Consider the following 115,343-nt stretch of genomic DNA (forward strand, 5'->3'; position numbering starts at 1 on the left):
AGAAACTTTTTAATTTTGATCGGCGGGATTCTGGCTGTACTGTTTCTTCTTCTTGCATTGGCTGTAAGAGGTGAGGTAGACAGCGGTGAGCCTGACGTAGCAGAAGAGACAGAAGAAGAAAGCCCGGGAGAGGAAACTGCTGAAGAACAGGGGCAGGATGACGAAGAAGAAACTGAGACAGCGCCGTCAGCACTTAACTTAAACGACAGTCCGCTGTATACGGTTAATGAGGATACAACGCCTGTATTTCAGTATCAGTCCGGTGTTGATATTGCTTATCCAGAAGAAGGGGTAAAAGGTATTTTTGTTACTGGGTTTTCCGCAGGCGGTGAAAGAATGCAGGAACTGACGGGGCTCGTTAATAATACGGAGTTAAACTCAATGGTCATCGACGTTAAAGAAGATATCGGGGACATCATGATGCCGCTTGATATCGATAATGAAATTGCACAGAGTCATATGTATGATTACGTTAATCCACAACAGCTGATGACGACACTTGAAGATAATCAGATTTATCCGATTGCACGTATCGTCGTCTTTAAAGATTCAAGACTCGCTATGGAGCGTCCGGATTTATCGTATCAGAACAGCGATGGTACTGTGTGGCAAAATGGCAGCGGTGAAAGTTTCGTCAATCCGTTTCTTAAAGAGGTCTGGGATTACAATGTTGATATAGCGATTGAAGCGGCCAAGCTCGGATTTAAAGAAATCCAGTTTGACTATGTGAGATTCCCAGAGTCATTCGAAACGCTTTCTGCTGATCTGACTTACAATCTCGGTGAATATGGTGATACTGAAACCGATGAAGTGCAGCAGAGAGTCAATGCAGTAACAGATTTTGTCGCCTATGCAAATGAACAGTTAAAATCTTATGATGTTGACGTCTCGGTAGATGTTTTCGGCTATGCGGCAACACAGCGGGAAGCACCTGGTATCGGTCAGAACTTCTCACAGATAGCCAATAATGTCGATATTATCTCATCGATGATTTATCCATCACACTGGGGTGCAGGGGCGTTTGACTTTGCAACACCGGATACTGAACCTTACGCGGTAATTGATGAGTATATGAAAGTAGAAGATGAAGTGCTCGGTAAACTTGAAGATCCGCCGAAATCAAGACCGTGGATTCAAGACTTTACCGCTTCGTATTTAGGCCCGGGTAATTATATAAATTACGGTGCGGCAGAAGTGGAAGCCCAGATTCAGGCATTAAAAGATAATGGTGTTGAAGAATATTTACTGTGGAATGCTCAAAATACCTATTCTGAAGGTACTGAATATCAATAAATTTCATTGAAATCCCATGTCAGAAAACCTAGTGATGACGTGGGATTTCGTCTATATTTAGCTAGTGCATTTTTGTGCAGAATTTCAAAAATATTATGCATTTTGAAATATAGTTTCATCATTAATTCGGTAGTATACTTTCAATTTAATTGTTAATATACATATTATGTCGACTATAAAGTGTAATAATATACATAAGGGATTGATTTGTTAACTTAAACAGTGTATAGTGTAAAAGTCGTCTTAATATAAAATTTCATAAGATTGGAGAGGATATTTATGAGTTCTGTAGACGCGGAAGGTCAACTGATTGAATCAAGCGAAAGCGATCACTCATTATCAAAAGTTCCATATAATGAACGCAAAATGGGCTGGCTCAGCATTACAAATATTACATTTGGCATTGCCACAGCAATTTTCTACTTTCAAATCGGGAGTGTAATGGCACTCCAATTCGGTGCGATTAATGCGCTTATATCAGCAGCTTATGCAATTATCGTTGCAGGAGTGCTGGGAACAGTTATCGTTTACTTATCAGCAAGGTCGGGAATGAATGTTAATCTGATGTCGCGGGGCGGAGGCTTCGGTTACATAGGTGCGTCACTGACGTCTTTAATATATGCTTCTAACTTTATTATGTATTGTGCCCTTGAAGGTATGATCCTCGTATATGCAGTACATGAATTCTTCCCTGCTATTCCTGTATGGCTCCTTATAGTCGTATTTGGAACACTTGTTATTCCACTTAACTGGTTTGGAATTAAACAGCTGGATAAATTACAAAAATGGTCATTACCAATTTTCTTCATATTTTTAATTGCAGCAATCGCTGTGGCATTTATGACCCCATCACAATACGACGGCGCATTCTGGACTTACATGCCTGAAGGTATGCAGGTCGGCGGGACAGCACTGTTACTTTGTATCGGTATGCAGCACGGTATTATTGGGCTGACTGCTCTAATTGCATCAGACTATGCTCGATTCTTAAAGCCGGGACACATTAAAGTTGGATCATTTGCGATTGGATTTATTCCGCAAATATTTGCATACGGTGTCATGGGTGGACTAGGTATATGGTTTGGTGTGCGTTTAAACGAACCGAATCCTGGTGTTTATATCGTTCACTTACTCGGTATCGGCGGTGCATTATTTACAATGCTGACGCAGGTTCGTATTAACGTAACTAACATTTACAGCAGTTCTTTATCGTTATCGAACTTCTTTGAGAACGTATTCCGTTTTAAACCGGGACGCAGATTCTGGGTTGTAGTTGCAGGTATCGCAGCAATGATATTAATGCTCGGCGGTATTACAGATCATTTAGATAATGCTTTGACATTCCAGGGAGTATTCCTGATGTCATGGGCAGCGATTTTAGTTGCTGATTTCCTTGTAGTAAAACGGATTATGAAAATCGGGCCGGGATATTATGAAGAACGCCAGGCGTACTTATACAAATGGAACCCGGTCGGTGTCTGGTCACTGATTATTTCAAGTCTGCTCGGAACAGTTGCAGCACTTGGCTTTATGGGAACATTTTTACAAAGTACTGCGGCATTCTTTGCAGCAGCACTGGCAGCAGTACTCACAATCGTTATTGCTTATATGACTAAAGGTAAGTACTACCTGAACAGTAAAGCTGAAGAAATCAAGGATGTTGACGAAAGAGACATTCTTGTGAAAGCAAAATAATTTAAACGTTTGATGAAAGGGCTGGGACAATTTTGTCTCAGTCCTTTTGTTTTGATTAAATGGGGAGGGTTATTTCTGTAAGTATATGAAAATACTTATAGAGGTGAGAGAAGACAATGGAAGATATGATGATGTACGCGCTGAAATTAACGTTGGGGTTAATCGGTGTACTGATTGTTTTAAGGCTAATGGGCAAAAAAGAACTGGCTCAAATTACCCCTCTTGATTTTGTTTACGCATTAATACTTGGAGGAATTATAGAAGAATCGCTTTACGACGCGACCGTTCCTGTTTATGAAATGCTGTTCTCTATATTTTTCTGGGCATTACTTATATTCGTACTGGAAAAATTTGCATTGAAAAGCCGCAGATTTAAAAGTCTTGCACAAGGTGATCCTGTAATTTTGATTAATGACGGACAGCTGAATGCAGAAGTGATGGAGAAAAATAACATGGATGTTGACGAAGTACGCATGCTGCTCAGATTAAACGGTGTATTTTCTTTAAGCAAAGTTAAGTATGCAATATTTGAAGAAAGCGGTGGTTTATCGGTGATGCAGTATGCAGGTGAAGAACCGCCTAGCCGTAATGAATTGAAGACGGACTATTCGGAAAATGTAATATCCTATTTGCTTGTTGATGCAGGCAAGTTGGAAGATCAGAGACTTAAAGAAATCGGCAAGGATGAAACATGGCTCCGTGAGAAGCTGAAAGAAGAAAGAGGAGTCGAACTTGAAGACATATTTTTTGCAGAATGGGATGAACAGAACGGATTCTTTATACAAAAACATCAGAAATAAAAGGAAACCATCCGGGAAATATAATTCCGGATGTTTTTTGTATGAGAATATTTGGTTCATTGCCCAAGTAAAGAATTGTCCCAAAAAATTATGATTCCGCAGAGAAAGTACTTTTCTTATTACGGCGTTTTTCTGATTCATCAATTAATATTGCAGCCGTTGCATCACCTGTGATATTCATTGTTGTATACGCCATATCAAGTATACGGTAGATTGCAGCGATTGGGCCCATAAGTTCAATTGGGAGACCAAGCAGTGTAAGGAATGAAGCGCCTAGCACTATACCGCCGCCGGGAATACCGGGTGCTGCCATATTAATTACTGTTGCAATAATTACGAGATAAATAATTTGTCCCACGCTGAGCGGGATATTGTAAAAGTCTGATACGAACACAGCGAGCAGACTAAATGAAATAGCCCCGCCTGCCATATTTATTGTGGTACCGAGCGGAACGACGAAGTTGGTAATTGATTCGCTGACTTTAAAATCATTTTTCGTGACTCTGATAGTTGTCGGCATAGTAACGGCAGAGCTTGTCGTTGCCAGTGACACAAGCCAGACTTTATAAATGCCTTTTAAGAATTGAACGGGAGTCATTCCCGTATAAATCCAAACTGGAATCAGCATTACTATGATAAATGCTATAATACATGCGGCATACGCGGTAACGATATAAAGACCGAGAGCTGAGAATATACCTGCACCATACTCTGCAATGGCGAATGCCATTAAGGAAATGATTCCAATCGGTGTCAATTCCATAATGTAATTCAATACTTTAAATATGACTGTTGACAGGCTGTTAATGAAGTTTTTAACAGGTTCTGCTTCTTTACCAACTGCAACAATAGCTATGGAAAAAATAACAGTAAAAATAATTGTTGCGAGTATATCTCCTTCAGTCAGTGCCATAAACAAGTTGTCAGGAATAATATTCATAAAGAAATCTTCTACCGACGGGGAAGTAATCTCTCCGTCATATCCTGCAGAATCGATATTAATATGGTTCCCGGGTCTGACGAGATATGAAATTAATAACCCGATACCGGCGGTTGCAATAAACATCAATATAAATACTGATACACTTTTAACGCCTATGCGTCCAAGATCCTTACCGCTTCCGATATTAATAATACCGGTGGATACTGCGACGAATATAATAGGAATAATCATTGCCTGAATTATATTAAGGTAAATATCACCAATAAATTTTATCTGAATAGAAAAATCGGGGAGAAATATACCAAGCAGAATACCAAGAGCAAAACCAATCGCAATTCTTGTAAATAAATGTTTCTTACCTGTCAGTATGTTTTTCATTCTGAATCACTCCTTCATATTCCGGGATTTGCCCTTTAGCATAGCTGCCTAATATATTTATATATGATGTTTCCTTTGTCAGCACTGCAAGTGCCGCATCGAAATTCTGCATATCCGTATCGTTTTCTATGTCGATAAAGAACCCGTAAGCGAAGGGTTTGTTTTGAATCGGACGGCTCATTAAATAGAGCAGGTTGATGTTATATGTTTTAAAGATATCCAGAATATCACTTAATGAACCGGTGCTGTGATCGGATTCTATATACAGCGATGTTTTTTCATGCAGAACTTTCTTGCTCAGTTCTTTCGTGAAGATTAAGAAGCGTGTCGTATTGAGCGGGTTATCGCTGATGTTCTCACGGATAATATGCATGCCGTACATTTCTGCCGCATGGCTGCCCGCGATGCTCGCAATCGTTTCGTCTTCTGATTCTTTCACCATATGTACGGCGCCGGCAGTATCGCTGAATTCTTTAACTTCAATATTCGGGTACCGGCTTAAATACGTGTAGCATTGTTCAAGTGCTTCCGGATGCGAGTAAACTTCTGTGACTTTATCGAGTGGAATCGGATTTTTGGAAATGAGTGCGTGGTCAATCTTTACATACACTTCTTTAACGGCTTTAACATCTAAATATTTCATCAGATCAATTGTTCTCGTAATCGGCCCGCTTGTCGAGTTTTCAACCGGCAGTGCAATGTAGTCCACTTCGTCATTAAGCAGTGCTTCAACCAGCAGTTTAAACGTCATATAACCCTCAGTTGTATATTCTTCATCGCCGGCGTAAGATGCGCATGCGAGCGTGCTGTAACTGCCTTCTACTCCCTGATAACCAATTTTCATTTGAAACACTCCTTATTTTTAGTAGATAAAAAAGCCTCTTGAATTCTGTGTACAGAAATCCAACCGGCCTGGTGAAAGTACATATAAAAAATACCAGCCAATTAGATTTTGCTAATGGCTGGTTTCTGCATCATTAATTCAGCCATCATAGATTTAGGTCCCGCCTATATCCACGATGGAATACAGACGCTATCTAAAATAGCTGAAAAACAATTTATTTAATTGTGATGTTTTTGTCTTGGACAACATAAAAATCACTCTCGTCAATTAAAGTTTTAATAATGTTAATTAGTCTAACAATTAAGAATTATTTTGTCAATTTATATTTGGCTGAACTGTGCTTGATGAAGTCCTTTGTATACTCCGTTATCAAGTGACAGCAGTTCGTCATGCGTGCCGCTTTCGGCGATACCGTCGGTTGTGACCACCATAATGCGGTCTGCATTTTTAATCGTTGCCAGCCGGTGGGCGATAACAAGTGTTGTCCGTCCTTCAGCCAGACGGTTCAAAGCATCTTGAATATACATTTCAGTTGCCGTATCAAGTGCACTCGTTGCTTCGTCGAGCACTAATATCGGCGGATTTTTTAAGAACATACGTGCAATTGCAATACGCTGCTTTTGTCCTCCCGACAGTTTCACGCCGCGTTCTCCGACAATTGTTTCAAGACCGTCCCTGTAACTGTCAACAAGATCTTTCAGCTGCGCTTTTTCAAGTGCATCGTAAACTTCTTCGTCTGTTGCTTCAGGCTTGCCGTAAGCAACGTTTTCTTTTAATGTACCGGCAAATAAAAATACGTCCTGCTGCACAGTCCCGATATTTTCACGAAGTGAAGATAATGTTAAATCTCTGATATCAGTTCCATCGATAGAAATGCTGCCCTCCGAGACATCATAAAAGCGGGGAAGGAGTGAGCATAACGTCGTTTTTCCGGCACCTGAAGGGCCGACGAAAGCAATCGTTTCACCTGGTGTAATATTAAAGGAAATATCAGTCAGTACATTTTTCTCTTCATATTTGAAAGTCACATTATTGTATTGGATATTACCTTTTACATTTGTTAATGCATGTGCATTTTCTTTTTCTTTAACATCCTGCTGTACCGCCATCGTATCGAGAAAATGTTTAAATCCTGCAATACCATTGGGATACAGTTCAATCACGGCGTTAATTTTTTCAAGCGGTTTAAACAGTACGTTTGAAATTAAAATAAAGGCAGCGAACTCACCGTATGTCAGTTCCCCCTGCATTACATAATACGCACCGGCTATAAGAATAAACACCGTGACTAAGCGCATCAGCATATAAGTGCTGGACGTATTAAAAGACATAATCTTATACGCTTTTAATTTTGTTGCCCTGAAACGGTCGTTGATTTTTTTAAACTCTTCAAGTTCCTGATCTTCATTCGCAAAAGCCTGAACTAAACGGATGCCGCCGATTTTATCTCCGATTAAATGATTGAACTCGGATACACGGCCAAACAATTCCCGGAAAGCGACAGTCATTTTTTTGTTGAAGTAAATTGCGATAACTAAAATTAACGGCACGATAATAAATGAAATGATCGCGAGTTCAGGATGTATGTAATACATAATTCCGAATGCACCGAGCAGTGTCATAATCGCAATAAATAAATCCTCGGGACCGTGGTGGGCCATTTCACCGATGTTCATCAGATCATTCGTCAGACGCGTTAACAGTTTTCCTGTTTTCGTGTTATCAAAAAATCTGAATGATAACTTTTGTATATGTCCGTACAGATCGTTCCGGATATCCCGTTCGATGTTTGTACCGAGCATATGCCCCCAGTATGTTACGATAAACTGCATAAATGTATTAAACAGATAAATAAACACCAGTCCCATAGCAGCGATTAATATCCATTTCCAGTTGTTGGTCGGCAGCAGTTCATCTATGAACAAGCTGACAATTACAGGGAACGCGAGTTCCAGGAGACCAACGATAACAGCAGACAGAAAATCGACAGTAAATAAGAATTTATAAGGTGCGTAATAAGATAAAAATTTCTTCACCATGCCCCATCCTTTTTTGTATAATATAAGCATTTAGATTATACCACTATTAAATTTTTTAAAGGTTGAGATTACCCGGTATGTTGTTTATAAAAAATTAACTTATTGTCTGAATTGGTGTAAAATCAAGGGTACATAATAAACAGATTTGAGGAACTCATATATGAACAGAATAAACGTTGGTATTATATACGGCGGTAAATCGACAGAACATGAAGTATCAATACGTTCTGCAAAAAGCGTATTTGAAGCGCTTAATAAAGAAAAATATAATATCAAACTGATTAATATTACTAAAGCGGGCGAATGGCTCCTCGCAAACAATAATGAAGGAATAACAACGCTTGATAATGCAAACAGCAAAAAAATATCAGTGATGCCGTCAAACGGTCTGATGGCTGACGGTGAAATTATTGACATTGATGCGGTATTGCCGATCCTGCATGGTACTGCAGGAGAAGACGGCAGTATACAGGGACTGCTTGAACTGGCTGAAATTCCTTATGCAGGATGCAATGTCCGCAGTTCAGCGGTATGCATGGATAAGGACATGACGAAGCGGCTCCTTGAGCTTAAAGGAATAGGCGTCGCACCTTCAATCGTGCTCAGCTACTATGAAAAAGATGGACAAACATATGAGGATGCCAAAGAGAAACTGGGCGTGCCGATGTTTATCAAACCGGTCAATCAGGGCTCATCTGTAGGCGTATCGAAAGTTTCAGATGAAGCAACATTTTATGAAGCACTGGATTCAGCATTTTCATTCGATACGAAAGTGATGATTGAAAGCGGCATAGAAGGCCGTGAGATTGAAGTATCCGTTCTCGGTAACGAAGAGCTGTTCGTCTCAGTGCCGGGGGAAATTGTCTCGCAGACCGACTTTTATTCATACAGTTCAAAATATCTGGATGAAAGCGGCGCACTTTTAAATATTCCGGCGAAACTGGAAGAAGAGACGACGAAAAAAATACAGCAGATTGCACATGATACGTTTAAAGTGCTCGATTGTGAAGGAATGGCGAGAGTAGATGTATTTTTAACGCCTGACGGTAAAATTATCGTTAATGAAGTCAATACACTGCCCGGCTTTACAAGCATCAGCATGTATCCTAAATTACTCGAAGCTTCAGGTATTCCTTACAATGAAACACTCGACCGACTGATTGAATTAAGCCTTGAAAGATATGAACGTTCTGAAAGATTGAAAACAGATATTTTTTAAAAGGGGACATATTTATGATGATCCGTTTAGCAGCACCAAGAGACGCACGGGGTATCGCACAAGTTCAGGTTGAAAGCTGGAATACTACGTATCCCGGCATTGTGCCTAAAAGTTATCTCGACAGTCTGGATGTAAAAAAGAGAGAGGAAATTTGGAAGCAGGCAGCGGTAAACCAGCCGCTCTATGTTGCCGAGCTCGACGGAGAAATTGTCGGCTTCGCTATCGGCGGAGAAAACAGAGATAAGGATACATATCCGGAATTCGACGGAGAACTGTATGCGATATATTCTTACGAACATGTTCATGGCAAAGGCGTAGGACGTGCCCTGTTTGAAAATGCTGTAAGAAATTTAGCGGAACGCGGTTATAAAAAAATGGTTATTGCCGTGCTGTCGGAAAATCCGACGGTGAATTTTTATAAACATATGGGCGGTTATTATCTCGGAGAAGAAACGATTACCATCGACGGAGTATCTATACAGGAATCATTTTACGGTTATGATGATATTACTAAGATATAAACATAGGGGATGAAACTAATGAAAGAAGAATTAATTGAACGTTTATCAAGATATGCAAAAATCGATACACAGTCGGACGCATCGAGTGAAACAGTGCCGTCGACGGACAAACAGTGGAATCTCTTAAAAGAACTGGAGACGGAACTGAATGCAATCGGCATGAGTGATGTTAACTTAGACGATAAAGGTTATCTGTTCGCAGCTCTGCCTGCAAATACTGAAGGTAAAAAGACAATTGGATTTTTAGCTCACGTTGATACTGCAACTGATTTTACAGGAACAAATGTTAAGCCGCAGCTCGTAAAATACGAAGGCGGCAGCATTACGCTTAACGACGCACTGGATATTGTACTGTCACCGGAACAGTTCCCGAATTTAAATAATTACAAGGGCCACACACTGATGACGACTGACGGTACCACATTGCTTGGTGCAGATAATAAAGCAGGTGTCGCAGAAATAGTAACAGCTGTAGAATATTTAATTAATCATCCAGAAATAAAACACGGTACAGTAAAAGTAGGATTTACACCAGATGAAGAAATCGGTCGGGGCCCGCATGACTTCGACGTTGAAAAATTCGATGCTGACTTCGCCTACACAGTCGACGGCGGTCCTTTAGGTGAACTGCAGTATGAAAGCTTTAATGCTGCAGGCGCAACAGTGAAAGTGACAGGAAACAGTGTCCATCCCGGCACAGCGAAAAATAAAATGGTGAATGCTGTCCGTATTGCAGCTGATATTATTACCGGTTTTGACGCGGACGACACACCTGAGAAGACAGCAGGCTATGAAGGGTTCAATCATATATCAAATTTCACAGGTGACGTGGAAACAGCAGAATTCAATATGATTATCCGTGACTTTGATACAGCATCATTTAAAGAACGTAAAGAAGCTGTAGAACAGAAAATTACTGACTTCCGGGATAAATATCCGGAAGCAGCAATAGAACTGGATATGGCCGACCAGTATTATAATATGAAAGAAATTATAGAAAAAGATATGACCATTGTAAATCTTGCTGAAGAAGCAATGAAATCATTGGAAATTGAACCGGTAATTCAACCAGTTCGCGGAGGAACAGACGGGTCGCAGCTGTCTTATAAAGGACTGCCGGCACCGAATATCTTTACAGGCGGAGAAAACTTTCATGGAAAATTTGAATTCGCTTCGATAGAGGATATGGAAAAATCGGCAAAGACAATTGTTAAAATCATTGAATTAAACGCAAAATAAAAAATGCCTTTGACTCCTAGGGGAATAGCATCAGCTTGAAACTACAGGTTCAAGCTGATGCCCCAGGAAAGCAAAGGCATTTTTTATATCAAAAGATATTACTATTAGTGATAAAAAATCGGCAGAGATTAATCTCTGCTGATTTTTTTCTTTTCGTCATTTATCGGACGTGCTTTAGCAAGCGACTTACCGATTGTATCTGTGGCATTAGACTGTTTCAAAAAGAACGAAGCGATAAGCGCTAAGAATAAGAAGCTTGTGCCAACGAGGAATGATAAGTTAATACCTTCCAGTGTTGCCTGGTTAATCATTGCTTCTGTAGGATTATCCATTTTGTTTACAGTAATATTTGTATATGTCTGCATTACTGTAATCAGGAGTGCAATTCCGATCGAGCCGCTGACCTGATTCAGCATACTGTTCAGTGATGAACCATGCGGCGTCAAGTGAGCCGGCAGTGAGTTCATACCGTTAGTCATTACAGGTGTATTGACCATCGTCATACCAAGAGCGCGAATCATATAAATTGTTAACAGATACGAGAATGATGTATCTATTTCGAGACGGCTCAGGAAGAATGTTGTGACAACTGCCATAGTCAGTCCGGTAATTGCCATTACTTTCGGTCCGTACATATCAAACAGCTTACCTGATACAGGACTCATCAGTCCCATAATCAATGCCCCGGGAAGCATTAAAAGACCTGTATCCAGCGGGCTCAGCCCCTGAATGTCCTGCATGAAAATAGGAATTAAAATCATTCCCGCAAATAATGCCATATTTGCGGCACCGATAATCAGTGAAGCAATTGTGTACATCCGGTATTTATATACTCTGAAGTCGAGCATCGGATGTTCCAGTTTGAACTGTCTCATGACATAAAGCGTAATAGCCGCAATACCCAAGAGCAGCGGAATTAACACGTTTGAGCTTGCCAGTCCATTCTCTCCTGCAGAACTTAAACCGTAAAGTACTCCGCCGAATCCGATAGTGGACAGGATAATGGAAGTTATATCAATATGTGCTTCCCGTTTCTGCTGTATTTCAGGAAGTTTCCAAAATCCGACAGCGAGAACGATAATCAGAATAGGAATCATCATATAGAAAAGCATATGCCATGAATAGTTTTCAACGACAACACCGGATACAGTCGGTCCGATTGCAGGTGCGAAGAACATCACTAAACTGAACAGTCCCATCGCGGTCCCGCGTTTATCAGGCGGGAAGCTGCTGATCATAATATTCATTAAAAGCGGCATCAGCATTGCAGAACCTGATGCCTGAATCATACGGCCTAAAATCAGAACGATAAAAGTCGGTGAGATTCCGGCAACGATAGTACCGAGAAGAAACAGCGACATGGCTGTTAGGAATAAAGTTCTGGCGCTGAATTTCTGCATCAAATATGCTGTGGTTGGTATGATAATACCGGAAACCAGCATATAGGATGTGGAAACCCATTGAACAGCTGAAGTGGAAATTCCAAAATCATTTTTGATTGCGGGAAGAGCGACATTTAAAAAAGTGTTCGATAAGAACGAGATGAAAGCACCGGATAATAAAATAATTATTAATTTGTAATCCGGTTTTTTCTGAGATATTTCAGACATTTATTTTCCCCTTTACCATAAAATCAATTTAACTATCATACCCCATATTAAATAAAATTTCATTAAAAAGATTTAACCTATGCGGTTATCAATCTGAATATAAATAAAGAAACCGATTGTAACTCCTAATAAGACTGAAATCGGCAAGGCATATGTGTCTGGTATTGATGGTAAGAAAGTTTCAATAACCCAGTGAATTCCTACAAAGCAAAGTGCCATAATAACGATAGAGCCTAAAACTCGGGTCATAATTCTCCTCCTTTTCGAAAATAACTGTATCTTTAAATCTTATCAAACCTTAAGGTAGACATGTGAGTAAAATACCTTGATAATATAAGGTAATCAGTATTAGTGGAGGGAAACTTATTATGAAGACAAATTTTCATAATTATGCCGAGGAGTATTTTAAACACAGAAATGATATTCCAAGTGTATTTTTTGAAGAACTGGCTAAGAGAAATGTCGACGTATCAGGAAGCAAAGTTGCAGACATCGGAGCCGGTCCGGGGTTCGTCAGTAAAGCATTGAGCGACTACGGTGCAATTGTCGATGCAGTTGAACCATCAGAAGAGTTTATTGAAATTGGCAAGAAATATGTCGGCAATGATGACAGAATCAGTTTTACTAAAGGTACTGCGGAAAAAACAGGCCTCGCAGATGATACGTATGATATTGTTATCGTAATGAGATCCTGGCATTGGTTTGACAGCGAGAAAGCAGCTAAAGAAGCGAGACGTATTCTTAAACCGGATGGCATTTTAATCGTCGCGGATATCGGATTTAAAGTTTCCAGCAAGATGATGAAAGACTCAATGAAAATTGTTAAGAAAAATTCCAAACACGAAGAATTAAAACCAGCCGGATCCAAAGATGATTCAATTCAAAAGATTAATGGTTTCCCTGTTGAATGGTTCAGCGACTGGCGTCATGAAAAATTAGATCTTGAAGAGTTCTTCAAACATGAATACAAAGTTAAGTTTACAGATCAGGAATGGCTCGGCAGATTGGGTACTTCATCATGGCTTGTCAGCTTTAAAAAGAAACAGATGGACAAGACAATGGGAAAAATTGCAGAACTGCTGAATTCCATGGACGACGAGAAAAAACATAAAGTCCCTCACGTATTGAATGTAGCAATATTAAGAAATAAACATAAGTAATATTTAGGTTAAAAAAGGGCGATTATTTCGCTCTTTTTTATTTTTCTGCTCAAAAAATGAAAACGTTTCAATACATAATTAATTAATGAAAACGATAACAATACGGGTTATTATGCGCAAGAATGAATAATGTATATAAGGTTTAAAAATATATAAAATTTTACTACATTAATTTATTTTTATAAGTGAATTAACTAAAAATTGGTAATAGATTTACTTTGATAAAATCATCACATAATCTTTGAAATACCTTGGTGTATATAGTATTATTAAGATACATAAAAGAGGTACAGAGAAATACTCTAATATAAAATTTCAAAAAGGAGGACTGAAAATGATTATATCTGATAAACTTACAGCAGAAGTTCGTATGCAGGAATATAAAGAAATTGCGTATAATAATTCAATTTTAATAGAGAAGAAAAGTAACGAAAAAGTTAAGCGTCCATTTTTAAATAAATTAATCAGCGCTTTATCTCTGTAATACCAGTTAAATATAAATGTTGCCATTCCTGAAGAGAGAGGAATGGCTTTTTTGTGTTTAAATTAAATTTAATTGCCACGATACACCGAACTGATCCTGAATCCATGCATAGCGTTTACTCACGTTATAGTCATCCAGCGGAATATGAATGGCTCCATTTTTCTTCAGCTTTCTGTACAGCAGTTCAATTTCATTTAAATTTTCACATTCAATATAGATAGACATACTTGGCGTAAATGTGAATTCAGAAGGTACTTCTGAATCGCGAATCATCAGATGCATTTCACCGATGCGTATAATTGCCTGCTGTACTTTATTTGAATCTGTATAGTTCACAAGCTGGATAATATCGAAGTGATGGAACACCTCTTTATAGTATTCAAGTGCTTCAAAGGCACGTCCCTCAAACGTTAGGAAGGGCATTGCTGCTCTCATTTTATTTTCCCCCTTTACAACTGATATAGTATTGTTTACAATTTTATGAGAACAGACTGATACAGTTTAAAAACTGTTACATATCTATATTTTATTATAACAGTTTGCTGCAGATGAAATTTGCAAAGGAGGCATTAAATGATTGCGTTAAATGGTGTTGTTAAACAGTACCAGGGCCAAAGTGGACCTTTCAGTGCTTTGGATAATATATCTGTTCACATAAAAGAAAGTGAAAAATTCGGTATTATCGGTGAGAGCGGATCGGGCAAGTCGACGCTTCTCCGCATGATTAATGCTTTAGAAACACCGGACGATGGAACAGTAATAGTAGATGGCGAAAATGTCAGCAGCCTGTCAGCGAAACAGTTAAGAAAATACCGCAAAAAAATAGGCATGATTTTTCAGCAGTTCAATTTGCTGAATAATAAGACAGTGGTGGAAAATATAATGCTGCCGTTAAAACTGCATAATTTTGAATCTTCTTTAAATATCGATGAAGTCTTGGCATTCGTCGGTTTGAGCGATAAGAAAGATAACTATCCGGGACAGCTGTCAGGCGGTCAGAAACAGCGTGTCGGCATTGCCCGCGCTTTAATTACGAATCCGAAAATCCTGCTGTGCGATGAGCCAACCAGTGCGCTGGATGAAAAAACAACGGACGAGATTGTCAGCGTGCTGAAACGTGCACACGAAGTATACGGAATGACGATTGTCGTCGTGACCCATGAATTGAATGTGATTAAGCAATTATGCGACCGGACACTGGTACTGGAAGAGGGCAGAATAATCGATACAATCGATATAAAACCGTCAGCTCATGCATTGTCGGACGCCTCATATTATGACCGTATAGTAGAGGTGCTGAAAAATGAGTGAGATAATATCAATTTATTTTGAGCGTGTTGCAGAATACTGGCCGAACTTATTAACCAGTTTGAATGAAACAGGAATTATGATGGGTTTCGCAATGGTTGCAGCAATAGTACTCGGACTGCCGCTCGGAACACTGCTTTACTTAACAGATAAAGATAAACCGTTACATAACAAATTTATTTACCATACGGCGAACGTTGTCGTAAATATCGTGCGGTCATTTCCATTTCTGCTGCTCGTTATTGCGATGCAGCCGCTGATACGGGAAGTTTACGGCCGGGCCACCGGAGACCCTGTTGCTGCATCATTTCCTCTGATGGTCATCGCGATTGCACTGTATGCAAGATTTGTGCAGCAGTCTCTTCTCGATGTGCCAAAAGGTGTTGTTGAAACAGCACAGGCGCTTGGAGCGTCAATACCGCAGCTGGTTTACCGATTCTTATTTGTAGAGGCAAGAAGCTCTCTAATCATCGGCTTCTCCACTGCGTTTGTAAGTTTTATTTCCTACTCAACAATAATGGGTGTTGTCGGAGGCGGGGGTATTGGTGACTTTGCAATCCGTTACGGTTATCAGCGCTATGAAACAGACATTATGTACACTGCGATTGTTATTATTATTATCTTTGTGCAGATTGCGCAGTGGTTCGGTTTATGGCTGGCAAGAAAAATAGATAAAAGATAAAAGGGGATTAGTATGATGAACAGAAAGTATTGGTTAGTGAGTGTTTTAAGTGCTTTTGTTTTAATGTTGGCAGCATGCGGCAATGGGGAAGAAACTGTTGAAGAAGATAATGAGATTACAGTTGTCGCACAGACGACACCAATGACGGATGTTGTTGAAATTGTCGCAGAAAATATCGATGAGCCCTACACGGTTAAGCTGGTAGAAGTTGCAGATAACATTCAGTACAATGAAGCAGTATTTAACGATGAAGCTGATGCAAGTTTCGCACAGCATGAACCGTTTATGGAACAGTTCAACGAAGAAAGTGATGCGGATTTAGTTGCAATGGAAGAGATTTATAATGCAATTGTCGGTTTCTATTCACCGGTATACGATTCAATCGATGAGCTGGAAGACGGGGCAGAAGTTGCAATTCCGAGCGATCCAACAAACGAAGCACGTGCATTGATGATACTCGATGAAGCAGGAATTATTACATTGGCTGACGACGTTACTTTCGAAGCATCTGTCGATGATATTGAAGAAAACCCTAAAGACCTTAAATTTACACATGTTGATCTGCTTAACTTAAGCGCATCTTATGAAGACGGCATTCCGTTAGTCTTTAACTATCCAACTTACATTGAGCCTATCGGCTTAACTCCTGAAGATGCAGTGCTGCTTGAAGACGATGATGAAAATACATTCGCACTACGCGTTGTTGCACGAGAAGGCAATGCAGATTCAGATAAAATCAAAGCGTTAAACAAAGCATTCACATCACAGGAGGTTTACGATTTCCTTGATGAACTTGCAGGAAAAGCACATCTTGAGCCTGCATTTGAACCAGGTGAGGAATAAATGAAGAAACTATTTCCATTATTCCTTATACTGACACTCTTCCTTGCAGCGTGCGGAAATGATGAAGAAAGTGCATCATCAGAAGAAGATACACATATCGTTATCGCTTCTCAATCTGAACCGCTGACATCTATGGTTGAAGTAGCGGCTGAAGTAATTGAAGAACCGTATACGATGGAGCTGCTGCCAGTAAACGACAATATTCAATATAATGAAGCAACATTTAATGATGAAGTCGACGGCAGTCTGAGCCAGCACGAACTGTATATGGAAGGTTTTAATGAAGAAGCGGGTGCTGATCTGGTTGCAATTCAGCCGGCTTACATTTCCAATGTCGGCTTTTACTCACCAGTTTACGATTCTATCGAAGAGATAGAAAATGGTGCAGAGGTCGCAATTCTAAGTGATCCGCCGAACGAAGCTCGTGCACTGCTGATTTTAGACAGTGCAGGAATCATTACTCTGGCTGAGGATACAGGAATCGATGCAGCAGTATCGGATATTGTTGAAAATCCTAAAGATCTTCAATTTACACCAGTCGACCTGTTTAACTTAACAGCAGCATACGAAGATGGTGTAGAACTGGTATTTGAACACCCCAACTTAATTGCGAATATCGGACTTTATCCGAAAGATGCAATTCTACTTGAGGATGAAGACGAAAAAAGATTTGCCTTCCAGCTGGTAACGCGTGAAGGCAAAGCAGATAGTAAAAAAATGCAGGCGGCAAAACGTGCGCTGGCATCTCAAGAAGTTTACGACCTCTTAATGGAGGAATCTGAACACGAGATGTTTACACCGGCGTTTGAACCTGGTCAGCCTGCAGAATAAATTTTTAATGAAAGCACCGAGTTTGACCTCCCTTACTCGGTGCTTTTTTATTTTGTTCAAATATTGTTATAATTAAGAAAACGCATACATTTCAAGGGGGATTATTGCATGTCAGTCACAGAAAAGCTTAAACAGTTTAAAGAAGAAATAGGAAAAGTAATTATCGGGCAGGATAAAGTGATTGAACTGGTATTCATCAGTTTGATTCAGGAAGGGCATATATTATTCGACAGTGTGCCGGGAACCGGGAAAACGGTATTGTCTAAAGCTGTCGCCGGGACAGTTGACGGGAAGTTTTCCCGTATTCAGTTTACGCCGGATGTATTGCCGACGGATATTACGGGAATGAATATGTATAATCCGAAAACACAGAGTTTTGATTTAAGGATGGGACCGGTGAATACAAATGTTCTGCTGGCTGATGAAATAAACAGAGCAACGCCGAGAACGCAGTCGGCACTGCTTGAAGTGATGGAAGAGCGTCAGGTAACGATTGACGGGGAGCGGGTTGAACTCGATGATTTATTTATCGTGCTGGCAACGCAGAATCCAATTGAATCGAGACAGGGTACATTTGACTTGCCGGAAGCCCAGATGGACCGTTTTCTGATGAAGATTACACTGAGCTATCCCGAACGGAATGAAGAACTGATGATGCTGGATATGCAAAGAGGTAAAAATTCTGTTACTGTCAATCCGGTGTTTACGAGGGAAGAAATTATGAATCTTCGCAAACAAGCAGCTGAAATACGTATTAACGATGCAGTGAAAGAATACATAATTGATATAGTGCAGGAGACGCGTGAGCATAAACATACGGCTCTCGGTGTCTCACCCAGGGGAACACTTGGTTTAATGCGTGCCGGGATGGGGGTTGCACTGATTAATAATCGTGACTACGTCACACCTGAAGATATTAAATATGCTGCACCTTATGTGCTGTCTCACCGGATAGTGCTTAATATAGAAGGGATGACACTCACTACGGGTGAGGGGCTGATTCAGGATATTTTAAATGATGTGCCTGTGCCGGTGGAATTTGGAGTGAGTCGTGATGAGGTATAAATACGACTACAGCGAAGCGCCTGCTGCGGCACTTTTTGCAGTTGTGGCTGCTGTACTGATTATTTTTGATATATTTTATGCTGCAACATTGAATCACTACATCGTATTTATACTCGGGATTATATTATCCGGTATGGTGCTGAACAGAATTTACGAAAAAAATGTTATGAAAAATATGAAGATCGATATTATTAACGATGAGGTCAGGCATTATAAAGGCGAGTCCGGAGTGGTAAAAATCCGCATCGCACAAAGTGGAATAATGCCGGTGTTAGGTGCGGAAATGACAATCACTGCCGGTAATGATATTAAATTTACTAAGGACCAGGCCTTAAAGATACGCCAGCAGACCGAAACTAAGGCAGTATTTACAGTACTGCCGAAAAAAGAAACTGTTATTGAAGTACCGTATACCGCAGCCAGGCGCGGAGTGAGTTATATCGTTGAGAGCCGTATAAAGATTCCGCGTATATTCGGTTTCGGGCATATGGATTTAAAACAAGTCGGTCCGGCAAAACATGAGATTATGATTTACCCTGATAAGTTTGCTGTCCATAATGAACCGATTAAATTCAAAATAGCGCAGGGACTGTTTAAAAATAATGAATCGCTGTATAACGATCCGCTTTTAACACTCGGCAACAGAGAGTATATGGATATGGATTCCTTCAGGGATATCAATTGGAAACAGTCAGCAAAAACCGGCAGTCTGCAGTCGAAAATTTACGAGAAGACAACTTATACCGAGTGGCTGATTCTTGTTAATCTGCGTTCTGAATCTGTTTTTGCTCCGCCTAAAAATATTGAAACGATATTTGAAAAACTTAGTTTTTTAACAGGGGAAATAGCAAAGGAAGATATTACGTACAGTCTGATTGCGAATATGAAGACTTTCGATGAAGGCAGTTATTTCAGAATTGATGAGTTAAATGGGATTAAGAGTTACAGGCCTGTGCTGGAGGCACTGGCAAAAATTAAAACAGTTACTTTTACGATAGCGTTTGAACGGTTTTTAAATCATGTCAGACTGTATGAAAAAGTACCGTCGCATATTATTTTTACAGGAGAGACGGATGCTCTGATTGACAGAGAGCTTGCGTATTTTTTACATCGGGGCATCACTGTATACCAGCTGAATGAAAATGGACTCGAACGCTACGGGAAAAAAGCGGCTGCAGCTAAGGCGGTGACTCTATGAACAGAGTAAAGTACTATTCGCATTTTGTATTTTATTTCATAGTGGAAATGTTCGTTCCGGTTTTTATCGGAATCCTGATTAATATTCATAATACCGCAGCACATGAGAGTCATGTCCTGCCGCTCGCTGCGGTTCTTTTAGTACTGCTGGTGCTGAGTCATATTATTGCGGGGAGATGGCAGTTATCCTATGTGTACTTTCTCGTACCGTTCGGAATTTTGCTGTTAATGATTTTTGGATCCTACTGGCTGACAGCTTTTTTAGTAACGGGTTTTGCAGTATGGACGCTCGAACAGCTGCACGATAATATTAACAATCATTATAACGATAAGATGCTGATAATCATGCTCGTGCTTCTTATTATAATTAATCTGATTAATACACCGGTTTTACAAGCACATCAGCTGCTCATTCATTTAACTGCTATCGGCATGTTTGTGTTCTACTTTTTAGGAAGAATTATTATGCTGATGACAGGAAGCGGCTACCGGTTCAGTTCAAGGATACAAATATTTATAATGTCGTCACTCTTATTAATCGGTGCAGCTGCATTGTTTACAGGTTTGTATAAGTACGCTGTATTTGCTATTCATACAATATTTATCTTTCTATTAAACGGGTTTATTATGCTGCTGAGACCATTCTTCTCATATTTAGAAACGGTAGAGTTTAAATTCCCCGAGATGGAACAGGAGCAGATGGAAGTGAATGAAGACGGCGATGCTGTAGAGGAGTCATTTGAGGGGACCGCTGCGCTCGGTAATGTGCCCGTAATGACGATTTTATTAATACTGCTTGCTGTCGTTATTACAATCTTCCTTATAATGTACTTTAAGAAACGAAGCAGTCCAAAAAAAGAAAGTTCTGAAGCTGCGGCATACAAAACGTTTGTGACAGACGGCAGTCTTGAAAATTATAAAGAAAAGGGCAGAGCACCCGACAGTAAAGTAAGAAAACAGTATTATGCTTTTGAGAAATGGCTCGCTAAAAGAGATCTTGGACGTTATCACGGGGAAACAATCGATGAGTGGGTAACGAGAGTCGGACTCACTGAAGAAATAGATGAAGGTATGCTGGAACGTTATAAAAAATACCGTTATGACAGCAAAGAATTAACGTCAGAGGAATTCGGTGAATTTAAAGAAATGATTAAGGATTTTAAGAAGAAACTCGTCATTAAAAACAATTAATTCAGAAAATTCCTGCTATGGAAACGTAATCATATTTATTTATTGTTTGAATTGTCGTATAATTCGAACAATACCTTAAAAGGGGGAAGAAATATGATTGAAGAACCATTAGTTGCAACCGTCATGCTGTTTGCTTTACTGGCACTTGGTGAAGTGATCTCGATTTATTCGAGAGCGCGTATTCCTATGCTGATGACAGCAATGATCGGTTTTCTATTATTAACATGGACAGGGGTATTCCCTGAGAATATTTTAGAATTATCTACACTGCCGGCACTGGGTGCATTATTAATCGGGCCGCTGATTATACATATGGGAACTTTGATGCCTCTAAGTATATTGAAAAAACAATGGCGTGCAGTTGTAATATCACTGAGCGGATTAATTGGTGCGCTGTCTTTAGTGCTGTTAATCGTCCCTATGGTTTTTGATTTTGAAACTGCAGCGAGCGGCGTCGGTCCGATATCGGGCGGAGTTGTAGCATTATTAATTACGACTGAGAAACTGACAGAAATCGGACTGACAGCAATGATAGTCGTTCCGGTTTTAATCGCAGCATTCCAGACACCAATCGGCATGCCGTTAATCGCGTTCTTCTTAAAACGCTATGCAGGCCACTATGTCAGTACGACTAAGGTGACAGAAGATGAAATTGCTGCGCAAAAAGAAGAAGAAGTACCGGTAAGGTTTAATCTTTTGAAAAATAATATTATCTTATTATTTACAGTGTTTGTTCTGGCAGCAGCCGCTACAGTATTAAGCGAATGGACAGGTCTTCACTTTACGTTATTCTGTCTGCTGTTTGGTATTTTAATGCTGAATGGAAGACTGTTTCCGCAAGGTGTCTTGGAAAAATCAAATTCATTCAGTTTTATGATGGTGGCGCTAATATTTGTCATCATCGGCACGATGGGCGGAATTACGCCTCAGGACGTTATTAATAATATACCTGCAGTGCTCTTAATATTAGTCTGCGGTGTCGGAGGCCTGGCGATTGGCGGGTTTATCGCGTCGAAAGCAGTCGGCTGGCATCCGTTTAAAGGAATGCCGATTGCGCTTACAGCACTCGTTGGATTCCCGGGGGACTATATTATTTGCGAAGAAGTATCACGCAGTACTACTGATAATCAGGTAGACGAAACACGTGTATTTAATGAGATTGTGACACCGATGCTGATTGGCGGATTTGTTACCGTAACAGTCGCATCTGTAGTAGTTGCATCATTTGTTATGGGAATGTTATAAAAAAGGGGCTATTATATAATGAGTAAATTAATCGTAGAAAATATCAATTTAATTGACGGTAGCGGTGCTGACGTTAAAGAAAATGTCACGGTCGTTATTGAGGATGGCAAGTTCACACATATTGGCACTGCTGTTGAAACAAATAGTGCAGAGGTTATTGACGGACAGGGTAAATACATGCTGCCGGGCATGATCGATACGCATGTGCATTTATCGACAGAATTTAAACCGCTCACAGAACGTGTTGCGACTCCATTTTCATATCATTTTTATGAAGCGGCTCAATATGCAGAAAGAACGATCAATGCAGGTATAACAACAGTGAGAGATGCACTTGGAAGCTCGCTTGGATTCAAACAGGCAATCAATGACGGTTTAATCGTCGGACCACGAATGCAGGTTTCTATCAATGCATTATCGATCACGGGAGGTCACGGTGACGGCTACAATTATTCAGGTGTGGATCTCGGCATTGTGAGACCGTATGAAGGAATGCCGGATGGTATTGCTGATGGTGTTGAAGAAGTCCGCAAAAAAACACGTGAATTACTGCGTGCCGGAGCAGATGTGATTAAAGTTATGGCAACGGGCGGAGTTTCAAGCCCGACAGATCATCCTAAATTTACACAGTACTCGCTGGATGAATTAAAAGTAATCGTCGAAGAAGCGCAGTTTAGAAATGGTGTTAAAGTTATGGCCCACGCGCAGGGGCTTGAAGGTATTAAAAATTGTGTTGAAGCAGGAATTCATTCGATTGAACACGGCATATATTTAGATGATGAAGTAATTGAGCAGATGAAAGTAAAAGGAACTTATTTAGTGCCAACACTGCTGGCGCCGGTGTCAGTAATAGAATTTGCTGATGAACTCGGAATTTCCGCAGTAGGACTGCAGAAATCAAAAGAAGTTATGGATGACCACAGAGCGAGCTTTAAGAAAGCATATGATGCGGGTGTAAATATTGCGATGGGTACAGATGCCGGAGTATTTAAACACGGCACGAACCTGCGTGAACTTGAACTTATGGTGGAGTCGGGAGCTACACCGATGGACGCAATCGTTATTTCAACTAAAAATGCTGCTGAATGTATGGAGATTGAAGATCTTGGTCTTGTTAAAGAAGGTTACATTGCAGACTTTATTCTAACTGAAAATAACCCGCTTGAAGATATTGGGATTCTAAAAAATAACGATGAAATTAAAGTTGTGGCGAAAGAAGGGAAAATACTGAAAAGCATATAATAAAAAGTAAGCCGTCCGCTGTGACGGCTTTTTTCATGCGTTGAAAGATATGTTAAAGTAATATAACATAGAAAAAGTATAAGTAATCAAAGGGGGATATGCATGAAAATCAGAAAAGCTTTAAAGAATACCCGGTTCGAAAAGATAAGACTATCATTTAATTCAGAGTTCACTGTACAGACGTTAATTAACGTTCTGACCATCATCGTAGGATCATTTCTCTTCGCTATCGGGGTTAACAGCTTTATGATTGCAGGAAACCTCGGTGAGGGCGGTTTCATCGGTCTCTCGATTATTTTATTTTATGCCTACGGTATACCGACAGCATTATCAAACTTAATAATGAACTTCCTTATACTTATCGTCGGCTTTAAGTTTTTAGGCAGACGCGCGATGCTGTATACAATATTTACGATTCCAATGACATCGCTTTCCCTGTGGGTAACGGAATCCTGGCATATACAAACAGACGAAATTTTAATCAATACAGTCTTTGGCGGACTGTTTATCGGTATGGGGATCGGGTTAATTATCCGTATTGGTTCAACTACAGCAGGGACGACAATTTTAGCAAAGATGGCTAACAAATTTTTAGATGTCAACGTTTCATATGCACTGCTGTTCTTCGATTTAATTGTAATTACAATCGGACTGACAGTAATGTCCCTTGAGCAGGTGCTCTTAACAGTTATCGCCTTATATATCGCAACAAAAGTCATGGACTTCATTATTGAAGGTATGAATCCGAAAAAGGCAGTCACGATTATCTCAAGAGATCCGGACCTGCTTGCAAACTTAATCAATACGAAAATACATCGTGGTGTTACGATATTAGACGGACACGGCTACTATTCAAAAGAAGAAAAAGATATATTATTTGTTGTTATTAATAAATCACAGCTTAACCGCTTGAAACGACTTATTAAAGCGAATGACGATCAGGCGTTTGTCGTCGTGCACGATGTAAACAGTGTACTTGGAAATTACCTGATTTAATATATTTAAAAGCGCTGGACCAAAAATATTTCTAAAACTAATAATCCGTACGTTAGACTCCTTGGAGAATAACGTACGGATTTCGTCTATAACAAATATTTTTTATTTTCTCAGGGCTTTTGTCCCCGCCCTTTTTATCGTTTAACAGCACTTAAAAGTACAGCTTCTCCCTGGAACGATTCAATTTGATTATCCTGCTCCTCGATTCGGAATTTTCGTTTTACATCTTCATTAGCGTTCACCATAATATCAGTAAGTTTTTCAATCTCATCATTGGTTAGATGCATACGGGTACACCAGTCTTCAAACTCAAAGTGTTTCTCAAAACGGTGCATTTCGGAAATTTCAAAGTTTTCCAGTTCGAGCATTTGGAACCACTCCGATTTTTTCCACGCCCTGAAGTGACTATAGTCACGCAGCTTTTCGATTTTATTATAGAAATGGTCAAATTCATCTTTTTCAGGAGCGGCATTGTCATTCAAAAGAAAACGACCGCCAGGTTTAAGAACACGGGAGACTTCCTTTATGAATTCTGTAATATTTGGGAAGTGATGGGGCGCAATACGGCAAGTAACAATATCAAATGTCTCATCCTCAAAAGGCATGTTCTCAGCATCGCCTTCGACAAATTCTACATTGGTATGGCCGTTACCCGTAATGAATTTTTCGGCAGAAGCAAGCATTTCCGGTGTGAGATCGAGAGCAGTTACACGCTTAACAAGCGGAGCGAGCGCATTCGCTGTATGTCCGCCGCCTGTCGCAGCATCGAGTGCAAGGTCCGACTTTTCAGTCTGTGCCATTTCTATTAATGTATTCAAATCACCGCCAAGACGGTGTATTTTACTGCTGACGTAAGAATCAGCACTCCTTGCGAACTGTTTTTTAACATCTTCTTTAATATCCATAAATACCATCCCCTTATCATTTTATGACTGAATAATTAGATATCTATTTCTATTTAATTTTATCACCATTATATAATAAGTAAAGATTTCAATATTATTAAAATGTATAAATTTAAGTTATGTATATGAGGGGCTAAAGTTTAAATCGGACTGTGTATATTGAAGTAAATGATGTAAACAATCAGCCACACAACAAACCATATTATAATTTTCATACGCATAAAGAGTGTCTTAAAGACATAATGTGACAGCACATAGGCGATGACAGATACAGATAGAAATCGCAGCAGCCTTGCTGGAATTGTAAATACGAGAAACAGTAAGATTCCTGTATGCTCCGGGGCAGCTGAAGCAAATAGTTTATATGGTACACCGAAGAGCGGGCCAGTGATCAGTGCGGTAAATGTGTTGTCTGACATAGAGCTATGGACATGTTCTATCATATAATCATGAACAGCAGGAATGCTGAGCATCATTGTTTCGACAGACTCAGAATGCAGACTGCTCCATATAAATATTATTATACCGCCGAGCATTGCCCCCGAGACGGCGACTATATTCGCATATACAACATATTTAAATCTTTTCGTACGAAGCGCATACAGCGACAAAATCACATCCGGAATGATAAAAAACCACGTTGCTTCAGCGAGTCCCCATATAAATATAATTATTATCATTACCATTCGCTAAATTGTCCTTCCTTCTGCAAGGCGTCCATACGTTCATTCATTTCAACCATAAAATCATTGCGGTTGTCGGTATAGAAAAATATATCTCCGACAAAGATATCAACAAAGAACGGCACAAAAACAAATGAACCTTTCGGCAGTGCTTTACCAAGACCGTGAATAAACAGCGGAACTATTGGCACTTCCGGTTTTTCACGCATTAGATAATAAATACCGCTCTTATATTTACTCAGCTGTTCTGCTTCACCGCGGGATCCTTCAGGAAATAATATAATAATGCCGTCGTCGTCCAGGGCTTCAAGTACAGGCTTGAACATTCCTCTGAAGTCGCGTGTCATTTTCCGTTCTATCGGAATAATGTTCATGACTTTCGTCGAGAAGAAGGCGAGGAACTTATTCTTCATAAAATAATCACCCGCTGCAACTGGGCGGACCTTCGCAAAGCTTTTCCCTCTGAATAAAGACATCAGCACTAGTGTATCGAGATGACTGTTATGGTTTGCAATAATTACACAGGGTCCTTTATCCGGCAGCTTATGTTTTCTTCTAATATTTAAACCTAAGATAAATAATATGACTGGTCTTACTAACAGAGCAAACAGTATATTTTTCATAATCATCACCTAAAAGTAGAAGTATCTCGTAAAGTGGAAAAACAGCGGTGCTGTATATGTCAGTGAATCCACACGGTCCAGTATCCCGCCGTGCCCGGGAATGATTGCTGAAGTATCCTTAATATTTAAATCGCGTTTTAATGCAGAGATATTAACGTCGCCGATAAAACCAGTTAAGCCGATGTACAAGCCGGCGATGATGCTCGCAAGAAGAGAGAATGGTGTAATTAAGGGAGCTAAAATAACAGCGAGTACTGTTGTAGTCAGCACGCCGCCGATAAATCCGGCCCACGTTTTGTTCGGAGATACTTTTGGAATAATTTTCTTTTTGCCGAGTAATTTCCCCCATATAAACTGTGCAACATCGTTCGCCTGTGTAAGGACTACTAAAAACAGTACAAGACCCGCACCGGCGACGCTGTCCTCACGTCCTGGCAGAACGAGCAAAAAGGCCAGATGAGACAGTCCGAAAACCATAAGCATGACTCCCCATTGCACCGTTGCGATGGAACGGAGAAAGTTTTTAGTTTCCCCGACAATAATTGCCTGAATAGGAATAAGCAGAAACATATAGACAGGAATGAACACGATAAACATTCCGTACCATCCTAGATATATTAAAGAGAACTGTACAGGAATCGTCATATACGCCCAGAACAGAACAAGCCGGTGTGCGCGGTTAAACGGAATGAGTGAAAAATATTCTTTTAAAGCGAGGAAACAAAGCAGTGCCATAAAGATGAGTGAAATTGTTGAATGAATAATCAGAGCGAATGTAAAAATGATGAACATTACCCACCATGAACGGATGCGCATCTCAACTTCTTTCAATCCGCTCGAGTTATTTTTCTGCTTCATTATTTTAGTAATAAGCGTAGAAATTATCAGCACAGCAACAATGCCAATTAAGACGTACAGGACTTCATCTGTCAGTAAGTTTATATTCATTGTGTTTCCTCCAGTCCGCCGACTGTGCGTTTATAAATATTAACTGCTATTAATATTGAGGCGATAATGAACACGATATGCAAGTATGGTTCGAGCGGTACATTGAAAAGGAGGAATACTGCAACAGCACCGATTAAAAATGCGCGGTCGCTTTTACCCATCGGTCCATCATAACGCCGTTCACCTGAATTGACTTCCGACAGCACTCCTGCCATTTCACTAATAATTGATAGTGAGATAAAAATAATTACGCTCACCGGTAAGGTTTGAGTGAGGAGTAAAAAAGGAATGAATAATGCAGTATCACTGATGACATCTGTCAGTTCATTTAAAACTTTTCCGAGGCGGCTTTGTAAGCTGAATTTTTTAGCGAGAACACCGTCAATAGCGTTCATCGCCATACGGACAAACATGAATACCGGAATGACAGCATAGATCCATGATGATTCATAATTAAAATAAAAAAGCACACCTATAATTATTGATAATAGGCATGCTGATATTGTCACCTGATTCGGGGTGACATGATTTTTGTGAAGAAGATTTACGAGCGGCATAAGCATCTGCTGGAATTTTGGTTTTAATTCATAAATGCTGATCATTTAAAATCACTCCAATATTCTATAGCCAAAAGCTAATATTTAATTTCCCGATCGAGCAGATACAATATAATATTGTCGTTTTCTGCGATGAGTTTAAAGCCTTTGTACTGCAGCCATGTTCTCGAAAAAGAAGTGCGGTAATGTTCATGTGAGAGTATGTAAATTTTACGGACATCTGCTGCTGCTGTTAAATATGCATCGAGCAGCTTTGAACCGATGCCGTGCGTTGGATAACCTGCATGCATCACAATCTCAGCAATATACTGGTTATAATTTCCGTCGCCGCTGGAGCGGATAAGACCGATCAGCTGATCATCATCGATTACACTGATGCAGTAATCAGAATTTAAAATGCTGCTGTAAAGCTGAGCGTAATCAGTATAAAGTTCAGTGTCTCCGGAAGTGTAGAGTTCGAAGACATCGTCCTGTGACATGTTTTTCCGAGCTGTAATAGTGACCATGATTCACCCCGTAATTAATGTAAGTAACTAATTATATCAAGAATTTTCAGATATTGAAAGATGTCGTCTATTTGTTTATAATCATAACTGTATACGGTTTCAAAGAAAAGTGAAATGTAAATAAAATACTTTAGAAACAGGGTGTTGTTAATGGAGCTTCAATTATATTTTTATCATCATGAAATAAATATGTCGCCGGAGGCGGTATTCAATACGATTAATAATGATGAGAAACTATTAAATACTATAGCAAAATTAACGGATATCGAGTACATAAACAATACTCAAAACTCGAGGGAAGCGGGGACGAGAGGAATACTTCAATACAATGGTGATGCTGTTGAAGCTGAAATCGTCCAGTACAGAGCGGATAGAAGGATCGAGATGGAGTTAGAAATTCCGGCGGGAACATTAGTAACGATGTTCAATATCGTTCCGGTAGAAGATCGTTCTGAAGTGACAATATCGGTAAAACTTCTTACTGATTCAGCGGTGAGTTTTGCACTCTATGCACTTAAAATACCTGCGGTTAAAAAACAGTTTAACGAAGATATGAAGAGACTTGAGGGTAACTAACATCTCTATGCATTAAACGGGAGGAGATCAGGAATGGAAGTAAAACAGTACGCAGAAGATGCGCTGACGATTAATTTGGGCAGCAAAGTTGATGAAAAAATTAACAGACAGCTCGTGCAGCTGAAAGCGGCTGTCACTGAGCTGGAATTAGAAGGTATTACTGATATCGTTTTATCTTATACGAGTCTGATTATTTATTTTGATGTGCTTAAAGCAGATTCAAATAAAATAACAGCAGCTTTAAAAACGCTGGATTTAGCTGAACTAAAAGATATGGAATATGCATATAAAGTCGTTAAAATACCGGTCTGCTACGGCGGGGAGTTTGGTCCGGATATCGAACGTTTTAAAGAAAACGGCTTAACACCAGAAGAAGTAATCAATATGCACAGCGACACAGAGTATCTTGTTTATATGCTCGGATTTATGCCTGGTTTTCCGTTTCTCGGAGGGCTTAATGAGAAACTGTTTAAAGCGAGACTGGAGTCGCCGCGAACTAATATTCCGGCGGGTTCTGTCGGTATCGGCGGACAGCAGACCGGCATGTATCCATTTGATTCTCCGGGCGGCTGGAATCTTCTTGGCAGAACACCCGTGCCGTTGTATGACAGCAGCCGGGAAGATGCGATTCTGTATGAAGCCGGCGACAGAATTATTTATACGGTAATTGATGAAGCAGAATATGACCGGATAAAAGAAGCATACGGTAAAGGTGAATATACAGTTGAGACTGAATACAGAGGTGAAGCAAATGGCGCTTAAGATAATAAATCCAGGATTGTTTACAACGGTGCAGGACTCCGGCCGTTACGGCTATGAATCTTACGGGTTCACACCTGCAGGCGCAATGGATTATGAAAGCTATTACCTTGCAAATGCACTGCTCGGCAACGACTTTGACTGTGCTGTGCTCGAAATGACATTATACGGTGTGACTTTTGAAGTGCTGCACAGTACAAGTATGGCGATCTCGGGTGCGGATATGGAACTGACAATCAATGATCAGCCATTTGATACCGGGGCTGCTGTAGACCTTGTTAAAGGTGATATCGTCAAATTGGGCGGTGCTGCAAAAGGTGCCCGTACATATGCCGCTTTCAGCGGCGGACTGGATCTGCAAAAAGAACTGGGGAGTTATGCAACACATACAAGAAGCAATATGGGCGGCTTTAAAGGAAGATTACTTAAAGCCGGAGATATTTTACCGGTTAAAGAAAAAACGGTCGAGCATCATTTTAGAAAAACAACTAAAGAACTGGCCGAAGGCAATGAAATACGTTTTATTCCGGGCCAGCAGCATGACAGATTTGATGATGATAATAAGAAGTTATTCACAACAAGTGAATATACTGTAACGAAAGACAGTGACCGGATGGGCTGCCGTCTTGACGGTGCGGCGGTTGAAGCAGCGGATGATAATGATATTCTAAGTGAACCGACGCAGTTCGGAAGTATTCAGGTGCCTAAAAATGGACAGCCGATTATTCTGCTTGCAGACAGACAGACTGCAGGTGGTTATAAAAAAATCGGTACTGTCGCGAAAGTCGACCTGCCTAAAATTGCCCAGAAAAAACCGGGTGAGACAGTGACATTTAAAGAAATAAGTGTTGAAGAAGCTGCAAGGCTGTATAAAGACAGTCTGACAGCTTTAACAGACGGCACTTATATTGAAACATCGGTGAAATTTGGACATGCAAGACGACGGGATGCATTAAGTATTGCGCAATTAATGGAGGGATAAGACGATGGATTTTAAAGAGATAAAAAAATTGGTTAAGTTATTAAAAGAAGAAGATTTGGCAGTGCTCAGCATCTCGGATGATGACACGCATATTCATATTGAACAGAAAGGATCAGCAGTTTCAGCGGAATCTCTACAGCAGGGCGACGCGGTTTCGCCGGCTGTACAGAATGCAGTATCTTCAGGGCTGGTGGAAATAACAGCAGGACAAATCGGTACTTTTTATAATCAGAAAGATGAAAACAGCGAAGAGACATTCGTTTCAGTAGGAGATAAAATCGAAAAAGGCGATCAGATCGGTTTTATCGAAGCAATGAAGGTGTTCAATGATGTGAAAAGTGACGTGGCAGGCGTAGTTGAAGAAATTACAGTAGCAAATGGAGATGCTGTGGAATTTGGCGGCGTCTTGATACGTGTACGTCCAGAGGAGGCGTAACAATGAAGAAAGTTTTAATTGCGAACCGCGGTGAAATTGCTGTCAGAATTATCCGCACGTTAAAAGAGATGGATATTGCCAGCGTTGCGGTTTACTCGAGCGGCGACAAGGACAGCCTTCATGTTGCACTGGCGGATGAGGCTTACTGCATCGGCGGACCGAAAAGTGCCGACAGCTATTTAAATATTGATAATATTCTGCAGGCTGCATTAATGGCTAAAGCAGATGCGGTTCATCCGGGCTACGGATTTTTATCGGAAACACCTGAATTTGCTAAGCGCACCGAAGAACTCGGCATGATATTCATCGGACCGGCGCCTGAAACTATGGAAAAGATGGGCGACAAGTCCATGGCGCGCCAGACGATGGAAAAATCAGGCGTACCAGTTATTCCTGGCAGTGACGGCATTGTGAAGTCAAAAGATGAAGTGAAAAAACTTGCTGAAACAATTACTTATCCAATCGTCATTAAAGCCGTATCAGGCGGCGGAGGTAAAGGAATGCGTTTTGCACACAGCGATGAAGATGTTGATAAATTATATGATGAAGCAAAAAAAGAAGCGAAAAGCTCCTTTAATGATGATCGTCTGTACATCGAAAAATACATCCCGAAAGCGCGTCATATTGAAATCCAGGTTATCGGTGACGGCAAGGGGGGCGCTATTCATTTATTTGAACGGGACTGCTCAATTCAAAGAAACAACCAGAAATTGCTTGAAGAGGCACCGGCGACAATTCTCAGTGAGTCAGAACGTGATGATATTACAGAAACGACCCGTCAGGCGATTGCCAAGCTAAATTACCGCGGTGCGGGAACGATTGAATACTTATATGTCGCAGCGGAAAAAAGATTTTATTTTATCGAGATGAATACACGTGTGCAGGTTGAACATACAGTGTCAGAAGAAGTGACCGGCATCGATATTATCAGAGCACAGATTAACGTGGCATTTAATAATGATATCGGTATTACACAGGATCAAGTAAAACTTTCAGGCCATGCAATTGAAGCGCGCATTAATGCGGAAGATCCGGATAATCGTTTTATGCCGTCTCCTGGTAAAATTGATAAATTACATTTCGGTCTAGGAAGAAATGTCCGTGTGGACACGCATATTTACAACGGTTATGCCATTCCGCCTTATTACGACTCGATGATTGCTAAAATTATCGTTAAAGCTGACAACCGTAAAGATGCACTATTCAAACTGAAGCTTGTCTTAGGTGAAACTGTGATCGAACCGATTAAGACGAATTTAGATTTTCAGTATTACCTTGCGGGACATCCGAAAGTTTTAGAAAATGATTACGATATTAAGTTTATTCATACAGAAAATATTATTGAGTAAAGGATGATTTAATTGAGTAAATTAACGATTGATTTAAATGCTGACCTCGGAGAGAGTTACGGTAATTATAAAGTAGGCAGCGACGCTGAAATTATTCCGCTGATTTCCTCGGCAAACGTAGCATGCGGATTTCACGCAAGCGACCCCGTCGTTATGATTGAAACAGTTAAACGCATTAAAGAGTCAGGTTCAACAGGGCTTGGTGCACATCCGGGATTTCCGGATTTAATGGGCTTCGGGCGCCGTTATATGGAGCTGTCTGATGATGAAGTCCACGCTATTATGCTTTATCAGCTGTCTGCACTTGACGGTATTGCCCGGACATATGGCCTTGAACTTAACCATGTGAAACCGCATGGTGCACTTTACAATGCAACATTTAAAGATGAAAATTTAGCGCGTGTTATCGCACAGGCGGTTAAAGATTTTAATCCGAAGTTAAAACTGATGGGACTTGCGAATAACAATTTAGTTCAAGCGGGGAAAGCTGCCGGTCTTGACGTGATTAATGAAGTGTTCGCAGACCGTGCCTATGAAGATGATGGCACACTTGTATCACGCAGTAAAAACGGTGCAATGATTACCGACAGCAGCCTTGCGACAGAGCGGGTTGTCCGTATGATTACCGATGGTAAAGTAGAGAGTATAAACGGTAAAGATGTGGAGATTCAAGCAGACAGCATATGTGTTCACGGTGATGGGGAAAAAGCATTGGAATTTGTTAAAGAAATCAGACGGCAGCTTGAAGAAAAAGGGATTTCTATCGAAACGTTATAAGAAGGGGTGCACTTATGGAGAATAAACCGAAAATTACAGCCGCACAGCGCAGGCTGCTGTTCGGTGCAGTGTTCCTGATGGCAACATCGTCAATCGGACCTGCATTTTTAACACAGACAACAGTATTTACACAGCAGTTTATGGCGAGTTTCGCCTTTGCAATTTTAGCTTCTATCGTTATCGATATCGGTGCACAGCTTAATATATGGCGCGTCCTGTCAGTCAGCGGGAAACGCGGACAGGATGTAGCGAACGAAGTGTTTCCGGGACTCGGTTCACTGGTTGCAGTACTTATCGTCATCGGCGGCTTTGCATTTAACATCGGTAACGTCGCCGGTGCGGGACTTGGTTTTAATGCGATTTTCGGCTGGGATGTAAGGGTTGGTGCCGCAATTACAGGCATCTTCGCAATTATTATATTCTTAATTAAAAACGGCCGTGCCGTTATGGATATCGTGACGCAGGTACTTGGTGTACTGATGATTGGTATCGTTACTTATGTAATGATTATTTCAGAGCCGCCAGTTGCTGAAGCAGCGAAAAGAGCGATTATGCCGGAAGATCCGATAGCGATGCTTCTGCCGATTATTACACTAGTCGGGGGAACTGTCGGCGGTTACATTACTTTCGCCGGTGCCCACCGTTTAATCGAAGCGGGTATGACGGGTGAGAAGAATCTGCGTTTTGTCAGCCATGCAGCCAACTGGGGAATTTTAACGACAGGTGTTATGCGTGTGCTGCTGTTCATGGCAGTACTCGGCGTGCTGACACAAGGTGCGGTATTATCAGAAGAAAATCCGCCGGCATCTGTATTCCAATTTGCACTTGGTGATATCGGCATGAAAATATTTGGTATTGTGCTGCTTGCAGCTGCATTATCTTCTGTAATCGGTGCAGCATACACAAGTGCGAGCTTTATGCGTTCATTTAATACGGTGTTTGACCGTTATAACAACATCGTCATCGTCGTCTTTATTGCGACATCGACATTGATTTTCTTATTTGTCGGACGTCCGGTGACACTGCTTATTCTGGCAGGTTCATTCAACGGACTGATTTTACCGATTACGCTCGGTGCAATACTTCTTGCTTCACGTAAGAAGAGCGTCGTTGGAAATTACCACCATCCGACATGGATGATAGTATTCGGTGTTATCGCAGTAATCGTTACATTAATTGCAGGATTTATGTCACTGCAGGGTCTTGCAGCATTATGGAATGGGTAGGTGATTAAATGAATACTGAAAATATTAGAATGGCTATCAGAACTGGTGAGCATACCGGACCGACTTCCGGCATCTCGGGGGATAAAGTACAAGCGAACTTAGCAATTTTGCCAAAAGAATATGCTTTTGATTTTTTGTTATTTGCGATGCGTAATAATAAGCCGGTGCCGATTATTGAAGTACTGGAGGCGGGTGAGTTTATTAGTAAATATGCGAAAAACTCAGATATTCGAACGGATATTCCTCTTTACAATATTTATAAAAACGGCGAGCTGACTGAAACAGTCAGCGATATTAAAGATTACTGGCGTGATGATTTTGTTACATTTTTAATCGGCTGCAGTTTTACATTTGAGCAGGCAATTCTAGATGACGGCATTAACATTAAACATATTGATGAAGGGCGCAACGTTGCGATGTATAAAACGAACATTGAAACTGTACCTGCAGGAATTTTTTCAGGAGAGACGGTCGTGTCAATGCGTCCATTCAAGAAGGAACTTGTCGATCAGGTAGTCAGTATTACAAATGAATTTCCGAACATGCACGGCGGACCTGTGCATGTCGGAAGTCCCGAAAAGATTGGTATAAAAAATATCGACGAACCTGATTATGGTGAGAGAATCGACATTGCTCCGGATGAAGTGCCGGTGTTTTGGGCATGCGGTGTGACACCTCAAAATGTCGTGCTGAATGCAAAACCCGAAATTTTAATCAGCCATGCTCCGGGACATATGTTTATTACTGATATTAATAATGAGGAGTATAAAAACTGAAACCGGGCAGCTGCCCGGTTTTTTGTATTTAAGTATAATGTGGGTCAAAAACGGACGATAATCATAAATATTTAAGTATTGACATTTAATATACGTACATTATAATTAATATTATAAATAATGTTCGTTAAATAGGAGTGCATATAAGATGACAGTGGGTATTATTATGGGCAGCTCGTCAGACTGGGAAACGATGAAACACAGTGCTGAAATGCTGGATTTTTTCGGAATCAGCTATGAAACGAAAGTAGTCAGTGCACACCGCACACCAGAAATGATGGTTGAATATGCAAAAAATGCGACAGCAGCCGGCATCAATATTATTATTGCCGGAGCCGGCGGTGCAGCGCATCTGCCCGGCATGATTGCTTCATTAACACACGCACCTGTAATCGGTGTACCGATAGAGTCAAAATCGTTAAAAGGTATGGATTCGTTATTGTCCATCGTACAAATGCCGGGAGGAATTCCAGTGGCTACGCAGGCGATCGGTGTCCCGGGCGCTAAAAATGCAGGGCTGATGGCGGCAAGAATGATTGGTATATCGGACTCTGAAGTGTTCGCTAAACTGGAAGAATACACGAAAAGTCTCGAAAAGAAAGTTGAGGATATGCAAAATGACCTTAAGTAGACGATTATATCCGGCAGCTGTAATTGGTATTATCGGCGGCGGACAGCTTGGAAAAATGCTCGCACAAAGTGCCCAGCGCATGGGTTACAAAGTTGCAGTGCTCGATCCGTCAGCAGATGCTCCGGCACGTTCTGTATGCCATACTTTTATCCACGCTGATTTCAGCGATGAAGAAGCATTGATTAAATTAAGTGACATGTCAGACGTTGTCACATACGAATTTGAAAATATTGATGCACATATTTTAAGAAAACTCGTCTCTGACTATTACGTGCCTCAGGGTGCAGAAACAGTACTTACTTTGCAAAACCGCACGACTGAGAAAAATGCAATTAAAGAGTCGGGTGCGAGTATAGTGCCATTTGAAAATATTTCATCTGAAGCAGATGTCAAAGCATTTGCTGAAATACATTCATATCCGTTAATTGTGAAGACGACAACAGGCGGCTACGATGGCAAAGGCCAGTATTATATCAGTTCAGAACAGGAACTATTAAATGAAAATATACCATTTGAAGATACAGCATTTATCGTTGAAAAATATATAGATTTATCGAGAGAAGTATCATTGACTGCAGCACGGAGTGCAAGTGGAGAGATAATTTATTTCCCGCTGCAGGAAAACCTTCACCGCAATCAGGTTTTATACCGGACAATTGCACCGGCTAGAGTCGATTATTTTGAAAAGGCGAAAGCTGAAGCTGATAAAATTATGAAAGAGATGCTGTTCGTCGGCGTATTTACAATCGAATTCTTTATAGATCAGGACGGGGAACTGTACGTAAATGAAATTGCTCCGCGTCCTCATAATTCAGCACATTACACAATTGAGGCATGTAACATCAGCCAATTCGATGCACATATACTAAGCGTGACAGACCAGCCATTGCCGGAAGTTTATCAGCACAAAGATGCAATCATGATGAACTTGCTCGGAGAAGATTTAGACCGACTGGACCTTGAATTGTTTGTTTATTCCGAATGGAATGTTCATTTGTACGGCAAATCAGACCGTAAACCGGCAAGAAAAATGGGACATGTAACAGTTTTAACCGATGATATCGAAGCTGAACTTGAAAAATTGAAAACGACTTTTGAAAAAGAAACAGAATAATATTTTACCGTTAATAAACGTGAGGCACTGATTGAAGCGAATACTAAATTCTACAATAAGCTGGAGGAAATTAAAGATGAAATTCAATGAACCGACAAACCAGGAAATTAAAGAACAGAAACTTTATGCGGAAATGGGCTTAACAGATTCAGAATTCGATAAAATTAATGAAATTTTAGGCAGAGAGCCTAACTACACTGAGACTGGTATTTTTTCTGCAATGTGGAGCGAACATTGTTCTTATAAACACTCAAAACCATTTTTAAAACAGTTCCCGACTGAAGGCGAGCATGTTTTAATGGGACCCGGCGAAGGTGCGGGTGTTGTGGATATTGGTGATAATCAGGCTATTGTTTTTAAAGTGGAATCTCATAACCATCCGTCAGCTGTAGACCCGTATCAGGGTGCGGCGACAGGTGTCGGCGGTATTGTCCGCGATATCGTTTCTATCGGTGCGCGTCCAATTGGCTTATTAAATTCACTGCGTTTTGGCGAATTGGATAACAAACAGAACAAGTGGCTGCTCCGCGGTGTTGTTGACGGTATGGCGGACTACGGCAATACGATGGAATTGCCGGCAATATCCGGTGAAGTAGAATTCGATGCATCGTATCATGAAAACCCGCTTGTGAACGCAATGGGTGTCGGTTTAATTACTCATGATAAAATTCAAAAAGGAACAGCAAAAGGTATCGGCAATCAGGTTGTATATGTCGGTCTCCCAACAGGCAGAGACGGCATTAACGGTGCGAGCTTCGCATCAGGTGAACTGAGCGATGATAACCGTCCTGAAATTCAAAAAGGTAATCCCGAAGCCGGTAAAATTTTAATGGAAGCAACACTGAAAGCAATCGATATGGAAGAACTTGTCGGAATTCAGGACATGGGTGCAGCAGGGTTGACGTCTTCGAGTGCCGAAATGGCAGATAAGGGAAATTCGGGAATGAATCTGTATCTGGATAAAGTACCTGTGACTCACGCAGATATGTCACCGTACGAAATGATGCTGTCGGAGACGCAGGAGCGTATGCTGCTAGTCGTTGAAAAGGGCTCTGAAGATAAATTTTTAAACATGTTTAAAGAAATGCAGCTCGATACTGCAGTAATCGGGGAAGTCACAGCAGGAGACCGTCTGAAACTTTACTATGAAGATGAAGTTTTTGCGGATCTGCCGGTTGCACCGCTGTCGGATGATGCACCTGTTTATATTTTAGAAGGTATTGAGCCTGAGCAGGATGAAGCGCGTACAGACTACAGCAATGAAGATTTAGAAGCTGCTTTTGATAAATTAATTACACATCCGACACTTGCGGATAAATCATATATTTACAATGACTTTAACAGTACAGCAGGCGGTAATACCGTTCAAAGCTCAGGCTTCGGCGCGGGGATTGTACAGATTGAAGGTACTGATAAAGCAGTAAGTATGGTGCTTGACGGCAAGAGCCGTTACGTCTTTGCCGACCCTTACAATGGTGGTAAAGAAGTTGTTGCACAGACATTCAGAAGCATTATCGCAACAGGCGCTGTACCGTTAGGCATGACAGACTGCCTGAACTACGGTTCTCCTGAAAAACCTGAAATATACAACCAGCTGGATAAGTCGACTAAAGGAATGGCCGAAGCATGTCTTGCACTGTCGACACCGGTTGTTTCGGGTAACGTAAGTCTTTACAACGAACACAGCACAGGCGGGATTCTGCCTACACCGGTTATCGGAATGGTTGGGTTAATCGATAATATTAATCAGCTGAAACACGAAAGTGTAAACGATGGAGACGCCATTTACTTAGTTGGGGATTTAACATCGTCATTTTCAGGAAGCCAGCTTGAAAAACATCTTGAAAATACTATACGCCAGACAACACGTTCAATCGATCTTGAACTTGAGTACAAACGTGGAATGATGCTGCGTGAAAAACTCGTTAATGGAGAAATTAATAAAATCGCTCCGCTTGGACGCGGCGGTCTGATTGCAAAACTTGCACAGCTTGCAAGCTTTAACAACATCGGTCTTGAAGTAAACTTAGATGTACGTAAAGACTTGCTATTCGCGGAAGGTGCATCAAACTATATTGTTGCAGCACCGGCAGGTCTCGATATTGAAGGTGCAGTTGAAGTTGGTAAACTAGCAGGCGATAAATTTATCGTCACTGCACAGAATTTTGAAATTAACCGTAATTTATCAGATGTCAGAAGCGCATGGGAGGGGGCAATCCCGTCATGTATGAACTCAGAGGACTAAATGAAGAATGTGGACTCTTTGGTATTTGGGGACATCCCGAAGCCAGCGATTTAACGTATATGGCACTGCACAGCCTCCAGCACCGCGGTCAGGAAGGGGCGGGTATCGTCGCTTCCGGCGGTGATTACCTGTTCGGCGCACGCGGGATGGGTCTTTTGACTGAAGCATTGTCACAAACTCAGCTTGAATCATTAAGACCATTCTCCAAATCAATCGGTCACGTGCGTTATGCAACGAGCGACTCCAGTGCGTTATCAAACGTTCAACCATTCTTATTTAAAAGCCATATTGGCGATCTTGGTCTGGCACATAACGGCAATATCGTTAATGCACTGCAAATTAGACGCGCACTTGAAGACGACGGCGCAATTTTTCAGACGACTTCCGACTCGGAAGTGTTTGCTCATCTATTAAGACGTGCGAAAGGACCGACGAGAAAAGCGCGTATTAAAACAACGCTTCAGCAGCTGAAAGGCGCATTTGCGTTTGTTATTTTACATGAAGATGCAATGACGATCGCGCTGGATGATCACGGTGTCCGTCCCTTGATGCTCGGTTCGCTTGACGGCGCATACTGCGTAGCCAGCGAAACGTGTGCATTTACTTCAATTGGTGCGGAGTACATCCGTGATATTGAACCGGGTGAACTCATTACAATAAGCGACGAGGGTATTGATTTTGATCGTTATACAGATTTTGAAAATCCGAATATGTGCTCTATGGAATACATTTATTTTGCACGTGCAGATTCAGAGTTCCGAGGCACGTCAACATATACAATTCGTAAAGCGCTCGGTGAAGAACTGGCAAAAGAAATGGATATTAAAGCGGATATGGTTATCGGCGTGCCTGATTCCAGTCTTGCTGCGGCTAAAGGATTCAGCGATGAATCAGGAATTCCGGGCGAACAGGGTCTATTAAAAAACCGCTATGTCGGAAGAACGTTTATTGCCTCTGGACAGGAAGCGCGTGAACGTGCAGTCCGGATGAAACTGTCTCCGGTCAGAGATATCGTTGAAGGTAAGAGCGTCATTGTTATCGACGATTCCATTGTGCGGGGGACGACGAGTAAATTTATCGTCAAAGCTTTGAAAAAAGCGGGTGCTAAAGAAGTGCATATGGGGGTGTCATCACCGCCACTTAAAAATCCATGCTATTACGGTATCGATGTATCGACGCATGCGGAAATTATTGCCTCATCGAAATCAACTGAAGAGGTGCGGGAAGAAATTGGTGCAGATTCATTAACTTATTTATCCGTAGAAAAAATGCATGAAGTATATGAAAAATACGGTTCACGCGGACAGTGTGATGCGTGCTTTACAGGGAATTATCCGATTGAAAATACTGATGGCTTGCTGCCGCAGGAAAAAGATGCGAAAACGAAAGGAGTATAACGATGTCTGAACAATATAAAAAAGCCGGTGTCGATATTAATGCCGGATATGAAGCGGTCGAACAGATGAAAGGGCATGTAAAACGTACGATGCGTCCGGAAGTAATCGGAGGTCTTGGAGGATTTGGTGCAGCATTTGATCTGTCACAGCTAAATATGACAGCGCCTGTGCTCGTGTCAGGTACTGACGGTGTCGGTACGAAACTGAAGCTTGCAATTGATTATAACCGTCACGATACAATCGGCATCGATGCTGTTGCAATGTGTGTAAATGACATTATTACAACTGGTGCAGAACCGTTATACTTCCTTGATTATATAGCTGTGAACAAAGTAGTCCCTGAACATATCGGTGAAATTGTTAAAGGTGTTTCTGAAGGATGCGTTCAGTCCGAATGTGCACTAATCGGCGGAGAAACTGCCGAGATGGGTGAAATGTATGGCGAAGGCGAATACGATATTGCGGGATTTGCTGTTGGTGCAGTTGAGAAACATGAATATATTGACGGCTCATCTGTTGAAGCAGGCGATAAAATTATTGGCCTCGCATCAAGCGGCATTCATTCAAACGGCTACAGTTTAGTCCGTAAAATTATTGCGGATAACAATATTGATGTCACAGCTGACTTAAACGGTGATAAGCTGCTCGATTTGCTGCTTGAGCCGACACGTATATACGCACAAGAAGTTAAAGCATTAAAACATAAAGTCAATATTAAAGCGATGAGCCATATTACCGGCGGCGGATTTATTGAAAATATTCCGAGAGCATTGCCGGATCATCTGGGCGTCAGTCTCGATGTTAAAAATATTGAAGTGCCTAAAGTACTTGCATGGCTGCTGGAAGAGAGCGGCGTGAGAGATGAAGAAGCATACAACGTCTTTAATATGGGGATTGGTTTTATAATCGCCGTCCCTGCAGACGAAGCTGATAAAGCACTTGAGATACTGAAAGATTTTGATTATACAAGCAGCGTAATCGGTGAGGTTACTGCTGAGGCTGGAATTAAAATTAATGGTTAAAAATATAGCTGTCCTCGTTTCCGGCGGCGGTTCGAATTTTGAGAACCTTGCATTAAAAAGCGCTGAGGCAGGGTTTGAGATTAAAATTTTAATCGCAGACAGTCCGGATGCCTATGCCGTTAAGCGGGCAGAGAAATTAAATATTCCTCATATAATTATCGACCGCAGTAAATATTCAGCAAAAAAAGAATTTGAAACTGCTGTAACAGAAGCAGTTTCAAATTTTAATATTGATTATATTGTACTCGCAGGCTTTATGAGAATTTTATCGGCTGAATTTATTAACTTCTATAAAAATCGGATTATTAATATTCATCCATCGCTGCTGCCGTCTTTTAAAGGCAGAAATGGTATCGAAGATGCTTATAATTACGGCGTAAAAGTGACCGGTGTGACAGTTCATTTTGTCGATGCCGGCATTGATACAGGTAAAATTATTGCACAGACTGCAGTTATAATAGAAGAAGATGAAACGCTTCTTTCATTAGAAGAAAAAATACATCAGGCGGAGTATGAACTATACCCTGCCGCACTGAAGAAAGTACTGGATGGAGGAGTCTAACTATGAAAGCATTGCTGAGCGTATCAAATAAAACAGGCATAGAAAAATTTGCTGAAGGGCTGCTTGAACAAGGCTATGAACTGTATTCAACCGGCGGCACGTTTAAAGCATTACAGGAAGCGGATATCGTTGTCAATCAGGTGAGTGATTTAACGGATTTCAATGAAATTATGGATGGCCGTGTTAAAACACTGCATCCGGCTGTTCACGGCGGCATCTTAGCAGACCGTGACAATGAAGCGCATATGAAAGACCTTCGTGATAATAGTATAGAAACGATTGATTTAGTTGCGGTCAACTTGTATCCGTTTAAAGAGACAGTCAGAAAAGCAGATGTCACTGAAAGCGATGCTGTAGAAAATATCGATATCGGCGGTCCGACTATGCTTCGTGCAGCGGCGAAGAACTATAAGCACGTCACAACAGTTGTTGATCCGTTTGATTACGATGAAGTACTGGAACGTCTTAAAGATAATGCGCTTGATGAAGATTTTAGAAAACAGCTGATGATTAAAGTGTTCCGTCATACGAATGACTACGATCAGGCAATTGTAAACTTCTTCGCACAGAGCGAAAAAACGCTCCGTTACGGTGAAAACCCGCACCAAAGGGCCAAATACGTTAAAACTTCAGACGATAAAAACACGATTCTTAATGCAGATGTGCTGCACGGCAAAGAGCTCAGCTATAACAACTTAAGAGATGCAGACAGTGCATTTCAGCTGGCGAAGAAATTTGATTTACCGGCAGCAGTTGCTGTAAAACATATGAATCCGTGCGGTGTTGGTACAGGTGATACGCTCAGCGATGCTTTCCAAAATGCATTTGATGCTGATAACCAGTCTATATTCGGCGGCATTGTTGCGCTTAATAAGACTGTGGACGCGCCAACTGCAGAAAAATTAAGCAAAGTATTTTTAGAAGTGATTATTGCTCCGCACTTCTCAGAAGAAGCATTAAATATTTTAACAGTGAAGAAAAATATTCGTCTTTTACAAGTTGATTTCACTGAAGAAGCTGTTCAGGATGAGTTTGTCAGCGTATCTGGCGGTTATCTCGTGCAGTCGCGCGACACTGGAAAACTCGATAAAGACTCGCTTGAATATGTCACAGAAAAAAAACCAGATGATGAGCAGCTAAAAGCTCTGGTACTTGCTTGGGAAGTATCGAAACACGTGAAATCCAATGCGATAGTACTCGCCAACAGTAAACAGACTGTGGGAATCGGTGCAGGACAGATGAACCGCGTCGGCGCCTTGAAAATTGCTGCAGAGCGTGCGATTGAGCTTGGAGAAAATGTTGTCCTTGCAAGCGACGGATTTTTCCCAATGCCGGATACGGTAGAAAATGCACATCAGTACGGCATTAAAGCAATTATCCAGCCGGGCGGTTCTAAACGCGATAATGAATCAATTGATTTTTGCAACGAGCACGGTATTGCAATGGTATTTACAGGAATGCGTCATTTCAAACATTAATACTGGAGGGCGAAACTAATGAATGTATTAGTAATTGGCGGCGGCGGACGGGAGCATGCTCTCGTTAAAACGCTGAGCCGGTCAAAACATACAAAAAATATTCATGCAGTACCCGGCAACAGCAGCATGACAAAATATGCAGCTGTGCACAGCGGTATTCAGGATTCTGATATTGAATACATCGTTGAGCTTACAAAACAGGAAAATATCAGCTGGGCGGTTGTCGGACCGGAAGCACCGCTTAACGCAGGTGTCGCCGATGCCCTTGAAGCGGCCGGAGTGAAAGTATTTGGTCCGAGAAAGCTGGAAGCACAGCTAGAATCATCCAAAGCCTTTGCAAAAGATATTATGTTGAAATATGGCATTCCGACTGCTGAATATCAGGCATTCACGAATTTAATCGATGCATCGGACTACGTGAAAGAACAGGGCGCACCGATAGTAATTAAAAAAGACGGGCTTGCTGCAGGTAAAGGTGTTGCGGTTGCAATGACTGAAACTGAAGCACTTGATGCTCTTAAAGAAATGTTTGCGGAAGGTGAAAATAACCCAGTCGTAATTGAAGAATTCCTTGAAGGTGAGGAGTTCAGCTTAATGGTGCTTGTTAACGGTGAATATACATTGCCGTTCGATATTGTGGCACAGGATCATAAACGTGCTTTTGACGGAGATACGGGGCCAAACACCGGCGGCATGGGGGCATATGCGCCTGTTACGCATATCGGAGAAGATGTTATAGAAGAAGCAATCAATAATATTGTTAAACCGATGGCGACTGCAATGGTTAGAGAAGGCTTAGATTATTTTGGTGTTATGTATCTCGGTGCGATTATTACTAAAGACGGCGTTAAAACAATTGAGTTTAATGCGCGCTTTGGTGACCCGGAAGCCCAGGTACTGTTAGGACTCCTTGAATCGGATTTTATCGATGTACTGGAAGCGGTCAGAAAAAAAGAACCCTATAAACTCGAGTTCAGCACTGACTCTATGCTCGGTGTGATTTTAGCAAGTAACGGCTATCCTCAAGCTTATGAAAAAGGCGCGTCAGTTATTATTCCTCAAAAACTTGAGGATGCTGTGTTCAACAGCGGGCTTAAGCATGTTCAGGATGACCGTTATGAAACTGCCGGCGGCAGAGTGATGCTCGTGACCGGACGAGGCAGTACGCTTGAAGAAGCAAAGCAGATAGCGTACAAAAACACTGAGCAGATTGAATTTAATAATGAGTCGTTATTTTATCGTAATGATATCGGAGAACGAGGCGTGTAAACAGGTGATTATTTCATCTGTTTTTTTATTACAAAAAATGGGTGTAGCGGAATGTTTTAATTCATAGTATAATAATATGGATTTTAAAAATTGGAGGAACAATAATGAAAAAATTATTAATGCTGTTCATGACAGTATTTATTTTGATGCTCGCAGCATGTACGAGCGACAGCAATGTTGAAGAAGAAGTTTCTGATTCAGAGGGTGAATCAGCGGGAGGGGAAGCAATTGACTTCAGTATTATGTCATTGCCGAACTCACTTGATCCGCATGCAGCAAACGACGGATATTCACTTTATGTGATGACGAATATTTACGAAACACTTGTAAAACTTAACCAGGACCTTGAATTAGAGCCCGGTCTTGCTGAAAGCTACGAACAGATTTCAGATACTTCATGGGAATTTAAACTCCGTGAAGGAATTAAATTCCATGACGGCAGCGACTTCAATGCAGAAGTTGTAAAAGCCAACCTTGACCGCGTACGCGACGAAGAAGTTGCATCACCGCTGTCATTCCTGTTTACGGAAATCTCTGACGTAGAAATTATTGACGACTATACGGTTCAAATACATACAAATGAACCATTTGCAGCACTCCCTGCTCACTTGGCACATCCGGGTGGCCACATGATCAGTAAAGAAGTTATCGATGCGGATTACGCTCAAATGGAAGAAGGCGGCAACCCGCTGACTGAAGTTAACCGCACACCAATTGGTACGGGATTCTTTAAATTTGAAGATATTGCTGAAGGTGAACAAATCACATTAGTACGTAATGAAGAATATTGGGGAGAAGCGGCAAAGCCTGAATCAATCGTCTTCAGAGCCGTACCGGAAGACCAGTCACGTATTGCAGAATTAACTTCAGGTACCGCAGATATTATTTATCCGATGGACCCGAACGACGTTGCACAAGTAGATGCTAACGAAGGCAGCGAAGTACAGCAGCGCCCAAGTGCGAATATGACGTACTTGGGATTCAACACAGAAAAAGAACCATTCAACGATGAAAATGTAAGATTAGCTATCGCATCAGCAATTGATAAAAATGCGATTATCGAAAACATTTTAGTTGGTATTCATGAAAAAGCAGAAACACCGTTAAACCCGACAGTATACGGCTACAGTGAAGATCTTGAGCCAATTGAGTATGATCTTGAGCAGGCTAAAGAATACATGGCAGCAAGCGACCATCCTGAAGGGTTTAGTGCAGAAGTCGTCCTGAACTCAAGAACACACCAGGACGTTGCAACTTATATGCAGGAAGTGCTGTCTGAAATTGGTGTAGACCTTGAAATTTCACTGATGGAAGCCGGCGCATACCAGGAATATACAGCGAACGGCGATCATGAAATGTTCATGGGTGGCTGGGGAACTGTAACACTTGATGCGGACTACGGCTTATATCCGATGTTCCACTCAGACAACATTGGTGCACCAGGAAACAGAACGAGATATTCGAATCCTGAAGTCGATGAATTACTCGATAACGCACGTGTAGAAATGGACGAGGAAACACGTCTGCAGATGTATGAAGATGCACAGCAGATTATCATTGATGAACAGCCGTTAATTCCGGTATTCCATACGAAATTATTAACGGGGATCAACTCTGACTTAGACGGTTACTACCAGTATCCGAGCAGTTTCCCTTACCTTAAAGATTTAGAGTAGAATAAAGAAAAATCCTTCGGCTGAAATGAGCCGAAGGATTTTTTAATGTAAATCGATCTTGAAATGCACACCTGTTTCAGCAGGTATAACTGTAAATGAGCCGTTATGGAATTCAATAGCATCCTTAATTACAGAAAATCCAATGCCGTGATTCTTACTGCTATTTTTAGATGTAATCCCATGTTTCATAAAGTTCTCTGCAGAATAGTTATCCATACCGACACCATTGTCTTTGTATTGTATGCAGATATTGTTTTCTTCATCTGACAGATGAATATTTATATCTGGATTAGTCTTATTATGATCGAGACTATTTTCTATAAGATTAATAAACATTCTCTCGATATACAGTTTATTGCCGTAATAGTGATCAGCATCCAGTTCATTTATGACGTTAATTTTATCGTATCCGACCGTATTTATTACGGCTTGAAGAACAATCGTCAGCGAAAATATATCCTTATCAATTTCCATCTGAGAAGTTTCTAATTTAAAGTTGCTGTTTATACTATCGATTAAATTCTCCATATATTTTGCTTTGTCAGAAATCAGCAATATATATTTTTCCTGATCGTCAGGAAAATAAGGCAGGACTTTAGTATATCCGTATATCGAAGTGAGCGGTGACTTTAAATCGTGTGACAGTTGGCTCAGCCACTTATCTCTGTAGTAATCAATCTGATTGCGATACAGTTTATCAGCTAGCAGCTGCGTGTTTAATTTATCTACGGCCTCATCGAGGTCTTTATACATTTTTTGAGACTTGCTGCGATTATGGTCAGAACTTGGTTTATAAAGCTGTCCTCCAGACAGCTGCGTCAGCCAGTCTGCATAGAAAAATAGAGGGCGGCTGATTTTTCGTGTAAGCATCACAGCCATAAAAATAGTCAAAATGATTAAGAGAAGCGGAATAGCAATAAATAAAATCCCGATTAATTTAAAAATAGCTATATCACCGTCGGTAAACTCATCAGTGTACGTATAGTCCTGCTGAGTCATGCTTTCGGTAAATTTCAGATTGCTATCTTCTATATAATGCTCATAGCTGTTGTAGTTATGCGTGTATAAACTGTCAATTAGCTGTGCGGTATTTATTTCGTCCGGGTTATTAATTTTAGGCATTTCACTATTATGTTTTTCGCTTATCATAATAAAATGCTCGTGCTTTTTATATGGCAGTGCAACTACACCGGATAAATTTTCAATAATATCATCTTTGATGTTGTGATTTATTTTCGGATATATTGGATCAGCATTATCATCAACGATAAATGCGGTATAGTCGCTCTTTTCAAGTTCTTCTTTAAAATTATCGCTGAAGGAGTAGCTGCCGTTATTTTCTTCAACAGCATAGATTAAATCATCAGCTTCCATCGTATCAGCAGATGGGGCAAACACATTTAGAGCATAGTACATAAATAAACCGAGCCCTGTTATCACTACTAAAAAACTAAGTGCAAGAAAAACAGAAATATATTTTATGAATATTAAAGTAAACCGTCTATTCATAAATACTGCCCCTGAAAATGTAGCCCTGTCCTCTGACTGTTTTAATGAGTTCAGGCTTATTCGGATTAATTTCTATTTTCTTCCTCAAGGTTCTTATATGAACCATTAGTGTATTATCATCTGCAGCTGTGTCGTAACCCCACACATTTGCGTACAGCTGCTCCTTGGATAAAATCTGGTTGTTATTGGAAGAAAAACAGAGCAGTAAATCATATTCTCTGGCAGTCAAATTAACTAGCTTTTGATCTTTATAAACGTCTGCCGAAGCTCTGTCAATTCTCAGATGGCTGAATTTTAAAACTTGTGATGGTTTGATATGAACTTTAACGCGGTAAGCAAGTTCAATCGGATCAAACGGCTTTTTGATATAATCAATTGCACCATTTTCAAAACCTTTGTACACATCAAGGTCGCTATCTTTAGCAGTAACAATCAGGACTTTTGTGTAAGCTGTATTAATATATTTTAAAAGCTGATAGCCATTTTCGGATTTTAAATTTAAATCTAGCAGCACAACATGGAAATTATGGCTGAGCAGAAATTTTTTTGCTTCATCTATATTATCGGCAGTATGAATACAGCCGATATTTTGTGTGCTTAAACTCAGAACAATCAGTTCCTGAATATCCTTATCGTCTTCGACGACTAATATTTTCTCAGACATATACGACACCTCAATATTATTGTATGGAAAAAAATTATAAATGACTATAGAAGAGCGGCATATTTAAGGTAGATTTAAGAAATACTTAAAGTTGAATTAAGACAGCGATCATATAATAAAAGAGAGGTGGAAAAAATGGAGAGAATAGAGAGTGCAGATGCCGTGAGAGGTTTCAGTTTACTGGGAATATTTATGGCAAATTTGTTGATTTTTCAATTTGGTTTATCAGGTAAAGATCATGTGGAGTTTTATGAATTAAACAGAGTAAATGAATTTTTGTTTAAGGCAGTTAAAATAATCTTTGAAGGAAGTTTTCTGCCGATATTTGCGCTACTTTTTGGTTTCTCAATGGATAAACTGTTTCAGTCCATGAAGAATAAGGAAGTAAAATGGAAAAGAATCAAACTGCTGTGCCGTGCAGTAGGATTAATAGTACTGGGAATACTGCACAGTTACTTTATATGGGAAGGTGACATCCTGCTCGCTTATGGTATCGGGATGCTTATTTTCATTCCTTTTATAGGACTGCCGAAATGGTTCTTTAAAATTGTAACAATACTGCTTGTCTCAGGCCTGGTATCTATTACTGCATTATCATTTTTTGTGCCTACTGAAAACATTGAATCCGGAGTGACTTCAGAAGAAAGCCAGGAGTATATGTCAACGTTTTACGAGGTGCATAATAGTGGAAACTATTCAGAAATACTCGACGCAAGGCAGAACCTTGAAGATCCGTTCATAAATGAAATGATGGATCAAGGCAACGTTCTGATTTTAGTAATAGGAATATTAATGCCAGCAACACTATACGTAGTCGGCGTATATTTATCAAAATCGGGATGGTTCAATAAAAATGCAGATTCATTCTGGAGTTCAAAACTGTTTATCTATTTAATACCGGTCTGTATCATTTTAAAATCTTCTATATATTGGATAGATAATGAAGATATCGCTTACTCACTTAATTTTATGTTTGGTCTTGTACTATCATTTGGGCTAATGAGCTTAATAAAATATTTATATCAGCACTATACCAACAGCAAAGTTATGACTGGTTTGAAATCCATGGGCAAACTTTCGCTCACAATGTACATTATGCAGAGTATAATCGGAACTTCTATATTTTACGGCTATGGACTTGGTATATTTGGAACAGATACATTTGTATGGAGTGTCATAATCTTTATCGTATTTTATATTCTGCAAATGATACTCGCTGTCTGGTATTTAAAACACTTTACGTACGGTCCGCTGGAATATGCACTCAGAACCGTAACGTATATGAATTTTCGGAAAAAGAAGTGGGGGAAGGATATAAAAAATACCGAAGAATATGCTAAATAATGTCTGTAATCATATAAACCGAAGTGAACCTCCGACTCATTAGTCGGAGGTTCACTTTCTATTTGGGGGACTGACAGTTGCTCTCCAAGGAACATTTCACAGTTCTTCAGTCTTTTTTACATAAAAAGACAAAAAACAACCTTCAATACATAGAAATTTCACACTTTTTATACGATTTATGCTACTATTTATTTACTTATTACTTTATTCTCTAAGTAATATAAAAAGGATGATAATTTATGAAGACGTTACTATTAACTGGCTACGAACCATTTTTGAAATTTAAAACAAATCCGACACAGTCTGCCGTGGCAAGTATAGAAGGCAAAGTAATCGGAGATTATAAAATCATCGGCAGGGTTTATCCTGTAGCTTTTAAGGAAATTAATGCATTGATTGAACAGGATATTGAAACTGTTGAACCTGACGCGATTATTTCTTTAGGGCTGGCAAGCGGCATTTCAAGTATTCATCTTGAGCGTATTGCGATTAATACAATTGACGGACGTGAAGATAATACAGGTTTTAAACCTAATGGCGAGAAGATTCATGAGAATGGGGCAGATGGCTTATTTTCAACATTGCCGTTAAAGCATCTTGAGACAATATTACTGAATGAAAATATTCCTGTAAATATTTCAAACTCAGCTGGTACTTATTTATGCAACAATTTAATGTACAGCGAATTACATTATTTACAGCAGAAACAGCTGGATATTCCAGCAGGTTTTGTGCATGTACCGCCGAGTCATGAAATCGGTATTGCACAGCGTGTACCGAGCTGGTCACAAGAAGATATTACCCGGGCGGTTCATATTATTATTGAAAACCTGCAGTCAAATTAGGAGGACATTATGGAGTTAGTAAAAGTTAGCAATTACGAAGAAATGAGCAAGAAAGCATCGGATATTTTATTTGATGTTATTAAAGAAAATGAAAAACCGGTTATCGGTCTGGCAACGGGTTCAACACCTGAAGGGACTTATGAAGCACTGGTTAAAAAATTAAACAGCAGCGATGTTGATCAGAACAATATCACTACATTTAATCTCGATGAGTATGCAGGACTGGATAAACACCACGAACAGAGTTATTCATATTATATGCATGAGAATTTCTTTAACCATGTATCGATACCGGAAGAGAATATTCATTTATTAAATGGTAAAGCTGAAAACTCAGAGACTGAAGTGAAAGCTTATGAAGAAGCGATCGATGAGTCGGGACTGGATGTTCAGTTACTAGGTATCGGACGCAATGGTCATATTGCATTTAATGAACCAGGTACACCTTTTGATTCAGTAACGCATCTCGTTGACTTAACACCCGAAACTATTGAAGATAACTCACGTTTCTTTGATGAACTTGGCGATGTGCCATCTAAAGCATTTACTATGGGCTTAAACTCAATTATGAAAGCTGAAAAAATTGTCATTCTCGTTTACGGTGAAAATAAAAAAGAAGCGCTCGACGCACTGTTAAGCGGCGAAGTTACTGAAGACAATCCAGCTTCTGTTTTAAACAATCACAAGGACGTTACAATTATTGCAGATACTGCTGCGATTGGTGAATAAATTTAAATTATGAGATAATACTTCTAATACATATGTGTTAGGAGTATTTTTTATGAATGAATATAAACAGAAAATGATATATACAGGCGCGATGCTGGTAATATTTTTAATTATCGCGAACACGATGGTGGAAGTGAACTGGTTTCTGCAGGTAATCGCAGTAATTTTCGCAGGCTATTATATTCTTTACAGCGTAAAATCGCTAAGGGATGAACAGAAAGATAAAAATTAAAATAACGGCACTGAATTCTAAAATTAGATTTCAGTGCCGTTTTTATGCGTTTTCAGCTTTATTTATAATTTAAACTTCTTCTGCCGCTTCTTCAATCTGCTTTTTGATTCGCTGCGGAATCATCACAACTTCTGTTTTAAGATTTTTTGGACGGTAGGTGACATCGATACATTTGTGGAAAAATTCAAGGTGTTTAGTATCAATGCACTTCTCAGTTTCCGAATTGGAATCACCGTCATCTGCCTGAATAGAATACCAGTAAAGATAATCTCGATTCCCCATCGTGTCTCTCATGATTGTTTCTACAAACATTTTTTCGCCATCAAGTGTAAGAAGGGCATCGTTCATATGTTCATTCAGGAATTCCATCCATTGATCGACAAGTTCTTCTTTATCTTTTTTCACCCTAAATCGTGTTAACTCTACTTGCATATTCAGGACTCCTTTGTTTTTCGTCTACATCATGATACAACATTAAAATGGTTTGTCAATGACTATTTAAAATCTTTTTTGAATGTAAAATAAGAGCATATTTTAAAATTAAATAGAAATTTATTTTTAAATATTTTACTGCACAAAAATACATTTTTTAAATAAAAAAACCCCTTCAATTTTAAGGTGAAGGGGATGATTATGAACAGCTTATTTTCTTATTCTTTTAAGATTTTTAATAATACCGCTCTCTGTCGACAGTACACTTCTCTTATAGACGAAGCCTGCGAGCAAGAGAGTAATAATAATTGTTGCAGTCATAATCGCGATACCGATCAGCATCGGTGTATGACCTGTATCGTTAACGAGCAGGCGCAGCGGCATAACGAATGGTGTGAAGAATGGGAAGTAACTTGTAATCGTCACTGCAATATTATCTGCAAATGACATTCCGCCGAGCGCGATAAAGTACCCGATCATGCTGAGGAATGTTACCGGCATAAGTCCCTGCTGCAGATCTTCCATCCGGTTAATAAATGAACCGAGCATCGCTGCAACAGACAGATAAAGAATTAATCCGAGAATGACATAGATAATACAGTAAATGACTATTTTCAATGTCTGGTCATTAGTCTCGAGGCCGAACTGCTCGAGCAGGGCAGTCGTATCAGAAAAATAAAATGCGATCAGACCGCCTGCGGTAATTAAGCCAACTTGTATAACACTGACAGAAATCATGGCGAACACTTTTGCCATTAAATGCTGCGTCGGACGAATGCTCGATACAATCATTTCTATCACACGTGAAGATTTCTCATTCGCAATTTCCGTCGCAATCTGACTTGCATAGTTCAGAATAATAATGAACATCAGAATTACCGAGAAGTAGAAAATAATCATATTTAATACATTAGTATCATCGGCACCGGCTGCTTCAAACTCTCCTGAATCATCGCCCGCAGCTACTAAGAATTCAACTGGAACCTCCTCGTACACCTGTGCAATTTCTTCTTGACTCAGTTCGAGCGACTGCAGCACATAGGCGCGGTTTGTCTCGTTTAAGGCAAGCTGTATGTTCTGCTCCTGGGATGTTGAAATCTCTTCATCCATACGCATTTCAGCTTCGAGCGGCTCGGTATTCACAACTTCAAGCGTTGCATTGCCGTCTGCTTCGACGAGTTCAATCGTTTCATCATAAGACTGCAGTGTCGGTTCGAAGACTGACAGGAAAGACTCATCGGCGTCAACCTGAAGCATCAGCGCGTCATCTTCAGAATCGAACAGGCCGATAATTTTATCGAGGTTAAACGCGATAAACATTCCTGCAATAATAATCAGTGTTGTAACTAAAAATGATTTGGCTTTTAATTTCGAGAAAAAAGTGAGATTAAATGTCGTCATAAATTTATTCATAATCACGACCTACTTTCGCGATAAAGATATCATTTAACGATGGCTCATTGACTTGGAATCGTTTAAAGTAGCCGATATCAGTAATACGGTTATAAATATCTTCCGCATATTTTTCTTCGGCAATTTTAATGACTGATTTATTTCTTATCTGTTTCATTTCAAGAACTCCCGGCATATCTTTAACGAACGAAATATCATGTTCACCTTCGATAATTATTTCTTTTTGGCCGAAGTCTTTTTTAATCTGGTCGATATTGCCGCTGACTATCTGTTTGCCGCGGTCGAGTATGCATAATTCTTCGCATAGCTCTTCAACATGTTCCATACGGTGGGTACTGAAAATAATAGTGGAGCCCTGGGCATTCAACTCTTTTACCGCATCTTTCAGCATTTCAACATTAATGGGATCGAGTCCGCTGAACGGCTCATCGAGAATGATCAGCTCGGGGTTATGTATTATAGAAGCGATCAGCTGGATTTTCTGCTGGTTCCCTTTAGACAGTTTTTCAATTTTTTTAAATTTGTTTTCGGTTACTTTAAAACGTTCAAGCCAGTAATCCAGTGCTTTATTAGCTTCTTTTTTTGACATTCCTTTTAACTCGGCTAAATAAAGGACTTGTTCTGATACTTTTAATTTTGGGTGCAGTCCGCGTTCTTCGGGCAAGTAGCCGATTTTATTCGTCATATGATATCCGATAGTCTCATTATTATATAAAATGGTGCCTGACGTCGGTGTGAGCAGTTTTAAAATCATACGGAACGTTGTCGTCTTCCCGGCACCGTTACCGCCGAGAAAACCGTACATGCTTCCTGCCGGCACATTGATGTTAATTGAATCCACAGCTGTTTGTTCTCCGAATACTTTTGTAATATTCGTAATTTCCAGAGTCATAATATTCCCCCTTAACTTTGTTAAATTAAGTTTACCATAATGCTTAAACAGACAAAAATCGTTATAATGTAAGTTGGGTTTATGAGAGGGGCGGAAATTTGAATAATAATGAAGAAAAAGCATCATTCAAAAAGTTTATTAATTTAATAAAAAGTACCAATGTGAAAAAAGGGTTATTCTATACAGGTGTTCTGCTGACGCTGATAGGCACCATCGGTTCGTTAATCGTTCCGCTTCTGACACAGATGTTTATCGACGGCTTCAATACTGACCTGATTACAGCACCTCTTGTCGTTTTAATTATCGGTGTATTTTTAGGGAGCGCAGTCATCGACGGCATATCGTACTACATGCTCGCTAAAATAGGGCAGACCGTCGTCCGGAGTTTACGCGAAATGGTCTGGGAGAAGTTCCTTAAACTGCCGGTGAGCTATTTCGATAAAACTAAAAGCGGTGAGTCAGTCAGCCGTGTCGTTAACGATACGAGCATTATTCAGAATCTGATTACGAGTCATTTTCCGCAATTAATCAGCGGGATTTTAAGTGTTGCGGGCTCGGTCATTATCTTGTTTTTCCTCGACTGGAAACTGACGTTAATCATGTTCGTCTCACTGCCAATTTCGATTGCGGTTATTATGCCGCTCGGCAGCCGTATGCAGAAAATATCGAAAAAGCTCCAGGATGAGACAGCTGTTTTTACCGGCTCTATACAGGAAACATTGAGTGAAATTCGGTTAATGAAATCATTTAATGCAGAAAGCTACGAACAGGAAAAAGGCAGCCGTGGTATTAACCAGCTGTATAAATACGGTATGAAAGAAGCGGTCATTAACGCATTGCTGTCACCGATTATGTATACGATTATGATGTTTGTGATTATACTCGTTATCGGCTACGGCGGACTCAGAGTGGCTGACGGCACAATGACTATCGGTACACTTGTTGCTTTCTTACTGTATTTATTCCAGATTATTATGCCGATGACCATGTTTGCGATGTTCTTTACAGAGTATAATAAAGCACTTGGTGCAACGGGAAGAATTATCGGCATACTGGATATGGAAGATGAAAAACCCGGGAATATGGACAGTGCGGAATTATCATATAAGACGCTTCGCTTCAATGATGTGTCTTTTGGATATGACGATACTCCTGTGCTTGAAAACATTTCGTTTGCCGCGAATAACAATCAAAAAATTGCATTTGTCGGTCCAAGCGGCAGCGGGAAATCTACAGTATTTTCTCTGATTGAACGTTATTATTCTGTATGGAATGGTGAAATTACAGTAGATAATATTAATATCGAAGACATTCCGCTCGGGGACTACCGAAGCGGTATCGGCTATGTTGCACAGGAAAGTGCAATCGTGTCCGGAACAATCAGGGAAAATATTACGTACGGACTGAAGACCGGTCAATATAATGACGAAGATATAGACCGGGCGGTGAAACAGTCTTACACGAGCGAGTTTATTAACGAGCTGCCTGCAGGACTGGAGACGGAAGTCGGCGAACGCGGTGTGAAACTGTCCGGCGGACAGCGTCAGCGTATCGGTATTGCCCGTGCATTTTTACGCAATCCGAAAATTCTAATGCTGGATGAGGCAACTGCAAGCCTCGACTCACAGTCGGAAAAATATGTCGGGGAAGCATTGAATGAACTGATGGCCGGCAGAACTGTACTCGTTATCGCACATCGTTTGTCGACGATTGTGAATTCGGATAAAATATACTTTATCGACAGCGGACACCTGACAGGTGAGGGCACGCATGAAGAACTAATAGCATCTCACGAGATGTATAAAGCATTTACAGAACAGCAATTTGGAGAAGATTAGAGGCAGTATATTTTATGGGTATTTTATTTGAAGCATTTCAGCCGGTGATTCCGATATTTGTAATGATTTTTATGCTGATTACAGTCGTTACGCTGATGATTAATATAAAACACGGATATCATCTGGATTCCATTTCTAAAAAGATTAAATATTTATCGGTCATCGGTTTGACGATGAGTCTGGTCGGTATCTCCCTCGTGACGCTGATGCCGACTTCAAATGACAGTGATATCGTCCAGCTGACACCTTTTGAAAGCATTAAAGATTTGTGGTATTTTGCGACGACAGAGGCACTGATTAACAGTGTGCTGATGAATATTGTTCTGTTTATTCCCGCAGCGTTCTTTCTGTATATTATTATTAGGAAAGAACTGCTCACGACAATTTTATGTATGCTGCTGTCGGTGTTTATCGAAACAACACAGTATCTTCTGCCGATTGGCAGAATTACGAGCATCGATGATATTATTTTAAATTCCATTGGCGGAATTGCCGGAGTTATACTCGGTGTTATATTTTTAAAGTTTAAAGATGTTTATTATGTGCTCTTTGGTGGTAAGTAGTAAAGAACATATAAAAAAGGGGATGTTGTCTATGTACAACAAATTAAAACACATAGAGGGCGTTAATTTATTGCCAAAAGAAGTAGTAGGACCGGCGCTGGTAGGGTCAGTGGAGTATTTTGATGGGGAGAAAAGTACATACCACGGATCATTAGTTGCGACGACTCACAGATTGTTTCTGAATCTTGAAGATAATGATCTAGTCTGCGTAGAAGAAATCAGTTTTGAGAACATTACACGGGTGACGGTTGAAGAACTGCTGCTGGTTGGGCATATTTTCCATATATGGCAGGACGACAAGCTGCTGATCAGCATTAAGAGTATTTCTGAAGGGAAGCTGGATAAGTTTCTGGAATTTTATTATAAATACAAAGCACAGCATCAAGCAGATACTGTAAATAAAGAAGCATTTGCTTAAACGAAAAGCCGGGTATCCCCCGGCTTTTTTTATGTGTATAATGGCGGTATCAATAGTGAAGGTGACGAGATGAAACTAAAATTTATGATGCTGCTGACAGCAGTACTGATACTGACCGGCTGTTCAAGCTTTAGAGAAATTGATGTATCAGATGACGGCGAAGTAAGAAGAATTACGACAGAAGATACAAATGAGATTGATATTCCTGTCAGTCCAAAAAATATTGTGCTGTTCCGCTCGATTGACCCGGGAAACGCGTCTCTATTGGGATTTAATGTAAGCGGTGTTAACGAAGGACTGGAAAATAACAGTACAATTGAAGATGCCTACGGCAGAGAAGTGACGTATCTTGAGCCGGGAGATCTTGAATCGCTTAAAGAAATTAATCCGGACTTAATCGTTACATACTCTCCGGATGAGTATTTTGAAGAATATCAGGAAATAGCACCGTCAATCAGGATTACTTATTCTTCAGGTATTATGAGTCCGTTTAGCCCGCGTGTGTATTTAACGCAGCTGTATTATTTAGGGGTTATATTAAATAAAGAGGATGAAGCGAACAAAATCGGCGATGAGTGGGAAGCTGAGACAACGGTCTTAAAAAGAGGTCTCACTGAACAGGTGGACGAGAAGAAAGCACTCGTTGCTGTAGAGAATGAGGATGGCTATCTGCTTTACAATGAATATATGAGCTACGGTACTGAAGCAGTTTACGATGTACTCGGATTCCAAATGGACGAGGCAGCTAAAGATGATGTTCAAGATAGTTTGTTCGATTTAAAACAGCCTGAAGACTTCGGGTCATTTGAAGCGGATTATATGTTCGTCAATGTTGAAAATCCGAATGATGATAATATTCGGAATGAATTTTCGGAAGCGCTCGGTATACCTCTAGAGAATGTTATTTTATTAAACAGCGATGATTATATTACAAATGATTTAATATCAATAAAAAATCAGACGGAGTATATTGTCGATAAAGTAAATGAGGCAGGTGAATGAAATGTCAGCAATTTATCCGGAAGAACTTGGATTTTATTTTAATCAGGAAAAATTTGAAGAGATATACTTTCAGACTGTAAAAGGATATCAGGACGTGATGCCCTTGAACCAGTTTAAAAAAGAAGCGGCAGCTTTTCATGAAGGCACCGGGGATTTTAAATTGTTTAAATACAATCAGCTCGAGCCGGGCATAAAGCGCTACAGCTATGTGGATAATCAGACCATGCGCATGATAACTGCTGCATTTTCAAACGAGCGGGATATCGTCGGGCTGCAGTTTGGCATGCTGGACAAATTTAATACCGATCATATTTATACAGAAAAAGAGTATGTACTGCCTTTTAGAACAGAATGGTTTGTATTATGGGGCGGCAGCAATAACTTTTGGAATTACCACTATCCGCACGAGTCCCAGCGCTATGCTTATGATTTTATCATCAAAAAAGACGGCAGACCGTACGAGGGCAGTGGGGAACATTTAAACGACCATTACGGTTACGGTGAAGCGGTCACAGCACCAGGCACTGGAACAGTGGTTAAAGTATATGACGGCGTGGCTGATAATGCACCGTTCTCGATGAATATGGAACAGCCGGAAGGCAATGCGATTGTAATTAAGCACGGGGAAGCTGAATATTCCCTGCTTGCCCATCTAAAAGAAGATTCGATATTAGTGTCAGAAGGAAGCGAAGTGCGTCCCGGTGATCTTATCGCGGCATGCGGCAACAGCGGGGCAAGCGATACACCGCATCTGCACTTTCATGTAATGGATGCGCCAATACCTGAAAAAGGACTGTCGATTCGAATTAGATTTGCAGAATTAAATTTTGAACCAAAACAGGGAGATACTTTACGGGGTGAATAATATGAAGATAATTTTGTCAGTATTGTTATTTTTAAATATTTTCTCAGGTTCTGATGATGAACCGCTTGAAGCGCATGCAAAAGAATTTAACCATATTGATAAGGAGCAGTTCTACGATAACCTGAGTCAGTATCTGGACAGTTCATTTACTTTTGCTGCAACGGGAGACATTTTAATTCACGATTATTTATATGAAGATGTGAGGACAGAAGAAGGATACGATTTCACGTCGCGTGTTGAAAGTGTTGCGCCTTACCTGCAGCAGCAGGATCTCGTATTTATGAATCAGGAAACCCCAATCGGCGGTGAAGAACTTGGTTTAAGCGGCTATCCGACGTTTAATGCACCGGAAGAGGTTGCAGATTTACTGAGTTACTTTGATGCGGATATTGTGAACTTTGCAAATAACCACACGCTCGACCGCAGTGCAGAAGGTGTGCTTGCAACAGCTGAAAACTTAACTGAACGCGGTATTGATTACGTTGGAGCAAACGTCAGCCAGGAAGATATGGAGCGCGACAGAATATTTACGGTGAACGGGATTGATGTCGGTTTCTTAGCTTATACATATGGAACGAACGGTATTCCGGTGCCTGAAGGGCAGGAATACTTAGTGAATATAATCGATATGCCGAGAATTTTATCGGATATTGAAGCGCTGAGAGAGAAAGTGGATGTGCTGATTGTCAGTTATCATCAGGGTGTGGAGTACGATGATTTCCCGCGTGAAGAACATGTACCTGAATACCGTACGATGGCAGAAGCGGGTGCTGATATTATTGTAGGCTCACATCCGCACACACTGCAGCCGATTGAACATTATGAAAGACGAGACGGTTCTGAAGCCGTTATCGCATATTCGATGTCGAACTTCTTAAGTGCGCAGCAGTCATTGAATACGCGCCTCGGCGGTATTTTGGAAGTAAATGTTGAACAGTCCGGCGGTGAAACTGACATCGGAGCGGTGCGCTTTATGCCGACATACGTCGACAGCAATGAGTACGAAGATTTTTATCTTCATCCTTTAGCCGATATGGGAATGGATGATGTGTACGGTGATGTCGAAGAGCATATGACATCATACAGTGATCAGGTCGACTTCGTACCGTACTTAGATTAATAATCTTCAGGCTCTTCTTTTTTAATAATTGACATAATCGATGCAGCACCGAGAACGAGCAGCAGGATGATTAGCGGAATATTCCATGAAGGACCGAGAAAATCCTGTGAGAAATAATAAATTGCACCCAATGCAATAACGATTAATATAATATTTAACCCTTTACTGATTTTAAACATAACTGTCACCTCAAAATGTTTGTTTTCTTTAATTTATAGTATCATAATGGTAGCAGAAAAGTATTTGAGGAGAGATTTAAATGAACTATTTGATGAGTATTCAGGTTTTACCGTACCATCCGGGCGACGCTAAATTGTATTCGCATACGACAGGTGCAATTGAACTGATTGAGAGCTGCGGTTTAACGCATTTTGTCGGCCCGCAGGAAACGACAGTTGAGGGCAGTCTGGATGAACTGTTTAACTTAGTTAAAAAGATTAATGCCCATTTATCAAACGAAGGCTGCGAGCATGTAACGACGAATATTAAACTCGTACAGTCAAAAGAAGAAAACAGCATTAAAGATCTTTTACAAGATTACTATGAATTTGAAGATGATGAGTAGGAAGAGCAAATACGCTCTTCTTTTTTGTTATAATTATGCTAAGAAAAAATTAAAAGCAAGGTGATGTCATGGGAGAGTGTCCGTACTGCAAACATCAATGGACATACAAGGAAAAAGTGCTCGGCTATGCGCTTAAACCGCGGACGCGAATTAAGTGTCCAAACTGCAAAGAATATTTGGAACCGTCCACATTATCGATAATATATGACTATATTGCGATACTCAGTGTGGCATTGTTTATCTTTATATTAATTCCGATTATGAGCTGGCCGGTAGTGCCGTCACTATTAATCAGTTTTATTATGTTTCTGCTGTATTTACTTTTATTCCAGCCGCTGACGGTACGTTTTAAACGATATGATTACAATATAAAAGATAAACCAAGGGGGAAATAATTTGTTTACTTTTAATAATCCAACAGCAGTGCATTTCGGTGCGGGAGTGCTGCAGACGATAGATACAGTTTTAGAAGAGTACGGTTATCAGTCGTATGTTGTCATTGCATCAAACTCACAGGTGAAAAACGGTATTGCTGAACTGCTGAAATCGCTGCTGCCGGGTCAAATCAAGGCAGTTGTATCAAATATTGAAGAAAATCCGACTGTCGGCAACGTCGATGATATTATCAATGCTGCAATTGAACATGATGCTGATGCGCTGATTGCAGTAGGAGGCGGCTCAACGATGGATGCTGCGAAAGCGGCAGCTGCTGCAGTCGTTAAAAATGTCGATGCGAGAACGATTATTCAGGATAAAAACATTACTGAAGCACTGCCGATTATCGCACTGCCTTCAACGAGCGGGTCAGCTTCTGAAGTGACACCATTCAGTGTAATAAGCGATAAGGAACAAGGAATTAAAACGTCGATTAACGGTAAAGTTCTTTATCCTAAAATTGCACTTGTCGATCCCGAGCTTACATATACATGTCCGCCGGCTGTGACAGCAATTTCAGGTATCGATGTAATCTGTCATGCGCTGGACTCAATCGGTTCAGTGAATAATAATCCGATTTCTGACGGACTGGCAGTGACAGCACTGAAGCTTGCATTTGATAATCTGGAGCTTGCTTATAACGAGGGCACAAACGCTGAAGCACGTTCTAATATGGCGCTTGCGAGCACGACTGCAGGTATCGGCTTCAGCCAGACTGCAACGAGCGGTTCTCACGCGATGAGCTACTATTTAACTTCGGAATTTGGTATTCCTCACGCTGAAGCTTGTGCTTTCAGTCTGGATCAATGGATTCTATGCAATGCGAAAGTGGACCCGAGACTCGATAAAGTGAGTGTTCAGCTTGGTTTTGAAAACACTGAAGCGTTAGCGAAGGAACTAAACGGCTTGAAAAAACGTCTTGGTCTCTGCATGACATTTGAGGAACTCGGCATCGACCGTAAACATATTCCGGAGATTGCACGCCGGACAATGGCAGCCGGGAATTATAAAAATAATCTGGCTCAATTATCCGAAGATGAAATTATCCGGATGCTGGAAACGAAGTAAACAGACGGAGGATTTAATTATGTCGAAGGAAAAAATACGCGTCGTCGGTGCAGTAATAGAAGACGATAATAATAATATATTGTGTGCACAACGGCCTGAAGGTAAAAACTTAGCATTAAAATGGGAATTTCCCGGCGGAAAAATAGAAGCTGATGAAACACCTGTTGAGGCTTTAAAGCGTGAACTGATTGAAGAAATGACTCTCGATATCAGTATTGGTGAAAAAATTACGACGACAGAATATGAATACGATTTTGGCATTGTTGAACTGACGACATACTATGCTAAAATACTTGCGGGTGAAATTCAGCTGCTTGAACATATTCAAATGAAATGGATAAATCCTTTGGAAATTGAAAAATTAGACTGGGCACCTGCAGATATTCCCGCAATTGAGATTATAAAACAAAAAAGTGGGAATAGAGTATAGAAGTGTTAATTAAGGGGGGGATCGCTGTGGATCTTATTAAGGGATTATTAGGATTTTTATTTAAAACGTTCGTAGTCTTATTTGCATTAACTGCTGTAGCAGCAGTCGTATTAGCATTTATACTTAAAAAAGATGTGGATGAAATCCGCGAGTTTACGGAAAATATTAAACACGATTTATATCGCGGTAAAGAGTAAATAAAAAATCTCCTGAGAATATTTTCTCAGGAGATTTTTTATTTACTGTTGAGTGCTTTATCGAGTGTTTCGATATTTTTTTTCATCATCGACTGGTAAGTCGAATCTTCAGGATCATCCTGTGACAGCGACTCCAGATTATTGAAGTAGAGCGGTTCAGTATTCGTTTCCTCGCGGATGACATCTGTAACAGATGATGAAACATTAGGCTCATAAAGAATATAAGGAATATTTTGTGCTTCAATATTTTCGATAATCTCGGTCAGTTCCTGCTGTGACGGTTCCTGGTTGGACAGTCCGCTGATGCCGATCTGATGGAAACCGTACTGATGTGCTAAATATCCGATGGATTCATGAGAAATATAAACATCAGTATTAACCGGATTTTCTGTAACGGCAAGGAGCTGTTCATCTATTTCTTCGATATCACTTTTCAGTACTTCAAAGTTTTCGTTATACATCTCGGCTGATTCAGGATTATGTTCAGCCAGTGAATTTTTAACTGCCTCTGCCATTTCTATAGCCAGATCCGGACTGAGCCAGATGTGGGGATCCATACTGCCCTGACCGTGGTCGTGAGCCTCTTCATCTTCACCGTGGTCATGCTCATGAGCGTGCTGGCTGTCGAGGAAAGCACCGGTGTCAATGTCAGCTGCTGTTTCAACAATCTCAGTGTCGCCGTTTATTGTGTCGGCAATACTTGCTGCGACCGGGTCGAGCTCGTTCGATGTCGTCATAAATAAATCACCGTCTGAGTAAGACATCATCTCTTTTTGAGTCGGTTCATAAGAGTGCATATCAACACCGGGCGGATAAATTGATTCTACATTAACAGTATCTCCGGCTATCTGTTCAACGAAGCTGGTTAACGGAAAGACTGTCGTATATATAGTTAATTCACTGTCGCTTGTGCTGTTATCTTCATTGCTGCATGCGGTAAGTATTAATAATAAAAGTAAAACGGGGAACAGTTTTTTCATAGGGGATCCTCTCTTTATCGTAATCATTACGATTTAAAATTATATAGGAATATGCTGCAATGTGCAACTGTATATTTAAGAAATAAGAAAGACTTGAAATTTTTCTGTTCTGCTAGTAAAATAGATAAGGTGATTTATAAAAATATATACCAATCATCTACCAAGTGGATGATCAACTGGCCAGTTGATTCGAGTATATTATCATTTAATATCGATTTAACTTAACGAAGGAGGCGACAGAAATGAGAACAATCGTTACATTAGCTTGCACAGAATGCGGAGACCGCAACTACAGCACTAAGAAAAACAAAAGAAACAATCCAGAGCGTATCGAAATGATGAAATTCTGCCCTAGATTAAACAAGCACACTCTACACCGTGAAACTAAATAATTTCTTATCGCTATCATCTTCGGATGATAGCTTTTTTTTATATTTGATTTAGTTATGTTATAATTGTCGATGGGTAATTAACCAGAAAAAGTAAGGAGAGTGCTTTTAATGACAGTAGTTATGGACGGAAAAAAAGTAGCAGCACACTTATCTGAAGAAATTAAAAATGCTTTGGAAGTTTCTGAAGCTCACGGTATTAAACCAAAAGTTGCATTCGTCAGAATCGGCGACTTATCAGACTCGATTTCTTATGAAAATGCTGCAGTAAAACGTTTTGAAAAACTGGGTATGGACACAGCTCAATTTCATTTTCCGGAAGATGTATCGACAAAAGTATTTCTAACTAAATTCAGAGAAATAAACGAAGATTATTCAATTCACGGCATTCTGCTTCTGCAGCCGCTGCCAAAACATATCCCGATGAAACGTGTCGCGGAAATTATGAACTCGTTTAAAGATATAGACGGTATGAAAGCTTCGAACCTCGGCAAAGTGCTGACAAACGATCCTGACCGTCTGGAGCCGTGTACGCCGGCAGCAGTAATGAACATGCTCGATTTCTACGATATCGACTTAAAAGGTAAAAATGTTACAGTAGTCGGTGCAAGTGCAGTAGTTGGTAAACCATTGTCTCTGTTAATGATGAACAGAGAAGCAACGGTTACAACGTGTAACTTATACACTGAAAATCTTGTGGATAAATGTAAAGATGCAGACGTGATTGTCAGTGCAGCAGGTGCAATTAATCTGATTGATGAAGAACACGTTAAAGAAGGCGCAATTGTTGTTGATGTCGGTATTAACTTTACTGATGAAGGTAAAATGGTCGGCGATGTAAACTACGAAGCTGTTAAAGATAAAACCTCGTTTATCACACCAGTCCCAGGCGGAATTGGCGCAATTACAACGACAGTTCTTGCATATCATTTAGTGAAAGCGACAGAGCACCAGAAAGAACCGGTATTATTCTTAGAAAAATAATATCAGCTGTCAGCTGGCAGATAATATATGAATATCCAATATATCGATAAACGGCACGAAGGTGAAATCTTCGGTCCCGTATATTTGACCAATGAGCATCATGCTCCATTGGTCTATTTTTATAATATGGAGAGAAAGACTGAAGCGGCTGCCATCGTAATAATAAGAAACTCTGACGGGAAGTTTTTCATCAGCAGCACGTTTTAAAGTATATTCAAGCTCGTCCAGCCGGTCATCAGATAATTCAGGACGTTTAATTTTCTTCTGATTATCCATCAGATTGCCGACATTTTCAAACTGCTCAGGCATCGTTGCAAAAGGCGCCCACTTCACCATGCCGCGACCTTCAGGAATATTTGAATGTAAATTTTCGGAAGGATTACCGCGATCATTCATAATAAACTCCTTCTTTCTTAACACTTAATAATCATTATACGAACATATGTTCTATTTTTCAAGGCGGATATTTATGTTAAGTTATAGAGGATATAAAAAGCGAACGGGGAAATGAGATGAGAAAGAAAATAGTATGGGGCATTATTACGGCAATTGTACTTGCTGTTCTGGTACTTCCATTAGTAGATAAAACAAGCGGTACAACACGGGTTATTGTCGATCATACAAGCGGCGTAATAGTTGCTCCGGTATGTTATGATCAGGCGGATTTAACGAACTGGATAGATGAAATGTCATTCAGCAATGCACTGAACGAACTGCAATATAAAGTGAGAGATGACTGTTCAAAGAAACATTTGCAGGAAGGCAAAACGAGCGTACTCATGAGAATATTCGAATAGATAAATAAAACCGAGGCCGATATGGTTTCGGTTTTTTTGTTGAGTTGGAATAAAATGTTAAAAACAGAGAGGTTCGTGTAATAAGTAAACCAGTTTTGCTATTTTTGTGTTTAAGTAACTTTTTTAAAAGGAAATCGCTGTTTTCCCGTATATATAGGGTAGAAGGATCTTTTTTAAAAGGAGGAAACTGAATGTATTTAAATGACAGAAATGCATCGGCAGAACTTTTACATTACAGAGCATTGAGCAGGAGGGAGGTTTTAAGTGCTGAGGATGCGAGAAAATTGAAGATATACGAAAATGGGTTTCTGGGAGAATGTCTATACGATAAATTGTTCGACGAAACCGGCCACGATAATTTATATATTTTTAGGGATGTTTATCTTGCATCTGGGAAATCAGGCGCGCAGTATGACAGTATTATAATTGCGAATGACGTGATTGCGGTAAACGAAATTAAAAATTACAGCGGCGAGTATTATTATAAAAATGGCAGATTCATTAAGAATAATGAAGTTGTTCCGGACAATCCATTTACACAGGTTGACCGGGCAGTCGGGAAACTGTACCGGATTTTCAGGAACGCTAAAATTACTGTTGATATTAAGGGGAAAGTGATTTTTCCAAACGATGACTTCAAATTGTATTCAGAAGATAATTCAATATGGAAAAATATCGTCATCCGTATGGACTTGAAAAAATACTTCCGGCAGTTTAAAGAAAGTTATAATACGGAGAAAGCTGAGGGACTGGTCTCGTTAATTCGTGAGCATATTACAGAGAATCCGTATTTTAATGGAAGTTCGAATGCTGAGCGGGTTAGCACTGGATTGTACTGCGGGAACTGCGGAGGTTTTAATCTGATAAAAACCCGTTACCATCGCCAGTGTGTGAGCTGCGGAATGAAAGAATCCAATGAAACCCATATGCTTAGGGTGATGAGTGATTTTAAATACTTATTTTACGGTGAAGGAATGACGAGGAAGTCAGTACTTGAGCTGATAGGAAATGAATTCGATAAAAAAGTAGTTTATCGTGCATTTTTGAAATACTGTGATGTGCATAAGAAAGGAAATCAGACGTATTATACATTTAAGTATCATGATTTTGATGATGCATATAAACAGACCAAAAAAAATATGAAGCATAGAGATTATTTAACGTGAAATCGGTGGCGGACCCCGTCACGAACCTCATGAAGGGATCCGCGCGCCTTTGGACCCCGTCACGAACCTCATGAAGGGATCCGCGCGCCTTTGGACCCCGTCACGAACCTCATGAAGGGACCCGCGCGCCTTCGGACCCCGTCACGAACCTCATGAAGGAACCCGCGCGCCCTGCTTCCCCAAAAACAACAGAAAACCCGCCAGCAAGGCGGGTTTCCACAATATATTCTATAAATCAGCTAGTGCTTTTGTAATGTTAGGGACGACTTGCTTCTTGCGGGAGACCACACCCTCTAAGATTGCTGTGTTCTGATCGAGAGCAACGTCGAATGCGCGTTCTACAGATGAGAATTCGGGCCCCAGAGCAAGTACTTTAGAGTTGGAGTTCAGAATGTCTGTCACAATCAGTGTAAACAGGTCGTAGCCGTCTTTTTCGATTTCGTTATTAATCGCAATTTCGATTTCTTCGCGGCGTGCGAATACTTCGTCTACGTCAACGACGTTAACTTGTGCGATTCGCACATTTTTTTCGCCGATATCGAATGTTTTAGCATCTCCTGTAATTAACTGAGCAGCTGTTTTATCAGAAGTTGATGCGCCTGCTTTCAGCATTTCAAGGCCGTACGCTTCCAGGTCAACGCCTGCGATGTCTTTAAGTTCAGCTGCTGCATCGATATCTTCTTCTGTCGTTGTCGGAGATTTGAATAATAATGTGTCCGAGATAATCGCAGAGAGCATCAGTCCGGCAGATTCTTTTGAGATTGTTAAGTTATTTTCTTTGTAAATTTTGTTCAGGATTGTTGCTGTACAGCCGACGGGTTCAGCACGGTAGTAGAGCGGTCCTTCTGTTTCAAAGTTTGCGATTCTGTGGTGATCGAATACTTTCGTCACTGTCGCATTTTCAATACCGAGAGCGGATTGCTGTTTTTCATTGTGGTCGACTAAAATAACTTCGTCGCCGGCGCCGACTTCATTTAGTAAAGCAGGTGCCTCCACACCGAAGTGTTCAAGTGCATATGCAGTTTCACTGCTTATTTCACCTAGGCGGTACGGTACTGCATCGTTGCCGAGCTGAGTTTCAATATCAGCAGCTACAAGTGCTGATGTGACTGTATCTGTATCAGGATTTTGATGACCGAATATTTTTTGTGTCATTACTGTCTGTCTCCTTTTTCTTTGTACTAAAATTATATATGATTACATTTTAACATTACTGCTTTTATCTATCTATATCTTAGTTTTTAAAATCACCGGATAATAGTGTATTCAAAACGTTCATACAATAAGTTTATATGATAAAATTAAAGCAAATATATTGTTAATGCACAGGAGATGGATGTATGTACCAGTATAAGGATGACAGCTTCATGCTGCACACGGATTTATATCAGATCAACATGGCAAAAACTTACTATGAGCAGGGTATACATGAACGTCAGACAATTTTTGATTTATATTTCAGGAAAATGCCTTTTGAAAACGGCTATGCTGTTTTTGCGGGCTTAACGCGTATTATTGATTATTTGGAGAAACTCCATTTCTCAGACAGCGATATCGAATATTTAAGCGCGCTCGGCTACAGCGATGACTTTTTAAATTACTTAAAAACAATTCACTTTACGGGAACGGTCCGTTCAATGGCTGAAGGAGAAACGGTATTTAATAATGAACCGCTTGTCCAAATTGAAGCGACACTCGTTGAGGCTCAGCTGATTGAAACGGCACTGCTCAATATCGTGAACTTTCAGACGCTTATCGCAACGAAAGCGAGCCGCATCAGACAATTGGTGCCTAACGACAACTTAATGGAATTCGGCACGCGCCGTGCACACGAGTTCGATGCTGCTTTATGGGGCGCACGCGCTGCAGTTATCGGCGGTTTCGACGGCACGAGCAACGTCAGAGCGGCGAAATTGTTCGGCTTAAAACCGAGCGGGACGCACGCTCACGCAATGGTGCAGGCTTACGGCAACGACTATGATGCGTTTAAAGCTTACGCTGAAACGCATTCGGACTGCGTATTTTTAGTCGATACATTCGACACATTAAAATCAGGTATTCCGACTGCGATTAAAGTAGCGGATGAATTCGGTGATAAAATTAATTTCAAAGGTATCAGAATAGATTCAGGAGATATTGCCTATTTAACGAAGCAGGCCCGCAAAATGCTTGACGCTGCAGGTTACGAGGAGACACAGATTATCGTCTCAAATGATCTCGACGAAGTGACGATATTATCATTAATGTCGCAGGGGGCTAAAGTTGACGGCTGGGGAATCGGTACGAAACTGATTACAGCTTATGACAACCCGGCACTCGGTGCGGTCTATAAACTTGCTGCGATTCAAAATGAAACAGGCGAATGGCAGAACCGCATGAAAATTTCAGGAAATGTTGAAAAAACGACGACACCCGGCAAGAAGAAAGTTTACCGTATCATAAATAAGGAATCAGGAATGTCAGAGGGAGATTATATTACACTTCATGATGAAGTCATCGATACTGACAAACCGCTCTTGATGTTCCATCCGGTGCATCCGATGAAACGGAAATTGGTTAAATCGTTTGAACCTGTTGAGCTGCTGCATGATGTGTTCGTCGACGGCAAGGCTGTTTACAGTTCACCGTCAGTCGATGAGATGCAGAAGAACTGCCGACAGAGCCTCGATACAATTTGGGAAGAAACGAAACGTTTCTTAAATCCCCAGGAATATCCGGTGGATTTATCGACTGAATTATGGAATGTCAAAAATGAACTCATAGAAGAACTTTCAAATAATATATTGGAGTGATTTTATATGGATAAATTGCAACAGCACATAGTAGATGAACTGCACGTGAAACCGGAAATCGACCCGGCAGCAGAAACGCGTGAAATTATCGATTTTCTAAAAGATTATGTTAAAAAATATGATTTTATTAAAAGTTTTGTCCTCGGTATTTCGGGCGGGCAGGACTCGACGCTGCTCGGTAAAATTGCACAGCTTGCTGTCGATGAATTGAACGAAGAAGGGCACAGCATTAAATTTTACGGCGTGCGCCTGCCTTACGGACAACAGCGCGACGAAGACGATGCGCGTGATGCAATGGAATTTATCGGCCCGAGCGTTGAAACGACAGTCAATATTAAACCGGCGGTTGATGCCGGCGTTAAGGCGCTGTCAGACAGCGGTTATGAGTTAAGCGACTTTGTCGAAGGCAACGAAAAAGCACGCGAACGCATGAAATTCCAGTACGCTATCGCTGCCCATACCGGCGGAATTGTTCTCGGTACAGATCATGCAGCTGAAGCACTGACCGGTTTTTATACGAAGCACGGTGACGGAGCAGCAGACCTTGCACCGCTGACAGGATTGAACAAACGCCAGGGACGGGAGATTATGAAGTATCTTGGAGCGTCAGCTCATCTGTATGAAAAAATCCCCACGGCTGATTTGGAAGATGATAAACCGCTGTTAAGTGATGAAGAAGCACTCGGTGTTACTTATGAGCATATCGATGACTTTTTAGAAGGAAAATCAGTTCCGGATGAAGCATATAACAGAATCAAAACTTTATATTATCAGTCACAGCACAAACGCGATTTACCTTATAATCGCTACAATTTACCAATTTAATTAAAGAAAGAAGGCAGGATTAGATTATGCTTCAAGCAATTTCAGACAGTCCCATGCTGATGATATTAGTTATATTTGTTATTAATATTATCTACGTTACATTCTTAACCATGCGGACAATAATGACGTTAAAAGGATACCGTTTTGTCGCGGCTGCCTTCAGTATTTTAGAGACATTTGTTTACGTTATCGGGCTCGGCCTGGTGTTAGACAATCTGGACAAACCGTTAAATATCGTCGCTTATGCGCTCGGTTTTGGAGTCGGTATATTAGTCGGAACAAAAATAGAAGAAAAGCTGGCGCTCGGCTATACAGTAGTTAATGTAACGACAGCGAAAAAAGATATTGACCTGCCGAATGACCTGCGCAATTTAGGTTACGGCGTCACGCACGGACATCAGTATGGGCGTGATGGACAGCGTACGGTAATGCAAATATTAACGCCGAGAAAATATGAGCGCAAACTGATCGAGACGATAAAAGAACTTGATGACAGAGCGTTTATCATTTCTCACGAACCGAAAAATATACACGGCGGTTTCTGGACAAAAGGACTCAGCAGACGCAAGATGAGCAATTACGAACCGGAAAATGTTGAAGAAGTGCTTGAGGAAGTATACGAAGCACAGGAGCAGGGTGACGTTGATGGCAGAGCACAAAAAACCGAAAAAAAAGAAATTTAAAGTAGCAGAAGGCCAGGCGCTGTCAGATGTACTGACAGCGATGAAAGCCGAAGGCTATCAGCCGGTAAGAAGATTTGAGCAGCCCGTTTTTAAAGAGGAAAACGGTGAAATTACTGTATCGCATCAGGAAATTATGTTTGAAGGCAAATTAATGAATGAGGATGAGCCAAAATGATACCTAGATATTCAAGAGAAGAAATGACAAAGATTTGGACAGAGGAAAACAGATTTGATGCGTGGCTGGAAGTTGAAATACTCGCATCGGAAGCATGGGCGGAACTTGGTATAATTCCTAAAGATGAAGTTAAAAATATTCGTCCGAATGCACGCATTGATGTGGACCGCATTAAAGAAATTGAAGCGGAAACGCGCCACGATGTTGTTGCATTTACACGCCAGATTTCAGAAACTTTAGGTGAAGAAAAGAAATGGGTTCACTACGGACTGACGTCAACTGACGTTGTGGATACTGCGCAAAGCTACATATTGAAACAAGCGAACGAAATTATCGAGCAGGATCTTAATAACTTTATCGAAATTTTAGCTGATAAAGCGCGCGAACATAAACATACATTAATGATGGGACGTACACACGGTGTTCATGCTGAACCGACATCTTTCGGTATAAAAATGGCTTTATGGCACCAGGAAATGACACGTAATCTTAAGCGTTTTAAAGACGTCCGTGAAGAAATTGAAGTTGGTAAAATGAGCGGAGCAGTCGGCACGTTTGCCAATATCCCGCCGGAAGTTGAAGAGTACGTATGTAAACATTTAGGTCTGACTCCCGCACCTGTTTCGACACAGACACTGCAGCGTGACCGTCATGCTCACTATGTTGCGGTACTTGCACTGATTGCAACATCTGTTGAGAAATTTGCAGTGGAAATCAGACATCTGCAAAAAACAGAAACACGCGAAGTTGAAGAAGCGTTTGCCAAAGGCCAGAAAGGTTCAAGTGCAATGCCGCACAAACGTAACCCGATCGGCAGTGAAAATGTTACAGGCATCGCACGCGTTATCCGCGGTTATGTTTCAACAGCATATGAAAACGTTCCGCTGTGGCACGAACGTGATATTTCGCATTCATCTGCGGAGAGAATTATGCTGCCTGACGTGACGATTGCACTGAACTACATGTTAAACCGTTTCGGTCGAATCATGAAAAATCTAACGGTATTCCCTGAAAATATGAAGGCGAATATCGACAAAACTTTCGGTCTTGTATACTCTCAGCAGGTGATGCTGACATTAATCGATAAAGGACTTTCACGCGAGGAAGCTTATGATTTAGTCCAACCGAAAGCAATGGAGTCATGGGAAACAAGAGTGCCTTTACGTGAGCTTGCAGGAAAAGACACACGGATTCAGGAAGTTCTGACAACAGAGGAACTCGATGAGTGCTTTAACGAGAATCATCACCTGAGCCGTGTAGATACTATATTTAAACGTGCAGGACTGGAATAATGAAAGCATCAAAGCTGATTATCGCAGCACTCACCGCATCTGTTCTGACGGCCTGCAGCAGTGAAACTCCGGAGGAAATAGAAGCTGTCGGCTTTACGAAAAGCTATGAACCGCTGACGTTCAGTGATCTCGACGTACCGGTGAATGTTGAAGTCATCGACGGTATTACATATGCTGACGGTGTACTGATTGTGAATAAAGAAATACCGCTGCCGGCAGATTATAATCCGGAAATGCAGCCTGAAGTTATCGATGCTTATACGGCATTGTTTGAAGATGGTGCGGAGCAGGGGTTAAATTTTGAACTGGTGAGCGGCTTCAGGAGCTACGACTATCAGGCAGGATTGTATAACAACTATGTCGCACAGGACGGTAAGGAAGCAGCCGACAGATACAGCGCGGAGCCTGGTCATTCCGAACATCAGACGGGCCTAGCGATAGACGTCGGTTCATACGACAGTGCAGTATTGCTGCAGACGTCATTTGAATATACTCCTGAATTCCAGTGGCTGAAAGATGTCGCGCATGAATACGGATTTATTATCCGTTACATGAAGGGCAAGGAAGATATTACCGGCTATATGTACGAACCGTGGCATTTAAGATATGTCGGGGACAAGGCGCCGGCTATATACGAAAGTGGATTGACGCTTGAAGAATACTTTGAACTGGATTAAATAAATATATAATATTTAACCCGTACGCCAGCTTTCCCGGAGGCATCTGCTTGAGCCTGTAGTCTCAAGCAGGAGCTATTCCCCCGAAGAGCCTGACGTACGGGTTTTGTCTATATTATGTTCAAAGTATATTCTCTTTTAAAGCTTATATTCTCTGTCTTCTGCTTTAATGTTTTTTGGTATATAAAAATGATATAATCATCATATGAATTTTATAAAGGATATGGTCTCATGACGCGACAGGCAAAGCATATATTTAAACTGGATCCGGCTAAAGAAATCGATGACAGTACGCTTAAGAAAATTGTGAACTCAGGTACGGATTTAATATTGGTCAGCGGGACTGATAATGTAACTGAGAAAAATGTCTACGGACTGCTCAGCCGTATCAGGGAATTTGATGTTGCGGCAGCACTTGAAATATCGCATCCGGATGCGGCAGTACCGGGCTTTGATCATTATTTTGTGCCGACGGTTATTAACACGGAGGATGTTAATTTTACACATGGTATGCTCGTCGAAGCTTTGATGGAATATCATGATTTTATCGATTATGAGAGTATTTCCCTGCTGCCTTATATTATAATGAATCAGGAATGCAAAGCGTTTAAACATGCCAACTGTCATGCTGTATGCGATGAAGAGTTTATCGCAATGATTCACATGCTCGATAAATTATACAAAATGGATTACATATATATAGAGTACAGCGGTGCTTTCGGCGACCGGGAGCTGGTTAAAGAAGCTTACGAAGCTGCAGAACATGCACGCATCGTTTATGGCGGCGGTATTGTATCGAAGGAAACTGCCAAAGAGATGGACGGTGTCAGCGATATAATGGTTGTCGGCAATATTATTTATGACGATGCTGAACGGGCATTAGAAACTATCATTTAATAAATTGGAGTTTTTATAATGGATTTATCTACGATGAATAAAGAACAACTGGAAGCGATTAAAACGACGGAGGGCCCGCTGCTAATTATGGCAGGGGCAGGAAGTGGAAAAACACGTGTGCTTACGCACAGAGTGGCGTACCTGCTGGATGAAAAACAGGTGCCTTCATACAATATACTGGCAATTACTTTTACGAATAAAGCAGCGCGTGAAATGCGCGACCGTGTCGACAGATTAATCGCGGAGGATGCATCTAAAATGTGGATTTCAACATTCCACGCAATGTGTGTCCGTATTTTAAGACGCGATATAAGCTATTTAGGCTACGACACGAGTTTTTCTATTTTAGACCCTCTCGATCAGCAGTCGGTCGTGAGAGATATTTTAAAAACTCGTAATCTGGATACGAAACAGCATAATCCGAGAAGTATTTTGTCGGTTATTTCAAATTATAAAAACCAGCTTATTAAACCTGAACAGGCTATCGCAGAAGCGGGCGGTTTCCAGGACGAGCTTTACAGTGAAATCTACAAAGATTATCAGGAAATTTTATACCGCAACAGTTCACTGGATTTCGATGACTTAATTATGCTGACAATCGAACTGTTCGATAAGAAGCCGGATGTTCTTAATTACTACCAGACAAGATTCCAGTATGTTCACGTGGATGAGTATCAGGATACAAACCATGCACAGTATAAGCTCGTGCAGATGCTCGCTGCGAAGTACAGGAATACTTGTGTTGTTGGCGACTCGGATCAGTCGATTTATAAATTCCGCGGTGCGGACATCCAGAATATACTGAATTTCGAAGAGGATTATCCGGAAGCGACAGTAATTAAGCTTGAAGAAAACTATCGTTCAACGAAGACGATATTGGACGCGGCGAACGCGGTTATCGACAACAATACAGAACGCAAACCGAAAAACCTGCGCAGTAATAAAGGTGACGGCGTTAAAATAGAAGTGAACGTATCGTTCAGTGAACGTGAAGAGGGCCACCGCGTCGTCGAGAAAATTCAGGAGCTCAGTGCTGATTATTCATACGGCGAGATGGCGGTGCTTTACCGTGCGAACGCACAGTCGCGTGCGGTTGAGGATGCGTTTGTTAAATCCAGTATTCCGTATAAAATGGTCGGCGGAACGAAGTTCTACAGCAGAATGGAAATTAAAGATCTGATGAGCTATTTAAAAGTTATTCAGAACCCGTCTGATGACATCAGTTTCCAGCGGATTATCAATGTACCGAAAAGAGGAATTGGTGAGAAGACAATCGATAAGCTGCGCGCTCATGCAGAAGAGCTGAACTCGAGCATCTATGATGCGATCCGCGACTCGGACTTTTTAGGTATTCCGGCGAAGACAGTGACTAAGTTAATGACACTGCTCGCAGTACTCGATAATTTAAAAGAAAAATCGAAGTATATGACAATGACTGACCTTGTCGACGAAGTGCTTGCCGATACCGGCTATCACGACATGCTGAGCTCTGATAAAACATTGGAAGCACGGAGTCGTCTTGAGAACCTTGAGGAATTTAAAACTGTAACGAAAGAGTTCGATAATGAATTCCCGATTTCAGATGATAATTTATTTAATTTCCTGAGTGATATGGCGCTTATCTCAGATCAGGACGGAAAAGACGATGTCACAGGTGTCACGATGATGACGATGCATGCGTCGAAAGGTCTTGAATTTAAAGTGATTTTTGTCGTCGGTCTGGAAGAGGGAATATTCCCGTCCCGCCGTGTGCAGTTTGATGATCAGGAGCTGGAAGAGGAAAGACGTCTGATGTACGTGGCGGTGACCCGTGCAATGGAGCACTTAATATTATCGCGTGCGGAGTCCCGCATGCTGTACGGTAAAACTGAATCGAATATGCAGAGTCGTTTCTTAAGTGAAATTCCAAAAGAGCTGCTGGAATCTTCAGGCAGTATCGGCCGTACGCCAGAAAGCAGTATGAGTTCAGGTGCCGGTTCATCTTTCTCACGCGGACCGAAAAAACGCTCGCGTATTATTAATAAGAAGACAGGTACTAATTTTAATGTCGGCGATAAAGTTTCCCACAAAGCGTTCGGAGAAGGTATTATCTCGCAGGTTAAAGGCGAGGGAGACAATACGGAGCTCGATATTATTTTTAAAACTGCAGGACCGAAAAGACTGCTTGCAAACTATGCACCGCTTGAAAAAAAGGACTGAATATAAATGAAAGAAAGAATTCATGAATTACAAACGCTGCTTACACGCTACAATCACGAGTATCATGTCGAAGATAACCCGTCGATTCCGGATACGGAATACGATGCACTCCTCCGTGAACTGATTGAGCTGGAAAGTGAACACCCGGAATATAAAACAGATACGTCGCCGACAGTAAGGGTCGGCGGTGAGATTCTGAGTAATTTCGAGAAGGTCACACACAGCTCACCGATGCTGAGTCTCGGCAACGCGTTCAACGAAGAAGATTTAAGAGCGTTCGATCAGCGTGTCAGACAGAATGCTGGCGATGTTACATATATGTGTGAATTGAAGATCGATGGTCTGGCGGTCTCGCTGACTTACGAAAATGGCCGTTTCACACGCGGGGCAACTCGCGGTGATGGTACTGTAGGTGAAAATATTACAGAGAATCTGCGGACGATTCATGCGATTCCGCTGACGGTAGACTCAGATTTAACTTTCGAAGTGCGCGGCGAGGCTTACATGCCGAAAAGCTCGTTTATGAATCTGAACAAAAAACGAATTGAAGAAGATAAGCAGGAATTCCAGAATCCGCGGAATGCAGCGGCAGGGTCATTAAGACAGCTGGATCCAAAGCTTGCTGCAGCACGTAATTTATCGGTCTTCCTGTACAGCGTGACATCACCGGAAGCACTTGACGCTGTAAGTCAGAGCGGAGCTCTTGATAAGCTCGATGAACTCGGCTTTAAAACGAACAAAGAACGAAAATTAATGACGACCATTGATGACGTTATTGAATATATTGATTACTGGACGACGCACCGCTCGGAGCTTGCATATGAAATCGACGGTATCGTAATTAAAGTGAATGATCTCGGGATGCAGGATGAGCTCGGCTTTACGGTGAAATCACCGCGCTGGGCTATTGCATATAAATTCCCGGCAGAAGAAGTCATCACGGAGATACTGGATATTGAACTGACAGTGGGGCGGACAGGCGTCATTACGCCGACTGCGATACTGGAACCGGTAAAAGTTGCAGGAACAACTGTCGGACGTGCATCGCTGCATAATCACGAACTGATCGAAGAGCGGGATATCCGCATCGGAGACAAAGTTGTGATTCGTAAAGCCGGTGATATTATTCCTGAAGTGGTTAAATCGTTAAAAGAAGAACGCACAGACCAGGCTGTGTACGAAGCGCCGACGACGTGTCCGTCATGCGGACACGAGACAGTCAAGCTGGAAGATGAAGTGGCAATACGCTGTATTAATCCTGCGTGTCCGGCACAGCTGACTGAAGGCATCATTCATTTTGTCTCCCGCGGTGCGATGAATATCGACGGTCTCGGTGAGAAAGTAGTTCGCCAGCTGTTCGATGCAGAGCTGATAACTGATGTTTCAGATTTATATAAGCTTCAGTATGATGACTTAATTGAGCTCGAGCGTATGGGCGATAAAAAAGTAACAAATCTGCTGACGGCAATTGAAGCGTCGAAAGCAATGCCGTTAAGTAAATTATTATTTGGTCTCGGCATACGTTTTCTCGGTTCAAAAGCTTCACGGCTGATTGCAGAAGAGTACGGTTCGATGGCGGAAGTATTAAAAGCAACAAAAGAACAGCTGATTGAAATACCGGAAATCGGTGAAAAGATTGCAGATTCAATAGTGACATATACACAGAATGAAGATTTTATCGAGCTTGTTAATAAGCTCGGAGGAGCAGGTCTTAATCTTACTGAAGAAAAAGAAGAATTGTCCGGTACTGTGTTTTCCGGCATGACATTTGTTCTAACGGGCAAGCTGGTCGAAATGACCCGCGATGATGCGAAACAGAGTATTGAGTCATACGGCGGTAAAGTTACGGGCAGTGTGTCTAAAAACACAGATGTTGTTGTTGCAGGAGAAGATGCCGGCAGCAAACTGGAAAAAGCAAATACGCTAGGAATAACCGTATGGAATGAACGAGAATTTATTGAGAAATTGGGGCAATGAGTTATGAAGTTTAAATCGATATTACTCGCAGGTGCAACTTTGCTGCTCTTGGCAGCCTGCGATGGTGCCAATGAAGCTGAAATCAGTGAACAGATGGGCGATGAATCATTGGAGAACGAAGTCTCAAACGTACAGATTGAAGAACAGGATGAAACAGTCACTTCAAGCAGTGAAGAGTTTTACCGCTCTGTTGTACCTTATGAACTTTCTCCGGCCCGCGGTTTATCGAGTGCCAATTTAGTCTCTTCATATAATGTGGAAGAGTTTGAAAAGGGGCTCTTTACGATCAGTCAGAGCGTCTTTCCTACAAATGAATATATATTCCGTGAAGGCCAGATTATTTCAGAAGAAATGGTCAGAGGTTATTTAAGCCGGCAGTATACGAGTGAAGAGCTTGAGAATATGGATGAAACAGAGCTGCTTAATTCCGATGCTTTCAGTAATCTCGGGCTGAATCCGTCAACGAACGGCGAAACAGATCCCGAAGTTATCGCAGAAGAAGCTCCGCTCTATCTGTCTCATATACTTGAACAGAATTATATGGCAGAAGGCGAAGAAGGCAATCTGTCGTTTGAAGGTATTACTATCGGCCTCGCAATGAACAGTGTTCATTATTATCAGACTGAACAGTACGGGCAGACACAAGAACGTGCACTTAATCCTGCAACAGTAAAAGAAAAAGGCGAGGAAATGGCAGCTGAGATTTTAACACGCATCCGTGCGAACGACCAGTATGTGGATAAAGAAATCGTCTTTGCAATATTTATTCAGTCAGGTGATACAGATATTGTTCCAGGTAACTTTGTATCGCAGGCAGTTGTAGCGCCAGTTGAAAATACGATCGAATCATTTACGGATATGAACGAACAGAACTTATTACTGCCATCCAGTGAAGCGGCGGAGATTTCACAGGAAGCGAACAGTGAATATCAAAACTTCAACAAAGATTTATCTTCTTATTTTGAAAGTTTCACAACATCTGTCGGCAGAGGGAAGTTCATAGACGGTACACTTGATACGCTGACAGTTGAAATACCGATTGAATATAACAGCCGCGGCGAAATGATCGGAATGTCCCAATTCGTCAGAGATCTGGTAAACGAGCATTTTACAGGTACGGATATCGAAGTTGAAATTAAAGATAAAGCGCAGGTCTACAGTGTAATTACACGTGAAGGCGAAGGTGCAGCCAATCTTTATATATTTGAATAATTTAAGCACATGGAAAAGTGCCCTGGTTTTTGGTAAACTTTAAATGTTGTATTTATAGAAGGAGGGTCATTCATGGAAGAACTTGATTTAAAGATAATTCAGCGTGTGGCTGAATTATCTAAGATAGAAATAAAAGATGAAGAAGAGCTTAGAAATTTATCGACAAAAATTAAAAGTATTGTTGCGCACTCGGAGCGCTTGAATGACTTGGATTTATCGGATGTAGAACCGATGACGCATGCAATGCAGCTGCAGCAGGAGACCTCGGGCTCATTGCGTAAAGATGAAGCGGGAGAACCTGTAACACAGGAAGAAGCGCTTAGAAACACAGAGTTTACAGAAGATGGACAATTTAAAGTACCTAGAATGATTTAAGGAGGGTTAATAATCGTGAATATAAATGAATTAACAGTAGAAGAACTATACAGTAAAATTCACAGTAAAGAGATCAAACCTTCTGAAGTAGTAGGTGCTCTTTTTGACAGAATCGAAAAATACGACGGCAACATTAAGTCGTTTATTACTTTAACTAAAGAACAGGCGTTGGAAACTGCAGCGGAACTTGACCGTCTTCAGAAAGAAGATAAAATGGACGGCGAGCTGTTCGGTATTCCGGTTGGAATTAAAGATAATATCGTTACTAAAGATATTTTAACAACATGCGCGAGCCTTATGCTGCATAACTTTAAGCCGGTTTATGATGCAACTGTTATGACTAAGCTTAAAGACCAGAATTCAATTTTGATGGGTAAACTGAACATGGATGAATTTGCGATGGGTTCAACGTCGGAAACATCTTACTTCCAGACGACTAAAAACCCATGGAACTTAGAATGTTCACCAGGTGGGTCATCAGGCGGTTCGGCTGCAGCAGTAGCAGCAGGATTTGTACCGTATGCACTTGGTACTGATACAGGCGGTTCAGTAAGACAGCCTGCTTCATTCTGCGGAATTGTCGGTATGAAACCGACTTACGGCAGAGTATCACGTTTCGGTCTGATTGCTTTCGCATCATCTTTAGATCAGGTTGGCCCAATGACACGTACAGTGCGTGACAATGCTAAAGTACTTGAGCTGATTTCAGGCGAAGACAGCAGCAACGACATGACAAGTGCGAGAAACCAGGATACTGATTTCTTAAGCGGCATCGAAAAAGATATCAAAGGCATGAAACTTGCACTGCCTAAAGAATTCTTAGGCGATGATGTCGATGAGTCTGTAACTGAAGCTGTATTAAAAGCGAAAGAACGCTTTGAATCACTTGGCGCAATAGTTGAAGAAGTGGAAATGCCAAACCTTCAATATGTAGTAAGTTCTTACTACTTAATCGCTTCAAGTGAAGCAAGTGCAAACCTTGCACGCTTTGACGGTATCCGTTACGGCTACCGTGCTGAAAATGCAAAAAACTTAGAAGAACTATATAAAAAATCACGCGGTGAAGGATTCGGCGATGAAGTAAAACGCCGTATTTTACTTGGAACTTACGTGTTAAGCGCAGGTCACTACGATGATTATTACGTAAAAGCACAAAAACTCCGCCGTTTAGTGTCTGACGATGTTCAAAGAATCTTAACGGATTACGATTTAATTATCGGACCGACAACAACGACGCCGGCACATAAATACGATGAAGTTAAAATCGAAGGTACGAAGGAATATAAAAATGATATTTTAACAATTCCTGCAAACCTCGTGGGTGTTCCTTCATTAAGCATTCCGTGTGGAGTGACCGAAGACAACAGACCTATCGGCATGCAGCTGATCGGAAACCACTTCGAAGAGCGTAAAATTTACAATGCCGCTTATCAGTTTGAAACAGTATACAACCTGCATGAAGAACTTAAAAATCTAACGATGGGGGCGGAGTAAAATGCATTTTGAAACAGTTATTGGACTTGAAGTTCACGTTGAATTAAAAACAAATTCAAAAATATTTTCCAATGCCCCGCTGCACTACGGACATGAACCGAACACGAATATTTCTGTAGTTGAACTCGGCTATCCGGGAACGCTGCCGGTTCTTAACGAAACTGCAGTAGAATACGGCATGAAAGCTGCAATGGCATTAAATATGCAGATTGCTGAGAATACTAAGTTTGACAGAAAAAACTATTACTATCCGGATAACCCGAAAGCTTACCAGATTTCACAATTTGATAAACCGATCGGGGAACACGGTTCACTTGAGATCGAAATTGACGGCGAGAAGAAAACAATCGGTATTACACGTCTTCACCTTGAAGAAGATGCTGGTAAATCAACTCACAAAGAAGATTATTCATTAGTCGACTTAAACCGTCAGGGAACGGCTTTAGTAGAAATCGTTTCTGAACCGGATATCAGAACACCTGAAGAAGCGTACAAGTATCTGGAAAAAATCAAATCGATTATTCAGTACACAGGCGTATCCGATGTGAAGATGGAAGAAGGATCACTTAGATGTGATGCTAATATTTCAATCAGACCTGTCGGACAGGAGAAATTCGGTACGAAGACTGAGCTTAAAAACTTAAACTCATTTAACTTTGTAAGAAAAGGTCTTGAGCATGAAGTGAAGCGTCAGGAGCAGGTATTACTGTCAGGCGGCATTATCGAGCAGGAAACAAGACGCTACGATGAAAAAACTGGCGAAACAGTATTAATGCGTATTAAAGAAGGCGCAGATGATTACCGTTACTTCCCTGAACCTGATTTAATGCACCTTCACATCGATAACGAGTGGAAAGAACGCGTACGTGCAAGTATTCCGACATTGCCGGATGAACTTCGTGAGAAGTACATTAACGAATATGATCTTCCTGTATACGATGCAGAAATTCTGACGATGAGAAAAGAAATGTCCGATTTCTTCAGCGATATGGTCGAAACACATAAAGCAGACCCTAAACTGGCTTCAAACTGGTTAATGGGCGGTGTAAACGAATACCTGAACAAAAATAATGCTGAACTTGATGATACAGGATTAACTGCCGAGAACTTAACTGGCATGATTAATATTATCGAAGACGGGACAATTTCAAGCAAGCAGGCGAAGAAAGTATTCTCTGTACTGATTGAAAAAGGCGGCACAGCAAAACAGGTTGCTAAAGACCTCGGTATGGAGCAAATCTCTGACCCGGCAGTGCTGACAGGTATGGTTACGGACGTACTTGATGCTAACGAACAGTCTGTAGAAGACTATAAAAACGGTAAAGACCGTGCAATTGGTTTCCTAGTCGGCCAGATTATGAAGAAATCAAAAGGACAGGCTAACCCTAAAATGGTCAACCAGATTCTTCTTGAAGAGATTAACAAGAGATAATATATAAACAAAAATACACCGGTTTTCCTATTTGGGAAACCGGTGTATTTTTTCGTTATCGGTCATTGTGACTTAGACGATGACGGGATAGAGGTGTTACCCAGTCATTGTGACCTTGACGATGACGGGATAGAGGTATTACCCGGTCATTGTGACTTTGACGATGACGGGATAGAGGTGTTACCCAGTCATTGTGACTTTGACGATGACTGGATAGAGGTGTTACCCGGTCATTGTGACTTTGACGATGACGGGATAGAAAATATTAACAACACAAAAAAGGAACCGGGAAATTTCCCAGTTCCTTTTAAAACTACTGCAGCAAATAATTTGTAATACTGTTAATCATTTCATCTTCCAGCGCAGGGTTAAGCGTTTCGCTGTCATAAGGGTTTTCCGTTATAACTTCCTGATTATCGATGTAGAAATAATCATTTTCTGTGAAATACACAGCATCGCTTTCAAGTTCAGCCGCAAGGTTTTCGTTCTCATGTGCATTAGGGTTACCTAATATAATCACTGTTTTATCAGCGTTATATAAATCCATATACGCATTAGTTAAATTTCTTAAGTTTCTTTCCGGCAGAACTTCGGCATCATAATCTGCAATTTGCAGTGCGTCGAGAATGACAACATCGCTGTTGTCATTAACTGTAAGCTCGTTTATATTCGTCGTGTTTGCCGGCAGTTCAAGCTGGTTAAACTGAACTGTATCTGAACCAATTTGATTGTTCAGGCGTTCAGCGAAGTCTCCGTTGTAATGTGCCGGAAGCAGCACGTCGACGATGAGCTGTTCGTTATTGCTTACACGTTCGTCGTATTTTTCCTGAATAGCTGTTTCGTTAAATGCTAAATCATTTGTATTATCAGCTGGTTCTTCTGATGCGCTCTCTTCTTGTGCAGTGTCGTCTGATTCCTGCTGTCCATCATTTGCAACTTCAGTATCATTGGCAGTATCTTCAGCAGCTTCATCCGTGAAGATTGGACCTGTATGCATAAAGTTGAAATATATTCCGGCAGCAAACAATAAAAATAATATAATCACTAAAGCTTTTTTCATGGTATCTCCTCAAATAATAATATCCCAAAGCATTACATATGATATAATGTTGGCAACATAATACTTTTAAATATTATTATACATGAATTACGAAAGTAAGACATTATTTTAGGATGATTGTATGAGTATAAATAAGTTAAATATAAATATTAAAGATAAATATATAGAGCAGGCTTTCGAGATATTGAATTTTTTCAAATCAATTATTATCGAAGTTCATCATATCGGTTCATCAAAGCTCGCAAAGATTCCTTATGATTGTGATATGGATATTCTTTTTATCGTTAAATCATATGATGATGTAAGAAATCTCGCGGATATTTTAATTGCTGAAGGGTATGTACAGGTTAATCATTTCTCCGATTATTTCAGAGATGATATGGTCATGAGAAAAGTTGTCGACGGACATAACATAAACATGATATTTATGAGCAGTGCCAGCCGCAAAAAGAACGATATATTAATATGCACTGAGCATCTGCTTATGAATGAACAATCGTGCAGTGATTTTAAAAATTTAAAGAAATTACTTGTTAAAAATGAAGTGACAGAAGCCGAATACGATGAGCGTAAATATCGTCTTTTTCAAATGATTATAGATGAAGGCGATCATTTGACGAGCGTATAATTTCATATGTAGAGGAGATATTCATGAAAACAGCGAGAATAATATACAATCCCACTGCCGGCAAAGAAAGTTTTCAGGAAAAACTGCCTGCGGTGCTGAAGCGTTTTGAAGATGCAGGTTATATTACAAGCACTCATGTTACAACGGGGCCGAATGATGCGACCTATGCTGCGCGGTTTGCATGTGAACAGGGTTTCGATTTAATTGTCGCTTCCGGCGGAGATGGCACGGTTAATGAAGTTATTAACGGTCTCGCGGAGTACGATGAACCTCCGGAAATTGGAATAATTCCAATGGGGACGGTCAATGATTTCACACGTGCACTTAAAATACCAAATGACATTGACGAAGCAGTCAGTGTTATTTTAAACGGTAAAACAGGCAGAGTGGATCTCGGCAGTATGAACGGCAAGTATTTTATGAATATCGCAGGCGGCGGTAAAATCACCGAGGTCTCCTATGAAGCGCCGAGCAAATTAAAAGCAGTAATCGGTTCTCTCGCATATTATGTCAAAGGCATTGAACTGATTCCTCAAATGCGGAGCATTAATTTACGTATCGAACATGATGGTGAATTATTTGAAGGCGAAGTGATGATTTTTCTCCTTGGACTGACTAACTCAATCGGCGGCTTTGAGAAATTGGTGCCGAATGCAAAATTAAATGACGGAAATTTCTCATTGCTTATTCTTGAAAATGTTAATCTTGCGGAATTCGGTCATATTTTATCGCTGGCCACACGAGGCGAACATTTAAAACATCCGAAAGTGCATTATTATAAAGCGCAGGATGTCAGAATTACTTCTTATGATGAAGTGCAGCTGAATCTGGATGGTGAATTCGGCGGTGTACTGCCGGCTCATTTTAAAAACTTAAAAGAATTTTTGAAAATAAGAGTGTCGGATGAGTTTTACAATGAGCTGTACAGTAAAGATAAAGACTATACACTTCCGGAACCAACAGACGCTTAATTCCGATTATATATCGATTTATGAGGTGAATATATTGAAGCTGACGGTCTTTGCAACAACGGATGTGCACGGCGCAATTTATCCGTATAATTATTTTGATAATGAACCGAAAGATAATGCATTATTGAAGTTCAAAACATATATTGATAAATACAAAGCAATGAACGATAAAGAAACGGTCATAACAGTGGACAACGGCGATTTGCTGCAGGGAGACGTCTGGAGTGAATTTGACAGCACTAATCCCGCTCAGGCTCTCGTTCCGGGTATTATTAATGAAATGTACGATGTTATCGGATTAGGCAACCATGAGTTTAATTTTGGTCTGCCTTTTTTAAATGAATTTTATAAACAGGTTACTGTACCGATTGTGAATTCGAATGTAGACTTTTTGGATGATTCTTTAAAGGACCTGGTAAAGGGCAGTTATATTAAAGAAATCGAGACAGAAGAAGGTACGGTTAAAGTCGGATTTTTAAGTGTTGTGCCAACCCAGATTTTAAAATGGGATAAATTTCATTTGGAAGGCAGAGTGAACGCCGAACCGATGACTGAAGCAGTCAAAGAAACAACGGCGCAGTTGAAAACTGCAGGCGCTGACATTATCATCCTGCTGTCTCATACAGGAATGAGTAATGCAGATAATGATTTATCGCAGTTTGGAGAGAATCAGGCTGTGTTAATGGCAATGATGGAAAACATAGACGGTATTGTTTTCGGACATACCCACGATGTGTTCCCAAACGGCAATTTACTGATTGAGGACGACCGTATTGATATTGACAGAGGAACTTTCAATAATCTGCCGATGGTGCAGCCGGGAGTGTCTGCAAGCCATCTCGGGGTGCTTAGTTTTGAGCTTGAGTACAGTGCGGATCAATGGCAGGTCAAACAGGCAGACAGCAGACTAATCGGTGCAGAAGATATCGTCTTAAAAGATGATGAACTGGCTGATTACCAGAAAGATCATGAACGGGTGCTGAATTATTTAGAAATACCGATTGGCAAAACAGATTATCCGCTGAATACTTACTTCACGAGAGTAATTCCGTCACGCGGTGTGCAGTTCGTCTCGGAAGCGACAGTCTGGTTTGCAAAAGAACGGGCAGAACTGAAAGATATTAATACACCGGTCATCGGTTTTAATTCAGCGGTAAAAGTAGGGCGTGACGGCGCGCATGACTATACAGATATACCTGCAGGAGAAATGACTATTGCAGACAGTATCGATTTATATAAACATGCAAATACACTGCTCATTATTAAGATTACAGGTAAAGTGCTGAAAGAATGGCTGGAATGGGCCGCATCATCGTTTAATGATTATGACGGTGAGGAAATCCTGCAGCCGAATAATTCACGCTACGGTTTTCCAGGCTACAACTTTGATACATTCTTTGATCTCGACTATACGTTCGACCTGACAAAACAGGCGCGCTATGAAAGCTCAGCACATCAGATTAATGATTCAGAACGGGTGATTAAAATGATGTACAAAGGTATGCCGATAAAAGATACAGATGACTTTATCGTCCCGGCAAATAATTATAAAGTAGCCTATGCACCATTTTTAAGAGATGCAGAAATATTATATGAATCGGATATTTCAGTACGGGATATTGTTACTGAATATATAAAGAGCGGTGAGACATTCAGCTACCGTAATCCGATAACGATTATTCCGCATGATACGTATACATTTACGACGGCAGCAGCAGCGAAAGAATATACAGAGGGCTTGCCGATTGAGCATTTAGAAGATTGCGGTGACGGCTTCAGTACATTCCGGGTAAAGCTTTAAAATTAATGAAGTAAGAGGTTTTAACATGAATGCAATAACTAAAAATAATAATTATGAAGCAGTCGTAGAAGACTATACCCACGAAGGAATGGGGATTGTTAAAGTCGACGGCTATCCGGTATTTTTACCGGATGTTTTAAAAGGTGAGACAGTAGAATTTAAAGCAGTCAAAGTGAACAGCAAGTATGCTTTCGGCAAAGTTTTAAATGTACTAAAGCAGTCGCCGAACCGTCAGACGCCGCCGTGTGAATATTACTTCCAATGCGGCGGCTGCCAGATACAGGTAATGAATGACGCCGAGCAGGCAGTATTTAAACATCAGGTCGTTGCACAGAATATTAATCAGCAGGCGAGATTAAATCTTAAAATTAACGATACGGTAACGGGAGATTCTCTGTATTACCGTAACAAATCACAGATTCCTGTCCAGAAAATTGACGGCAGACTGGTGATGGGATTCTATAAACCGCGTTCTCACGATATCGTGGATATCGAACACTGCTATATTCAAAAACATGTGCATAATGATATTATGCTGTTTATAAAAGATAAACTGATTGAAGAAGATATATCGATTTACGATGAAGCATCACATCAGGGACTGCTGAGACATATTGTTATCCGTTCAAACAGCGACGACAGTGAAGTGCAGGTTGTCTTTATTACGAACGGTAAACGTAACGAGTTTTTATCGATTGTTAAAGCGTTAAAAGAGGCGTATCCGAATGTGAAGAGTATCGTGCAGAATATCAACGATGAGAAAACAAATGTGATATTCGGCAGACGTTCAATCGTCCTGCTTGGTCATGATTATATTACGGATACGCTGCTTGGCAAGTCATTTAAAATACGCGACCGTTCGTTTTACCAGGTCAACCATGCACAGACTGAAAAGCTCTATCAGATCGGGCTGGATATGGCAGATTTAAACGGGGACGAAACGATTATCGATACGTATTCAGGCATCGGCACAATCGGTCTTGCAGCATCGGACCGTGTCAGCAAAATTATCGGCATTGAAATTGTCGACAGTGCAGTTGAAGATGCGATAGAAAATGCGAAACTGAACGGCATTGATAACGCGGACTACTACTTAGGGAAAGCAGAAGAAGTAATGCCGCAGCTCGTTAAAGAGGGTGTCAGCGCTGACGTTGTATTCGTCGATCCTCCGCGTAAAGGATGTCATACACAATTCTTAGATTCGCTTATTGAAGTGAGTCCGAAGAAGATTGTTTATATTTCATGTAATCCGAGTACACTTCAAAGAGATATGAAATATCTGGAGAGACATGGCTTTAAAGCATCAGAAGTCACACCTGTTGATTTGTTCCCGCAGACAAAACATATTGAAGCGGTTACTGTATTAGAAAATACAAATATATTATAAAATGAAGCCGGACAAGTCAAAATTTGTCCGGCTTTTTAAGATAGCCAGGCTAATAAATATAGTTTTTGACTTATCTGTAAAATAAAGAAATTGCCTGCTTAAAATGTTATACTATTAGTACAAAGATTTACTATTCGTATAGCTAACAGGGGGTATATTATGACTAATGAAGATACTAAAAATTCTCCAGATCACCTTCAGACTTTGGAAAAAGGTCTCAAAGTAATCGAGGCATTCGATGGTACTGATCATTTAACAATTTCAACAGCATCAAAATTAGTAGGAATCTCGAGACCGACGGCCCGTCGTGTATTAATTACACTGGTTAATCTCGGTTATGCACAGATGCTGGATAACAGGTTCTACTTAACACCGAAAGTATTATCTCTCGGTTATTCATATATGACCGCACGTGACAGCTGGGAAATTACGACGACACTGCTGCGTGAGCTTTCTAAAGAGACGAATGAATCGAGTTCCTTAGCAAAATTAGTGGGTGAGGAAATCGTGTATATTGGGCGTGTACCTGCCAATAAAATCATGAAGATTTCACTCAATATCGGCACTCATCTTCCCGCTTATGCGACATCTATGGGAAAAGTGCTGCTCGCTTATAAGAGTAAAGAAGAACTGGATACATATTTCAAGACGGCAGAATTAAAACCGCTGACTGAATATACGATTTACAAAGAGGAAGACCTGCGAAAGGAACTTAAAGAAGTCCGTAAAGCAGGCTATGCAATCAGCGAAGACCAGCTCGAGCTCGGACTGATGTCAGTTGCAGCTCCAATACGGAACATGAGAGGTAACGTAATCGCTGCAATCAATTGTTCCACAAACTCTTCTCAGACAACACGGGAAGAAGTTGAAAAAAACTATTTAAAACCATTGCTTGATGCAGCAGAACAGATCAGCAGAAATACTGAAATAGAGTTGCCATTTTAAGAGAAAAGGACGACCAGTAAAAATACTGGTCGTCCTTTTGTTATGCAGCTGTAAAACAGAAGTTTACTCTACGTTATCAACCATCAGTGAAATACCCTGACCGACACCGATACACATTGTAGCGAGTCCGGTCTTAGTACCTCTGCGTTTCATTTCATAGATAAGGTCTGTCAGAATCCGCGCGCCGCTGGCACCGAGAGGATGACCAAAGCTTATAGCACCGCCGTTGACGTTGACAATATCCTCGCTGAGTCCAAGCTGGTTTATACACTCAATTGACTGCGAAGCGAATGCTTCATTCAGTTCTACAAGACCAATGTCAGCAATAGTACGGCCGGTTTTCTCGAGCAGTTTTTTCGTTGAATCGATTGGTCCAAGTCCCATTACTGCAGGTTCTACACCTGCAGTTGCTGAGAACTTATATGTAACCAGGGGCTTCAGTCCAAGTTCATCAGCTTTCTCTTTACTCATCATCAAGAGGGCACTGGCACCATCGTTTACACCTGAAGCGTTGCCAGCGGTAATAGTACCGTCGGGAAAGATGGGTTTCAATGTTCCGAGTTTTTCCAACGTTGTTTCCGGTCTTGGATGCTCGTCTTTGTCGACGATGGTTTCATTACCTTTACGGTCTCTAATAGTTACAGGAACAATCTGTTCTTTGAACTTATCCGCTTCTACTGCAGCTTTTGCACGCTGCTGACTTTGGAATGCGAACTTATCCTGAGCTTCACGTGAAATATTATAACGTTGTGCGACGTTTTCTGCAGTCTGAGGCATAGAATCAATGCCGTGTTTTTCTATAATTTTTTTGTTAGGGAATCTCCAGCCGATTGTCGTGTCGACCATTTCCATGTTGCCGCGCGGGAATTCTTTCTCGGGCTTTAACATAACGAAAGGCGCGCGTGACATGCTTTCGGTGCCGCCCGCAATAGCAATGTCAATTTCGCCTGTTAATATCGAGCGGGCGGCCATGGAAACAGTGTCCAGGCTCGAGCCGCACAGACGATTAATTGTCGTGCCGCCGACGCTCTCGGGCAGGTCAGCGAGGAGCGCAGACATGCGTGCAACGTTTCTGTTTTCTTCTCCGGCGCCGTTTGCGTTGCCGAAAAGAACTTCATCAATCTGATTTACATCAAGATTAGGATTTCTTTCTGCCAGAGCTTTGATGACAATAGCCCCTAAATCGTCCGGACGTACATACTTGAGGGCGCCTTTATAACGGCCAATCGGTGTTCTGACTGCATCTACAATTACTACTTCTTTCATTTATTCGACACTCCTTGTCAATGATTTTGAAACAATATAGTCCGCTTCGGTTTTCTCTCTGACTTCTTCAAGTGTCGCATTACCCATTAACTCAATCAGTTCGAATTTTTCACCTTTACGTTCAAACACTGCAAGATCTGTAATAATCATGTCAATTTTACGTGTCGAAGTGATAGGGTATGAACATTCTTTTAGAAACTTCGGAGAGCCGTCTTTGGCAGTATGGTTCGTAGTGATAATCACTTTTTTCGCTCCGACGAGAAGATCCATTGCTCCGCCGACACCGATGATATCTTTTCCGGGGATTGCCCAGTTGGCTACCTGACCGGTTTCATCGACCTGCAGAACACCGAGGATAGCAACGTCAACGTGTCCGCCGCGAATCATGGCAAAAGAATCTGCACTGTTGAAATAGCTTGCACCCACAGCTTCACCGACAGGCAGTTTTCCTGCGTTAACGATATTTGGATCGATATCTTCATCTGCTACAGAAGTCACCCCAAGCAGGCCATTTTCAGTGTGCAGATAGTATTTTTCCTTATCCAGATAATTGGCAACGAGGGTAGGGATACCGATACCGAGGTTAATTACCGACTGTTCTTCCAGTGCTCCGGCAGCGCGTTCTGCAATCATATCTTTTATACTCATTTCTGAACGACTCCTTCCTTCGTAAGAATTTGTTCAGCTAAGACAATCTTATCTACATATATATGCTGCGTTGCGATTTCTTCAGGATTCAATTCTCCGACTTCCACAATTTCATCAACTTCGGCTACTACGTATTTACCGGCAGTTGCCATCATCGGATTGAAATTTCTCGCTGTCTTATAATAGACGAGGTTGCCGAGCTTATCTGCTTTATGAGCACGGACAATTGATACATCTGCTTTAAGCGCTTTTTCAAGCACGTATTCTTCGCCGTCAATTTCTTTCGTCTCTTTGCCTTTGGCAAGATCAGTACCGACACTTGTTTTTGTGTAGAAACCGCCAATACCAGCACCGCCTGCACGGATTGCTTCGCCCAAAGTACCCTGAGGCAGAAGCTGCAGCTCAAGTTTTCCGGCATTGTACCATTTAGCGACTTCGCGGTTACTTGTGAAATACGAGCCGACTGCTTTTTTAAGCTTGCCCTGATCGAGGAGTATACCAAGCCCTTTACCTGCTTCTCCGACATTGTTGCTTATCACTGTAAGTTCCTTCAGGTCGAGCGCAGTCAGTTCATCTATCAGACTTAAAGGTGCGCCGATAAGTCCGAATCCTCCAACCATCAGCGTGTCACCGTCCTTTACAGGTTCAAGAGCTGATTTTATATCAGTAATTTTAGATACCAAAACAATCACTCCATTTCTATGAATTTTTCAATTACTTTGTTTAAATCTGGATTATTATTGAAGACAATTTCATAATGATTAAGACCATAATCCGTTGATTTGATATCGTTCACTGTATCCAGCATCAGGCTGTAGCTATCTTTACTGAACAGCGGTGTATTATCTTTAATCGGACCGGTACAGATAACGAGCATGACCGGTACTTTTATATTTTCATATATTTTCGTATGAGAATAATCATAAAAGCTTTCAAAATCCTGCTTGGTCAGCACATAATCGGATTTCGGATGAATTGCTCCTTTAACTTCATGAATCTCATGCTTGATAACCTGATCCATCACAGCTGACCATTCAACACCAAGTGCACCGTAAGACTGCTTCATCATTTCCAGATAGTCATCTGAAGAATCAAATGACTTCTCCAGCCGGCCTAGAGATGGAATCACCAAATTACTAGTATCTTCATTGGCAACACCGCCGCCGTCGAGTGCGACAATTTTCTGAATTTTATCTGACTGTGCAGCAGCATCGAGGGCAATATAGCCGCCCATCGAGTATCCTGCGAGAATGAATTTATCGTAATCGAGAGAATCAATCAGCTGGAGCAGATCTTCAGTGTGCTGATGAATATTTGTCGGGTCAGACTGAATAGAACTGTCGCCGCGGCCGCTTAAATCATAGCTCAGAGTATCGTAATTCTCTTTAAAGTGCTCCTGGAAATGATGCATCTGAAGATAATTACCCGTCAGGCCGTGAATAAATATTAATAAGATATCATTTTTACCGTTATCGGTTTTATTTACATTAATTATTTTCTCTTTAGTTTGAATGCGTTCTGTCATGCTTATCCTCCTATTCAACAGTATAGATAGAGTAGCTCACGCCTTCCGGCATTCTGATACCGTTTGACACAAATATTCTGTTGTTCATCCAGTGGTATTTCTCGCTTGCTGTCTCAAAGATTGGATTAGTTCTGAAGTAATAGTCGTCAGGATCAACTTCTTCTCCATTGTCGAGTTGTGCCTGGACAGATGGATCTCCCGTACGGATGCCGCGGTAGCTCATCAGAATCAGTTCCTTATCGTCTGTTTCCAAAGTAATTCTGACATCCTGAATGATCGTGCCGTCCGCGTGTACTGTAATCCAGTCGTCTCCGCCCGGCAGAACAGTTGCATTGAAATGTTCACCTTCGAATTTTCCGCCTGTCACCTGAATGATTCTGCGTGTTCCAATTGGTGTTTTCCCCGGAAGATAAGGTTTCGCGACATTTAATTCCATATGGCCAAGCAGACTAAGTTTTGGTTCTGGTAATTCTCTCATTTTAAATTCCTCCTATTAATCCTTAAAAGTCAAAAAGGGCATGTCACCATGCCCGGATTGTTATTACAGTTTACGCATTACGAAGTCGAGTGATGCTACTTTGTGATCACCTTTATCGATAAGTTTTGTAATCAGTTCGTCACGTACACCTTCAGCAACATCTGTTTCCATCCACTCGTCACCTTCGAAGAAGACTTGAGTAATTAGAGTTTCATGTCCTTCAGCTTTGAACATGATGTGCTCGTGAGCAGGGCGCATAGGGTGCTGTTCCATGTAGCCAAGGAACTCACCAGTCGGTCCCTGGTCTGGGATAGAGTAAGGAATCGCCTGGATTGTTTTCAATGTGAACTGTCCGTTCTCATCTGTTTTGAAACGTCCGCGAAGGTTGAAGTCCGGAGCATCAGAGTCGAAGTTTGAGTACTTCGCAGAGTTATCATTCTGCCAGTAATCTACTTCAGCACCTGCAAGAACTTCACCATCTGTATTCTTAACTGTACCTGAGAAGTAAAGCACCTCGCCTGGTTCATTTTCGCGTTTAGGAAGATCGACAATGCCATTCTCATCTGCTTCTACAAATGGAGCATTTTCAATATAGTATGGTCCAAGCAGTGAAGGCTGTGTTCCTGGAAGAGTTGTATACATCGCCTGAAGAACATGAGTTTCTAAAAATACATCAGCATAAAGCGGAAGTTCTCCAGATTTGCCTAGACGATCTGCCCAGTTTACAAAGTTCGTGTATTCTTCGTGGTTAAGCTGTGCTTCTCCAAGGAACTCCTGCATGTGCTTGATGAATAATTCAAAAACTTCTCCAACGCGTTCGTTTTTAGTAGTAGGTAAATGCTTAGTCATTTCTATTGTCATAATTAATTATCCCCTTTAATTTTATAATTTATTTAATCAACTCCACTGCTATGCAGTGAACTTGTCGATGCTGAATACTAATTTATCGTTTGTAGTGAGCAAGCTTTTCATAGTCCAATGTGACACCAAATCCGATATCATCCGGAATTTGGATTTCGAAATCTTTCACTTTGATATCTTCCAAGGTCAGCTTGTCTTTATAAAGAAGCGGGCCGAATATTTCCGTTCCGAATTTGAATTCCGGAATAGTGGAGTAGACGCTTGCTGCGATTGCGTTGCCAAGTGTAGATTCGATCATCGTGCCGCCGTACAGTCCAAATCCTGCTGCTTCTGCAATGCCTGCGATTTTCTTCGTTTCAAGAATGCCCCCGTGTTTAGCGGGTTTCAATGCGATGGCATCTCCGGCTCTTTCTTTTATAATTCTATAAGTATCATGGAGGGAAGTTGCGGATTCATCTGCAAGTATGGAGACATCAAATCGTTCTGTCAGTCTGCTCATACCTTCGTAATTCCATGCAGGGAGCGGCTGTTCAATCATCGAGACGCCCATTTCCTCCAGTGCTTTAATTTGCTTTAATGCAGTATATTCATCCCATGCCTGGTTGATATCAACCGTAATTCTTGATTCATGACCAACGGCTTTGATGATTTCCCCGACGTGTTTAACACTCGTATCCGGGTCTCCGCTGCCGATCTTCAGCTTGAAGATGTTATGACGCCTTTGATGAAGCATTTCTTTCGCTTCCTCTATGTCACTCACTGTATCTCCGCTCGCGAGTGTCCAGGCAAGTGGCAGTGACTCGTGGATTTTCCCGCCGAAAAGTTCATAAGCAGGAATTTCACGCTGTTTTGATGCCAAATCAATCAAGGCTGTTTCAATCAGACTTTTCGCGAAGTAGTTACCTCTTACGGATTTTGAAATATTATTCATTATCCTGTTGAAGGAAATTGGATTTTGTCCGATGAGGTGAGGGGTGATGTACTGATCGATATTCGCTTTAATTGCTTCTACAGTACTCTCACCATATGAAGCACCTCCAATTGTAGCGACTTCAGATACACCTGTTATGCCACCTTCATCTTTGATAATGCCGATGACGATCGCCTGAGACGTAATCGTCGTCATCGCCAGTTTATGCGACCGTACTGTAGGCAAATCACATATAAAAATATCAACTGAAGAAATATTACTCATTCCAACCCTCCTATGTACTAATATCGTACAGAGATATGATTATCGAACATAAACCTATTATATAGAAATGATTAAAGCGTTGTCAATTAGTTTTCGGAAAATTTGATAAAAATAATATATTGTTTGATGAGTATACACATTTCCCGCTGTCTTGAATTATTTCCTGAAAAATTGTATAGTTCATGCATTCACTTCAGTTGTATCGCTGATTTTTATAATGTGTTTTACCTGTCAGTAGAAAATTGAAGTATCGTAATAATTAGGAGGAAATATTTTGAAGTTTATTTCATGGAATATCGATTCATTGAATGCTGCACTGACTAGCGAGTCGGCGAGAGCGTTATTATCCCGGGATGTATTAATATCAATACAGTCACACAATCCTGAAGTGATTGCGATTCAGGAAACTAAGCTGTCGGCAGCGGGACCGACTAAAAAGCATGTGGAAATTTTACAGGAATCATTTCCAGGTTATAAAGCGGTATGGCGCAGTTCGGTAGAACCGGCACGTAAAGGATACGCCGGAACGATGTTTTTATATAAAGAAGAATTGCAGCCTGAAGTAACTTATCCTTCTATTGGTTCGCCGGGAACTATGGATAGTGAAGGCCGTATGATTACTTTAGAGTTTGATGATTTTTACATTACTCAGGTCTATACACCGAATGCGGGAGATGCTTTAAAACGCCTTGAAGAACGTCAAATTTGGGATGAACGTTACGCTGCGTATATAGAGGAACTGGACCTTAGCAAGCCTGTTTTCGTTACGGGAGACTTCAACGTGGCTCACAAGGAAATTGACCTGGCCAATCCAAAAGGCAACCGCCGTTCTGCAGGGTTTACAGATGAGGAACGGCAAGGCTTCACAAATTTGCTGGATAAAGGATTCACAGATACTTTTCGTCATATTAACGGAGACGTGACCGGTGTGTATTCCTGGTGGGCACAGCGTGCCAAAACGAGTAAGATTAATAACTCGGGATGGAGAATTGATTACTGGCTCGTGAGCAGCCGTCTTGCAGAAAAAGTAATTAAATCGGAAATGATTGATTCCGGAACGAGACAGGATCATACACCGATTCTTCTGGAAGTAAATTTATAAGAACCTGCATCTGCTTTTATACAGCAGATGCATTTTTATCTTTTAAAAGATTTATAATTATCTGTTAATATTATTTGCCCTGGAGTAGAATAGGAGTAACTATACACGAGGGGGAGAATTCATGGAAAAGACAGCGAGTCTTATACACCCCGAGAACTATTGGGTGTTGTGGGCGATTTTAATTGGCTGGGCTGCAATTGCGATTATACTGGAGCAGAAGTTCAGCTGGGCGTCGAAACTTTCGGGTGCGATTATCGCGCTTGCCGGGGCAATGCTTTTAAGTAATACGGGAGTGATTCCATTGGAGTCACCGGTGTACGATACGGTATGGACTTATGTCGTGCCGCTGGCTATCCCGCTGCTGTTATTTCAGTCGAATGTTGTAAAAGTTTGGCAGGAGAGTAAACGACTATTACTTATATTTTTAATCAGTACAATCGGAACAATAGCGGGAACGATTACGGCATTCTTTATTCTGAAGGAATATATTCCGCAGTTGAATTACATCGGTGCGATGCTGAGTGGCTCTTACACAGGGGGCGGAGTCAACTTTGCGGCAATGGCAACGCGTTTTGATGTCCCTGAGGATATAGTCTCTTCAACCGTCGTTGCGGATAACTTGCTGATGGTGCTGTATTTCTTCGTTCTTATTACGATACCGGCCTTAAGTTTCTTCCGGAGTAAATTCGAAACACCTCATATTGATGAAATAGAGAAAAATGGGGGCAGTGAGAACCAGGCTTCTGATTATTGGAAAGGGAAAGAAATATCATTGCAGGATATTGCAAAAGCTATCGGAACAGCATTTGTGATTGTTGCAGTATCATTCAGTTTAGCAGGCTTCTTCTCTAATCTTATTCCTGCAGACAGCAATATACTGTTATCTATACTGCGGGGTATCATCGGCGATAACTATCTTATGCTGACAACGCTGACATTATTGTCAGTTGCACTGTTTCCTAAATACTTTGAAAGTATTTCAGGCTCTCAGGAGTTCGGAACATTCTTTATCTACATATTCTTTGTAGTAATCGGTGTTCCTGCATCAATACCGCTGATTATACAAAATGCACCGTTAATTTTAGTATTTGCAGCAATTATTGTGTTTATTAATATGCTGGTTTCATTTGGTTTTGGACGTTTGTTCAAATTTAATCTGGAAGAAATTATACTGGCATCGAACGCGAATATCGGCGGACCGACTACAGCTGCTGCGATGGCGATTTCACGCGGCTGGACTAAGCTCGTGGGACCAATTTTAATTATTGGTACACTCGGTTATATTATCGGTAACTATATCGGAACATCACTCGGTCTATGGTTTACTTCATTATTGTAGTATGTAAAGCAGCATCTCTTTGGAGATTCTGCTTTTTTTGTACGATTTAAGTAAGTAATTAAAAGATAATCTGATATGATTTAAAGAAGTACAGTAACCGGAATAATTAATGTAAAAAACTATTTTAAAAAAGAAAGAAGAATGTAATGGAAGCTTTAATAAATACTAAACATACGAAATTAATGGCGTTTGCACTAATGCTTGGAGCGTTTGTCGGGCTGTTCGGGGAAACTTCTTTAAATATGGCATTGACCGATGTAATGAATGAATACGATATTACGGCATCTGCCGCTCAGTGGCTGACTACCGGATATTTGCTGACGATGGCAGTTTTAATACCTGTCTCAGCATTTTTAATTAAATGGTTCTCAACGAGGCAGCTGGTTGCTGCTTCACTGTCAATATCAGGACTTGGTGCGGTGATAGCTGCATTATCTCCAAGTTTTGAACTGCTGCTCTTAGGCCGAATTGTTCAGGCGCTTGGAACGGGAATAATTTTACCGCTGATGCTGAGTGTGCTGATGGTGATTTTCCCGGTTCATAAACGCGGAATGGTTATGGGATTGATGGGACTTGTTATTACGGCTGCTCCAGCCATTGGTCCGACGGCTTCCGGTGTAATTATCACAACTGTAGGCTGGACTTATATTTTTTGGATCAGTGCAGCGCTGTACGCGTTACTGCTGATCTATTCATTAATAGTAGTCGAAAATGTTTCGACAGTCACAAAACCGAAGCTGGACTATATTTCTGTTGTTTACTCAACGATTGGTTTTGGCGGCATTGTTTACGGTTTAAGCATGTATGCAGATAATCCATTTACAACAGTTACTGTCTGGCTGCCGTTGATATTAGGTATAGTGTCATTAATTTTATTTGCACGTAGACAAACAGTACTTGAAACGCCACTTATTAATTTAGAGATATTTAAATTCCCAATGTTTACACTTGGAACACTGATGATGTTTTTAAGTCTTTTTATAATTTTATCGACATCAATTTTAATGCCGCTTTATTTAAAAGGAGCACTACTGTTTACAGCTGCAGTGGCAGGACTGATTTTACTGCCGGGGAACATACTTAATTTTGTAATGTCACCTGTTGTAGGGGCTATGTACAATAAGATTGGACCAAAGTTCTTTGTCGTTACCGGATTCGCTTTGATTACCGCTGCGAATATCGGATTTTTAATAGTTCTTGGTGATGCAACACCTGTATGGCAGGTTATTGTGCTGTTTATGATAATGTTTATCGGTTTACCTATGACTATAATGCCGTCTCAGACAAATGCGATGAATCAGCTGCCCCATCAGTTATATGCGGATGGTTCTGCTGCGATGAACACATTGACTCAGGTCGGCGGGGCGCTCGGTACTGCTATTGCAATTACCTTGTTCACGATTGGACAGGGGTCAGCGTCTCTCGGAAGTACGGAATTTGGAATCGCTGCAGGCACGCACTTCGCATTTTACTTTATAACAGGGATTTCTTTTATTGGATTAATCGGCTCATTATTTATCTATGACAGTACAAAAGAAAACAGCTGAAGCATTTGCTTCAGCTGTTTTTATTTAGTAGTCAGTGTCTTTAATATAGTCGAGCTGATCGAAACCTAAATTACCTCCGGTAATAACGAAACAAATCTTGTCTTTCTTATTCACTTCTATCTCTCCGTTTAGAATACCGCCGATAGCGATTGAAGAAGATATTTCTGTTAAGATTTTCGCTTCCATCAACATTAATTTCTGACCTTTTTTCATCGCTTCTTCACTGACTGTATAGAATGTATCAACGTATTTCTGGACGAGTGGGAAGTTCTTTTCACCTGGAATAATACTGACTAAACCATCTGCGATTGTGCCTTTGTTTTCAACCTGAGTTAGTTCACCATTTTGCAGACTCGTAGAAAATTTCGGCAAGTTCGCCGGTTCAGCACCGTGGACTTTAACACCATCTGTCATTTCTTTAACTGCTGCGCCGATACCGCTGATTAAACCACCGCCGCTCGCAGGAACAAATATATGATCCACATCCGGAAGCTGCTCTAAGATCTCCAGCCCGACAGTACCTTGTCCCGCCATAATGCGGTAATCATTAAAAGGAGGAATTAATGTATAACCATGTTCTTTAACCAGTGACTCCTGCAGTTTAAAACGTTCTTCGACAGTTGTCGGAATAATTTCAGCACCGTGCTCTGCAATTTTTTGAAGTTTAAAGGGCGGCGCAGTATCAGGTACTGCAACAGTCGCTTTAATACCGAGCATTTTTGATGCATAAGCAACAGCGTGACCGTGATTTCCGGAAGATGAAGTGACAACTCCGCGTTTCAGCTCTTCATCTGTAAGCTGAAGCAGTGCATTCATTACCCCGCGCAGTTTAAAGGCTTTAGTACGCTGCATATTTTCTAATTTAACATATACTTCACAGCCTAGAATTTCTTCGAGATTGTGGAGTCTTAAAACAGGTGTTTTGATGATATAAGGTTTAATCCGTTCGTGTGCAGCCTGAATATCGGATAGTGTTAAAGTCATATGAACATCCCCTTTTTATAAATTAGTTTAATCATAACGCTTTCCCGGTAAAATATAAATATACGATATTTGGCAATATATTAAAACTGCATTTATAATGATATTAAAGGTTATTATCCAATAGAGGAAATTTGAAAAGCAGGGGAATTAAATGTCGCTAAATGAGTTTATAACAGAACTGGATCAAGAACTTAATGTACTGCCTGAACATCGGCGCAAGGAGATTATAATTGATTTTGAAGCACAAATAAAAAAAGCGATGGAACTTGGAGATACAGAAGAATATCTTCTTAAAGTGTTAGGGGAACCCCGTAAAGTCGCCGAGAAGTTTATCGCTGAAGAGATTGTTGAAGAAGAACCGGAGCAAAAACCGGAACCAAAACCTAAAGTAACAGAAATGGTCATGCATCCTGTTACAGGAAACTTTGCAGCAGAAATGAAAGACTATAATATTAATCAGCTCGTTATTAACGGTGAGATGGTCGATATTAAAATCGAAAAAGGCAAGAAACTCGGTATTAAATTTTTAAGTTACACTCATAAAGGCAAGCTTGAATATAAAGCGGAAAATGCTCAGCTGACGATATATCACAGCAGTTCAAAAGATGAAGTAAAGTTTAATAACATCATTGATTTTATGAAAAAGCGCAAGCAGCTTAAAAAAGATGAGCTGATAATAACCTGGCCGGAAAAACTTGATATGCTTACCGTGAATAATAAAAATGGCAAAGTGATTATCAGTGATATTGAAGCGGAAGAATTTAAAGTGAAAACAAAAGAAGGCGCAATAGAAGCGGCAGGATTGACTGGTAACTACGGTGAATTCCAGTCTGCTATGGGAGCATTAAAAGTGGAATCAAGTGACTTCCGAAATCTCTATATGGAAACAGAAATGGGCCGTATAACCGCTGGCGGCGTTAAGGCGGAAAGGTACAATTTAATTACGGAACTCGGCAAAATTTCATTGGATAACTTGACGCCTGACAGTGATTTAAAAGCACTCAGCAAGATGGGTTCAGTCAGTGTAAACTATCGGACACCGCCTGAAAATACTAAAATTGTTGCCCGGGCAAAAGTTGGAAAAGTGAAAAATGCACTGGAGGAAAACAAAATAAGAGAGCAGCTTTACAGAGCGGAATATATGAGTGAGATGGGATCAGTCAAAATAACATTATCATAAGGAGCGGATTATTTGGCACGCTGTACGAAATGTCAGATGGAATGGACGTTTAAAGATAAAGCGAGAACACTTAAAACACTAGATGGATCAGCAAAATGTCCGTACTGCGGAGAAAAACAGCATATCAGTTTGAAATCGAAAAGACAGGGATCAATGCTGAGTATGGTAGTGCCACTGGCAATGTTTGTACCGATATTTTTCGATACACCGATAATGATTCATATAGCTATTGGATTGATAGCCGTAGTAATAGTGATTTTACTTCAGATATCATTAATTGAATTATCTCGGAAAGAAGAATTCCCAATATAAAAAACCTCCCGGAAATTATTCCGCGGAGGTTTTTTACACTAATAATCTTTTTTCTGAATTCTAATTAAGCCAATTACGATAATCAGAATAATCGCGACAATAGTTGATATATAATGTTCTGTTATCCAATTATGCGAACCGATCGTTTCCGAAATAAAGTAGAGCGGGAACCAGTCCGTTATAAATGTTCCAGCCCATTCAGGTAAATCGTTCCACAACAGCAGTCCATCAAACAGTGTCGGCAGCATCATAATCGACAGCACCGCAACGATAAATAATGCGAGTACATTCGTAAAGAATGTACTGATTGTTAAAAACAGTGTCCCGTAGAACAATGCATAGAGTACATAATGAAGCGGAATTTGCCAAAACAGTTCTCCTGCCATTTCAAGTCCTGCATATTCCGCCAGGAAATACGTTGAGAGTGTACCAGCGATTCCAAAGATCAGCCCGATAATACCGATAGTAATAACTTTTGCTATATAGTATTTTATCCGTGACGATTTTTCATTCATCATAAGAGTAATTGTATTCTGGCTGAGGTCTTTTGTATAGGACAGCATCGCAATAATTACTACCAGCAGTGAGCCGAAGAATGCAAAGAAATATGTCAGCTGAATCACTTCAAATGGACCCTTGAAGTTTGCTACAGAGTAGGCAATCCCGAAGGCAGGCAGAACACACAGTGCAATTGAAAAGTAAGTGAGCCAGCTCGTCATTATATTTTTAAGATCATACGAAACCAATTTACTGATTCTCATGCTCACCGCCACCTTTCATTTGAGTAAAGTAGTAGTCCTTAACCGAGCGCTGTTGTTTGTTAATGTCAGCAGGATAAATGCTTTCAACACTCAATGCTTTTAATATTTCCTGCAGAAGGTGTACTGAAGTAGTAGATACGATATTCTCTGTAAGTTTAGCATTATCATCGAAGCCTTTAATGACATTTAATGCAAATTCAGTATCCTCATTATCAAAGACAAACGACATTGTCACAGTTGTACTCAGCTGTTCTACATTTTCTTTGCTGCTGAGTTTCCCTTTATCGATAAAAACAATATCATCGCTGACAGCTTCAATATCTTCCAGTTTATGACTCGAAATCAGCACTTTCATGCCGTAATCGGCAGCCAGCTTGCGGATAATGCTGAGGACCTCTATCGAACCGTCCGGATCCATACCATTAGTAGGCTCATCGAGAATTAGATACTCCGGTTTTCTGGCGAGAGCGATGACGAGACCGAGTTTTTGTTTCATTCCCATTGAATATGTTTTCATCTTTTTATTTACATAGCCGGTCATGCCAAGCTGTTCAAGCAGTGAATTAATATATATCTTGTCATAATTAGGTGTGTATATTTTTGTGAAATATTCGATGTTGTATTCCCCCGATTTATTTTTATAATACTTCGGTTCTTCGATTAAATAACCAATCTCAGCACCGTCATTTTTATTTACCGTACCGGAGTAGTTTTGAATAATACTGCACATTATTTTCATTATTGTCGTTTTACCCGCACCATTTTTACCGATTAAACCGGTAACATTCGAATCCATTGTGAAGTTAATATTGTCGAGCACAACATTGCTTCGATATTTTTTAGAAATATTGGTAAGTTCCATTTAAATCTCCCCTTTAAGAAACTGTTAATTTTCCAGCTCAAGTTCTTTTTTGGCTTTATTCATTCTGTAATAGGCAACAAAGAACATTACTGTCACAATGGGGAACAGTATCGCCGGCAAGGTTCTCATAAGAGCGAAGGGCAGTTCAAACAGAAAAGCTCTCCAAAATTCCATGCCCTGCATCTCCCATAAGCCCGGCGTTAAAAATATCATTCCCGGACCGTCTGGAAGAAAAAGCATTGAATACACTAAAAATAGAATTGCGAATGTGCTGGTCATTTCCATGTATCTTTTATAATAATTAATTTTAGACTCTCTGTCAGAAAACAGCTCATCATTGCCATCGGGGATTTTTGACCATACTTGCGTCATCGAACCGAAGCGGCCGCCTCTGATATGTTCCCAGCCGAATTCTTCGTGAATGCTGATATATTCCTCGTATCTGGATTTGTTCATATACTCTTGATAATCCACCTGTGTAACGTAATCTTCAGCAGTTTTTTCAAACTTATAAATGAAATCCAGTGAAATATCAGTTAAACGATAGCTCTTCTTCTGCATCTGGTTAATCCACTGTTCTTCTTTTAATGGATCAATAAAGAATTTGTACTTATTCATTTGAACCATCCTCACTCTCATAAAGTGAAATAAATTTCTTTAAGCGTATGTTTTCGAGTTCCAGTATTTCCTCACCAAGTGTGGTGACCTGATAGACTTTTTTGCGTTCTGCAGGGTCTGAAATCAGCTCTATATACTGATTTTTTTTAAGGTTATCAAGTGCACCATAAAGTGTGCCTGCTGCGATATTAACCTGGCCGCCGGACATTTCGCTGACGTGCTGCATAATCGCATAGCCGTGCAGAGGCTTTTTTAATGCCAGCATAATTAAATGCATTGTTTCCGATAACGGTAAAAGTTTCGGTCTCATATTATTCACCTCTTAGTATATAGTTCAACTATATAGTTAGACTGTATACATTTCAACTGTATAGTGTTATTAAAATAAGCAGTGAATTTAATCTTTTTATCATTTTACTCTCACTCAAATTTAGGAATGGGTATATAGAATATATGTAACAGATTATTTCTGAACGTGTGGAAGGAAAGATGACTATGTTATTTAAAATGTACAGCCGTGCATATCAGGGGATAATGAAGAGTACTGCACACTTATTAAACTGGCAGCCGCCAACAGTAATGAACTGTGTGGGGTGCATTGATAGACTGGCTCCTAAATTAACTGAAGAAAATATAAAAAAAGTTTTAATCGTGACTGATGAAGGCATTGTAAAAGCGGGTCTTCTCGATAAAATGCTCGACAGTTTAAATGAAGAAAATATTATTTATTTTATATATAAAGGCACAGTGGCGAATCCTACAACAGAAAATATAAAAGAAGCTGTAAATGTATATAACGAACAAAATTGTGATGGTATTATCGGCTTTGGAGGCGGATCGGCAATCGACTGCGCTAAAGGTACAGGTATTGCAGCAGCGAAAAACACTACGGATTTCAGCCGTTTTAAAGGTGTCTTGAAAGTAAGAAAGAAACTGCCTTATTTCGTTGCGGTGCCGACAACAGCGGGAACCGGCAGTGAAGCGACAATCGCAGCTGTTATTACCGACAGTGAAACGAAGGAGAAATACGCAATAATTGATACTAAGCTGATGCCTGATGCAGCAGTGCTTGATCCGGAACTTCTTCTTGGTCTGCCGCAGCATATGACGGCTTTTTCAGGTATGGATGCATTAACACATGCAGTGGAAGCGTATCTTAACCGCAGCAATACGAAGCAAACGAAAATGCTGAGCGAGGAAGCAATTGAACTGATATATGATAATTTATATAAATCTTATGACAACGGTCAGGACATTCAGGCGCGCACAAATATGCAGCGGGCGTCTTATTTTGCAGGCAAGGCATTTACAAGAGCCTACGTAGGAAATGTTCATGCGATGGCCCATGCTTTAGGTGCACGATACAATGTCCAGCACGGCCAGGCAGTTTCTATTATTCTGCCTTATATTCTGGAAGAATACGGCGAAGCGGTTCACGGTAAACTGGCGCATCTCGGTGATATTGCGAAAGTGACTGAAGAAGGGGACAGTATTGAAGTTAAAGCAGAAAAATTTATTGAAAGCATTAAAGAACTAAATACCAAAATGGATGTTGGTACGAAGTTTAAGGAATTGAAAAATGAAGATTTGAAATCACTGGCTGATGCAGCTTACAGAGAAGCGAATCCTTTATATCCGGTACCGGTAATGTTCAGTAAATCAGATTTTATAAGAATGTATAAACAATTAATGGTTTCTTAATATCAATAAAAGAAGGATAGTTCATCATGTGAACTATCCTTCTTTTTTAGTAGGCGGAGTGTGCAGAGATGCTTCAATAGCAGCGCCGGCACTAATGCCGAGTGCAATTCCTGCTAATATCCAAAAGCCGGCATGTCCGAAAATTAAACCTGTGATAATTCCTATTAAAATACCGATAGCAGCACCTATTGCCATAAACCGGTAGACGGAATTAAAGTCGCGATGTCTGTATGCAGTCATACTATCATCCCCTTAACGGTAAAATTTCTCTTTTTACTTATATACCACGAGGGTGTAAATCGAAACGATAAATAGATATTAAAACTTTTAATTTTTTTACTTAGATGTATTAAGAATAGTTGACATTAAGCGATATTAAGCATAAAATTCTATTGATAATGATTATCAGTGTCATGATTTATTACAAAAATTGAATGGAGAAAATAGATGAAAAAATTAGCAGTTTTAATGCTTGGAATATCAATCTTTGCTGCAGGTTGTTCAAACAGCGAAGAAAATACAGCTGAAGAGTCAACAGAGAATGCAGCAGGTGAAGAATTTACATTAACAGATGATGCAGGTAATGAAGTAACAGTGCCTGAAAACCCGGAACGTATTATCGGTACATACTTGGAAGACGATATACTTACACTGGAGGAGACACCGGCAGCACAGTGGACAGTCGGCGAAGACAGCGTTCAGGAATATCTGCAGCCTGAAGGTCTCGAAGGACTGCCTTTAATGCCGTTTGATTTGCCATTTGAAGCGGTAGTGCAAGAAGAGCCCGATTTAATTCTGTTAAGCTCAGCTGATCTGGCTGATGGGGAAAAGTACGACAGCTACTCTAAAATTGCCCCGTCTTTCGTTGTTGAGAGCGGCAGCTACGACGACTGGAGAAACCGTTTAACCCGCGTTTCCGAAGTGTTCGGCAAAGAAGATTTGGCACAAGAAAAAATAGCTGAATACGATACTCTTATTGAAGAAACTTCAGCGGAGCTGGAAAGTGAAGTTGGTGAGGAAACAGCAGTTGCAATCTGGTGGACAGGTGATTCTTACTTTATCTCAAATAAAGATAAATCGAGCGGTGAAGTATTATATAACGATTTAGGTTTAAGCGCACCGCCGTTAGTAGAAGAACTTTCAACTGATAATGAAACACCGTGGATTGAAGCATCACTTGAGAGTCTTGCGGAAATGAAAGCGGACCATATATTCTTTATCGGCAATGCCGAAGGTGACAGCGAGACTGCATTTTCAGATGATGTATTTAAAAACATTCCGGCAGTAGAAAATGGCAATGTTTACGAATACACACAGGCTGACAGCTGGTTATACAGCGGCTATATTGCGAACAGTTTAATCGTCGAAGATGTCGAAGAAGCATTGGGTTCTAACTAAGGAGTGTATTGTTGATGACTAAGAATATATATGATGTCACTGTAATCGGCGGGGGACCTGCAGGATTGTTCAGTGCATTTTATGCAGGGCTCAGAGAAATGAAGACTAAAATAATCGACGGACAGGATAAACTCGGCGGCAAAGTTCATCTTTATCCGCAGAAAATGATTTGGGATATCGGCGGAACTGAGCCCCTTGCTGCAGGTAAATTGATAGAAAAATCGATTGCGCAGGGACTGACATTCAAACCGGACGTCGTCTTGAATACGATAGTGACTAATATTCAAAAAGAGAACGATGAATATTTTAGTGTTGAAACATCAACAGGAGATAAACATTATTCTAAAAGTGTCATCATTACTATCGGCGGAGGCGGTATGATTAAGCCCGTTAAGCTGAATATTGAAAATGCACATCTGTTTGAAAATAAAAATCTTCATTATGCAGTACCTGATATTAAGCGCTTTACGGATAAAAAAATACTCATTACCGGTGGCAGTTATTCAGCGGTGGACTGGGCCAATGACCTGTCGCCGATTGCACGTGAGATTCATATTATATACCGTGGAGATGATTTGACAGCACATGAAGCAGATGTCAGCAGACTTCAGAAAAATGGTGTTAAAGTAATGACACAGTCTGAAGTCACAGGCGTCAGCGGCGGAGAGCTGATGGAATACGTCGAGATTACTAATAATCAGACAGGTGATATTACTCATAATGCTTACGATGAGCTGATTGTAAATCACGGCTACGATCAGGAAAATCTGCTGTTCAGAGAGAATAACCTCGGACTCAATCTGGAAAATGACTTTTTCGTTAAAGCTGCACCGACCGGCCTGACAAACGTACCGGGTATATTTGCTGCCGGAGACTGTATCAGATACACGGGGAAAGTGAACCTGATTGCCGGTGCATATGCAGATGCAGTGAACGCTGTGAACAACGCGAAAACCTATATTGATCCGAAGGCTGATCAGTTTGCAATGGTCTCTTCGCATAATCAGCGCTTTAAAAATAAAAATAAAAAAATTATGTATTAATTATTAGGCGGCTTGGAAATCTTTATATTAAGATTTTTAAGTCGTTTTTACTTTTAGGACTGGCATGACAGGGGCTCAAGTGTATCCAGAGCTTTTGGGACTGGCATGACAGAAGTTCACGTGTATCCAGAGCTTTTAGGACTGGTATGACAGGGGCTCATGTGTATCCAGAGCTATCGGGACTGGCATGACAGAAGTTCACGTGTATCCAGAGCTATCGGGACTGGCATGACAGAAGTTCACGTGTATCCAGAGCTTTTGGGACTGGCGTGACAGGGGCTCATGTGTATCCGGCACTTACGGGATTGGGGTGACAGGGGCTCATGTGTATCCAGAATTTCCAATCAGGCTTTTATCATTTTAGCTTGCAACAAGTCATCTCTATCAGTAAAATTATAAGAATGAATAGATGTGTGAGGGGATAATATTGGTTAAAATTGATAACGATCATATTGAAACATTTACAGTAACGATAGATGAACTGGATAGTAAAGGTTCGGGACGCGGTTACGCACTGCGCGACCATGGCGGACATAAACCGCGCAAATTGAATCTGGCTATTCCGCAGACATTGAGAGGGGAAACGGTGACTGTTGAAGTGCCGAATCCAACGAGAAAGCGTGCCAATGTCCTGCCAAAAGAAATAGTAACGGCGAACCCTGACAGGGTTACACCGCCATGCCCGCATTTTTCATTATGCGGAGGCTGCGTGTGGCAGCATTGGAGCTATGAGGCACAGTTAAAAGAGAAAACAGATTTTGTTAAGCGTGAACTGAAAAAGAACGATTTCGATACTTCACTTGTTAAAGATGCGATAGGCATGGAAAATAATCCGTTTGAATACCGTAACAAGATGGAATTTACGTTTGGTAAAAACGGTGAGCTCGGCATGCACGAACTTGGCAATTTCCGTAAAATTATCGATATCAATACGTGTTTAATTGCAAACAATGAAATGGTTGATGCCATGCTCGTTGTTTCTAAATGGGCGAGAAAATATGAGCTACCGGGATACGATAAAGAAAACCACACCGGACTGCTCCGTCACTTAATGGTAAGACGTTCTCAGGAAACAGAAGAAATGATGCTTGCAGTATTTGCAACTGAAAAACCGGAAGGTGATTTAGAGCCTTTAATCGATGAACTGGTTGAAGAACTTACTTCAAGTTTTAATAACATGAAGAGCATTATGTGGATGGTAAATACAGATATTGCCGACCGTACGCAATCTGAAGATACGCACCTGCTGCACGGCAGAGATTATATTCACGATGTAATGTACGGCTATAAATACCGTACATGGTTCGATACATTTTTCCAGACGAACCCGACTCAGGCGGAAAAATTAGTTGAATTGGCACTTGAAATGGCAGATGCGAAAGAACATGAACGTATGATTGATTTGTTTTGCGGTGTAGGAACATTCTCACTGCCATTTGCTCGGAAAGTAAAAGAACTTGCAGGCATTGAAATTGTTGAATCATCTATTGAATCGGCGAAACGCAATGCAGTAGACAACGGCATTGATAACACGTACTTTCTTGCCAAAGACGCACGTCGCGGTATGGATGAAATACTGGAAACGTGGGGCATTCCTGATTTACTTATGCTGGATCCGCCGCGTTCAGGTGCAGGCGGCAAAGTAATGCGCCGTATTGCCAGACTCGGAACGGACAGAGTTGTCTATGTATCATGCAACCCTGAAACATTTGCAAAAGATATTACATGGATGAGAGAATTCGGCTATGAATTAAAAACTGTACAGCCTGTAGACTTATTCCCGCATACAGTTCACGTAGAAGTAGTAAGTCTGTTAGTGAAAACAAAATAGAAATCTTTAGTTTTATCAGTATTAAAAGTGAAAGGTGATTAAAACGGTGATTAATTTAATTCATTTGGATAAAACCAATGAATTGCCGAAGGTTAAAGATTTATATTTCGAGGCATTCCCTAAATATGAACGAGTTCCCTTTTGGCTTTTAATGTATAAATCAAAAAAGAAAAATTGCGATTTATATGCGATTTATGATGAAAGTGAGTATATTGGCTTTTTGTACTTAACATATTATAAAGATATTGTTTATGTGTTTTATCTTGCTATTGATCCGTCACAGCAGTCGAAAGGCTACGGGAGCATGGTATTACAACATTTAGAAGAAATTTACCAAGACAAACGTTTACTTTTAAATATAGAAAAAGTCGATCGTGCTGCGGATAATTATGAGCAGAGGTTTAAAAGAAAACAGTTCTATGAGAAAAATGGCTTTTTAAATACTAATTTTGAAATTGAAGATAAAAATATAGTGTACGAAATTTTATATTTAGGGGAAGATGTTTACGAATTTGAATATCATGCTTTATTCAAATCTTATTATGGCAGAATATTAAGCTTAATTTATTAAAAATAAAGAAGCCGTTTGAAGATGATAAAAATCTTCAAACGGCTTTTTACTATATTAATCTAGTGAATCCGATACTTTAACGACCTGCTTGCCGAAATTGTCTCCGGTAAAGAGATTTCTAAAAGCTTCGGGCAGTTTATCGAAACCTTTTGCAATTGATACTTCGGATTTAATTTTACCTTCCTGAACCCACTGTGCAAGCTGCTTGCTCGTTTCTTCAGCTTCATCTTCGAACTGTGCAACGAGAAATCCCTGCATCAATGCCTGGGATTTAACCAGCTGTCCTTGAACACGTGGACCGTTATCGTCTTTACTGTTGTAAGAAGAAATGGTTCCGCAGACAGGAATTCTTGCGAATCTGTTCAAATGATTAAATACTTCGTCAGACACAGTGCCGCCGACATTTTCATAATATACGTCAATGCCGTCAGGGACAGCTGTTTTTAATTTATCTTTGAAATCATCAGCTTTGTAATCGACACCGGCATCGAAACCTAATTCTTCTGTAAGGTAGTTTACTTTTTTCGAACCGCCGGCAATACCGACAACTCGTGCACCTTTAATTTTAGCGATTTGACCGACAACAGAACCGACAGCTCCTGAAGCTGCCGACACAACAACAGTTTCGCCTTTCTCCGGTTTACCGATGTTGAGTAAGCCGCCGTAAGCAGTGTGCCCCGGCATACCAAGTGTACTTAAATATAAATGGAAGGGTACATCAGTTGAAACTACTTTACTTACATTTTCAGCTGCGGTCGTATTATATTTTTTCCATGACAATCTGCCTGTCACGACATCATTTTCTTTAAAACCATCAGCATTCGATTCGACAACTCTGCCGACGATATGACCGCTTAGAGGTTCATCTATATTAAAAGGTTTTGCATAGGACTTAGCATCATTCATGCGTCCGCGCATATAAGGATCGACTGAAATATAAACACTTTCTATTAAGAGTTCATCAGTCTCAGGCTTCTTAACATCCGTCTCTTCGAATCTGAAAACATCATCACCCGGAAGACCTTCCGGACGTTTTGCTAAAACTAGTTGTTCATTCTTCAAAATAATCCTCCTCAAAATATTGTGTAAGTGCATACTTAATATCAATACCCTTAAAAGGACAGTTTCAATTACTGTGGATAAAACCCGATAAATCAGCTATTCTTCATCCGCCAAACGTCTCAGTTCATCGCGCGTTTCTTTCGGCAGGCCTTCGCCGTAGTCCATCATGCGTACAATGTCTTTAAATGCGGTTTTAGGAATTTTTAAATCGTCCAGATCTGCAATAGTGAACTGCAAATCAATGTCGTCTTCGCGGCCGTCCCGCAGTTTAGGCACAAAGTCAGGTTCTGTAATGAACGGACTGGATGCGCCTACCATATCTGCATATTCTAATGCCTCCAATGCTTTGTCCGGGGTATTCACACCGCCGGTTGCCATCATCGGGATTCTGCCTTTAACATGCTCGTAGACGACTTTGTTCACCGGCTGACCCTGATAGGGGCCTTTAGCCCGGACTTCATTCTGATAAATATTGCGTCCCCAGCTGGCAATCGCAAGGTAGTGAATATCTGTAATTTCCCCGGCCCAGTCGACAAATTGCAAGAAGTCCTCCACGCTGTAAGCGACATCATCGCCGCGTGTTTCTTCCGGCGTGCCTCTGAATCCGAATATAAAATCCTCAGGCGCTTCTTCTTTAATGACATCACTCACTGCTTTAATCACTTCAAGGCCGAAACGGGACCGGTTTTCGAGTGAATCTGCACCGTATTCGTCGTCCCGTTCGTTTGAGAATTTCGAGAAGAAAGTCTGTATTAACAGCCGCTGTGCGGCAGATATCTCAATGCCGTCGAAGCCTGCTTCAATTGCACGTCCTGCAGCGTCGGCATATTGCTGGATCACCGTATCAATTTTACGTTTTGTCATCGGCAGCACCTGGTGTTTAATCGGCGTATTTAATTCCATAAAGCTCGGACCGTAAACAACACCTAGATCCAGTATTGCCTGGTTTGAAAAGCGTCCGGCATGTGTCAGTTGGAGAATGGCCTTAGCACCGTTTTTTTTCATGGCTGCAGCGAGCTTTTTTAGCCCCGGAATTGTTTTGTCATCAGCAACGCTGAAGCCGTATTCAAACAGCTGGCCGTATGGTTCTATATAAGCGGCCCCTGTGACTTGAATTGGTGCTGATGCCGCTCTTCTTGCATGATACAGTGTATCTTCATCTGTTACATAGCCATCACGGGTTGATGAGTTGGTAATCATCGGCGACAGAACGAAGCGGTTTGACAGTTCAATGCCGTTCGGTAAAAGTAAAGGTTCAAATAAAGCTGAATATTTTTTATTCATCATGCTGCTCCTTATATACGTTCTTTTAATGATTACTTTCAAAGTAGCAATCTATAAAATTATTGTCAATCAGTTGAGTTCCTGATAATGAGCAAGCGGGCTGAGTTCATAGGGGGACTATGATACAATCATGTTATTATTATGATGGTGTGAGGGTTTATAAATGAAGCAATTACTGGATGTTTCTAATATTAAAAACGTAAAATTCACCGGAGTGTCTTTTATCGACGATATTGTTGGCCTCGGTGAGAAACGTATCGCAATCGATGCGAAACATTTTTACCTGCTGGATATAGAAAAGCATAATGTCGAGCTGGTCATCGACCGGAAGTCATTGAATGAATATAGAGAAGAACGTAATAAGGTTTTGCTTGAACGTGAGAACTACGCAGAATTCGACCATATGAACAGCATGCTCGCAATGCTGGAACATGACTTTTTCAGCATCGACCGCATCAAATTATTTTACCGGGATAAAGATAATATTTCCGGGGAATATGTCATCGATACATCGGATGAAGACGAGGTCGATATGACGAGTGAGGTTCAAAACAAAGAGCTGACATTGAAAGTTCAATCGAAATGATGATAAAAAGGATATGTTCAAATGGTTAAATTAAACGTATTGGATTATGCCGTAATAGATGAAGGAGAGACACCGCAAGATGCCTTAAAAAATACTGTTAAGTTTGCACAGAAGGCAGAAAGTCTCGGTTTTCACCGCTTCTGGATGGCAGAGCATCATGATGTCAAT

The 115,343-nt window shown here is 40.7% G+C and carries 121 protein-coding genes (2 of these 121 cut by a window edge); 84 read left to right on the top strand and 37 right to left on the bottom strand.

The features are described 5' to 3' along the window. From H625_RS0103070 to H625_RS0103080, 3 genes are all read left to right on the top strand, one after another. A protein-coding gene (locus H625_RS0103070; protein WP_026858600.1) for a putative glycoside hydrolase crosses the window boundary here: on the top strand, positions 1-1,293 show its 3' portion. 9 nt of this gene lie to the left of the window's left edge; 1,293 of the gene's 1,302 nt are visible here — the last part of the coding sequence; its start codon lies beyond the left edge, outside the window; its stop codon occupies positions 1,291-1,293. Between the two features lie 279 nt (positions 1,294-1,572). Beyond that, entirely contained in the window at positions 1,573-2,988 is a 1,416-nt protein-coding gene (locus H625_RS0103075) for a purine-cytosine permease family protein (RefSeq protein WP_026858601.1), read from the top strand. 116 nt (positions 2,989-3,104) lie between these two features. Further along, positions 3,105-3,788, top strand: coding sequence for a DUF421 domain-containing protein (locus H625_RS0103080; protein ID WP_084135703.1), 684 nt, complete (start codon positions 3,105-3,107; stop codon positions 3,786-3,788). An 88-nt stretch (positions 3,789-3,876) separates the two neighbouring features. Here H625_RS0103080 and H625_RS0103085 read toward each other — a convergent pair whose 3' ends face one another. The 3 genes from H625_RS0103085 to H625_RS0103095 all read right to left on the bottom strand — a co-directional run bounded on the left by H625_RS0103085 (position 3,877) and on the right by H625_RS0103095 (position 7,992). Further along, on the bottom strand, positions 3,877-5,109 hold the full coding sequence (locus H625_RS0103085; RefSeq protein WP_026858603.1) for a dicarboxylate/amino acid:cation symporter: 1,233 nt from the start codon (positions 5,107-5,109) through the stop codon (positions 3,877-3,879). After that, complete coding sequence (locus H625_RS0103090; RefSeq protein ID WP_026858604.1) at positions 5,087-5,953, bottom strand: prephenate dehydratase; 867 nt, start codon at positions 5,951-5,953, stop codon at positions 5,087-5,089. Before H625_RS0103090 ends, H625_RS0103085 begins: the two co-directional genes overlap by 23 nt. 320 nt (positions 5,954-6,273) lie before the next feature. Continuing rightward, positions 6,274-7,992, bottom strand: coding sequence for an ABC transporter ATP-binding protein (locus H625_RS0103095; RefSeq protein WP_026858605.1), 1,719 nt, complete (start codon positions 7,990-7,992; stop codon positions 6,274-6,276). A gap of 160 nt (positions 7,993-8,152) precedes the next feature. Between H625_RS0103095 and H625_RS0103100 the strand changes: the two genes are divergently transcribed. The 3 genes from H625_RS0103100 to pepT are packed head-to-tail and all read left to right on the top strand — an operon-like array spanning position 8,153 to position 10,971. After that, a complete protein-coding gene (locus tag H625_RS0103100) occupies positions 8,153-9,211 on the top strand; it encodes a D-alanine--D-alanine ligase family protein (RefSeq protein WP_026858606.1) in 1,059 nt (352 codons plus the stop codon). 14 nt (positions 9,212-9,225) lie between these two features. Next, positions 9,226-9,732: a GNAT family N-acetyltransferase gene (locus H625_RS0103105; RefSeq protein ID WP_051238949.1), complete on the top strand. Its 507-nt coding sequence runs from the start codon at positions 9,226-9,228 to the stop codon at positions 9,730-9,732. Between the two features lie 18 nt (positions 9,733-9,750). Continuing rightward, positions 9,751-10,971, top strand: coding sequence for a peptidase T (pepT, locus tag H625_RS0103110; protein ID WP_026858608.1), 1,221 nt, complete (start codon positions 9,751-9,753; stop codon positions 10,969-10,971). A gap of 128 nt (positions 10,972-11,099) precedes the next feature. Here pepT and H625_RS0103115 read toward each other — a convergent pair whose 3' ends face one another. Further along, positions 11,100-12,581, bottom strand: a complete 1,482-nt coding sequence (locus H625_RS0103115; RefSeq protein WP_026858609.1) for a DHA2 family efflux MFS transporter permease subunit — start codon at positions 12,579-12,581, stop codon at positions 11,100-11,102. A gap of 72 nt (positions 12,582-12,653) precedes the next feature. After that, entirely contained in the window at positions 12,654-12,830 is a 177-nt protein-coding gene (locus tag H625_RS13710) for a hypothetical protein (protein ID WP_169516108.1), read from the bottom strand. Positions 12,831-12,949: 119 nt separating this feature from the next. On the opposite strand from H625_RS13710, the gene H625_RS0103125 reads away from it, so the two are divergent. Both H625_RS0103125 and H625_RS13555 read left to right on the top strand, forming a co-directional pair. Continuing rightward, the gene (locus H625_RS0103125; protein WP_026858610.1) at positions 12,950-13,741 is read left to right on the top strand and encodes a class I SAM-dependent methyltransferase; all 792 of its coding nucleotides are present in this window, start codon (positions 12,950-12,952) and stop codon (positions 13,739-13,741) included. Positions 13,742-14,075: 334 nt separating this feature from the next. Then, a complete protein-coding gene (locus H625_RS13555) occupies positions 14,076-14,225 on the top strand; it encodes a hypothetical protein (protein WP_156897178.1) in 150 nt (49 codons plus the stop codon). 57 nt (positions 14,226-14,282) lie between these two features. On the opposite strand, the gene H625_RS0103135 is transcribed toward H625_RS13555, so the two are convergent. Next, positions 14,283-14,660, bottom strand: a complete 378-nt coding sequence (locus H625_RS0103135; protein WP_026858611.1) for a VOC family protein — start codon at positions 14,658-14,660, stop codon at positions 14,283-14,285. Between the two features lie 138 nt (positions 14,661-14,798). Here H625_RS0103135 and H625_RS0103140 point away from each other — a divergent pair, with 138 nt between their 5' ends. The 10 genes from H625_RS0103140 (at position 14,799) to H625_RS0103185 (ending at position 24,825) form a co-directional block, all read left to right on the top strand. Next, on the top strand, positions 14,799-15,536 hold the full coding sequence (locus H625_RS0103140) for a methionine ABC transporter ATP-binding protein (RefSeq protein ID WP_026858612.1): 738 nt from the start codon (positions 14,799-14,801) through the stop codon (positions 15,534-15,536). Further along, positions 15,529-16,215 (top strand): methionine ABC transporter permease, encoded by a 687-nt coding sequence (locus tag H625_RS0103145; protein WP_026858613.1) that lies wholly within the window; start codon positions 15,529-15,531, stop codon positions 16,213-16,215. Before H625_RS0103140 ends, H625_RS0103145 begins: the two co-directional genes overlap by 8 nt. Before the next feature lie 15 nt (positions 16,216-16,230). Beyond that, positions 16,231-17,058: a MetQ/NlpA family ABC transporter substrate-binding protein gene (locus H625_RS0103150; RefSeq protein ID WP_026858614.1), complete on the top strand. Its 828-nt coding sequence runs from the start codon at positions 16,231-16,233 to the stop codon at positions 17,056-17,058. After that, complete coding sequence (locus H625_RS0103155; protein ID WP_026858615.1) at positions 17,059-17,889, top strand: MetQ/NlpA family ABC transporter substrate-binding protein; 831 nt, start codon at positions 17,059-17,061, stop codon at positions 17,887-17,889. Positions 17,890-17,997: 108 nt separating this feature from the next. Next, entirely contained in the window at positions 17,998-18,954 is a 957-nt protein-coding gene (locus tag H625_RS0103160) for an AAA family ATPase (RefSeq protein ID WP_026858616.1), read from the top strand. After that, complete coding sequence (locus H625_RS0103165) at positions 18,944-20,152, top strand: DUF58 domain-containing protein (RefSeq protein WP_026858617.1); 1,209 nt, start codon at positions 18,944-18,946, stop codon at positions 20,150-20,152. Before H625_RS0103160 ends, H625_RS0103165 begins: the two co-directional genes overlap by 11 nt. Continuing rightward, complete coding sequence (locus tag H625_RS0103170; RefSeq protein ID WP_026858618.1) at positions 20,149-21,342, top strand: DUF4129 domain-containing protein; 1,194 nt, start codon at positions 20,149-20,151, stop codon at positions 21,340-21,342. The genes H625_RS0103165 and H625_RS0103170 overlap by 4 nt, the downstream gene beginning before the upstream one ends. Positions 21,343-21,435: 93 nt before the next feature. After that, the gene (locus H625_RS0103175) at positions 21,436-22,587 is read left to right on the top strand and encodes a hypothetical protein (RefSeq protein WP_026858619.1); all 1,152 of its coding nucleotides are present in this window, start codon (positions 21,436-21,438) and stop codon (positions 22,585-22,587) included. An 18-nt stretch (positions 22,588-22,605) separates the two neighbouring features. Continuing rightward, positions 22,606-23,829: a metal-dependent hydrolase family protein gene (locus H625_RS0103180; RefSeq protein ID WP_026858620.1), complete on the top strand. Its 1,224-nt coding sequence runs from the start codon at positions 22,606-22,608 to the stop codon at positions 23,827-23,829. A 102-nt stretch (positions 23,830-23,931) separates the two neighbouring features. Beyond that, the gene (locus H625_RS0103185; RefSeq protein WP_084135704.1) at positions 23,932-24,825 is read left to right on the top strand and encodes a YitT family protein; all 894 of its coding nucleotides are present in this window, start codon (positions 23,932-23,934) and stop codon (positions 24,823-24,825) included. Positions 24,826-24,959: 134 nt separating this feature from the next. Here the strand turns inward: H625_RS0103185 and H625_RS0103190 are convergent, their stop codons facing one another. The 6 genes from H625_RS0103190 to H625_RS0103215 form a co-directional block, all read right to left on the bottom strand. Further along, positions 24,960-25,730, bottom strand: coding sequence for a class I SAM-dependent methyltransferase (locus tag H625_RS0103190; protein ID WP_026858622.1), 771 nt, complete (start codon positions 25,728-25,730; stop codon positions 24,960-24,962). A 140-nt stretch (positions 25,731-25,870) separates the two neighbouring features. Then, positions 25,871-26,410 (bottom strand): hypothetical protein, encoded by a 540-nt coding sequence (locus tag H625_RS12455; RefSeq protein WP_169516109.1) that lies wholly within the window; start codon positions 26,408-26,410, stop codon positions 25,871-25,873. Then, a complete protein-coding gene (locus tag H625_RS0103200) occupies positions 26,410-27,036 on the bottom strand; it encodes a lysophospholipid acyltransferase family protein (RefSeq protein WP_035785081.1) in 627 nt (208 codons plus the stop codon). The genes H625_RS12455 and H625_RS0103200 overlap by 1 nt, the downstream gene beginning before the upstream one ends. A gap of 9 nt (positions 27,037-27,045) precedes the next feature. Next, the gene (locus H625_RS0103205) at positions 27,046-27,984 is read right to left on the bottom strand and encodes a phosphatidate cytidylyltransferase (protein ID WP_026858624.1); all 939 of its coding nucleotides are present in this window, start codon (positions 27,982-27,984) and stop codon (positions 27,046-27,048) included. Next, entirely contained in the window at positions 27,981-28,586 is a 606-nt protein-coding gene (locus H625_RS0103210) for a CDP-alcohol phosphatidyltransferase family protein (RefSeq protein WP_026858625.1), read from the bottom strand. The genes H625_RS0103205 and H625_RS0103210 overlap by 4 nt, the downstream gene beginning before the upstream one ends. 32 nt (positions 28,587-28,618) lie before the next feature. Next, positions 28,619-29,047 (bottom strand): GNAT family N-acetyltransferase, encoded by a 429-nt coding sequence (locus H625_RS0103215; RefSeq protein WP_026858626.1) that lies wholly within the window; start codon positions 29,045-29,047, stop codon positions 28,619-28,621. Between the two features lie 150 nt (positions 29,048-29,197). On the opposite strand from H625_RS0103215, the gene H625_RS0103220 reads away from it, so the two are divergent. The 17 genes from H625_RS0103220 (at position 29,198) to H625_RS0103300 (ending at position 47,322) form a co-directional block, all read left to right on the top strand. Continuing rightward, positions 29,198-29,623, top strand: a complete 426-nt coding sequence (locus tag H625_RS0103220) for an SRPBCC family protein (RefSeq protein WP_026858627.1) — start codon at positions 29,198-29,200, stop codon at positions 29,621-29,623. Positions 29,624-29,656: 33 nt separating this feature from the next. Continuing rightward, the gene (pxpB, locus tag H625_RS0103225; RefSeq protein WP_026858628.1) at positions 29,657-30,385 is read left to right on the top strand and encodes a 5-oxoprolinase subunit PxpB; all 729 of its coding nucleotides are present in this window, start codon (positions 29,657-29,659) and stop codon (positions 30,383-30,385) included. Next, positions 30,375-31,364: a 5-oxoprolinase subunit C family protein gene (locus H625_RS12460; protein ID WP_051238951.1), complete on the top strand. Its 990-nt coding sequence runs from the start codon at positions 30,375-30,377 to the stop codon at positions 31,362-31,364. The genes pxpB and H625_RS12460 overlap by 11 nt, the downstream gene beginning before the upstream one ends. A 4-nt stretch (positions 31,365-31,368) precedes the next feature. Then, complete coding sequence (locus H625_RS0103235) at positions 31,369-31,800, top strand: acetyl-CoA carboxylase biotin carboxyl carrier protein (RefSeq protein WP_026858629.1); 432 nt, start codon at positions 31,369-31,371, stop codon at positions 31,798-31,800. A gap of 2 nt (positions 31,801-31,802) precedes the next feature. Beyond that, positions 31,803-33,149 carry an acetyl-CoA carboxylase biotin carboxylase subunit gene (locus H625_RS0103240; RefSeq protein ID WP_026858630.1) on the top strand — a complete coding sequence of 449 codons (1,347 nt, stop codon included), beginning with the start codon at positions 31,803-31,805 and terminating at the stop codon, positions 33,147-33,149. Positions 33,150-33,161: 12 nt separating this feature from the next. Continuing rightward, on the top strand, positions 33,162-33,926 hold the full coding sequence (locus H625_RS0103245; RefSeq protein ID WP_026858631.1) for a LamB/YcsF family protein: 765 nt from the start codon (positions 33,162-33,164) through the stop codon (positions 33,924-33,926). A gap of 14 nt (positions 33,927-33,940) precedes the next feature. After that, positions 33,941-35,152, top strand: a complete 1,212-nt coding sequence (locus H625_RS0103250; RefSeq protein ID WP_026858632.1) for an NRAMP family divalent metal transporter — start codon at positions 33,941-33,943, stop codon at positions 35,150-35,152. An 8-nt stretch (positions 35,153-35,160) separates the two neighbouring features. Beyond that, complete coding sequence (locus H625_RS0103255) at positions 35,161-35,928, top strand: putative hydro-lyase (RefSeq protein ID WP_026858633.1); 768 nt, start codon at positions 35,161-35,163, stop codon at positions 35,926-35,928. A 148-nt stretch (positions 35,929-36,076) separates the two neighbouring features. Next, complete coding sequence (gene purE / locus H625_RS0103260) at positions 36,077-36,559, top strand: 5-(carboxyamino)imidazole ribonucleotide mutase (RefSeq protein WP_026858634.1); 483 nt, start codon at positions 36,077-36,079, stop codon at positions 36,557-36,559. Beyond that, on the top strand, positions 36,546-37,673 hold the full coding sequence (purK, locus tag H625_RS0103265; protein WP_026858635.1) for a 5-(carboxyamino)imidazole ribonucleotide synthase: 1,128 nt from the start codon (positions 36,546-36,548) through the stop codon (positions 37,671-37,673). Before purE ends, purK begins: the two co-directional genes overlap by 14 nt. 76 nt (positions 37,674-37,749) lie before the next feature. After that, the gene (purL, locus tag H625_RS0103270) at positions 37,750-39,918 is read left to right on the top strand and encodes a phosphoribosylformylglycinamidine synthase subunit PurL (protein WP_035785084.1); all 2,169 of its coding nucleotides are present in this window, start codon (positions 37,750-37,752) and stop codon (positions 39,916-39,918) included. After that, positions 39,897-41,315: an amidophosphoribosyltransferase gene (gene purF / locus H625_RS0103275; protein WP_026858637.1), complete on the top strand. Its 1,419-nt coding sequence runs from the start codon at positions 39,897-39,899 to the stop codon at positions 41,313-41,315. Before purL ends, purF begins: the two co-directional genes overlap by 22 nt. Before the next feature lie 2 nt (positions 41,316-41,317). Further along, on the top strand, positions 41,318-42,337 hold the full coding sequence (gene purM, locus H625_RS0103280) for a phosphoribosylformylglycinamidine cyclo-ligase (RefSeq protein WP_026858638.1): 1,020 nt from the start codon (positions 41,318-41,320) through the stop codon (positions 42,335-42,337). Continuing rightward, positions 42,330-42,899 carry a phosphoribosylglycinamide formyltransferase gene (gene purN / locus H625_RS0103285; protein WP_026858639.1) on the top strand — a complete coding sequence of 190 codons (570 nt, stop codon included), beginning with the start codon at positions 42,330-42,332 and terminating at the stop codon, positions 42,897-42,899. The genes purM and purN overlap by 8 nt, the downstream gene beginning before the upstream one ends. A 2-nt stretch (positions 42,900-42,901) precedes the next feature. Continuing rightward, positions 42,902-44,377, top strand: a complete 1,476-nt coding sequence (purH, locus tag H625_RS0103290) for a bifunctional phosphoribosylaminoimidazolecarboxamide formyltransferase/IMP cyclohydrolase (protein WP_026858640.1) — start codon at positions 42,902-42,904, stop codon at positions 44,375-44,377. 18 nt (positions 44,378-44,395) lie between these two features. Further along, complete coding sequence (gene purD / locus H625_RS0103295) at positions 44,396-45,646, top strand: phosphoribosylamine--glycine ligase (RefSeq protein ID WP_026858641.1); 1,251 nt, start codon at positions 44,396-44,398, stop codon at positions 45,644-45,646. Between the two features lie 104 nt (positions 45,647-45,750). Continuing rightward, entirely contained in the window at positions 45,751-47,322 is a 1,572-nt protein-coding gene (locus H625_RS0103300; RefSeq protein ID WP_026858642.1) for a glutathione ABC transporter substrate-binding protein, read from the top strand. Between the two features lie 42 nt (positions 47,323-47,364). On the opposite strand, the gene H625_RS0103305 is transcribed toward H625_RS0103300, so the two are convergent. Then, a complete protein-coding gene (locus H625_RS0103305) occupies positions 47,365-48,831 on the bottom strand; it encodes a sensor histidine kinase (protein ID WP_026858643.1) in 1,467 nt (488 codons plus the stop codon). Continuing rightward, positions 48,824-49,495, bottom strand: coding sequence for a response regulator transcription factor (locus H625_RS0103310; protein WP_026858644.1), 672 nt, complete (start codon positions 49,493-49,495; stop codon positions 48,824-48,826). Before H625_RS0103310 ends, H625_RS0103305 begins: the two co-directional genes overlap by 8 nt. A gap of 135 nt (positions 49,496-49,630) precedes the next feature. Between H625_RS0103310 and H625_RS12465 the strand changes: the two genes are divergently transcribed. From H625_RS12465 to H625_RS0103330, 4 genes are all read left to right on the top strand, one after another. Next, positions 49,631-50,839, top strand: coding sequence for a DUF418 domain-containing protein (locus tag H625_RS12465; protein WP_035785087.1), 1,209 nt, complete (start codon positions 49,631-49,633; stop codon positions 50,837-50,839). A 239-nt stretch (positions 50,840-51,078) separates the two neighbouring features. Continuing rightward, positions 51,079-51,684: a pyroglutamyl-peptidase I gene (locus H625_RS0103320; protein ID WP_026858645.1), complete on the top strand. Its 606-nt coding sequence runs from the start codon at positions 51,079-51,081 to the stop codon at positions 51,682-51,684. 9 nt (positions 51,685-51,693) lie between these two features. After that, entirely contained in the window at positions 51,694-52,413 is a 720-nt protein-coding gene (nagB, locus tag H625_RS0103325; RefSeq protein WP_026858646.1) for a glucosamine-6-phosphate deaminase, read from the top strand. A gap of 52 nt (positions 52,414-52,465) precedes the next feature. Beyond that, positions 52,466-52,645 (top strand): hypothetical protein, encoded by a 180-nt coding sequence (locus H625_RS0103330; protein ID WP_026858647.1) that lies wholly within the window; start codon positions 52,466-52,468, stop codon positions 52,643-52,645. Positions 52,646-52,714: 69 nt separating this feature from the next. Here H625_RS0103330 and H625_RS0103335 read toward each other — a convergent pair whose 3' ends face one another. The 3 genes from H625_RS0103335 to H625_RS0103345 all read right to left on the bottom strand — a co-directional run bounded on the left by H625_RS0103335 (position 52,715) and on the right by H625_RS0103345 (position 55,382). Next, positions 52,715-53,077: a DUF6176 family protein gene (locus H625_RS0103335; protein ID WP_026858648.1), complete on the bottom strand. Its 363-nt coding sequence runs from the start codon at positions 53,075-53,077 to the stop codon at positions 52,715-52,717. A gap of 210 nt (positions 53,078-53,287) precedes the next feature. After that, a complete protein-coding gene (locus H625_RS0103340; protein ID WP_026858649.1) occupies positions 53,288-54,490 on the bottom strand; it encodes an ABC transporter permease in 1,203 nt (400 codons plus the stop codon). Further along, positions 54,483-55,382, bottom strand: coding sequence for an ABC transporter ATP-binding protein (locus H625_RS0103345; RefSeq protein ID WP_026858650.1), 900 nt, complete (start codon positions 55,380-55,382; stop codon positions 54,483-54,485). The genes H625_RS0103340 and H625_RS0103345 overlap by 8 nt, the downstream gene beginning before the upstream one ends. A 98-nt stretch (positions 55,383-55,480) precedes the next feature. Between H625_RS0103345 and H625_RS0103350 the strand changes: the two genes are divergently transcribed. The 6 genes from H625_RS0103350 to H625_RS0103375 all read left to right on the top strand — a co-directional run bounded on the left by H625_RS0103350 (position 55,481) and on the right by H625_RS0103375 (position 61,188). Next, positions 55,481-57,220 (top strand): ABC transporter ATP-binding protein, encoded by a 1,740-nt coding sequence (locus H625_RS0103350; RefSeq protein WP_026858651.1) that lies wholly within the window; start codon positions 55,481-55,483, stop codon positions 57,218-57,220. Positions 57,221-57,234: 14 nt separating this feature from the next. Continuing rightward, complete coding sequence (locus tag H625_RS0103355) at positions 57,235-57,783, top strand: VanZ family protein (protein ID WP_026858652.1); 549 nt, start codon at positions 57,235-57,237, stop codon at positions 57,781-57,783. A 31-nt stretch (positions 57,784-57,814) separates the two neighbouring features. Further along, positions 57,815-58,201, top strand: a complete 387-nt coding sequence (locus tag H625_RS0103360; protein ID WP_026858653.1) for a PH domain-containing protein — start codon at positions 57,815-57,817, stop codon at positions 58,199-58,201. A gap of 69 nt (positions 58,202-58,270) precedes the next feature. Then, positions 58,271-59,203 carry an ABC transporter substrate-binding protein gene (locus H625_RS0103365; RefSeq protein WP_026858654.1) on the top strand — a complete coding sequence of 311 codons (933 nt, stop codon included), beginning with the start codon at positions 58,271-58,273 and terminating at the stop codon, positions 59,201-59,203. 1 nt (position 59,204) lies between these two features. Next, positions 59,205-60,068, top strand: a complete 864-nt coding sequence (locus H625_RS0103370) for a M23 family metallopeptidase (protein ID WP_035785089.1) — start codon at positions 59,205-59,207, stop codon at positions 60,066-60,068. Position 60,069: 1 nt separating this feature from the next. Further along, entirely contained in the window at positions 60,070-61,188 is a 1,119-nt protein-coding gene (locus tag H625_RS0103375; RefSeq protein WP_026858656.1) for a CapA family protein, read from the top strand. On the opposite strand, the gene H625_RS0103380 is transcribed toward H625_RS0103375, so the two are convergent. Continuing rightward, positions 61,185-61,367: a hypothetical protein gene (locus H625_RS0103380; protein ID WP_026858657.1), complete on the bottom strand. Its 183-nt coding sequence runs from the start codon at positions 61,365-61,367 to the stop codon at positions 61,185-61,187. The genes H625_RS0103375 and H625_RS0103380 overlap by 4 nt on opposite strands. An 80-nt stretch (positions 61,368-61,447) precedes the next feature. Here H625_RS0103380 and H625_RS0103385 point away from each other — a divergent pair, with 80 nt between their 5' ends. From H625_RS0103385 to H625_RS13715, 5 genes are all read left to right on the top strand, one after another. Continuing rightward, on the top strand, positions 61,448-61,753 hold the full coding sequence (locus tag H625_RS0103385) for a thiamine-binding protein (RefSeq protein WP_026858658.1): 306 nt from the start codon (positions 61,448-61,450) through the stop codon (positions 61,751-61,753). A gap of 68 nt (positions 61,754-61,821) precedes the next feature. Beyond that, the gene (locus tag H625_RS0103390; protein WP_026858659.1) at positions 61,822-62,148 is read left to right on the top strand and encodes a TIGR04104 family putative zinc finger protein; all 327 of its coding nucleotides are present in this window, start codon (positions 61,822-61,824) and stop codon (positions 62,146-62,148) included. A gap of 1 nt (position 62,149) precedes the next feature. Next, positions 62,150-63,256: an iron-containing alcohol dehydrogenase gene (locus tag H625_RS0103395; RefSeq protein WP_026858660.1), complete on the top strand. Its 1,107-nt coding sequence runs from the start codon at positions 62,150-62,152 to the stop codon at positions 63,254-63,256. Between the two features lie 19 nt (positions 63,257-63,275). Beyond that, positions 63,276-63,686: a (deoxy)nucleoside triphosphate pyrophosphohydrolase gene (locus H625_RS0103400; RefSeq protein ID WP_035785091.1), complete on the top strand. Its 411-nt coding sequence runs from the start codon at positions 63,276-63,278 to the stop codon at positions 63,684-63,686. 26 nt (positions 63,687-63,712) lie between these two features. After that, positions 63,713-63,883 (top strand): hypothetical protein, encoded by a 171-nt coding sequence (locus H625_RS13715; protein ID WP_169516110.1) that lies wholly within the window; start codon positions 63,713-63,715, stop codon positions 63,881-63,883. A gap of 38 nt (positions 63,884-63,921) precedes the next feature. On the opposite strand, the gene H625_RS0103410 is transcribed toward H625_RS13715, so the two are convergent. After that, positions 63,922-64,863, bottom strand: a complete 942-nt coding sequence (locus H625_RS0103410) for a metal ABC transporter solute-binding protein, Zn/Mn family (RefSeq protein WP_026858662.1) — start codon at positions 64,861-64,863, stop codon at positions 63,922-63,924. Between the two features lie 242 nt (positions 64,864-65,105). Between H625_RS0103410 and rpmG the strand changes: the two genes are divergently transcribed. After that, complete coding sequence (rpmG, locus tag H625_RS12470) at positions 65,106-65,255, top strand: 50S ribosomal protein L33 (RefSeq protein ID WP_035785093.1); 150 nt, start codon at positions 65,106-65,108, stop codon at positions 65,253-65,255. A gap of 108 nt (positions 65,256-65,363) precedes the next feature. After that, positions 65,364-66,236, top strand: a complete 873-nt coding sequence (locus H625_RS0103415) for a bifunctional 5,10-methylenetetrahydrofolate dehydrogenase/5,10-methenyltetrahydrofolate cyclohydrolase (RefSeq protein ID WP_026858663.1) — start codon at positions 65,364-65,366, stop codon at positions 66,234-66,236. 9 nt (positions 66,237-66,245) lie between these two features. Here the strand turns inward: H625_RS0103415 and H625_RS0103420 are convergent, their stop codons facing one another. Continuing rightward, positions 66,246-66,632 (bottom strand): YolD-like family protein, encoded by a 387-nt coding sequence (locus H625_RS0103420; RefSeq protein WP_026858664.1) that lies wholly within the window; start codon positions 66,630-66,632, stop codon positions 66,246-66,248. Positions 66,633-66,748: 116 nt separating this feature from the next. On the opposite strand from H625_RS0103420, the gene H625_RS0103425 reads away from it, so the two are divergent. Together H625_RS0103425 and H625_RS0103430 are read left to right on the top strand one after the other, a co-directional pair. Further along, a complete protein-coding gene (locus tag H625_RS0103425; protein WP_026858665.1) occupies positions 66,749-67,033 on the top strand; it encodes a hypothetical protein in 285 nt (94 codons plus the stop codon). Between the two features lie 191 nt (positions 67,034-67,224). Further along, positions 67,225-68,199, top strand: a complete 975-nt coding sequence (locus H625_RS0103430) for a nuclease-related domain-containing protein (protein WP_026858666.1) — start codon at positions 67,225-67,227, stop codon at positions 68,197-68,199. Between the two features lie 228 nt (positions 68,200-68,427). Here H625_RS0103430 and H625_RS0103435 read toward each other — a convergent pair whose 3' ends face one another. Continuing rightward, on the bottom strand, positions 68,428-69,354 hold the full coding sequence (locus tag H625_RS0103435; RefSeq protein ID WP_026858667.1) for a manganese-dependent inorganic pyrophosphatase: 927 nt from the start codon (positions 69,352-69,354) through the stop codon (positions 68,428-68,430). Positions 69,355-69,539: 185 nt separating this feature from the next. On the opposite strand from H625_RS0103435, the gene H625_RS0103440 reads away from it, so the two are divergent. From H625_RS0103440 to gatB, 13 genes are all read left to right on the top strand, one after another. Beyond that, a complete protein-coding gene (locus H625_RS0103440; RefSeq protein ID WP_026858668.1) occupies positions 69,540-70,991 on the top strand; it encodes a nicotinate phosphoribosyltransferase in 1,452 nt (483 codons plus the stop codon). 6 nt (positions 70,992-70,997) lie between these two features. After that, on the top strand, positions 70,998-71,816 hold the full coding sequence (nadE, locus tag H625_RS0103445) for an ammonia-dependent NAD(+) synthetase (protein WP_026858669.1): 819 nt from the start codon (positions 70,998-71,000) through the stop codon (positions 71,814-71,816). Positions 71,817-71,842: 26 nt separating this feature from the next. Continuing rightward, positions 71,843-72,499 (top strand): DUF2179 domain-containing protein, encoded by a 657-nt coding sequence (locus H625_RS0103450; protein ID WP_026858670.1) that lies wholly within the window; start codon positions 71,843-71,845, stop codon positions 72,497-72,499. After that, positions 72,462-72,674, top strand: a complete 213-nt coding sequence (locus H625_RS0103455; RefSeq protein WP_026858671.1) for an NETI motif-containing protein — start codon at positions 72,462-72,464, stop codon at positions 72,672-72,674. The genes H625_RS0103450 and H625_RS0103455 overlap by 38 nt, the downstream gene beginning before the upstream one ends. Next, positions 72,671-73,966, top strand: a complete 1,296-nt coding sequence (gene purB, locus H625_RS0103460; RefSeq protein ID WP_026858672.1) for an adenylosuccinate lyase — start codon at positions 72,671-72,673, stop codon at positions 73,964-73,966. Before H625_RS0103455 ends, purB begins: the two co-directional genes overlap by 4 nt. Next, a complete protein-coding gene (locus H625_RS0103465) occupies positions 73,966-74,643 on the top strand; it encodes a M15 family metallopeptidase (protein ID WP_026858673.1) in 678 nt (225 codons plus the stop codon). Before purB ends, H625_RS0103465 begins: the two co-directional genes overlap by 1 nt. Positions 74,644-74,874: 231 nt before the next feature. Further along, entirely contained in the window at positions 74,875-75,540 is a 666-nt protein-coding gene (locus H625_RS0103470; RefSeq protein WP_026858674.1) for a geranylgeranylglyceryl/heptaprenylglyceryl phosphate synthase, read from the top strand. A gap of 18 nt (positions 75,541-75,558) precedes the next feature. After that, on the top strand, positions 75,559-77,739 hold the full coding sequence (gene pcrA, locus H625_RS0103475) for a DNA helicase PcrA (RefSeq protein WP_026858675.1): 2,181 nt from the start codon (positions 75,559-75,561) through the stop codon (positions 77,737-77,739). Between the two features lie 6 nt (positions 77,740-77,745). Further along, complete coding sequence (gene ligA / locus H625_RS0103480) at positions 77,746-79,716, top strand: NAD-dependent DNA ligase LigA (protein ID WP_026858676.1); 1,971 nt, start codon at positions 77,746-77,748, stop codon at positions 79,714-79,716. Positions 79,717-79,719: 3 nt separating this feature from the next. After that, positions 79,720-80,928, top strand: a complete 1,209-nt coding sequence (locus tag H625_RS0103485) for a CamS family sex pheromone protein (RefSeq protein ID WP_026858677.1) — start codon at positions 79,720-79,722, stop codon at positions 80,926-80,928. Between the two features lie 72 nt (positions 80,929-81,000). Further along, a complete protein-coding gene (gene gatC / locus H625_RS0103490; RefSeq protein ID WP_026858678.1) occupies positions 81,001-81,303 on the top strand; it encodes an Asp-tRNA(Asn)/Glu-tRNA(Gln) amidotransferase subunit GatC in 303 nt (100 codons plus the stop codon). A 15-nt stretch (positions 81,304-81,318) separates the two neighbouring features. Continuing rightward, complete coding sequence (gene gatA / locus H625_RS0103495; protein ID WP_026858679.1) at positions 81,319-82,797, top strand: Asp-tRNA(Asn)/Glu-tRNA(Gln) amidotransferase subunit GatA; 1,479 nt, start codon at positions 81,319-81,321, stop codon at positions 82,795-82,797. A gap of 1 nt (position 82,798) precedes the next feature. Then, entirely contained in the window at positions 82,799-84,229 is a 1,431-nt protein-coding gene (gatB, locus tag H625_RS0103500) for an Asp-tRNA(Asn)/Glu-tRNA(Gln) amidotransferase subunit GatB (protein WP_026858680.1), read from the top strand. A gap of 313 nt (positions 84,230-84,542) precedes the next feature. On the opposite strand, the gene H625_RS0103510 is transcribed toward gatB, so the two are convergent. Continuing rightward, entirely contained in the window at positions 84,543-85,289 is a 747-nt protein-coding gene (locus H625_RS0103510) for a hypothetical protein (protein WP_026858682.1), read from the bottom strand. 121 nt (positions 85,290-85,410) lie between these two features. On the opposite strand from H625_RS0103510, the gene H625_RS0103515 reads away from it, so the two are divergent. The 5 genes from H625_RS0103515 (at position 85,411) to H625_RS0103535 (ending at position 91,021) form a co-directional block, all read left to right on the top strand. Next, positions 85,411-85,917, top strand: a complete 507-nt coding sequence (locus H625_RS0103515) for a GrpB family protein (RefSeq protein WP_026858683.1) — start codon at positions 85,411-85,413, stop codon at positions 85,915-85,917. Between the two features lie 23 nt (positions 85,918-85,940). After that, on the top strand, positions 85,941-86,888 hold the full coding sequence (locus H625_RS0103520; RefSeq protein ID WP_026858684.1) for a diacylglycerol kinase: 948 nt from the start codon (positions 85,941-85,943) through the stop codon (positions 86,886-86,888). Between the two features lie 34 nt (positions 86,889-86,922). After that, the gene (locus H625_RS0103525; protein WP_026858685.1) at positions 86,923-88,689 is read left to right on the top strand and encodes a 5'-nucleotidase C-terminal domain-containing protein; all 1,767 of its coding nucleotides are present in this window, start codon (positions 86,923-86,925) and stop codon (positions 88,687-88,689) included. Between the two features lie 25 nt (positions 88,690-88,714). Continuing rightward, positions 88,715-90,076 (top strand): 23S rRNA (uracil(1939)-C(5))-methyltransferase RlmD, encoded by a 1,362-nt coding sequence (gene rlmD, locus H625_RS0103530; protein ID WP_026858686.1) that lies wholly within the window; start codon positions 88,715-88,717, stop codon positions 90,074-90,076. Positions 90,077-90,235: 159 nt separating this feature from the next. Continuing rightward, complete coding sequence (locus tag H625_RS0103535) at positions 90,236-91,021, top strand: IclR family transcriptional regulator domain-containing protein (protein WP_026858687.1); 786 nt, start codon at positions 90,236-90,238, stop codon at positions 91,019-91,021. 63 nt (positions 91,022-91,084) lie between these two features. Here the strand turns inward: H625_RS0103535 and H625_RS0103540 are convergent, their stop codons facing one another. The 7 genes from H625_RS0103540 to H625_RS0103570 all read right to left on the bottom strand — a co-directional run bounded on the left by H625_RS0103540 (position 91,085) and on the right by H625_RS0103570 (position 96,994). After that, the gene (locus H625_RS0103540) at positions 91,085-92,287 is read right to left on the bottom strand and encodes an acetyl-CoA C-acyltransferase (RefSeq protein ID WP_026858688.1); all 1,203 of its coding nucleotides are present in this window, start codon (positions 92,285-92,287) and stop codon (positions 91,085-91,087) included. Beyond that, positions 92,288-92,935, bottom strand: coding sequence for a 3-oxoacid CoA-transferase subunit B (locus H625_RS0103545; protein WP_026858689.1), 648 nt, complete (start codon positions 92,933-92,935; stop codon positions 92,288-92,290). Then, positions 92,932-93,618, bottom strand: coding sequence for a CoA transferase subunit A (locus tag H625_RS0103550; RefSeq protein WP_026858690.1), 687 nt, complete (start codon positions 93,616-93,618; stop codon positions 92,932-92,934). Before H625_RS0103550 ends, H625_RS0103545 begins: the two co-directional genes overlap by 4 nt. A gap of 5 nt (positions 93,619-93,623) precedes the next feature. Beyond that, positions 93,624-94,460, bottom strand: a complete 837-nt coding sequence (locus tag H625_RS0103555; protein WP_026858691.1) for an alpha/beta fold hydrolase — start codon at positions 94,458-94,460, stop codon at positions 93,624-93,626. Between the two features lie 10 nt (positions 94,461-94,470). Next, complete coding sequence (locus H625_RS0103560; protein WP_026858692.1) at positions 94,471-94,938, bottom strand: DUF3237 domain-containing protein; 468 nt, start codon at positions 94,936-94,938, stop codon at positions 94,471-94,473. A 63-nt stretch (positions 94,939-95,001) separates the two neighbouring features. Beyond that, complete coding sequence (locus H625_RS0103565) at positions 95,002-95,799, bottom strand: dioxygenase family protein (protein ID WP_245573093.1); 798 nt, start codon at positions 95,797-95,799, stop codon at positions 95,002-95,004. Between the two features lie 82 nt (positions 95,800-95,881). Further along, positions 95,882-96,994 (bottom strand): muconate/chloromuconate family cycloisomerase, encoded by a 1,113-nt coding sequence (locus tag H625_RS0103570; RefSeq protein ID WP_035785099.1) that lies wholly within the window; start codon positions 96,992-96,994, stop codon positions 95,882-95,884. A 274-nt stretch (positions 96,995-97,268) separates the two neighbouring features. Between H625_RS0103570 and H625_RS0103575 the strand changes: the two genes are divergently transcribed. The 3 genes from H625_RS0103575 (at position 97,269) to H625_RS0103585 (ending at position 100,982) form a co-directional block, all read left to right on the top strand. Further along, positions 97,269-98,096, top strand: a complete 828-nt coding sequence (locus H625_RS0103575) for an exodeoxyribonuclease III (protein ID WP_026858695.1) — start codon at positions 97,269-97,271, stop codon at positions 98,094-98,096. Positions 98,097-98,217: 121 nt separating this feature from the next. Continuing rightward, on the top strand, positions 98,218-99,435 hold the full coding sequence (locus H625_RS0103580) for a DUF819 family protein (RefSeq protein ID WP_026858696.1): 1,218 nt from the start codon (positions 98,218-98,220) through the stop codon (positions 99,433-99,435). Between the two features lie 146 nt (positions 99,436-99,581). Continuing rightward, positions 99,582-100,982, top strand: coding sequence for a DHA2 family efflux MFS transporter permease subunit (locus H625_RS0103585; RefSeq protein ID WP_026858697.1), 1,401 nt, complete (start codon positions 99,582-99,584; stop codon positions 100,980-100,982). 24 nt (positions 100,983-101,006) lie between these two features. On the opposite strand, the gene H625_RS0103590 is transcribed toward H625_RS0103585, so the two are convergent. Next, positions 101,007-101,966, bottom strand: coding sequence for a threonine ammonia-lyase (locus tag H625_RS0103590; RefSeq protein WP_026858698.1), 960 nt, complete (start codon positions 101,964-101,966; stop codon positions 101,007-101,009). A gap of 151 nt (positions 101,967-102,117) precedes the next feature. On the opposite strand from H625_RS0103590, the gene H625_RS0103595 reads away from it, so the two are divergent. Both H625_RS0103595 and H625_RS0103600 read left to right on the top strand, forming a co-directional pair. Continuing rightward, positions 102,118-103,146 carry a DUF4097 family beta strand repeat-containing protein gene (locus H625_RS0103595; RefSeq protein ID WP_026858699.1) on the top strand — a complete coding sequence of 343 codons (1,029 nt, stop codon included), beginning with the start codon at positions 102,118-102,120 and terminating at the stop codon, positions 103,144-103,146. Between the two features lie 12 nt (positions 103,147-103,158). Then, on the top strand, positions 103,159-103,458 hold the full coding sequence (locus H625_RS0103600) for a TIGR04104 family putative zinc finger protein (RefSeq protein WP_026858700.1): 300 nt from the start codon (positions 103,159-103,161) through the stop codon (positions 103,456-103,458). Between the two features lie 38 nt (positions 103,459-103,496). Here the strand turns inward: H625_RS0103600 and H625_RS0103605 are convergent, their stop codons facing one another. The 4 genes from H625_RS0103605 to H625_RS0103620 are packed head-to-tail and all read right to left on the bottom strand — an operon-like array spanning position 103,497 to position 106,009. Then, on the bottom strand, positions 103,497-104,219 hold the full coding sequence (locus H625_RS0103605; protein ID WP_026858701.1) for an ABC transporter permease subunit: 723 nt from the start codon (positions 104,217-104,219) through the stop codon (positions 103,497-103,499). Continuing rightward, a complete protein-coding gene (locus H625_RS0103610) occupies positions 104,206-105,081 on the bottom strand; it encodes an ABC transporter ATP-binding protein (RefSeq protein WP_026858702.1) in 876 nt (291 codons plus the stop codon). The genes H625_RS0103605 and H625_RS0103610 overlap by 14 nt, the downstream gene beginning before the upstream one ends. A 24-nt stretch (positions 105,082-105,105) precedes the next feature. Continuing rightward, positions 105,106-105,699, bottom strand: coding sequence for a DUF2812 domain-containing protein (locus tag H625_RS0103615; RefSeq protein ID WP_026858703.1), 594 nt, complete (start codon positions 105,697-105,699; stop codon positions 105,106-105,108). Next, complete coding sequence (locus tag H625_RS0103620) at positions 105,692-106,009, bottom strand: PadR family transcriptional regulator (protein WP_026858704.1); 318 nt, start codon at positions 106,007-106,009, stop codon at positions 105,692-105,694. Before H625_RS0103620 ends, H625_RS0103615 begins: the two co-directional genes overlap by 8 nt. Positions 106,010-106,188: 179 nt before the next feature. On the opposite strand from H625_RS0103620, the gene H625_RS0103625 reads away from it, so the two are divergent. Beyond that, on the top strand, positions 106,189-107,400 hold the full coding sequence (locus tag H625_RS0103625) for an iron-containing alcohol dehydrogenase (protein WP_245573094.1): 1,212 nt from the start codon (positions 106,189-106,191) through the stop codon (positions 107,398-107,400). Positions 107,401-107,433: 33 nt separating this feature from the next. Here H625_RS0103625 and H625_RS0103630 read toward each other — a convergent pair whose 3' ends face one another. Next, entirely contained in the window at positions 107,434-107,640 is a 207-nt protein-coding gene (locus H625_RS0103630) for a hypothetical protein (protein ID WP_026858706.1), read from the bottom strand. 207 nt (positions 107,641-107,847) lie between these two features. Between H625_RS0103630 and H625_RS0103635 the strand changes: the two genes are divergently transcribed. The 4 genes from H625_RS0103635 (at position 107,848) to H625_RS0103650 (ending at position 112,243) form a co-directional block, all read left to right on the top strand. Continuing rightward, entirely contained in the window at positions 107,848-108,798 is a 951-nt protein-coding gene (locus H625_RS0103635; protein WP_026858707.1) for an ABC transporter substrate-binding protein, read from the top strand. Positions 108,799-108,812: 14 nt separating this feature from the next. Further along, positions 108,813-109,841, top strand: a complete 1,029-nt coding sequence (locus tag H625_RS0103640) for an NAD(P)/FAD-dependent oxidoreductase (RefSeq protein ID WP_035785103.1) — start codon at positions 108,813-108,815, stop codon at positions 109,839-109,841. 436 nt (positions 109,842-110,277) lie between these two features. Next, on the top strand, positions 110,278-111,672 hold the full coding sequence (gene rlmD, locus H625_RS0103645; protein ID WP_051238960.1) for a 23S rRNA (uracil(1939)-C(5))-methyltransferase RlmD: 1,395 nt from the start codon (positions 110,278-110,280) through the stop codon (positions 111,670-111,672). A gap of 46 nt (positions 111,673-111,718) precedes the next feature. After that, positions 111,719-112,243 (top strand): GNAT family N-acetyltransferase, encoded by a 525-nt coding sequence (locus H625_RS0103650; protein WP_051238952.1) that lies wholly within the window; start codon positions 111,719-111,721, stop codon positions 112,241-112,243. Between the two features lie 54 nt (positions 112,244-112,297). Here H625_RS0103650 and H625_RS0103655 read toward each other — a convergent pair whose 3' ends face one another. Both H625_RS0103655 and H625_RS0103660 read right to left on the bottom strand, forming a co-directional pair. Continuing rightward, positions 112,298-113,305, bottom strand: a complete 1,008-nt coding sequence (locus H625_RS0103655) for an NADP-dependent oxidoreductase (protein WP_026858711.1) — start codon at positions 113,303-113,305, stop codon at positions 112,298-112,300. 96 nt (positions 113,306-113,401) lie between these two features. After that, complete coding sequence (locus tag H625_RS0103660) at positions 113,402-114,589, bottom strand: NADH-dependent flavin oxidoreductase (protein WP_026858712.1); 1,188 nt, start codon at positions 114,587-114,589, stop codon at positions 113,402-113,404. A gap of 163 nt (positions 114,590-114,752) precedes the next feature. On the opposite strand from H625_RS0103660, the gene H625_RS0103665 reads away from it, so the two are divergent. Both H625_RS0103665 and H625_RS0103670 read left to right on the top strand, forming a co-directional pair. Then, positions 114,753-115,175: a hypothetical protein gene (locus H625_RS0103665; RefSeq protein ID WP_026858713.1), complete on the top strand. Its 423-nt coding sequence runs from the start codon at positions 114,753-114,755 to the stop codon at positions 115,173-115,175. Between the two features lie 21 nt (positions 115,176-115,196). Then, on the top strand, positions 115,197-115,343 hold the start of the coding sequence (locus H625_RS0103670; RefSeq protein ID WP_026858714.1) for an LLM class flavin-dependent oxidoreductase. It continues 870 nt past the right edge of the window; the window shows 147 of its 1,017 coding nt (coding positions 1-147); the start codon lies at positions 115,197-115,199; its stop codon lies off the right edge, out of view.

It is taken from the genome of Jeotgalicoccus psychrophilus DSM 19085, from assembly GCF_000425845.1.
Lineage (GTDB): Bacteria > Bacillota > Bacilli > Staphylococcales > Salinicoccaceae > Jeotgalicoccus > Jeotgalicoccus psychrophilus.

What these genes read in the sequence shown, in the direction of transcription:
- H625_RS0103540 (WP_026858688.1), bottom strand. Translation starts at nt 92,287, where the DNA reads ATGAAAGAAGTAGTAATTGTAGATGCAGTCAGAACACCGATTGGCCGT.
- H625_RS0103520 (WP_026858684.1), top strand. Translation starts at nt 85,941, where the DNA reads ATGAAAACAGCGAGAATAATATACAATCCCACTGCCGGCAAAGAAAGT.
- H625_RS0103305 (WP_026858643.1), bottom strand. Translation starts at nt 48,831, where the DNA reads ATGAATAGACGGTTTACTTTAATATTCATAAAATATATTTCTGTTTTT.
- H625_RS0103155 (WP_026858615.1), top strand. Translation starts at nt 17,059, where the DNA reads ATGAAGAAACTATTTCCATTATTCCTTATACTGACACTCTTCCTTGCA.
- H625_RS0103605 (WP_026858701.1), bottom strand. Translation starts at nt 104,219, where the DNA reads ATGAGAATCAGTAAATTGGTTTCGTATGATCTTAAAAATATAATGACG.
- H625_RS0103390 (WP_026858659.1), top strand. Translation starts at nt 61,822, where the DNA reads ATGGGAGAGTGTCCGTACTGCAAACATCAATGGACATACAAGGAAAAA.
- H625_RS0103450 (WP_026858670.1), top strand. Translation starts at nt 71,843, where the DNA reads ATGCTTCAAGCAATTTCAGACAGTCCCATGCTGATGATATTAGTTATA.
- H625_RS0103630 (WP_026858706.1), bottom strand. Translation starts at nt 107,640, where the DNA reads ATGACTGCATACAGACATCGCGACTTTAATTCCGTCTACCGGTTTATG.
- purH (WP_026858640.1), top strand. Translation starts at nt 42,902, where the DNA reads ATGAAAGCATTGCTGAGCGTATCAAATAAAACAGGCATAGAAAAATTT.
- H625_RS0103665 (WP_026858713.1), top strand. Translation starts at nt 114,753, where the DNA reads ATGAAGCAATTACTGGATGTTTCTAATATTAAAAACGTAAAATTCACC.
- H625_RS0103345 (WP_026858650.1), bottom strand. Translation starts at nt 55,382, where the DNA reads ATGACTCTGGAAATTACGAATATTACAAAAGTATTCGGAGAACAAACA.
- H625_RS0103470 (WP_026858674.1), top strand. Translation starts at nt 74,875, where the DNA reads ATGACGCGACAGGCAAAGCATATATTTAAACTGGATCCGGCTAAAGAA.
- H625_RS0103205 (WP_026858624.1), bottom strand. Translation starts at nt 27,984, where the DNA reads ATGAATATAAACTTACTGACAGATGAAGTCCTGTACGTCTTAATTGGC.
- H625_RS0103135 (WP_026858611.1), bottom strand. Translation starts at nt 14,660, where the DNA reads ATGAGAGCAGCAATGCCCTTCCTAACGTTTGAGGGACGTGCCTTTGAA.
- H625_RS0103455 (WP_026858671.1), top strand. Translation starts at nt 72,462, where the DNA reads ATGGCAGAGCACAAAAAACCGAAAAAAAAGAAATTTAAAGTAGCAGAA.
- H625_RS12460 (WP_051238951.1), top strand. Translation starts at nt 30,375, where the DNA reads ATGGCGCTTAAGATAATAAATCCAGGATTGTTTACAACGGTGCAGGAC.
- H625_RS0103640 (WP_035785103.1), top strand. Translation starts at nt 108,813, where the DNA reads ATGACTAAGAATATATATGATGTCACTGTAATCGGCGGGGGACCTGCA.
- rlmD (WP_026858686.1), top strand. Translation starts at nt 88,715, where the DNA reads ATGAATGCAATAACTAAAAATAATAATTATGAAGCAGTCGTAGAAGAC.
- H625_RS0103555 (WP_026858691.1), bottom strand. Translation starts at nt 94,460, where the DNA reads ATGACAGAACGCATTCAAACTAAAGAGAAAATAATTAATGTAAATAAA.
- H625_RS0103075 (WP_026858601.1), top strand. Translation starts at nt 1,573, where the DNA reads ATGAGTTCTGTAGACGCGGAAGGTCAACTGATTGAATCAAGCGAAAGC.
- pcrA (WP_026858675.1), top strand. Translation starts at nt 75,559, where the DNA reads ATGGATTTATCTACGATGAATAAAGAACAACTGGAAGCGATTAAAACG.
- H625_RS0103580 (WP_026858696.1), top strand. Translation starts at nt 98,218, where the DNA reads ATGGAAAAGACAGCGAGTCTTATACACCCCGAGAACTATTGGGTGTTG.
- H625_RS0103330 (WP_026858647.1), top strand. Translation starts at nt 52,466, where the DNA reads ATGAATGAATATAAACAGAAAATGATATATACAGGCGCGATGCTGGTA.
- H625_RS0103125 (WP_026858610.1), top strand. Translation starts at nt 12,950, where the DNA reads ATGAAGACAAATTTTCATAATTATGCCGAGGAGTATTTTAAACACAGA.
- H625_RS0103140 (WP_026858612.1), top strand. Translation starts at nt 14,799, where the DNA reads ATGATTGCGTTAAATGGTGTTGTTAAACAGTACCAGGGCCAAAGTGGA.
- purE (WP_026858634.1), top strand. Translation starts at nt 36,077, where the DNA reads ATGACAGTGGGTATTATTATGGGCAGCTCGTCAGACTGGGAAACGATG.
- H625_RS0103625 (WP_245573094.1), top strand. Translation starts at nt 106,189, where the DNA reads ATGACTATGTTATTTAAAATGTACAGCCGTGCATATCAGGGGATAATG.
- H625_RS0103185 (WP_084135704.1), top strand. Translation starts at nt 23,932, where the DNA reads ATGAAAATCAGAAAAGCTTTAAAGAATACCCGGTTCGAAAAGATAAGA.
- H625_RS0103465 (WP_026858673.1), top strand. Translation starts at nt 73,966, where the DNA reads ATGAAAGCATCAAAGCTGATTATCGCAGCACTCACCGCATCTGTTCTG.
- gatC (WP_026858678.1), top strand. Translation starts at nt 81,001, where the DNA reads ATGGAAGAACTTGATTTAAAGATAATTCAGCGTGTGGCTGAATTATCT.
- H625_RS0103255 (WP_026858633.1), top strand. Translation starts at nt 35,161, where the DNA reads ATGAATACTGAAAATATTAGAATGGCTATCAGAACTGGTGAGCATACC.
- H625_RS0103365 (WP_026858654.1), top strand. Translation starts at nt 58,271, where the DNA reads ATGAAACTAAAATTTATGATGCTGCTGACAGCAGTACTGATACTGACC.
- H625_RS0103440 (WP_026858668.1), top strand. Translation starts at nt 69,540, where the DNA reads ATGTACCAGTATAAGGATGACAGCTTCATGCTGCACACGGATTTATAT.
- H625_RS0103565 (WP_245573093.1), bottom strand. Translation starts at nt 95,799, where the DNA reads ATGACAATAGAAATGACTAAGCATTTACCTACTACTAAAAACGAACGC.
- H625_RS0103080 (WP_084135703.1), top strand. Translation starts at nt 3,105, where the DNA reads ATGGAAGATATGATGATGTACGCGCTGAAATTAACGTTGGGGTTAATC.
- purK (WP_026858635.1), top strand. Translation starts at nt 36,546, where the DNA reads ATGACCTTAAGTAGACGATTATATCCGGCAGCTGTAATTGGTATTATC.
- H625_RS0103175 (WP_026858619.1), top strand. Translation starts at nt 21,436, where the DNA reads ATGATTGAAGAACCATTAGTTGCAACCGTCATGCTGTTTGCTTTACTG.
- H625_RS0103635 (WP_026858707.1), top strand. Translation starts at nt 107,848, where the DNA reads ATGAAAAAATTAGCAGTTTTAATGCTTGGAATATCAATCTTTGCTGCA.
- H625_RS0103400 (WP_035785091.1), top strand. Translation starts at nt 63,276, where the DNA reads ATGTCGAAGGAAAAAATACGCGTCGTCGGTGCAGTAATAGAAGACGAT.
- pxpB (WP_026858628.1), top strand. Translation starts at nt 29,657, where the DNA reads ATGGAAGTAAAACAGTACGCAGAAGATGCGCTGACGATTAATTTGGGC.
- H625_RS0103415 (WP_026858663.1), top strand. Translation starts at nt 65,364, where the DNA reads ATGACAGTAGTTATGGACGGAAAAAAAGTAGCAGCACACTTATCTGAA.
- pepT (WP_026858608.1), top strand. Translation starts at nt 9,751, where the DNA reads ATGAAAGAAGAATTAATTGAACGTTTATCAAGATATGCAAAAATCGAT.
- H625_RS0103300 (WP_026858642.1), top strand. Translation starts at nt 45,751, where the DNA reads ATGAAAAAATTATTAATGCTGTTCATGACAGTATTTATTTTGATGCTC.
- H625_RS0103165 (WP_026858617.1), top strand. Translation starts at nt 18,944, where the DNA reads ATGAGGTATAAATACGACTACAGCGAAGCGCCTGCTGCGGCACTTTTT.
- H625_RS0103180 (WP_026858620.1), top strand. Translation starts at nt 22,606, where the DNA reads ATGAGTAAATTAATCGTAGAAAATATCAATTTAATTGACGGTAGCGGT.
- H625_RS0103430 (WP_026858666.1), top strand. Translation starts at nt 67,225, where the DNA reads ATGTATTTAAATGACAGAAATGCATCGGCAGAACTTTTACATTACAGA.
- H625_RS0103250 (WP_026858632.1), top strand. Translation starts at nt 33,941, where the DNA reads ATGGAGAATAAACCGAAAATTACAGCCGCACAGCGCAGGCTGCTGTTC.
- H625_RS0103190 (WP_026858622.1), bottom strand. Translation starts at nt 25,730, where the DNA reads ATGGATATTAAAGAAGATGTTAAAAAACAGTTCGCAAGGAGTGCTGAT.
- H625_RS12455 (WP_169516109.1), bottom strand. Translation starts at nt 26,410, where the DNA reads ATGATAATAATTATATTTATATGGGGACTCGCTGAAGCAACGTGGTTT.
- H625_RS0103170 (WP_026858618.1), top strand. Translation starts at nt 20,149, where the DNA reads ATGAACAGAGTAAAGTACTATTCGCATTTTGTATTTTATTTCATAGTG.
- H625_RS0103435 (WP_026858667.1), bottom strand. Translation starts at nt 69,354, where the DNA reads ATGACACAAAAAATATTCGGTCATCAAAATCCTGATACAGATACAGTC.
- H625_RS13710 (WP_169516108.1), bottom strand. Translation starts at nt 12,830, where the DNA reads ATGACCCGAGTTTTAGGCTCTATCGTTATTATGGCACTTTGCTTTGTA.
- purF (WP_026858637.1), top strand. Translation starts at nt 39,897, where the DNA reads ATGTATGAACTCAGAGGACTAAATGAAGAATGTGGACTCTTTGGTATT.
- purL (WP_035785084.1), top strand. Translation starts at nt 37,750, where the DNA reads ATGAAATTCAATGAACCGACAAACCAGGAAATTAAAGAACAGAAACTT.
- H625_RS0103485 (WP_026858677.1), top strand. Translation starts at nt 79,720, where the DNA reads ATGAAGTTTAAATCGATATTACTCGCAGGTGCAACTTTGCTGCTCTTG.
- purN (WP_026858639.1), top strand. Translation starts at nt 42,330, where the DNA reads ATGGTTAAAAATATAGCTGTCCTCGTTTCCGGCGGCGGTTCGAATTTT.
- H625_RS0103095 (WP_026858605.1), bottom strand. Translation starts at nt 7,992, where the DNA reads ATGGTGAAGAAATTTTTATCTTATTACGCACCTTATAAATTCTTATTT.
- H625_RS0103085 (WP_026858603.1), bottom strand. Translation starts at nt 5,109, where the DNA reads ATGAAAAACATACTGACAGGTAAGAAACATTTATTTACAAGAATTGCG.
- H625_RS0103310 (WP_026858644.1), bottom strand. Translation starts at nt 49,495, where the DNA reads ATGTCTGAGAAAATATTAGTCGTCGAAGACGATAAGGATATTCAGGAA.
- H625_RS0103385 (WP_026858658.1), top strand. Translation starts at nt 61,448, where the DNA reads ATGAACTATTTGATGAGTATTCAGGTTTTACCGTACCATCCGGGCGAC.
- H625_RS0103535 (WP_026858687.1), top strand. Translation starts at nt 90,236, where the DNA reads ATGACTAATGAAGATACTAAAAATTCTCCAGATCACCTTCAGACTTTG.
- H625_RS0103210 (WP_026858625.1), bottom strand. Translation starts at nt 28,586, where the DNA reads ATGATCAGCATTTATGAATTAAAACCAAAATTCCAGCAGATGCTTATG.
- H625_RS0103560 (WP_026858692.1), bottom strand. Translation starts at nt 94,938, where the DNA reads ATGAGAGAATTACCAGAACCAAAACTTAGTCTGCTTGGCCATATGGAA.
- H625_RS0103545 (WP_026858689.1), bottom strand. Translation starts at nt 92,935, where the DNA reads ATGAGTATAAAAGATATGATTGCAGAACGCGCTGCCGGAGCACTGGAA.
- H625_RS0103660 (WP_026858712.1), bottom strand. Translation starts at nt 114,589, where the DNA reads ATGAATAAAAAATATTCAGCTTTATTTGAACCTTTACTTTTACCGAAC.
- H625_RS0103380 (WP_026858657.1), bottom strand. Translation starts at nt 61,367, where the DNA reads ATGTTTAAAATCAGTAAAGGGTTAAATATTATATTAATCGTTATTGCA.
- H625_RS0103105 (WP_051238949.1), top strand. Translation starts at nt 9,226, where the DNA reads ATGATGATCCGTTTAGCAGCACCAAGAGACGCACGGGGTATCGCACAA.
- H625_RS0103215 (WP_026858626.1), bottom strand. Translation starts at nt 29,047, where the DNA reads ATGGTCACTATTACAGCTCGGAAAAACATGTCACAGGACGATGTCTTC.
- H625_RS0103595 (WP_026858699.1), top strand. Translation starts at nt 102,118, where the DNA reads ATGTCGCTAAATGAGTTTATAACAGAACTGGATCAAGAACTTAATGTA.
- purB (WP_026858672.1), top strand. Translation starts at nt 72,671, where the DNA reads ATGATACCTAGATATTCAAGAGAAGAAATGACAAAGATTTGGACAGAG.
- H625_RS0103360 (WP_026858653.1), top strand. Translation starts at nt 57,815, where the DNA reads ATGTACAACAAATTAAAACACATAGAGGGCGTTAATTTATTGCCAAAA.
- H625_RS0103620 (WP_026858704.1), bottom strand. Translation starts at nt 106,009, where the DNA reads ATGAGACCGAAACTTTTACCGTTATCGGAAACAATGCATTTAATTATG.
- H625_RS0103610 (WP_026858702.1), bottom strand. Translation starts at nt 105,081, where the DNA reads ATGGAACTTACCAATATTTCTAAAAAATATCGAAGCAATGTTGTGCTC.
- H625_RS0103585 (WP_026858697.1), top strand. Translation starts at nt 99,582, where the DNA reads ATGGAAGCTTTAATAAATACTAAACATACGAAATTAATGGCGTTTGCA.
- nagB (WP_026858646.1), top strand. Translation starts at nt 51,694, where the DNA reads ATGGAGTTAGTAAAAGTTAGCAATTACGAAGAAATGAGCAAGAAAGCA.
- H625_RS12465 (WP_035785087.1), top strand. Translation starts at nt 49,631, where the DNA reads ATGGAGAGAATAGAGAGTGCAGATGCCGTGAGAGGTTTCAGTTTACTG.
- H625_RS0103320 (WP_026858645.1), top strand. Translation starts at nt 51,079, where the DNA reads ATGAAGACGTTACTATTAACTGGCTACGAACCATTTTTGAAATTTAAA.
- ligA (WP_026858676.1), top strand. Translation starts at nt 77,746, where the DNA reads ATGAAAGAAAGAATTCATGAATTACAAACGCTGCTTACACGCTACAAT.
- H625_RS0103515 (WP_026858683.1), top strand. Translation starts at nt 85,411, where the DNA reads ATGAGTATAAATAAGTTAAATATAAATATTAAAGATAAATATATAGAG.
- H625_RS0103340 (WP_026858649.1), bottom strand. Translation starts at nt 54,490, where the DNA reads ATGAATAAATTTATGACGACATTTAATCTCACTTTTTTCTCGAAATTA.
- H625_RS0103355 (WP_026858652.1), top strand. Translation starts at nt 57,235, where the DNA reads ATGGGTATTTTATTTGAAGCATTTCAGCCGGTGATTCCGATATTTGTA.
- H625_RS0103145 (WP_026858613.1), top strand. Translation starts at nt 15,529, where the DNA reads ATGAGTGAGATAATATCAATTTATTTTGAGCGTGTTGCAGAATACTGG.
- gatB (WP_026858680.1), top strand. Translation starts at nt 82,799, where the DNA reads ATGCATTTTGAAACAGTTATTGGACTTGAAGTTCACGTTGAATTAAAA.
- nadE (WP_026858669.1), top strand. Translation starts at nt 70,998, where the DNA reads ATGGATAAATTGCAACAGCACATAGTAGATGAACTGCACGTGAAACCG.
- H625_RS0103375 (WP_026858656.1), top strand. Translation starts at nt 60,070, where the DNA reads ATGAAGATAATTTTGTCAGTATTGTTATTTTTAAATATTTTCTCAGGT.
- H625_RS0103240 (WP_026858630.1), top strand. Translation starts at nt 31,803, where the DNA reads ATGAAGAAAGTTTTAATTGCGAACCGCGGTGAAATTGCTGTCAGAATT.
- purM (WP_026858638.1), top strand. Translation starts at nt 41,318, where the DNA reads ATGTCTGAACAATATAAAAAAGCCGGTGTCGATATTAATGCCGGATAT.
- H625_RS0103150 (WP_026858614.1), top strand. Translation starts at nt 16,231, where the DNA reads ATGAACAGAAAGTATTGGTTAGTGAGTGTTTTAAGTGCTTTTGTTTTA.
- H625_RS0103160 (WP_026858616.1), top strand. Translation starts at nt 17,998, where the DNA reads ATGTCAGTCACAGAAAAGCTTAAACAGTTTAAAGAAGAAATAGGAAAA.
- H625_RS0103335 (WP_026858648.1), bottom strand. Translation starts at nt 53,077, where the DNA reads ATGCAAGTAGAGTTAACACGATTTAGGGTGAAAAAAGATAAAGAAGAA.
- H625_RS0103510 (WP_026858682.1), bottom strand. Translation starts at nt 85,289, where the DNA reads ATGAAAAAAGCTTTAGTGATTATATTATTTTTATTGTTTGCTGCCGGA.
- rpmG (WP_035785093.1), top strand. Translation starts at nt 65,106, where the DNA reads ATGAGAACAATCGTTACATTAGCTTGCACAGAATGCGGAGACCGCAAC.
- H625_RS0103115 (WP_026858609.1), bottom strand. Translation starts at nt 12,581, where the DNA reads ATGTCTGAAATATCTCAGAAAAAACCGGATTACAAATTAATAATTATT.
- H625_RS13555 (WP_156897178.1), top strand. Translation starts at nt 14,076, where the DNA reads ATGATTATATCTGATAAACTTACAGCAGAAGTTCGTATGCAGGAATAT.
- H625_RS0103100 (WP_026858606.1), top strand. Translation starts at nt 8,153, where the DNA reads ATGAACAGAATAAACGTTGGTATTATATACGGCGGTAAATCGACAGAA.
- H625_RS0103590 (WP_026858698.1), bottom strand. Translation starts at nt 101,966, where the DNA reads ATGACTTTAACACTATCCGATATTCAGGCTGCACACGAACGGATTAAA.
- H625_RS0103615 (WP_026858703.1), bottom strand. Translation starts at nt 105,699, where the DNA reads ATGAATAAGTACAAATTCTTTATTGATCCATTAAAAGAAGAACAGTGG.
- H625_RS0103200 (WP_035785081.1), bottom strand. Translation starts at nt 27,036, where the DNA reads ATGAAAAATATACTGTTTGCTCTGTTAGTAAGACCAGTCATATTATTT.
- H625_RS0103090 (WP_026858604.1), bottom strand. Translation starts at nt 5,953, where the DNA reads ATGAAAATTGGTTATCAGGGAGTAGAAGGCAGTTACAGCACGCTCGCA.
- H625_RS0103235 (WP_026858629.1), top strand. Translation starts at nt 31,369, where the DNA reads ATGGATTTTAAAGAGATAAAAAAATTGGTTAAGTTATTAAAAGAAGAA.
- H625_RS0103420 (WP_026858664.1), bottom strand. Translation starts at nt 66,632, where the DNA reads ATGAATGATCGCGGTAATCCTTCCGAAAATTTACATTCAAATATTCCT.
- H625_RS0103370 (WP_035785089.1), top strand. Translation starts at nt 59,205, where the DNA reads ATGTCAGCAATTTATCCGGAAGAACTTGGATTTTATTTTAATCAGGAA.
- H625_RS0103570 (WP_035785099.1), bottom strand. Translation starts at nt 96,994, where the DNA reads ATGAGTAATATTTCTTCAGTTGATATTTTTATATGTGATTTGCCTACA.
- H625_RS0103425 (WP_026858665.1), top strand. Translation starts at nt 66,749, where the DNA reads ATGAGAAAGAAAATAGTATGGGGCATTATTACGGCAATTGTACTTGCT.
- purD (WP_026858641.1), top strand. Translation starts at nt 44,396, where the DNA reads ATGAATGTATTAGTAATTGGCGGCGGCGGACGGGAGCATGCTCTCGTT.
- H625_RS0103220 (WP_026858627.1), top strand. Translation starts at nt 29,198, where the DNA reads ATGGAGCTTCAATTATATTTTTATCATCATGAAATAAATATGTCGCCG.
- H625_RS0103410 (WP_026858662.1), bottom strand. Translation starts at nt 64,863, where the DNA reads ATGAAAAAACTGTTCCCCGTTTTACTTTTATTATTAATACTTACCGCA.